Raw genomic sequence first — 115343 nt, 5'->3', positions numbered from 1 at the left:
AGCAAATTCGACTTTGCAACCTTTGTTATCTGGTACTCCTGCAGGAGATACAGTTCCGTTAAGTGGACTAGTTAATCTTCAACTGTTAGATAATGGAGATAATATTAATGTTGTAAAGTATACTCTGACATCAGATGCTAATCAGATAAAAATTCAAACAGGGGGACTTGTTAGTTTGCTGATTAATTTAAGAATTTATGATGTGCGTTTGCAGTTTGCAAAACCAACAATTGCAAATGGAGAGACACAATCGGTATGTTTTGGACAATCTGTAGCGCTTTCTGCCACAGCTGCCGCTGGTACTACAGTAGCTTGGTATGATTCACCAACAGCAACTACACCACTTTCTAGTGTGGGAACATATACTACACCAGCTTTAACAGCTACGACTACATATTATGTAAGTACTTCAAGAAATGCTGGTTGCGAAAGTGATCAGCGATTACCTGTTACAATTAATGTACTTCAGCCTATTGCGCCTGTCATAAGTACTACTGGTACCACTATTTGCTCTGCTGGAGCAACGCAGGCAACGACATTATCTGTTATAAATCCGGTATTAGGCACCACTTATAATTGGTATGATGCTGCGACGGCAGGAACTCTTTTAACTACAGGAAGTACTTATACACCAACAGTGCCAACAGGCACTACTACTTTTTATGTAGAAGCCTCAATTGGAACATGTAAATCAACGCGTACTCCAGTTACAGTTACGTCGACTTCAGTTCCTGCTTTGGCAACAGTTTTAACACAAAGTGTATCGATACTTTCTGGTCAGAATGCAACTTTAAGCGCTTCTACTACAGAACCTGGTATTGGTTTAGATTGGTATGATGTTCCGACAGGAGGAACAAAACTATTAGCTAATTCGAATACTTTTACCACTCCAATTTTAACAGCAACTAAGACTTATTATGTTGAATCTGTTAATCTTACAGGAGGTTGTGTAAGTGCAACCAGAGTGCCTGTAACCGTAACGGTTCAGCCGACAGCTTCTGGAGGATGTCTTGAAGCCAGCAGTCAGGTAACTACTCAAATTGGTATATGTTTGTTGTGTAACGCTACAAATCCGAATTTCTCTGTAGATGGAAATCCTTCAACTGCAGCAAGATTGACTATTCCTGCTAATGTATCAGGGTCTATGCAACAAACATTACAATTCACAAATCCAGGAAAAGCTGGAGATACTGTTGATGTCGATTTAGAATTACCAGGAGGCCTAGCAGATGTCCAGTTATTAAGTGCTATTAGTTTAGCAACCTATAATGGTGCAACTTATAATAATGATAGAGTTACGATTAATAATCCTCTTATTACTTTACAGTTATTAAGTGGTACTAAATATAGAGCAAGTGTTAAAGCAGGTGCTAACTTCGACCGTGTGGAAGTTCGTTTAGGAGGAGTTTTAGGCCTTTTAACTAATTTAGATATTTATCAGGCTACTTATAGATATCAAGCTCCAACTATTTCTGGAAATACTACGATTTGCAGTGGACAAACGGCAACTTTAAATGCTACTCTGGCTTTGGGCGAAACCATTAAATGGTATGATGCTTTAACAGGTGGAAATTTATTAGCAAGCACAGCTTCATTTACTACACCAGCTTTAACAGCAAATACAATTTATTATGTTGAACTAACTCGTAATGGTTGTGTTAATAGTGAAAGAAATCCTGCTGCAGTTACTGTAAATAATCCAGTGGCACCAACATCGATTTCTACTGTTCCTACAAATTTATGTAGCGGAGAAACTACAACGATAACAATTCAATCTCCAGTTGCCGGTACAACATATAATTGGTATGATGCAGCAACAGGAGGAACTTTGGTATTTACAGGGACTTCTTTTGTAACTCCAAGTTTGACTGCTCCAACAACATATTATATTGAAGCGGTAATTGGAACTTGTTTAAGTGCTCGTACACCAGTTAATGTAAATGTTAATCCAAGACCAGCGCCTCCGGTTCCTGTATCTGCGAACGTTATTATTCAGTCAGGTCAGAATGTACAGCTGTCTGTTGTAAGCAATCCTGGAGTTTCTTATTTATGGTATGATGCTCCAACAGGAGGAAATCTTTTACAAGGTACTGGCAGTAATATCTATACACCTAATCCCGTTTTAACTGCAAATAAAACATTTTATGTTGAAGCTGTGAGTACTGCATCAGATTGTAAAAGTACTTCAAGAACTGCGATTAATGTAATGGTAACCAATACGGTTAGTACTTGTTTGCAACCAAGTTCACAAGCAATAACTGTTGACCCTGGCTTATTATGTGTTTTATGTAATGGCGTTAACGGACTTAACGCTGTTGATGGAAATCCAAATACATTTTCTTCTTTGACTATAACTGCGGGAGTACTTAATTCATACATACAACAAGAATTAAATTTTCTAACACCTGGTCAAGCGGGAGATATTGTTGATGTTGAATTAGAATTGCCAGGTGGTCTTGCTGATGCTGCATTGTTAGGATCTGTAAGTATAGGAACTTCTTTAGCAGGAGTTGAAAATCCTGGAAGACTTGCGGTAAATAGTAGTTTATTGAATTTACAAGTATTGTCAGGAAATAAATTTAAAGTTAGTTACCCGTCGACTGCCGCATTCGATAGAGTAGATATTAGATTGGGAGCATTAGTTGGCTTATTAACTACTGTAAATATTTATGGCGCTTCTTATAGATTTCCAAATGCAACAATAACGGGAGCGGCAACGCCAATTTGTGCTGGACAAACAGCAACATTAGCAGCTTCTTCTACAGGAACTGAAACCTTTACATGGTACGATGCTCCTACAGGTGGAAATATTGTGTCAGTTAGCCCAACTCTTCCATTAACTGCTACTACAATTTATTATTTAGAAGCAACTCGTGGGGGAACTTGTATTAATAGTGTTCGTCAGCCTGTTACGGTTAATGTGTTATCTATTCCAACAGATGCAGATATTACAATTGCAAGTCCTTTGACTGCTTCTTGTGCAGGAGGAATTGTGTTAGCTCCAACATCTGCTTTAGCGGGAGCAACATTTAGATATTATACAGATCAAAATAAAACACAAGAAATTACTACAGGTACAGTAGCAGGAATAACTTATGTAAAAGATCCTGCAACAGGGGCATTAACAATTAGCGGACTTACTTCTGCTAGTCCTACATACACATATTATGTATCTGTTTCTAATGGAGGACTTTGTGAAAACGTAAATGGGACATTAAAAGAAGTAGTTGTAAATTATCCAGCTGGTTCAGGTTTGACTGTTACAAGTCCATTTGCGGGATGTACTAAAGTTAACCTAAAAGATGCTATTACAAATTTTGATGCAAATGTAACTTACACTTTCTTTGATTCAGCCAATAATCCAATTACAGATCAAGCTGCCGCAAATATAACAGTAAGTGGAAATTATTTTATTCAAGCCCAACAAACAGGCGTTGCTTGCCCATCAGTAAAAGTACCGGTAACCGTAAATGTAACTCCATTGCCAACATTGACAGGGGTAACAAATTCAATAGCGGTTACAAAAGGTTCATCAGTTACTTTAACAGCATCATCAAACGGAACCATAACTTGGTACGATCCACAAGGAAATGCTTTAGGATCTAATAGTACAGGTCCTCTTAATACAGTAGGAGTTTTCACTTATACTGTAGTTGCTAGCAATGGACCTTGTACTACAAGCCAAACGGTAACTATTAGCGTTATTGATCCTGCGACTTGTGATACTCTTTTAGAAAGAGTTTATGCTAATTCTCAATTATCAGGTTCAGTTATTACAGGCAATGTGACAAATGGAGCTTTGGCAGTAGATACTGATCCAAGTACTTTTTCGACTATTACGACTGGTTTGGGACTTTTAGGTATTGGAACTACATGGCAAAATTTACAATGGCCAACAACGATACCAAAAGGAACTCCAGTAACAGTAAAATTAGGTCTAGAGAACAGTTTAATTGCTGTTGGTCAAAGTGTTTCAGTGATAGGTACTAAACGCGACGGATCTAATAATCCAATTGACATTGGAACTTTACAATCGGTATCAAGTTCATTATTGAATTTATTACCAGGTCAAAATTCATTCGAATACACATTTGTACCTTCTAATGCTTCAGGCGTTCAGGATTATGATGGTATTCGTGTACAATTAGGATCAGTTTTAAGTGTGGCACAAAATGTTAATGTTTATGATGCTTATTACAAAAAACAAGTTACGCAAATAGCTTGTGGTCAAGGAGATATTGAAGATATTTTCTCTGGCGTAAAAGATATGGGCGTTGGTGCTTTAACCGCTACCGTAGGTGTTTCTAACCCATGGAATGTAGCCGATGGCGATGTTGCTACTTATGCTACAATGTTTAGCGGAGCAGGAGTACTTGCGGCTGCTGAACTTACTACAACATTTAGAACACCGTCTATGGTTGGGGATAGTTTAAGAATTACAATTTCTAAACCAGGAACACTTTTAAATCTTAACTTACTTACAGGATTTAGAATTCAGTTGTATTCAGGCAATATTGCTGTTGGTGCTCCGATAGAAAATACAAGTAGTTTATTGACTTTAAAATTACTTTCGGGAGATACAATGGCTATGACAATTGTGGCGCCTCAAACACAACCATATGATAAAGTAGTAATTACTTTTGGAGGTGTAGCAAGTGTTTTAGATCAGTTAAGAGTTCATACTATCGATCGTGTAACCAATACGAAAGTTATTGGAAGTGATCTTGATAATAAATTAACAGTCTGTCCGGGAGATGATATTACTCTCCAGGTACCGCCTAAATCGTGTGCTGATTACGCTTGGTATGACTCGCCAACAGGAGGGAATCTTGTAGCTAGTGGTCAAACTTATACAATTCCGGTTACATTGCCTGCGGGGACTTATAAATATTATGTTCAGCCAATTCGTTACGGTTGTGCGGCTTTAGAAAGAGGAGAGGTAACAGTAGTTGTTAGAGCTACTACTCCTGTATCTGCAGTAGCAAATGTAACTATCAATGGAGGAAATAGTACTATTATTTGTTCTGAAACAGGAACAGTAACATTAGATGCGATTTTAAGCAATACACCAGTTCTTACGAATCCAGTATACTACTGGTATAGTTTTGATGGAACAACAAGTCAGTTAATTGCAGGTGAAACAACATCTAAATTAGTAATAAACGGATTAGCTCCTGGAACTTATACTTATTATTTAGGAGTTAGTTCAGATGAATATTGTGAAACTATACCAGCAAACAGAAAACAAGTAACATTTACAATCTTACCAACTTCTCTTGAATCGGATATAGTGGTAAATAACGCTTCTATTTGTCATAATACAGATGCAGTATTAACGCCAACAAGTACGTTGTCAACTCCTGTTTTCTTCTGGTACTTAGATGCCAATAAAACACAGCCAATTTTAAATGGAACTGTAAGTGGCGTAACGTATGCTGTTGATAGCACTACGGGAGTTTTAACCGTATCAGGTTTAACGCCTGCTATGAGTCCTCTTACTTATTATGTGGCTGTTACAAGTGACAATACATGTCAAAATAAAAACGGAGAGCTTAAAGCGGCTACTGTAATAGTTAATAATCCTCCAACACCAACATCCACAGAGAATACACAGAATTTCTGTTTAATCAATGCGCCAACGGTGGCTAATCTTCAGGCAAATGAAGCTAATGTAGTTTGGTATCTTTCTGATATGGGAGGAACTGCATTAGATCCAACAACAGCATTGGTTGATGGAACAATTTATTATGGAGCTATAAAGGATTTATTAGGTTGTGAGAGTTCAGTTAGATCAGAAATAACAGTACATGTAAACGATCCAGGAACACCAACTTTGGTGACAGCAGGAGTGCAAAATTTCTGTAAAGAAGATCTTCCGACATTTGCAAGCATTCAATTCAATCAGGCAAATATAGTTTGGTACACTGCTTTTACAGGCGGAACATTGATTCCATCAACAACAGCTCTGACAACAGGCCAGTATTTTGCAGCAATCTCAGATCTGTTAACAGGCTGTGAAAGCGCTACGAGATTACCGGTTGATGTGAATGTAAACGACCCAGGGACTCCGACTTTGGTGACAGCAGGAGTGCAAACTTTCTGTAAAGAAGATCTTTCAACATTTGCAAGCATTCAGACTAATGAAGCAAATATAGTTTGGTATACAGCTATAACAGGCGGAACATTGATTCCATCGGCAACAGCTCTGACAACAGGCCAATATTTTGCAGCAATCTCAGATCCAGCGACAGGCTGCGAAAGTGCCGCGAGATTAACGGTTGATGTAATTGTAAACGATCCAGGAACTCCAACATTGGTAACTGCGGGAACGCAAAACTTCTGTTTGGCAAATGCTCCAACTTTTGCAAGCATCCAGACTAATGAAGCTAACATTGTTTGGTATACAGCTATAACAGGCGGAACAGTAATTGCGCCAACAACAGCTCTGACAACAGGGCAGTATTTTGCAGCGATCTCAGATCCAACGACAGGCTGCGAAAGTGCTTCAAGATTAACAGTTGATGTAATTGTAAATGATCCAGGAACACCGACTCTAGTAACAGCAGGAGTGCAAAATTTCTGTAAAGAAGATCTTCCGACATTTGCAAGCATTCAATTCAGTCAGGCAAATATAGTTTGGTACACTGCTTTAACAGGCGGAACATTGATTCCATCAACAACAGCTCTTACAACTGGCCAGTATTTTGCAGCAATCTCAGATCTATTGACAGGCTGTGAAAGCGCTACAAGACTACCTGTTGATGTAAATGTAACAGACCCTGGAACTCCGACTTTGGTGACAGCAGGACCTCAGAACTTCTGTACAGAAGATCAGCCTACATTTGCAAGCATTCAGACAAATGAAGCAAATATAGTTTGGTATACAGCTATGACAGGCGGAACATTGATTGCGCCAACAACGGCTTTAACCACAGGCCAGTATTTTGCGGCAATTTCAGATCCGTTGACTAGATGTGAAAGCGCTACGAGATTACCGGTTGATGTGAATGTAAACGATCCAGGAACTCCGACTTTGGTAACGCCAGGATCGCAGAACTTCTGTCTTGCAAATGCGCCGACTTTTGCAAGCGTTCAGTTCAATCAGGCAAATATAGTTTGGTATACGGCTATGACAGGCGGAACAGTAATTGCTCCAACAGCAGCTTTAACCACAGGCCAGTATTTTGCGGCAATTTCAGATCCAACAGCAGGCTGTGAAAGCGCTACAAGACTACCGGTTGATGTGAATGTAAATGATCCAGGAACTCCGACTTTGGTGACAGCAGGACCACAAAACTTCTGTAAAGAAGATCTTCCGACATTTGCAAGCGTTCAGTTCAATCAAGCAAATATAGTTTGGTACACAGCTATGACAGGCGGAACAGTAATTGCGCCAACAGCAGCTTTAACTACAGGCCAGTATTTTGCGGCAATTTCAGATCCGTTGACTAGATGTGAAAGCGCTACGAGATTACCGGTTGATGTGAATGTAACTGATCCTGCAACGCCAACAACAAATAGTACAGCACAAAATTTCTGTTCAGGAGCAAATCCAACAGTTGCCAATATCCAAGTGAATGAAAGTAATGTAGTTTGGTATACAGCACAAGTAGGAGGAACTGCTTTAGCTGCAACAGATGCTTTAACAACGACATCTTACTTTGGAGCAATTAAAGATTTAGCAACAGGATGTGAAAGCAGCGTAAGATTGCAAGTGGCTGTAACAGTTGGTAATCCAGCAAATCCAACAACAAACAATATAGCACAGACTTTCTGTTCTGTAAATGCGCCAACGATTGCAAACATTCAAGTAAATGAAAGCAATGTAACTTGGTTTACAACTGCCACAGGAGGAACAGCAATTCCTGCAGGAACAGCTCTTGCTTCTGGAGTATATTTTGGAAGTATTGTAGATGGAATAGGTTGCGAAAGTTCAACTCGTCTTCAGGTAACTGTTACCGTAGTTAATCCAAGCGCGACACCGACTACAGCTAACACAACACAAAACTTCTGTACTTTAAATTCGCCAACAGTGGCAAACATTCAAGTAAACGAAGCAAATGTTATTTGGTATAGCACAGCAACAGGAGGAACAGCAATTCCGCCAACAACAGCACTTGTTACAGGCACATATTATGGTGCAGTTTCAAGTACAATTGGTTGCGAAAATCCAGCTAGATTGGCTGTTGTAGTAAATGTAAATTCACCAAGCGTGATAACAACACCAAGAACAACACAAACTTTCTGTTTATCTGCAGTGCCAACATTGGCTAATATTTTGGTAAACGAAACAAATGTAGTTTGGTATGCATCAGCAACTGGTGGAACACCATTGGCTAATACAACTCCACTTACAGCAACTACTTATTATGCTGGAGCATTGACCAATACATTTAATGGTTGTGATAACGGACCAAGACTAGGAATTACAATTGCATTCGAAAATGATGCTGCAGTTCAAATTGCTTCAACAGATGATACTCCATGTGTATTCAAAGGAGTAACGTATTCAATTGCAAATGGTAAATCTAATTATGTATGGACTATTAACGGAGGTACAATTGTTTCAGGCGGAGGTACAAACGATGGATCTGTAACTGTTTCTTGGTCAGATATTGGTCCTGGAACTGTAACAGTGGCTTATGTTAATAATTGTGATGAGAGAACCATAAAAACTCTAAATGTTACTGTAGCAAGCTGTTCAGATCTAACGATTACTCATACGGTTGATAATCCAACTCCAAATTTTGGTGATCAGGTAACCTTTACAATAACTGTAAACAATGTAGGAGAAGGCGATTTCATCAATACGCTTGTGAGTGATTTACTTCCTAGTGGTTTACAATTGGTAAGTTCATCTGCAACATCAGGAACATACGATCCAGCAACACAGCTTTGGACAATACCAACGCTTAATGCAGGTCAGAGTGTAGTATTGACAATAGTGGCAGAAGTTTTACCAAATGGTAATTATACAAGTGTCGCAACTGTAGAAACTTCAACTCCGCTAGATGTTGATGCATCAAACAATTCAGCTTCAGTTACATTAGAACCAATTTGTTTAACTGTTTACAATGAGTTTACTCCAAATAATGATGGTAAAAACGATTTGTTCAGAATAGACTGTATTGAGTCTTATCCAAACAACGAGTTGAAAGTGTTCAACAGATACGGAGCATTAGTGTATAGTAAAGCACATTATGAAAATGATTGGAACGGAACAGCAAATGTATCCGGTGTAATTAATAGAGGAGATATGCTGCCAACAGGTACTTATTTTTATGTGATAACCATTGGAGATGGAACGGTTAAAAAAGGCTGGTTGTCTATCATGAGATAACCCACTTCTATTAATCATCTAATTAATTAAACTAAATAAGTATCGTTATGAAACTATATATAAAATCATTAGAAACATATTTCATTTTAATATGTTCTTTTATTACGGTTTGCGCTTCGGCACAGCAAGATCCCGAATATACGCAGTATATGTATAACACTATGGCGGTAAATCCAGCGTATGCTGGATCTACCGGAACCATAGAAGCAGCACTTTTATATCGTTCTCAATGGGTAGGAATGCCTGGTGCACCAGAAACACAATCTTTCTCCATTCATTCTCCACTTAGAAATGAAAAACTTGGATTGGGTTTAAGCATTGTAAATGATAAAATTGGACCTTCCAACGAACTATATCTTGATGGAAACTTTTCTTATTCATTGCCTCTTGGTTATGAAAAAAGATTGGCTTTTGGTATTAAAGCAGGAACAAGAATGTTAAACATCGATTGGTCTAAAGGAAGATATTATGATAATGATGATGTTTTGTTAAATCAGAACATTAATAATCAGATGAAATTAGCTGTTGGAGCAGGGATTTACTATTATACAGATAAATGGTATGTAGGATTTTCGATTCCGAGTTTTATTCAGAATGATTACTATGACGATGTTCGTGAATCTATTGATTATGAGCGTATGCATTACTATTTAATGGGAGGTTATGTTTTTGATTTGAATCCAAATTTGAAATTTAAACCAGCATTTTTAGTAAAAGCAGTAAGTGGTGCTCCGCTTACCGCAGATATATCGGCAAATTTCATGATTCAGGAAAAGTTTGTTATAGGAGGAGCATATCGAACAGATGATTCGATAAGCATACTGGCAGGTTTTCAAATATCACCAAGTTTCTTTCTTGGATATGCTTTTGATTACACTGTAAGCCAATTGAACAAATACAATGATGGTTCACACGAATTCATCTTGCGTTATCAATTTGTGCAAAAACAAAGTAAAATTAAATCTCCTCGATTCTTCTAAAAATAAAACTTATGAGAAAACTATATATCCTATGTTTAATTTTGAGCGTTACGTTTAGTTTCGCTCAAAAAACTAATTTGAAGAAAGCTGATGCTCTATTTAGAAGCTTTTCTTATTTGGATGCTTCCAAAGCTTATGAAGAATGTTTACAAAACATAAAAGATCCATCAGCGCAGACTTTGAAGAATGCGGCAGATTCCTACTATTTTATTTCCGATTCTAGAAATGCACTTAAATGGTACAGAAAATTATATGAAGTGCAAGGAAATAATCTTACTGATATTTACTACTTGCGTTACATCCAATCTATGAAAGCAGTTATGGATTATGACGAAGCAGATAAAATGACAAAAGAATATTTAGATAAAAAAGGTGATAAGACAGAGATTAACCGATATGTTGCCCAAAAGAAATATATGGACAGCGTAGCAAAGGCAAAACCTCTATATACCATTAAAAATTTAGATATTAATACCAGTAAATCAGATTTTGGAGCTACATTTTTTAAAGACAATGTGGTATTTACATCAGCTCGCGATACCACAAAGTTCAGCGAGAAATTGTATTCTTGGAACAATCAGCCTTTTCTTAATTTGTATATCGCAGAAAGAAATCCAGCTGATGGAAGTTTATTCAACGAAACAGTCTTCCTTCCAAATATAATGACCAAGTATCATGAAGCTACGGCAAGTTTTGATAGTCAGGGAAAAACGATTTATTATTCAACCAATATTGTAAAGAAAAACAAATTGGTAGTAGACGAGGCGAGAGTTAATAATTTTCAGATTGTTAAAGGATCGATCGTAAATAATAAATTAGAAAATCCAGAAAAAGTATTTTTTGATAGTGACGATTACTCCGTAGGGCATCCTGCATTAAGCGAAGACGGACGATTACTTTTCTTTGCTTCAGATATGCCTGGAGGACAAGGAGAAACCGATCTTTATATGGTGAAAATTGCGGCGGATGGGACTATGAGTTCGCCTCAGAATTTAGGGCCAAATATCAATACAATTGGCAACGAAGTTTTTCCATTCTTCCAAAACGGAGTCTTGTATTTTTCTTCTGACGGACATTATGGTTGGGGAGATCTAGATGTTTACGAAAGTAAGCTTCAAGCAGACGGAACTTTTTCTGTGCCAAAAAACCTTGGAGCGCCAATCAACAGTAACAAAGATGATTTTTCTTTTATAATTGACAAAACAGATAGTTATGGCTATTTTTCTTCAAATCGAGCAGGAGGAAAAGGCGATGACGATATCTATTCTTTTGTAAAAGGAAAGCCAATTTGTAATCAAAGTATTTCTGGAATGGCTATCGATCATAAAACCAAAAAGCCTTTGACTGATGTTACCATAATGGCTTATAATTCTTTTAGCGAAATTTTAGGCGAAACCAAAACAAACTTTGATGGTAAATATGCAATCGAAGTTCCTTGTAACAAAGTAGTCAAAATGATTGCTGCTAAACCAAATTATAGCAGCGATGACAAAACTGTAGAAACCACCAATCAAAATGGTGGCGAAATAAAAGATGTGAATTTTGAATTGAGCAATTATGACGATTTGGTTGTGAAAAAACAAGGAGTTGAAAAAGTAGATGTAAATCCAATTTATTTTGACTATAACAAATATGATATTACACCAAGAGCAGTAGAAGAATTGACTAAGGTTGTATTTGTAATGCAGAAATTTCCAAACATTAGAATCAAAATTGAATCTCATACAGATTCGCGCGGAAAAGATGCGTACAATTTGAAACTTTCAGACAATAGAGCAAAATCAACAAGAGATTACCTCCTTTCGCAAGGTATAGATCCTTCTAGAATCGAAAGTGCCATTGGATATGGAGAAACTCGATTAGTCAATAGATGTAAAAATGGTGTAAAATGTTCTGAAGAGGAGCATGCTCAAAATAGACGTTCAGACTTTATCATTATTCAAAAATAATTTTATATTTTCGCTGTAAGATATTGATTTTCAGTTAAAAAATATAAAAAGTCGAAACCATTTGGAAGTTGGTTTTTTTAATTCTTTTTTAAGAATAATGGACAAGGAGAGAATCAGGCTGCATGAATTTGCAGTCTGATTTTTGATTTTTTAAAACTTTTATTTTTTCTGCATTTGAACAAAAATAAATTCTAATTTTGATATTCAGTTTTTCATCACAATAATCTGCAATATTTTACTATTTATGAGCATTCAAGAGACCATTCAAACATTACGAAATGAACTTAATCAGCACAACTATAATTATTATGTGCTAGACAATGCCACGATTTCAGATTACGATTTTGACATTAAGCTGAAAGAGCTTCAGGATTTAGAAAATAAACATCCAGAATTTTTTGATGAAAACTCGCCAACACAAAGAGTAGGTGGAGCTGTAACCAAAAATTTTAAAACAGTTGCACATCAATACAGAATGTATTCTTTAGATAATTCTTATTCTAAAGAAGATCTTTTAGACTGGGAAAACCGTATTCAGAAAGTTTTAGGCAATGTTAGTTTGCAGTATACTTGTGAATTAAAATATGATGGAGCTTCAATAAGCATTACATACGAAAACGGAAAATTAGTTCAGGCATTAACCCGCGGAGATGGTTTTCAGGGAGATGAGGTAACAACCAATATTAAAACGATAAAATCAGTTCCTTTGCATTTAAAAGGAAATTATCCAGATAAGTTTGATATTCGAGGAGAAATTATTCTTCCATTTGCTGGTTTTGAAAAAATGAACCAGGAATTAATCGAAATTGGAGAAACTCCATATTCAAATCCAAGAAATACGGCTTCAGGAAGTTTAAAATTGCAAGATAGTGCTGAGGTTGCTAAGCGTCCGCTTGAGTGTTTGCTTTATTTCGTAACAGGAAACAACCTGCCTTTTAAAACGCAATTTGAAGGATTAGAACTAGCTAGAAGCTGGGGCTTTAAAGTGCCAAAAGAGGCAAAATTAGTCAATAGCATGCAAGAAGTTTTTGACTTCATTGACTATTGGGATGTTCACCGTCATAATCTTCCATACGAAACAGATGGTGTGGTTATTAAAGTAAATAGCATTCAGCATCAGGAAGAATTAGGCTATACTGCAAAATCTCCACGCTGGGCAATTGCTTACAAATTCAAATCAGAACAGGTTTCAACCAAATTAAAATCAATTTCGTATCAAGTTGGAAGAACCGGAGCTATAACGCCAGTTGCCAATTTAGAACCTGTGCAGCTTGCAGGAACTATTGTAAAAAGAGCTTCTCTTCACAATGCCGATCAGATTGAAAAATTAGATATCAGAATAAATGATACTGTTTTTGTTGAAAAAGGAGGAGAGATTATACCAAAAATCATAGCAGTTGATTTAGATAAACGCCCAGAAGATTCAGAAAAAACACACTATATTACGCATTGTCCTGAATGCCAAACGGAATTGATTAGAAACGAAGGAGAAGCGAATCATTATTGTCCTAATTTCTACGGATGTCCTCCGCAGATTATTGGAAGAATCCAGCATTACATTTCAAGAAAAGCAATGGATATCGAAGGACTTGGAGGAGAAACTGTTGCTTTGTTGTTTAAAAATGGTTTAGTGCACAATTATGCAGATTTATATGAGTTGAAAGTAGAAGACATTCTGCATTTAGAAAGAATGGCTCAGAAATCGGCAGAAAACTTGGTAAATGGAGTTCAGAAATCAAAAGAAATTCCGTTTGAAAGTGTTTTGTTTGCACTTGGAATTCGTTTTGTTGGAGAAACTGTGGCTAAAAAACTAGCAAAACATTATAAAAATATCGATGCTTTGAGTCAGGCTTCGTTGATGGATTTGGTTTTAGTTGATGAAATTGGAGAAAGAATTGCTAAAAGTGTTATCGAATTCTTTGAAAATGAAGAGAACAAAAAAATTATTGAACGTTTAAAAAGTTATGGAATTCAATTTGAAATTGAAGAAAAAGTAAACCCAAATGCTACTGATAAATTTGTTGGAAAAACTTTTGTGGTTTCTGGCGTTTTTAGTCAATTTTCTAGAGACGAACTAAAGAAAGCCATCGAAGATAACGGAGGAAAAGTAGGAAGCTCAATTTCTGCAAAAACAGATTTTGTAGTGGCGGGAGATAATATGGGACCAGCAAAACTGGAAAAAGCAACAAAATTAAATATCACCATATTGTCTGAAGAAGATTTTATAAACAAATTGAATGAAGCCTAATAAACCATCATTAATTTTGTTCTTCCTGGCATTGTTCTGTACCATCATTTTTGATTGGACAGGACAAGATTTTTTTGCGACATATGCAAAAGCAATTGTTCTTCCTGCGATTTTTATTTATTATCTAATCAGCAGTGAGTTCGAAATAAAAAAAACAGAAGGTTTAATTTTTTTCTTCTGTTTTGTTGGCCAGGTGTATGACTTGATGGATATTGAAAGCTCTGAAATAGGTGGAGTACTGAGTTTTCTGATTGTTTATATTTTAATTGTGACCATATTTATTCGGGAACACGAAAGAATAAAATTAACCAAACGGGATATTCTGCCCATTTCTATCGTAGTTGTTTTTATTGTCTACTTGTTAATCTCTGTTTTAAGCCTGCAGCTTGACAGCATGAGAAAATTTATTACGCTTTATACTGTATACGGAATTGTTTTGAGCGTGCTGAGTTATTTCTGTTTTGTTAGTTACATTACAAAAGGAACACACATGGCTTTGATGATGTCGCTAATGGCAATAAGCTATATCTTCTCTGATATCTTTTATATTTTTAATGAGTATTTCTCATACTCGGTTGTTTTAGTCCTAATACGAGATACAACTCAAATTCTAGCTTATTTCTTTATGGTAGAGTACTTTTTAGAAAAAGCTAGAATTCAAAGAAAGACTATACAACAATAGTTGCGCTTTGGTTTGTATGAGCTTTGTCTTTATCAAAATAGAAATCGATACGGCCTAAATTAATTCCGTAGCATCCTACTTGATTTACCAGTACATCTTTTCCTGCCTTATTCTTTACGATTGTAGGTTTGTCTAAGAAAGTATGTGTGTGGCCTCCAATGATAAGATCAATATCCTGAGTTTGTGCAGCAAATGTCAAATCACTTATTTTACTTGGCTCGTCTTTATATTTGTAACCTAAATGCGAAAGACAAATTACCAAATCACATTTTTGTTCTTGTTTTAAAAGTTTTGTCATATCCTGAGCAACTTCAACAGGATTGTTGTAAACGGTTTCCAGGTATAATTTTTTATCTACTAAGCCTTGAAGTTCAATTCCAACACCAAAAACACCAACTTTAATTCCATTCTTATTAAAGATTTTGTACGGTTTAACATGTCCGTCCATAACCGTGTTTTTAAAATCGTAGTTAGAGTTGATAAAGTCAAAAGTTGCATGCGGAAGCTGAGCGTATAATCCGTCAAGACCATTGTCAAAATCATGATTTCCAATTGTTGAAGCATCATATTTCATCATGCTCATCAATTTAAATTCCAATTCACCTCCATAATAATTAAAATAAGGCGTTCCTTGAAAAATATCTCCAGCATCCAATAAAAGAACATTTGGGTTCTCTTTACGGATAGCTTCAATTAATGTTGCACGGCGAGAAACGCCTCCTTTATTAGGATTACGCGGATCATCAGCAGGAAAAGGATCAATGTGGCTATGCACATCATTAGTATGTAGAATTGTTAGATGCTTAATATCGTTACTTTCAAAACTGCTCAAAGACAATCCTAAACTTAATAGGGCAGTACTCGCTGCTGTTTTTTCGATAAACTCTCTTCTTTTCATTTTATATATTTTTTGCAGAAATGCTATACTTGTTTTTTTGTAATTTTTATTCTTCGGTAATTCTGATATTTTTAGGAGCAACAACTGTGTCTACTTCTTTAAAATAATCAATCAGTACATCTCTTAATTTGTAATTTAAATCAAACTTTTGAGTACTTTTTGCAAAGAAAGTCATACTGTCTCCTCCATTTGCCAAATAATCGTTTGTAGCAACATAATACGTTTTGTTTAAATCAAGAGGTTTGCCTTGCACCATGATATCTTTTGCTTTATTATCTTTTGTGATAGTAAAAGTCATTCCAGACAATGGCTGAGGTTTTTTCTCCTTAATAATGTAAGCCGCAATTTCTAAGATCTGATCACCTTTTAAAGCTAAAACAACCAAACTGTTTTCAAAAGGCATAATTTCAAAAGCCGTTCTTGTTGTAACATTTCCTTTTGGCAAAATAGCACGGATACCACCATGATTTAAAAGACATATATCTATGTTTTTCTTTTCACGAGCGTTAAAAACAATGTTTCCTCTCTGCACGCAAACATCTGCCATTAAGCTTCCAATGCCAGTTTGCCACTTTCCAGTGCTTTTGTCAAGAGTTTCGGGGCAATAAGCCAATACATTATCTAAATCCTTATTAATGTGATCACGATAAGGTTTAATAAAATTTTCAATTTCAGGAGTTTCCCCAGTCTTTTCGGTAACAGGAAGTTGTTTTCCTTCAATTTTAGATAAATTGTAGTTTTTCGTACTACAAGAAGAGATTGAAAAAAGTGTTAAGAATATAACAAAAAGTTTTAAAAATCCGTTATACTTTTTTAGTTTTACCATTTTAAATGCAACTTAAATAATTAATTTTGTAATCTAGTAAAAGTACTATGTTTTTAAATTATATAAAGGAATTTTTTGTAAAAAAATCATTAAATGTTAATTTAAATAATGAAAAAAGCGGAGTATTAGCTAAAAACGTTCAAACAATTGGTTTATTGATAGATGAGAGCACTTTTGAAAATTCAGAAGCATTAATTAAGGAGTTAACACTCCACGGAATTGCTTTAGAAAATATAAAAGTTCTTGCCTACAGAGAAAAATTTAAGGAAAAAGAAACCTATTTTCGTCCAACTTTTGGTAAAAAACACATCAATTGGAAAGGTGAAGTTATAGAAGGATATCTGAATGAATTTGTAAATTCAGAATTTGATCTTTTACTAAGTTATTACGATGTTGAAAATGTCTTTTTAATGTTTATCACAAACAAATCAAAAGCTAAATTTAAAATCGGATTTTCTGCTGTAGATCAAAATTTAAATCGTTTGATGATTAATACAGAATTAGGGAACTATAAACTATTCATTTCAGAATTGTTTAGGTATTTGAAAAATATAAAATAAATTATAATAATTAATATGCAATCATTGATAGGTACTGGTGTTGCACTTGTGACGCCATTTAAAAAAGATTTTTCAGTTGACATTGAAGCTTTACAGAGAGTTGTAAACTTTTCTATAGATGGTGGAGTGGAGTATCTTGTTGTAATGGGAACAACAGCAGAAAATGCAACCCTTACAGCAGAAGAGAAAGAATTGGTTATAAAGACTGTAATCGATGTGAATAAAGGAAGATTGCCTCTAGTTTTAGGAGTTGGAGGTAATAATACTATGCAGATTGTAGAAGAGTTGAAAACAAGAGATTTTTCTGCTTTTGAAGCGATATTGTCTGTTTCACCTTATTATAATAAACCAACTCAGGAAGGAATTTATCAGCACTTTAAAGCAATTGCTGAAGCTTCTCCAATTCCAGTAATCCTATATAACGTTCCAGGAAGAACGGCAAGTAATATGCTTCCTTCAACAGTGGTGCGTTTGGCTAATGATTTTAAAAATGTCGTAGCTATTAAAGAAGCTGCTGGAGATATGGCTCAGGCTATGCAGATTATTAAAAATGCTCCAAAAGATTTCTTAGTGATTTCTGGAGACGATATGCTGGCATTGCCGATCGTTTTAGCGGGAGGAGCTGGCGTTATTTCTGTAATTGGACAAGGTTTTCCTAAAGAATTTTCAGAAATGATTCGTTTAGGATTGAATAAAAAAGCAACCGACGCTTACAAAACACATTACTTTTTGTCAGACAGTATTGATATGATTTTTGAGCAAGGAAATCCAGCTGGAATCAAACAAATCTTCCAAGCCCTTGGAATTGCTGAGAATACTGTTCGTCTACCATTGGTTTCTGTTGATGAATCTCTTGCAACAAGACTAAATGACTTTGTAAAAAACAGCATTAAATAATTGTTAAAGTGTTAGTATTTTAAGATACTAAAAAATTATTTTGCAGTAGCTAAATTAATAACTAAATTTGCCACCGAAACTTCGGTGCGATTTCACTTTGGCATAATTAATTGTCTGAGATTGTAATAACAGTAAGAAAATGAAAAAAATACTATCGCTATTAATTGTTGTAACTCTTTTTTATTCTTGTGGAGAATATCAAAAAGCATTGAAAAATGAAGATGTTGCAGCAAAATTTGAAATGGCAACAAAAATGTATGATGCCGGTAAATACACAAAAGCGATTCGTCTTTTTGAGCAATTAGCAACTTCTTACCGAGGAAAACCTCAGGCAGAAAAGTTGTTTTACATGTTTTCGCAATCGTATTATAAAACAAAACAATACTATTTGGCAGGCTATCAGTTCGAAGCGTTTGTTTCAGGTTATCCGCGAAGTGAAAAAGTGCAGGAAGCTGCTTTCTTAGGAGCTTATAGCTATTCTAAGTTGTCGCCGGTTTACAGTTTAGACCAAGCAGATACTGTAAAAGCATTAGAAAAATTGCAAGCTTTTATTGATAATTATCCAAACTCAGAATACATCCCTCAGGCAAATGAGGCTGTACAAAAGCTAAATGGTAAATTAGAGAAAAAAGCATACGAAAATGCTAAAGGATATAATACCATTTCAGATTATAAATCGGCATTAATTGCTTTTGATAATTTTATCGCTGATTTTCCTGGAACACCTTTAAAAGAAGATGCATTGTTTTATAAATATGATTCAGCATATCAATTGGCAATTAACAGTATTCCTTCAAAAATGGAAGAACGTTTACATGTTGCACAAGCAGCTTATGCGAATTTGATGAAATTTAAAAGCGATACAAAGTATAAAGAAAAGGCAGACCAGATGAATGCCAGAGTTGAAACAGATTTACAAAAATTTACTAAATAAAATAAAGTCATGGATTTAAAAAAGACGAATGCTCCTGTAAACACAATAACTTACAATAAAACAGTTATTGAAGAGCCAACAGGAAATGTGTATGAGGCAATTACCATTATGGCTAAAAGAGCAAATCAAATTAATTCAGAAATTAAAAAAGAATTGACTGAAAAATTAGAAGAATTTGCTACTTACAATGATAGTCTAGAGGAAGTTTTTGAAAATAAAGAACAAATTGAAGTTTCTAAATTTTACGAAAAATTACCAAAACCACACGCTTTAGCTGTTCAAGAATGGTTAGACGGTAAAACTTACCACAGAAGTTCAAACAAATAATAGTACAATGTCAGTTTTAAACGGGAAAAAGATTTTACTGGGTGTTTCCGGTGGAATTGCAGCCTATAAAACAGCTACTTTAGTACGACTTTTTATAAAAGCAGGTGCACATGTCCAAGTGATCATGACACCTGCTTCTAAGGATTTTGTAACCCCACTTACATTATCAACCTTATCAAAAAATCCAGTACATTCAAGTTTCTTTAATCAAGATGATGAAGATCAAGTTTGGAACAATCACGTTGAATTAGGACTTTGGGCCGATTTAATGTTGGTTGCGCCTGCTACTGCCAATACTTTATCTAAAATGGCAACAGGAAACTGTGATAATCTTCTAATTGCGGCATATTTATCAGCAAAATGTCCAGTCTATTTTGCGCCTGCAATGGACTTGGATATGTATAGACATCCTTCGACTTTATCGAGTTTTGCTGCGTTAAAGCAGTATGGAAATATTATGATTCCTGCTGAAAGCGGAGAATTGGCAAGTGGTTTGTCGGGAGAAGGCCGAATGGCTGAACCTGAAAATATCGTTGCTTTTTTAGAAGCCGATTTGGAGAGCAAACTGCCTTTAAAAGGAAAAAAAATACTTGTTACGGCCGGCCCGACATACGAAGCTATAGATCCCGTGCGTTTTATTGGAAATCATTCTTCTGGAAAAATGGGGTTTGATATTGCTAATGAAGCGGCAAACTTAGGAGCAGAAGTGTTTTTAATTGCAGGTCCGACTCATTTTAAGGCTAAAAATAGTTTGATAAAAGTGGTTGATGTTGTTTCGGCTCAAGAAATGTACGATGCCTGTCATCTGTATTTTAATGAAGTTGATGCAGCAATCGCAGCTGCAGCTGTAGCAGATTATAGACCTAAATTTGTCGCAGATCAAAAGATTAAGAAAAATACTGAAGAGTTTTCGATCGAATTGGAAAAGACAAAAGATATATTGTCTTCTTTGGGGGCTATCAAAAAAAATCAGTTTTTAATTGGTTTTGCATTAGAGACTGAAAATGAAATTGAAAATGCTAAGTTGAAAATTCAGAAAAAAAACTTAGATTTGATTGTTTTAAATTCCTTACAAGATAAAGGTGCCGGTTTTAAAAAAGATACCAATAAAGTAACTTTTATTGATAAAAATTTTGAAATAGAACCAATGGAATTGAAATCAAAAGAATCTGTAGCGGCTGATATTTTGAATAAAGTTATTCTGCATTTTTCAAAATCATAAATTTAGAATATACGCCGAAAACATAAATTGGAAACGATTTGTGTTTTATAAAATTAAATATCTAGACGATTATGAATAAAATAGTTACTCTATTAGTATTTTTAAGCTTTGGTTTTGTACAAGCTCAACAGCTAAATTGTACAGTAACTATTAATACAGAACGGCTAACAAATCCAAATAATCAGGTTTTTAAAACGCTTCAAACTTCTTTGTCTGAATTTGTAAATAAAACAGACTGGACGGGATCTGTTTTAAAACAAAACGAAAGAATAAACTGTTCGATGTATATTACTTTATCATCAAATAGTTCAGATCAGTTTACAGGAACAATCCAAGTTCAGTCTTCCAGATTGATTTTTAATTCTACTTATTCTTCTCCCGTTTTAAATTACAACGATAAAGATTTTAACTTCAGATATACAGAATACGAGCCATTGTTGTTTAACCCAAATACTTACGACTCAAATTTAGTTTCTGTTGTGTCTTTTTACTGTTATATGATTTTAGGTATGGACGCCGATACTTTTCAAATGGGCGCAGGAAATCCATATCTTCAAACGGCTCAAAATATTGCAAATGTTGCGCAGCAAGGTGGTTTTAAAGGTTGGAATCAATCTGATGGACTTCAAAATCGGTATTATTTGATTAATGATATGATTGCGCCAACTTATAGCGATTTACGTCAGACAACTTATGCTTATCATACAGGATTGGATGCCATGACCATGGATCAGAAAGCAGCAAAAGAGAAAATAAAAAATGCTTTGCTGTTAATTGGAAAATTAAATTCGGTGAAGCCAAATGCTTTTATTACCCGAGTTTTCTTTGATGCAAAATCAGACGAAATTGTCTCTATTTTTTCTGGCGGACCAAGTATTCCAATTACAGATTTAACAGATGTCTTAAATAAGGTTTCTCCATTAAACTCTACTAAATGGTCACAGATTAAATATTAATCTCGTTTTTATAATCCACTTAAAACTCTTTAACTCTCATTTTTACAAAATTGCCCTATGATTACATCGCTGTCAATTAAAAATTATGCTCTTATTGAAAAACTAGCCATTGATTTTTCTAAAGGTTTTTCTATAATTACAGGTGAGACAGGTGCAGGAAAGTCAATCATTTTAGGAGCTATTGGTCTTGTTCTAGGCAAAAGGGCCGACCTTACTTCGCTAAAAAATAAAGAAGAAAAATGCGTTATTGAAGCACAGTTTGAAATTGGAAAGTATAATCTGAAAGACTTTTTTGAAGCCAATGATTTAGATTATGAAGACGAAACGATTATTAGACGTGAAATTTTACCTTCTGGTAAATCTCGTGCTTTTATAAATGACAGTCCTGTAAATCTTCAGGAATTGCAAGATTTAAGCTTGTACTTAATTGATATTCATTCGCAGCAACAAACACAAGAATTGTCAGATGAAAATGTGCAATTTAAAATTATTGATGCTATTGCTAATAATGCAGAAATAATTGCTGAATATCAAAAAAAATTAAAATCTTATAAAGCAGATAAAGCGAAGTTAAATGCGTTGCTTAAAAAGCAGAGTGATGCAGGTAAGGAGCAGGAATATCATACATTTTTGCTGAATGAATTAGTTTCGGCGCAATTAAAATCTGGTGAACAAGAAGAATTAGAAGAGGACTACGAAAAACTGAATAATGTTGAGATTATTAAAGAATCTCTAGATAAATCATTGTCAATTGCAAATGAAGAGCAGTTTGGTGTTTTTCATAATTTGAATGAAATTAAAAATGCATTACAAAAAGTTGCTCCGTTTTCATCAGAATATCAAAATTTATTCGAGAGAATTACAAGCTTAACGATAGAATTTGATGACGTTTCTAAAGAATTGCAGAATTGCTCTGAAAAATTGTTAAATGATCCAGTGCAGTTGGAACTTATAAATCAAAAATTACAATTGATTTATAATTTACAGAAAAAGCACCAGGCAAGCTCTGTAGATGAACTTCTTCAGATTCAATCAGATTTGGGTAATTCTTTATTAGAGTTGGATAATATGGATGAGGAAATTGCTTCTTTGTCTAATATTATAGAAGAAAAAGCAACTGAGTTGGATAATTTCGCATCAAAAATCCATGAAAATAGAGTAAAAGCAATTCCGAGATTATCAGAACAGTTAGTTTCAATTTTAGAAACATTAGGAATGCCAAATGCTCGTTTTAATATGGAATTATTGCCTTCGGAAACGTATTTTCAAAACGGAAAAGACGAATTACAATTCTTATTTTCTGCAAATAAAGGAACCGATTTTGGCCTACTGAAAAAAGTAGCCTCGGGAGGAGAGATGTCTCGTATTATGCTTGCTGTAAAAGCAATTTTGGCTAAATACTCTAAATTGCCAACATTAATTTTTGACGAAATTGATACAGGCGTTTCGGGGGAAATTGCAATTAGAATGGGAGAGATCATGAAAGAAATGAGTAATACAATGCAGATTTTTGCCATAACACATTTACCTCAAATTGCGGCAAAAGGAGATTCTCATTTTAAAGTTTCTAAATCTACAATTGGAGACGATACGCAGTCTGAATTAAAACTTTTATCTCATAACGAAAGAGTTACAGAAATAGCCCAAATGTTGTCAGGTGCAAACATCTCTGATTCGGCATTAAATCATGCAAAAGAATTATTAAATTAAATAATTAAATTATATTTGCCACTAACCAAATTAGTATAAACAGGAGGAAATATGATTAAAAAAATACATGTTTTATTTTTTCTTTGCCTATTTGTTAGCAAGATTAGCGCGCAAGATCAGATTGCAAATGAAGTAGCTGGGGCTAATAATGGGGAAACCAAATCCTATATAGCAAAAGATTTTCCAGAAGGCGTTTACAGAACCTATGAAGATTTTATAGAAAAAAACGCAATCAACATGGGAGATGGGATAATAAGAAAAACGGTAGTGGGTTACAAAACTCTTGATAGAACATTTCTTGCGGATCAAGTCTTTTTTGCTTGGACAAGAAATGATGCGAAAATCACTGATTTTTTTGCTGTTAGCTATAATGGCAGTCTTTACATACAGCAAAGATATTTTCATAAATTTTCTGTAAAAGAAGATAAAAATCAAGATGGAGATAATCCGAATTCTTATCATAGAGTTATGAACGATGGAAAGTTTTTCTATCTAGAAGGGTTGTTTGCAAATTCTTGGTCAAAAGCGTTTGCTTATGGTAGTGGAGGAGCAGTTGGAGGAACAATAGGAGCAAACTTGAATAGGTTAAAAGGTGTTGTTTTTGATGTGGATAAAAAAGAAACTAATTTTATTAGAAATTGCGAAGATTTGAATCTTTTAATCGAGAAATACAACGGCAATAAAATTGAATGTAAAGAAAAAGATGTTGATATTTTGACAGTACGTGAAAACATTCAAAAAATTATAAAATAGTTTTAGAAGCTCTTTTGAAAAAAAACAAATTAAAATAGAAAAATAAAGAATATGATTATAGAACCTAGAATGAGAGGATTTATTTGTTTGACTGCCCATCCAACGGGAGCTGAACAAAATGTAAAAAATCAAATCGAGTACGTAAAATCTAAAGGAGAAATCGCTGGTGCTAAAAAAGTTTTAGTTATTGGTGCTTCTACAGGTTTTGGATTAGCTTCAAGAATTACTAGTGCTTTTGGTTCTGGTGCATCTACAATTGGTGTATTTTTTGAAAAACCACCAGTTGAAGGAAAAACAGCTTCTCCAGGATGGTATAATTCTGCAGCATTTGAAAAAGAGGCTCATAAAGCAGGTTTATATGCAAAAAGTATCAATGGAGATGCATTTTCAAACGAAATTAAAAGAGAAACTCTTGATTTAATCAAAGCAGATTTAGGACAAGTAGATCTTATAATTTATAGTTTAGCTTCTCCAGTAAGAACTAATCCAAATACAGGTGTTACACACCGTTCAGTTTTAAAACCGATCGGACAAACATTTACAAATAAAACAGTTGATTTTCACACAGGAAAAGTTTCAGATGTTTCAATCGCTCCAGCAAATGAGGAAGATATTGAAAATACTGTTGCTGTTATGGGGGGAGAAGACTGGGCAATGTGGATTGATGCTTTGAAAGCTGAAAATTTATTAGCTGAAGGTGCTACAACAGTTGCTTATTCTTATATCGGACCATCATTAACAGAAGCGGTTTACCGTAAAGGAACTATCGGTCGTGCAAAAGATCATTTAGAAGCTACAGCGTTTACTATTTCAGATTCTTTAGAATCTATAGGAGGAAAAGCTTATGTTTCTGTAAATAAAGCTTTAGTTACTCAAGCAAGTTCTGCAATTCCAGTAATTCCTCTATATATTTCTCTTTTATATAAAATTATGAAAGAAGAAGGAATTCATGAAGGTTGTATTGAGCAAATCCAGCGTTTATTCCAAGACAGATTATACAATGGTTCTGAAGTTCCTGTTGATGAAAAAGGAAGAATCAGAATTGATGATTGGGAAATGCGTGAAGATGTTCAGGAAAAAGTGGCTAAATTGTGGTTAGAAGCTACAACAGAAACATTGCCTGAAATTGGAGATTTAGCAGGATATAGAAGTGATTTCTTAAATTTATTCGGATTTGAAGTGCCTGGTGTTGATTACAACGCAGATACAAACGAAGTTGTTGAGATTGAAAGTATCAAATAACATATTTTACTACTAGTAAACGAAAAACCATCAGCCAAAAGTTGATGGTTTTTTTGTGAATATACCATATCTTTGTTAAAATTTTGAAACAATAAAAATATACCCTTTAATAACGCGCATTCTGCTATGATTTTTTCTTTAATTATACCCGTGTATAATCGTCCAGATGAAGTTGATGAGCTTTTAGAAAGTCTCTCAAAATCTGATTATAATGAAGCTTTTGAAATTGTTCTTGTCGAAGATGGATCTTCAATTCCATGTCGAGATGTGGTGATGAATTATCAAGGAAAATTAAATATATCATATTACTTCAAAGAGAATTCTGGTCCAGGCGATTCTAGAAATTTCGGGATGCAGAGAGCCAGAGGTGATTATTTTATCATTTTTGATTCAGATTGTATTATTCCTTCACAATATTTGACAGAAGTCCGTAAAGAATTAGATGCAAATTATGTGGATTGTTTTGGAGGGCCAGATAAAGCGCTCGATAGTTTTTCTGATATTCAAAAAGCTATCAATTTTGCTATGACTTCATTTCTCACAACAGGAGGAATTAGAGGCGGCTCTGAGAAAATTAACAAGTTTCAGCCTCGCAGCTTTAACATGGGAATTTCTAAGAAAGCTTTTGAAGCTTCAAAAGGTTTTGGGAATATTCACCCAGGAGAAGATCCGGATTTATCTATTCGTTTATGGAATCTCGGATTTGAAACTAGGCTGTTTAAAGAGGCTTACGTATACCATAAAAGAAGAATTGACTGGGAAAAATTCTCCATTCAGGTTAATAAATTTGGTATTGCAAGGCCAATTTTAAACAGTTGGTATCCAGAACATAATAAGCTTACTTTTTTCTTTCCGACCCTTTTTATACTAGGATTATTATTAGCTTTTTTATTGTTAATTTTCAATATCGATATTTTATTACAATTATATTTCGTATATTTCGTTATAATTTTTCTTACAGCTAGTATTCAAAACAAAAGCATTAAAATTGGGTATCTATCTGTAATAGCTGTGTGGAAACAATTTTATGGTTACGGAACTGGATTTTTAAAGTCATATGTAAAAGTGATTTTACTAAAGAAGAAACCGCAGGAAGCTTTTCCACGTATGTTTTTTAAATTATAGGAATGACAAAAGTTATTGGTCTTACAGGAGGAATTGGCAGCGGTAAAACCACTGTAGCAAACTATTTTGAAGAAATGGGCGTTCCTGTTTATATTGCTGATGACGGTGCAAAAAGAGTAATGCAGTCAAAAAATATCCTTGAAGAAGTAAAATCTACTTTTGGTGGCAACATTTTTGATGGTGAAGTTTTAAATCGTGCCAAATTAGCACAGGTTGTTTTTAATGATAAAGAACAATTGGCAAAATTAAATGCTATTGTTCATCCAGCTGTAAAACTGGATTTTGAAGCTTGGTTGAAAAAGCATGAAGATTATGATTATGTGATTTATGAAGCGGCTATTCTATTTGAAAGTGGCCGTTACAAAGAATGCGACGTAATTATAACCGTTACAGCTCCAGAAGAGATGAGAATTGAACGAGTTATAAAACGAGATAAAACCACGAGAGAACAAGTTTTAAGTAGAATGAAAATGCAGTGGAATGATGAAAAACGAATTTCTAAGAGCAATTTCGTGATTAATAACAATAATCTTAAAAAAGCTAAAGAAGAAGTTGTTAAAATTCTTAAAATTTTAAATATAAAACAAAAACAGTCTTAAATGTTAATATTTGGTTAATGTATTATTTAGTATATTGTTAAAATATTAATTTTGTTTCGATGAATAAATTATTTTTTAGAATACTTGTTTTATTGATGAGTCTGTCCTTAATAGGGATAATTCTGGTACAAGTGTTTTGGTTCAATTCTTCGTTCAAAAATAATGAAGAGCAGTTTAAATACCACGTTACTCAAGTAATTGGAAATGTTGCAGATAAGCTGGAGCAACAAGAAGAGTACAGTTTCTACGACAAATACAACCGTATTAAAGACAGTACGGGTAAAATTCCAAAAAAAGAAGATTTATTACAAGTATTTTACGTTCAGAGAAATACTAAAACGAATAAAACAATTGTTTATTCCAATACATTGACTTCTGAAGATTATGATATTAATGGATCGGTTTTTAACAAAAAATTCAGCAGTGAACGTTTTAAAAACTTTAGTTCAAGAAGAGTAACTGAAGTTTATAATAATAACAATGGAATTGATAATAATAGCTTAGGGCAAAGTATTATTCCTGACCTTAAAATTGAAAAATCAGGAAGTTTAGATATATTAAATAAAGTTCAGCAGCAAATTCAATATAAAGACATTGCTTCTTTGACTCCAATTGAAGGTAGGATAACAAAAGAAAAGCTTAATAAATTATTGAAGAAAGAGCTTGAAGAATATGGTGTAAAGACCAAATTTGAATTCGGGATATACAGCGGCGGCAATCCGACTAAGATAAAATCTGACGGATTTCATTATGATAAAGAAGCCACTTATAGTATTCCAATCTATACAGATAATGAAGGAAATAGTAAATATGAACTTTCAGTTACATTTCCTCATAAAAAGAAGTTCTTATTATCCGAATTACTAAGTATTACTATTTTATCGATAGTTTTTACATTAATTATAATTGTAGCATACACGAGTGCATTAAATCAGTTATTGCGTCAGAAACATATTTCTGAAATCAAGACAGACTTCATTAATAATATGACGCATGAGTTTAAGACTCCGATCGCTACAATAAATCTAGCTTTAGATGCTATTAGAAGTCCTAAGGTTATTGAAGATAAAGAAAAAGTTTATCGTTATCTTCAAATGATTAGGGATGAAAACAAAAGAATGCACGCTCAGGTAGAAAATGTATTGCGTATTTCTAAACTCGAAAAAAGGGAGCTTGATATTACAAAAGAGCCTACAGTAGTTACAGATATAATAGATGATGCAATTGAGCATGTTAATCTAATTTTAGAAGACAGACAAGGAACTGTCGAAAAACATTACAATGCAGCCAGAACAACGGTTCTAATTAACGAAGTTCATTTTACAAACGTATTGGTTAATATTTTAGAAAATGCAATAAAATATTCTCCTGATACACCAAAGATTGAAATTTTTACAGAAAATGTAAAAGACATGATTCTGATAAAAGTAAAAGATCATGGTCTAGGAATGAGTAAGATAGCTCAAAAACGAGTTTTTGAGAAGTTTTATAGAGAACATACCGGAGATCTTCACAATGTAAAAGGGCACGGTTTAGGATTGGCTTATGTAAAAAGAATAGTAGAGGATCACAATGGTCAAGTATATGTAGAAAGCGAAAAAGGAAAAGGTAGCACCTTTATAATAAAAATACCATTAATAAATTAAAATATGGAAAATACTAACAAAAGAATACTTTTAGTAGAAGATGACCTAAATTTTGGGGCGGTTCTTAAAGATTATCTAATGTTAAATGACTTTGAAGTTACTTTAGCTAAAAACGGTATGGAAGGTTTCGAGAAATTCAAGAAAGATGTATATGATTTATGTATTCTTGATGTAATGATGCCTTATAAAGATGGTTACACTTTGGCCAAAGAAATTAGAGAGAAGAACAGTGAAGTGCCAATTATCTTTTTAACAGCAAAATCTATGAAAGAAGATGTGTTAAAAGGTTACAAAGCTGGTGCTGATGACTATTTAAATAAACCTTTTGATTCTGAAGTTCTTTTAATGAAAATTAAAGCAATCATTCAAAGAAAATCAGCAGATACAAAAGCAGAACAAGTACAGTTTGAGTTTAATATTGGTAAATTCCACTTAAATTCAAAATTGAGATTCCTTACTTTCCAAGATGAGGAACCGATTAAATTATCTCCAAAAGAGAATGAATTGCTTAAAATGTTAATTCTTCATGAAAATGATTTAATGCCGAGAGAATTAGCGTTAACTAAAATTTGGAGAGATGACAACTACTTCACATCAAGAAGTATGGACGTTTACATCGCTAAATTGAGAAAATACCTAAAAGCTGATGAAGATGTTGAAATCTTGAACATTCACGGTGAAGGTTTCAGATTAGTTGTAAAAAGCAAAGTTTCTGAATAATTGAAATTCACTAAAAAAATATAAGCCCTGAGAAATCAGGGCTTTTTTTATGCGTAAAAATTATTTAATCGCAATTTGACATAATCTTGTCATTTCGACGAAGGAGAAATCTTCGCGAGTAACTCGGTAAAGATTGGTGAAATTCGATGCGGAGATTTCTCCTTCGTCCAAAATGACAAATAGCTTGAAAAAATGTTATAATTTGAAAATTTATCTTGTTATATTTTTTCTAATTAAAGTTAATTTAGATCTTTAGTTATCAGGTAGATAATATGTTTTGTTAAGGGCTTAAAATATATGGTTTAATTATTTTAAAGAATTTTCTTTAAAATAATTTGGAAAATCAAAAAACAATTCTGAATATTTGCAGACGAAAAAAATAATAACCCTTTAAAACGAAGAAAAAATGTTTGTACTTACATCGACATCTCAGAGCTTCACTCCAAATAGATTTGGTGAAGTGATTCTTCGTGGCTTATTTCAATCTTAGAAATACATTTTTAGATATATAAAAAAGCCCGAAGACAATAAGTTTCGGGCTTTTTTTATTCTAGACACTTCAAAATTTTCCCGAAAAAACGATTTTAAATTTATCCTTTTGGATAAGATGGTTAGCCAAGTTTGGCTATTAATTTAATGCATAATAAATTTTTATGGAAAATTATGCTGTAGATGAGTATGCTTTGTGTACTCGTTTTAAAAGCAAAAGAAGAAAAAAAAGATTAGTAAAAGAAGATTTTGAAAAGCATTTAATTCAGTTAAGAAAACTTGAAGTTGAACTTTGGAGAAAACGTAAAGACTTACCATTAGTTTCTTTAGAAGTTCCGTATCAAAAAGGTTGGCAACGCAACTTTAAATTAAGAGATGACATTGCCAGATCAAGTGAAGCTTCATTCTACAAGGAATTATTGGAAAAAATAAATACATGGCAGTTTTCTCCAGAAAAATCTTTTGAGAGAAAGAAAAAAAGGAAAAGAAAACACGTTTATGTGGAGAAATTCCAAACTGTAAAAGAGTTTTCAGAGTGGGAATGGAAAAGTTCAAAACTAGAATTAACTGAAAAAGAAAAAGCACATTTTTATAAAAGAGAGCGCTGGTGTGGCAATTGTAAACGATACAAAATTCATTATGTATTTAATGAGCCGTGGCGATATGTGCTTCGTGTTAGCCCTTATATGATAACACATACAAAAATGGTTGATTCGGATTTAGAAAGTGAAATTCAAGTGATTGAAAATTATATTGTTAATCATAATCTTAGAGGTAAAACAAACAGATTAATACATGGCAGTTCTCGTAAATGGAGTTACTATGAAAAGGAAAACCCAAAAGAGATAAGTCCAATTAAAAATAAAAGTCTAAATGTATTGTATCAGCAATATATAGATGAAATGATATAAATCATGGGAAATAAATTATCTGGAAAAGACCTAATTAAATTAGGTTTTCCAAAGAACAATTCAATAAACATTGCCTTAGGGCAGATAAATAGATATAGAAAAAGAGAAAAAAAAGAATCTATTCTAACAGAAGCAAAAGACGTTTTATTGCATCCTGAAAAATATGAAGGAAACGGAACTTGGGGGAAAGTAGCAGAAGGCTTAATTAAACCAGTTCAGGTAAGAATGCATCAGCTTAAAAATACAAGAGCACCTTTTAAAATTTTTGGAGAAAATGAAATAGATGAACAGGCAAAATTTCAATTGTATGATTCATTGAAACTGCCAATTTCTGTTGCAGGAGCTTTAATGCCAGATGCACATTCAGGTTACGGATTGCCAATTGGGGGAGTTTTGGCGACTGATAACGCTGTGATTCCTTATGGAGTTGGTGTTGACATTGGATGCCGAATGAGTCTTTCGATTTTTGATTTGCCAGCTTCTCATTTTAAAGGAAAAGAACATCAATTGGAAGCGATTTTAAAAGACAATACAAAGTTTGGAATGTATGAAACTCATACTTCTAGAGTAGATCATGAGGTATTTTACAATAGTGGATTTCAAGATATTCCATTGTTGAAAAATCTTTTGCCAAAAGCCTATAAACAATTAGGAACTTCAGGCGGAGGAAACCATTTTGTGGAATTTGGAATTGCTAAAATTGAGAATCCAGAGAACGAATGGAAATTGGAAAAAGGCGAATATTTTGCCGTTTTGTCGCACAGTGGCTCTCGCGGATTAGGTGCAAATATTGCGAAACATTATACTTATTTGGCAACAAAACAATGTCCGTTGCCAAAAAATGTGCAGCATTTGGCTTGGTTAGATTTAAATACGCATGACGGTCAGGAATATTGGCTGGCAATGAATTTAGCCGGAGAATATGCAAAAGCTTGCCATGATGATATTCACAGAAGAGTTGCCAAAGCGATTGGAAAAAGAGTGGTAGTAACGATTGAAAATCACCACAATTTTGCTTGGAAAGAAATCGTAAACGGTCAGGAATGTATTGTACATAGAAAAGGAGCGACGCCAGCGGGAGAGGGACAATTAGGAATTATTCCTGGCTCAATGACTGCTCATGGTTTTATTGTGAAAGGAAAAGGAAATTCTGAAAGTTTGAATTCTGCTTCGCATGGTGCGGGACGTTTGTTTTCAAGAGCGAAATGTAAAAGTACATTTACACAAAGTGAAATTAAAAAGGTTTTGAAAGCAAATGATGTAACCTTGATTGGAGGAAATATTGATGAAGCACCAATGGCATATAAAGACATTACAAAAGTAATGGCAAACCAAACTGAGCTTGTTGAAGTCTTAGGAACTTTCACGCCAAAGATCGTTAGAATGGATCGCTAAAAAGAGATTTAAAAATGGAAAGAATAATTCAAATAACAGCAGGTCGCGGACCTGCAGAATGCACTTGGGTTGTTGCCCAAGTACTTAAAAAAGTTTTGGAGGAAGCTCAAGATCAGGATTTAGATGTTGTTTTACTCCAAAGAGAAAAGGGAGAAGAAAATGGAACGATTGAAACTGTATCGATTTCTGTAAAAGGAAAAAATGTCGACCAGTTTGTGAAATCTTGGGTCGGAACGATTCAGTGGATTGGTCAGAGTCAGTTTAGGAAAATGCACAAACGCAAAAACTGGTTTATTGGAATTTTTGAAATTGAAGCACAGAAAAATGCATCAGTTTCAGAGAATGACATTCAATATCAGGCGATGCGAAGTTCAGGCGCCGGTGGTCAGCATGTAAATAAAGTAAGTTCGGCAATTCGTGCGACACATATTCCGACAGGAATTGCTGTTGTAGCAATGGACAGCCGTTCGCAACACCAAAACAAAAAACTGGCAACAGAAAGATTATTAAGAAAATTAGAAGACGAGAAACTTGTTCAGCTTAAAAATCACGTAGAGAAACAATGGGAAAACCAGCTCAATGTAGAGCGTGGAAATCCTATTAGAGTTTTTACTGGAAGCGATTTTAAAAAGAGTAAAGTGGAGAAAAGCTACAAAGGAACTCGTCAGAAATTAAAAAACGATTTAAGAAATGAAAACAACTGATAAATACCTTTTTCAAGCTTTGGATAATTATCCGTTTTGGTTGGAAGGAACAATAGAATCTTTGGATTATGCTTTTTCTTATGATGATAAAAACACAATGGTTTTATGTCTGTATGGAAGAATTCAGGCAGAGCAATTAATGAATTATGAAGAAGCAAAGTCTTATTTTCAGCTGGCTTTAGCGATTAATATTCATGCTCTTGAAGTATATCCGTATTATTTGAAAACATTGATTTTAAATGAAGATTATGAAGAAGCACAGAAATTAATTGATTTTGCTTTGACAGTAAAAGGAATCAATAAATCGGAGATTTATGTCAAGAAAGCTAGTCTTTTAGAAGCGCAAAATGAGTTTAAGAAGGCATTAAAAGAGATTAAAAATGCGAAACTTCATTTGTTGCAATTCAATTATGAATATGATATTACAGATGTTGAGAAGAGAATCAAGAATAAAATTGATTTGCTGAAAAAGAAGAAAGAGAAAAAAACAAAGAAAGGTTCTAAAAAGAAATCGAAATGATTGTGATGAAAAAACGATGCAAATTGCATCGTTTTTTTGTTTTTAAGTGTAAGCAAACACCTCGTTTGTCATTTCGACGAAGGAGAAATCGCACTAGTATTTACACAAAGAGAATCGCCAATTTTTGTAGAGTTTCGAGTGTGATTTCTCCTTCGTCGAAATGACAATATTGTGGTAAATCTTGTGGTTAAAATAAATTTTACTTCCAATGCAATTCCAAAGCAAAACATGTTTTTTCGCCTTTTGTAATGCTGAATGTTGCTGTTGTGTGATCGTCGTCTTCGCTTTCGTGAATAACAACATTATCTTGTAGTGAAAGTTCTTTCATGAAATTCATTTCGAAGCTTTTAACTTCTTGTTTCATGATTCTTTTTGGATCAACATGATCCAAACACCATTCCAGATATTTTACGTTATTTACATGATTTACAATGTCTAAATCGGATAGATAGACTGTTTTTTCGAAAACGGCTTCTTTTTCATGATTGATGTTTATTTTAGAAAAACCTTCTTCCGTTGCTCTGTTTTCTGGGAATAGTTCGAAATGTTCAAAAGGCAGTGCTAAAGCTTCTGGCCTACGTGCTTTTGTATTGAAAACTGCCCAATAGGTTTCGCAACCTACTATTTTTTTTCCGTTTACATACATTTCCAGTGCACGAACAGAACGTGAGTTTTCTAAGCTATTAATCCATGTTTTTACGGTAACAACGTCTTGCCATTTTGGTAATGCCGTAATTTCAACACGCATTCGGCTTAAAACCCATGCCTGATCAAATTCCTGCATGTCATAAAAGCTGATTCCGCCAACTTCTGAATGTGCAGCTGCGGTTAATTGTAAAATATTGCACAAATCGGTATATTTTAAAAAACCTGTAGGCGTACATTGTGTGAAATTGATTTCCCAGTCTTTGCTTAAAACTGATGTGAAATTGGGAGATATTGGCATTGTAAATTTTAGATTTTAGATTGATGATTTTAGATTTTCTTCGATGTAATGAGTAATCTCATTTCTGTCAGTTGAATAATCAAACCATTTGGTGTTTTCGTTTCGTTTGAACCACGTTAATTGTCTTTTTGAGAATCTTCGTGTGTTTTTTTTGATTTCTTCTATCGCAAAAGGCAAAGTGAATTCTTCGTCAAAATAACTAAATAATTCTCTATAACCGACCGTTTGAAGTGCATTTAACGCTTTGTTAGGATAAAGTGCTTCGGCTTCTTTTAATAATCCTTCGTTCATCATAATATCAACACGATGGTTAATTCTGCTGTATATGATTTCTCTGTCGGCATCTAAACCGATTAGAATAGGAGTGAAGTTTCTATTGTTTTTCTTCTGATTTAAAAAGGAAGAATATGGCTTTTGAGCTCCAATGCAAACTTCAACAAAACGCATCATGCGCTGTGGATTTTGTAATGTCTGTGGATTTTCTACAGTTATTTTTTGATAATATTCTGGATCTAAATTTTTGAGTTGTTCCTGAAGATATTCGATTCCGTGTTTTTCGTAGTTTAAATTTACTTCATGTCGAACTTTTGGATCAATTTCTGGAAATTCGTCAAAACCTTTTAAAATGGCATCAACATATAATCCTGAACCACCGATAAGAATTACAAAATCACTGGTTTGAAATAGTTCTTCGATTTTAGCTAAAGATTCTTTTTCGTAGTCGCCAACTGTGTAGTTTTCAAAAATAGATTTATTTTGGATAAAATGGTGCTTTGCAGAACTTAATTCTTCCTGATTGGGAACTGCGGTTCCAATGGTCATTTCTTTGAAAAATTGACGGCTGTCGCAAGAAACGATTTCGCATTTAAAATGTTGTGCCAAAGCAATGCTCAAGGCTGTTTTGCCTATAGCTGTTGGTCCGACAATGGTAATTAGATATTTCATAATTTTTAGCCCAGATGGAAATGGAAACCCCGGACTTATATTTGTTGAATTTTTTTGGTGTAAAAGAGCGACCAGCGGAAGCTCCTTTTATGCCTTAAAAAATTACAAATATAAGGAGGAGTTGGAATGTACAGCTGGATTAGCTTCTATAATTAATTATTTGGCAGTTCGGTTCCGCATTCGTAGCAATATTTTGCATTATCGAAATGGACTTGAGACTGACATTTTCTACATGTTTTTTTTGTGCCTACAAAACTACCTTTCAGACTGCTTTTTGCAAATTCAGCGGTTACAATTCCGGTTGGAACGGCGATAATTCCGTAACCTAAAATCATTACAAATGCGGCTATAAATTGTCCAAGTGGCGTTTGTGGCGAAATATCTCCATAACCGACCGTTGTTAAGGTTACAATTGTCCAGTAGATTCCCATTGGAATACTGGTAAACCCAGATTCTCTGCCTTCAACTAGATACATGATTGTACCGATAATTACGGTGCTGATTAAGACAAAATAAATAAAAACCAGAATTTTTTCTTTGCTGGCTTCTATAGCTTCTTTTAGTTGTAAGGATTGATGATTGATTTGCGGAATATGTAGAATCTTGAATAATCGGAGAAAACGTAACGCTCTTACGATTGATAAAATACTCGCGCCAGGAAAAAAAATCGACAAATACATAGGTAAGACGGCAAGCAAATCGATGATTCCGTAAAAGCTGAAAATGTATTTGATTGGTTTTTGGATTGAAATAATTCTTAGTACATATTCGATGGTAAAGAATATGGTAATGATCCATTCACAGACTAATAATTGTTCGTGATATTTAGAACTAACGCCTTCAACAGTATCAAGCATTATTAAAAGAACGCTCAATAAGATTAAACCTAGCAATACTAAATCGAACATTCGTCCTAAGATGGTATTGGTGCCATATAGAACGATTTTGACTTTTTCTCTAAAGATCTCGTATTGTGATTTTGTCTTTTTCATATCCTTAAAGATAATCAAAGTTTTGTTTTGTTAAAAATGCAGTATTTTCAATGACTTGCTCTTGCGAATGTAATTCTGAATGATGTTTTTGACATCTCGGTTGTGCTGCATTGGCGTTAGGATATTTTTTAAGATATCGATGTTTGTAATCTGATAATTAAGATCGTAATAGGCGTAACCTTTGTAAATTCCGTTTTCGATCAAAACAGCGCTTCTTTCATTTACATTTCGACCTCTATCTATAAGAATCATGCTTTTGTTTTCGAAACTATTTTCAGAAATGAATTGCTGCACTCTCAAATTATAAACTTCGGGAGTCACTTCGCCAATACAGGCGCCATCGCATTCTTTGATTTTATATTGAAAACATTCTTTTTTGGTTTGATATAAACCAGTTAGTTTTTGGCATAAACGATATTTTGCAGTATACCTGAAAAGAGCATTTTTGCCTTCTTGAAGTGAAGCAAAAGAAGTTATTTCTTTTTTTCGTCCGTCGGCTTTTTCTAATTTTAAATTCAAATATCCTTGAGCGTCTTTTTCGGCATATAAGGCATATTGAAAAATTGTTTTTCGCTGTGCACGATTATAGCGCGGACGATTAATTTTTATTTCTTCACTTTCTTTTAAAAGTGCAATTAATTCGCTTCCAGTTTCGTCATAAGTAATTGTAAAAACTTCTGCCTGAATCTTTTTGCTTTTAGTAGTAACTCCAGTAAAGTGCTGATTGACTCTTTTTTTGATGTTTTGGCTTTTGCCGATGTAAATTAAAGTGCCACTTTCGTTATAGATGTAATAAACGCCTGTTTTTGTTGGCATTTGGCTTAAAATATCCAGAAATTTTGGAGAAATTCCTTTTTCGACTTCGAGTTTTATAAAATCTTTTACGATAGTTTTTTCGACATCTTTTTCTAAAAGCATTTTAAAAAGCTTGGTTGTAGCCATAGCATCTCCGCTAGCGCGATGTCTGTCGGCCATTGGAATTCCAAGTGCACGGACTAGTTTTCCTAAACTGTATGAAGGCTGTTCTGGAATTAGTTTTTTTGCTAATTCAACTGTACAAAGTGTTTTGGCTTCAAAATCGTAACCTAAACGACGAAATTCAGTTCTAAGGATTCTATAATCGAAAGAAGCATTGTGAGCAACAATTACGCAATCTGAAGTAATTTCGATAATGCGTTTTGCAACTTCATAAAATTTTGGTGCAGACTGCAACATAGCGTTATTGATTCCAGTCAGTTTTACAACGAAAGGCTGGATTGGAATTTCAGGATTGACAAGGCTGATGAATTGATCAACTACTTCATGCCCATCAAATTTATAGATGGCGATTTCGGTAATTCCCTCTTCATTAAACTGTCCTCCAGTTGTTTCTATGTCTAATATTGCGTACAAATTATGTGTTCAGTGTTCAGTTTCGATTATTATCGAAATTAGTGTTCAGTTTTTCTACGTGCTGCAGTGCGCCTTTACAACAGTTATTAACGTCCGCCAAAAATGCTGCTTCCAATTCTTACCATTGTGCTTCCGCATTCTATAGCTAGGTTGTAATCTCCAGACATTCCCATAGATATGATGCTAAAATCGTTAATGGTCTGCAGTTTTTGCGTTGAATCAAAAATAGATTTTAAACGGGTAAATTCTTTTTTTATCTGGTTTTGATCTTCTGTGAATGTTGCCATTCCCATTAAACCTAAGATACGAATATTTTTTAACTCTTTAAACTCCACAGAAGTTAAAAGTTCATTTAATTCGTTTTCGTCTAAGCCAAATTTAGATTCTTCTTCAGCAATATAAATTTGAAGAAGACAATCTATTGTTTTATTGTTTTTTACAGCTTGTTTGTTGATTTCTTGCAATAATTTCAAGCTATCAACCCCGTGAATCAAAGTGACATACGGCGCCATAAATTTGACTTTATTCGACTGAACATGACCAATCATATGCCATTGAATGTCTTTTGGCATTTGTTCCCATTTTTCAGTCATTTCCTGAATTTTGTTTTCTCCAAAAATGCGCTGACCTGCTTCATAGGCCAGCATCAAGTCTGAAACAGGTTTAGTTTTTGAAACGGCAACGAGAGTTACGTGTTCAGGTAACGAAGTTTTTATAGCGTTTATATTTTGTTTGATGCTTGTCATTTATTATTATAAATCTCAATTATTTTTTTATTTTTTTCCTCTATCATTTTTTTGATATCCTTCAAAAAAACATTTTTTATTGGTCTTGGATCATTTAAATCAGCAATACTTAAATTAAATATTTCAGAGATGTTTTCTTTGTTTTTTTCAATTCTTTCAATTTTAATTTTAGCATAGAAAAGAGTTGTTTTAAAATAATAAAATTCACCATAAATATTTTCTGAATAAGAATTTTCAAAATGGATACTCTGATGATATAATCCTTTTATTAAGTTGCTATACTTATCAATATTGTATTTTCTTTTTTCTGCATTTGATAACGCATTGTAATTTTCCTCATTAAAGTGATTTAAATAAAGCTGATAAGAGAAGCCCCCACGACCATTTGATATTACTGGTTTTTCTTTTTTAGTTTTAGTTTCAAGAATGACGTTTGTACTGCCTTCTGAAATAATACTTCTGTTGTTTTTCTCACAAATGCTATCAATCTGTTGAGTGGTAAAAAGTTGATCAGAATCTATTTTTGTATTTTGTGAAAAGCAAGTTGTCAGTGTAAAATAGGTAAAAAATACAAATAGATTCCTCATACTATTTTCTAAATAAACTGCTTCGAGATTTTCTCTGCTTTTTTGCTTTCGCTATAATCGTAAAAACCTTCTCCAGATTTCACTCCTAGTTTTCCGGCTCTAACCATATTTACTAAAAGCGGGCAAGGAGCATATTTAGGATTTTTGAATCCGTCGTACATTACATTTAGAATGGCAAGACAAACATCAAGACCAATAAAGTCGGCTAATTGAAGCGGTCCCATTGGATGCCCCATTCCTAATTTCATTACAGTATCGATTTCGTAAACTCCGGCAACTTTATTGTATAACGTTTCGATTGCTTCGTTTAGCATTGGCATCAAAATTCTGTTTGCTACGAAACCTGGATAATCGTTTACTTCAACGGGAACTTTACCTAATTTTTCAGATAAATCCATGATGATTTTGGTTACTTCATCACTTGTATTGTATCCACGGATGATTTCGACCAATTTCATAATCGGCACTGGATTCATAAAATGCATCCCGATAACACGCTCTGGATGTGCTACAACAGCTCCGATTTGTGTAATAGAAATAGAAGAAGTATTGGTTGCTAAAATCGTATTGTGTGAACAATATTCATTCAATTGTTTGAAGATGTTCAGTTTTAATTCAACGTTTTCAGTAGCTGCTTCAACAACAAGATCAACACCTACAACACCGTCTTTAATATCAGTATAAGTAATGATGTTAGTGATAGTTTTGGTAACGTCTTCTTGAGTTATTGTGCCTTTAGATAACATACGATCCAAATTGGCAGCAATAGTTGCCATTCCTTTGTCTAAAGATTTTTCAGAAACATCGATTAATTTTACGGTAAATCCGCTTTGCGCAAAGGTATGAGCAATTCCGTTACCCATTGTTCCTGCTCCAATTACAGCTATTGTTTTCATTTTGTGCTAGATATTTTTTTATGATTTAGCCACGAATTCACCAAATAATTCGTGAATTCGTGGCTATTTATTTTGATTTTTTTTAAACTATTTATTGAAACAATCAATAATTTGATACGCCACACGTAATGCGTCTGTTGCTTGTTCAAGTGTTACAACTGGAGTTGTATTGTTGTTTATTGCATCTGCAAACGAATTTAATTCATCTAAGATTGCATTGTTTTGCTCAACATCTGGATTAGTGAAATAAATTTGTTTTTTAACTCCTTCGGCATTTTGAAGAATCATATCAAAATCTCCAGGAACTTCTGGCGCATCTTTCATACGAACTACTTCACATTTTTTTTCTAAAAAGTCAACAGAAATATAAGCGTCTTTTTGAAAGAAACGTGATTTGCGCATGTTTTTCAAAGAAATTCTGCTTGCTGTTAAATTGGCAACACAGCCATTTTCAAATTCAATTCGGGCATTGGCAATATCTGGAGTATCACTAATTACAGATACACCGCTTGCATGAATATCTTTTACTTTTGAATTAACAACGCTTAAAATAGCATCAATATCATGAATCATTAAATCTAAAACCACAGGAACGTCTGTACCACGCGGATTAAATTCTGCCAAACGATGCGTTTCTATAAACATCGGATTTTCAATCATGTTTTTCGTAGCAATAAAAGCGGGATTAAAACGCTCTACGTGACCTACTTGCCCTTTTACATTGTATTCATTTGCTAAAGCGATAATTTCTTCGGCTTCTTCTACAGTGTTTGCAATTGGTTTTTCAATAAAGATATGTTTTCCTGATTTTATGGCAACTTTAGCACATTTATAGTGTGAGAGAGTTGGAGTTACAATATCAATCACGTCGACAGCGTGAATGAGTTTTGCAATTGTACTGAAGTTTTTGTAGCCAAACTCTTTTGAGATTTTTTCGGCATTTTCTTGATTTTCGTCGTAAAATCCAACTAATTCGTATTTGTCAGATTGTTGTAATAAGCGTAAATGTATTTTACCAAGATGACCAGCACCTAAAACTCCTACTTTTAACATGAGAATGTATTTTAAACAAAAATATAATTTATTTGTTTAACGTGAAAATGAATTTAGCGAATTGTGTGTTGTAAATGGCGAATTGTAAATTATCGTACGTGTTTTTTGACTTTTGACTTTTGGCTTTCGACTGTATTAATTTATTATTTAAAAATCAATATTTGAAATCCTGTTTTGTTTCTTATTTTTGCGAAAATAAAACCTACCTAATTTTGAAAGACACTGCCAAACATCAAGGACTTCGTAATCAATTAGTAACTACTTTAGAGCAGAAAGGAATTACTGATAAAGCGGTGCTGGATGCGATAAAAAAAATCCCGAGACACCTTTTTTTAAATTCAAGTTTTGAAGATTATGCTTATCAAGATAAGGCTTTTCCTATTGGAGCAGGGCAAACTATTTCGCAGCCATATACAGTTGCTTTTCAATCGCAATTGTTAGAAGTAAAAAGAGATCATAAAGTTCTTGAAATCGGAACTGGTTCTGGTTATCAGACTGCTGTTTTGTTTATGCTTGGAGCTAAAGTGTATACTGTTGAAAGGCAAAGTGAATTGTTTAAAACAACATCAAACTTATTTCCAAAATTAAATATCCGTCCGAAGCATGTTACATTTGGAGATGGATATAAAGGATTGCCAAATTTTGCACCGTTTGACAGTATTATAGTTACAGCGGGTGCGCCTTTTATTCCACAGCCTTTAATGGCACAATTGAAAATAGGAGGGAGATTGGTTATTCCGTTAGGAGAAGATGTTCAGATTATGACTTTATTGATTAGAAAGAACGAAACTCAATTTGAAAAACATGAGTTTGGAGAATTTAGATTTGTTCCTCTATTAGAAGATAAAAATTAATGAGAAAGCCCAGTTTTAGCTGGGCTTTTTTTTATTGAGTAAGAATTGAAATATATCTTTCCAGACTTTCTTTTTCTTTTTGTGCTATAAAAAGAAAAAAATCGTCTTTGTCTTTTTTAGTCTGAGCAATTTCTAAAGACTGATAATATTGCATTCGGGTTTCGTAGTCTCCTTTAATATTAGCAATCGGATAGCCTTTTTGCATTAAAATTAAATTCATTATTAATCTTGAAGTTCTTCCATTGCCATCAATAAATGGATGAATTGTAACCAATCTTTCATGCATTTCGGCTGCCAAAATAACAGGATGCAATTTATTTTTATTGATTTCATACCAAGTAAAATATTCTTCCATTTCTTGAGGAACAATTAAAGGTTGTGGAGGCATGTGAGTGCTTCCTTGAATCATAACCTGAACTTTTCTATATCGTCCCGCATCTTCGGGAATTATTCCTCTTAGAATTAAATTATGAATTGATAAAAGATCGCGCTCGTTTAGTGAATTGTTTTTGTTCATTAAATCTTTAATAAAAGCAATTGCTTCTTGATGATTAATAGCTTCAAGATGCTCTCGCATGCTTTTTCCAGAAATTGTTAAACCTTCATTTATAACCATATCTGTTTCACGAAGAGTCATAGTATTTCCTTCAATTCTATTGCTTTCAAATGTATATTCAAGTTCCAATGCTTGTTTGATCTTAAAGCTGTCGAATTGTCTGTATGAATCTAATTTTTCTTTTAGAAGATCAATTTCTTTTAAGATTTTTTCTAAAGAAGTAGATAGTTTAAGATTAGAGACTGTCTTGTTGTATTTGATTTCGTCTTCAGTAACTTTTAATGCTTTCAAAGCAAATTCTTCATCGCCAATTTCATAAAGAATTTTTTCTTTAAGCCAGGCAATCATTAAAGTTTCGTAATCAATTTCTAAAAGCTGGGCTAGTTTTGAAATTTGTTCTTTTGTTGGTTTACGCGTTCCCGATTCAAATTTACTGATTAATGCTTGATCTATTCCCGCCAGTTGAGCCAACTCACGGGTTTTAAGACCTTTTTGCTCTCTTGCATTTTTTAAAAGTGATTTCATTTTTGATGAAAATTATAGTCTTGACAAAAATAGTCATAAAGTTAATCATAAAAAAAGCAACATTTTTAAGTTGCTTTTATTTTTATTTTATTTAGGAGGTAGAGAACCATCTTTACGCATTTCCTTTACTACAGTTTGCATAATCGCGTCTACTGTTTGTCCTAAATCGGTTACATATTGTGATTCTGTAGTTCCTGTCCAGATTAATTTATTTTGTTTTAATGAAAACACATTGGTTTCCACCATGTAAGAAGTAGTCTCTTGGTAATAACCTGGGTCATAAAAGTTTGGAGAATACATGCCATACCAGTTCCCAAAACCGTATCCATACATGCCTGTATACATTCCGTCAAAACCGCCATAATACATTCCTGTATAAGTGCCGGGAACATAATTAACTTCTTTTTCTTTACTGACCAAACGCATACTAATTACGCCGTCAAAGTTTTCGTCTTGTAAAACCTTTAGTTTTTGTTCTTGTGATAATTCAGAGGTTGCATTTAAATACTGATACGAAGTTTTAAATACCGGATTGCCAGCAGCAATTCTGTTTTCGATGATTCGTCTCGAAGCTTCATCTTTGACTAAAGCTACCACCAAAACTTTTTTAAATTGTTCTTGTGTAATTGTTACATCTGGATCTCTCCAGCTGTTTACAATAGATGTATTACTGCCGCAACTTGAAAACGCTGCTATAGCGAAAAACAAAACTAAGTACTTTTTCATATTTTACAGTTAAATTATTTTGTAATAAAAATAACGATAAAATATTATAAATGTATCATTTAGAGAAAATTAAATTTGGTTTTAATTATAAGCTTTTTTAATGCGATCTAAATCACGTTTGGTGTCTTGTTCTTTTAAAGATTCACGTTTGTCGTAATTCTTTTTTCCTTTACAAAGACCGATTTGTAGTTTTGCCAAACCTTTTTCGTTTGTAAATAGCTTTAAAGGCACGATAGTTAAACCTTTTGCCTGAACATTTTTATGAAGTGTTTTTAATTCTTTTTTATTTAAAAGCAATTTTCTTTCGCTTCTGGATTTATGATTGAATTGATTTCCAAAAGAATATTCTTCAATATAAGTATTAATAGCAAAAAGTTCCATGCCACTAAACTCACAGAAGCTTTCGGTAATATTTGCTTTTCCTAAACGTATAGATTTAATTTCTGTTCCTGCCAAAACAATTCCAGCAGTATAAGTATCGATTATTTCGTAATCGAATCGGGCTCTTTTGTTAAGTATATTGACTGATTTTATCATAGTTGCAAATGTAAAACAAAATTGAAAATAATGTAGCAGTTAAAGATAATTAAAGATTTTTTTTAATCTATGATTTTAATCAGTATTAAGGAAAAAACTTACCTATAAGTTTGCCTTGTAATTAAAAAAACAAAATAAAATGAAAAAGATTGTAACATTAGTGAGTATGGTGTTAATCGGTTTAACTGCTAAAGCTCAAGATTCGTCTCAAGGGTTAAAAGGAGCTTGGTTTGCAACTTCTCAGTTTGGTTATCAGCAAACTAAAAGTGGAGATGTAAAAGGAACTAATTTATCGGTGCTTCCAATTGTAGGAACATTTATTACGCCATCTGTGGCTGTAGGTGCAGGAATAGGCTATATTAATATTAAATCAGATGGGTATCCGCAAGGAAGTACAGATGTTAAAACACTTGCTAAAACAGATTTATTTGTTTTTCAGCCTTTAGTTAGAAAATATTGGAATGTAGCGGGTTCTTTATATTTCTTCGGACAAGCTGCGATACCTGTTATCACTGGGAAAGAAAAAGAAAGCAACTTAAAAGTAAATCAAGTTGGGGTTTCTGTATCAGGAGGTTTGGATTATTTTGTAACTAAGAATTTCTCAGTTGAGTTCTCTTATGATTTGGCAAACTTTACTTCTACAACTCTAAAGCCAGAGAATGGAGAGAAAACCACTGTTACAAATTTTGGATTAGCTCATGTTGCCAATGTTGATTCTTATTATAATACAGCTTTAGGTGGAAGTGCTTCAAATTTAACAACTCCAATTTCTGTAGGTTTTAAATTTATATTCTAATTTATTCTTTATTTGATTAACGTAAAATTCTTTTAGTAATTTTGCAAAAAAAGAAGACCGTACTTTTTTGAAGTACGGTCTTTTGATATTATTTAAAAAGTATAAAATGCAAAATCAATCTAAAGATCCTTTACACGGAATTACACTTCAAAAAGTTGTCGAAACCTTAGTCAATTATTATGGGTTTGATACTTTAGGCGAACTAATTCCGATAAAATGCTTTATTTCAAATCCAAGTGTAAAATCAAGTCTTACTTTTTTAAGAAAAACAGATTGGGCTCGTAAGAAAGTAGAGGAGCTTTACATCAAAACACTTCTTAAGTTAAGCTGATTTATAATTTGTATGAAATCATAACTCCGCCACGATACGGTAGCCACTCACCACTTTTGTTCCAGTGTACTGCTTTTTCATATCTTCCTGGAGTTCCGTCATTATAGTATCCGTGATAAAATCCTTGGTGCCATCCACCACCTACAAAAAAGTCAAGTAAAAATTTATCGCTTAGTTTTAGATTGTAACCTACTGTAGCGCCAAGTCTGTAGCCAAAACCATCTTCGTAATGGTTGCTACCCCAATAGTTCCACTTTTGTATTTCGTACTTGTCAAAACCTATATGCGCACCTGCATAAAAACCATTGTACTTTTCTTTAAAATGATAACGAATTTCGGGAGTAACAGTAACAAACTTCATAGGGCTATGGCCATTAAAAGACTCCCAAAATGAAGCCATTACATCGGTGCTAAAAGTTGTTTTTTCTCCTATACTGGTTTCAATGCCAATGTTAGGGATAGCCAACAAAGCTGTAGCTCCATTAAATTTCACAAAAGTCTGACTTTGCATTTGCACACAAAATAAAAGAACAAGTAGGGCGAATAATTTTTTCATAAGATATTTTTGGAATTTAAAAGCAGCTCTTTTTTTGCTGATTTTGAGCGCAAATATAACGTATAATGGTAGATAACTATTGTCTATAAGATTTTTTTAACAAGTATAAAACTCTACTTTTCTAATAATGAGTAAATTACCTTATCTATAAATTTTCCGTCCCAAAATTCTACTTCTTTTAGATGAGCTTCTTTTATAAAGCCACATTTTTGCAATACCTTTTCAGAGGCATAATTTTCTGGATCAATTACAGCTTCAATTGAATGTAGTTTTAAATCTTCGAAACCATATTTAATCAGTTGGTTTACTGCTTCTGTTACAATTCCTTTTCCATGATGATCGGGTGAAAGAATGTAGCCAATTTCAGCGCGGTAATTTTCTGGTTGCATTCTGTAATATCCAATAATTCCAATTAATTTAGAATCATTTTTAAATCGGACACTCCAGTTTATTCCTTCATTAGTATCAATTTTTTCATCAATCATTCTAATGAGCTCCAAAGCATCCTCATGATCTTTTGCCAGAGGTCTAGGAATATATTTCATGTTTTCAGGATTAGAGCGTAATTCAAAGACTTCCTGTACATCTTTATCTGTTAGTCTGTCTAAAATTAAACGTTCTGTTTCTATTATTGGAAATGGAGTAAAGTTAAAATCTAACATTTTGTTTTGTTATAATATAGTAATACTAAATTTTGCACTGAAATTTTTGTTTCCATCCAAAATCAAAATTCCTTCTTTTTTGTATAAATCGCCAGTGTTTTCATCAGTATCTGAATAGCCAAGCCAAGGCTCAATGCAGATAAATGGCGCATTTTCTTTTGTCCAGATTCCTAAACTTGGAAAATCATTATAGCTAACTTTTACATACGGTTTTGAGTTGTTGAGAATAGTCAATGATTTGGATTCTAATGTTTTGAAAATTAAAGCGTCATTCTTAAAAAGCTCATAATTTAAAGGAACTAAATTGTCTTTTGTTTCTAAAACTTTGGTCTTAGAAGAAATCAAATCGTTTTCAAGAAGGTAATACTTTAAATTTTCTTCTTTTTCGAATTGGAAGGCATAATCTTCAAAATTGTCAGGAAGTGCGATTGCTGGATGCGCTCCAAGTGAAAAAGGCATTTTTTCTTTTCCGTTATTTATTACTTTGTATTCAAGTTCTAATGCATTTTCATTAAGTGTATATATAAGCTGTAATTCAAACTCAAAAGGATATTTCTGTAATGTTTCTGCAGAGGATTTAAGAGAGAAAACAGCTTTATTCTCTGTTTGTTCAATCAATTCAAAATCCATGTCACGCGCGAATCCATGTCGTGACAGATGATATTCTTTTTCATTGATTGTATAGGTGTTATTTTTTAAAGTTCCTACAATTGGAAAAAGGACTGGTGAATGCTTACCCCAAAAATCTGGATTGCCTTCCCAGATGTATTCGTTGTTTTGATTGTTTTTTATAGAAAATAATTCGGCTCCAGCATGTTTAATAGAAGCTTTTAATATAGAATTTGAGATAGTTGTAGTCACAATGTTGAATCTAAAATGAATGTTCTTTTAATAGATGTAAATATATTTTATAAAATTTATTTTTTTAAGAAAAAGGCTTAAATTATTTTATTGGTAAAATTTTGCTAAAATTGAATTTATGTTTTGAAATATCTCTGTAAATAGCTTTTTTTTTCATTAATTTGCTACATAAACAGCTAAAAAATATGAAAAAGCAATCTGCAAAAGCCATTTTAACCGCGGCTTTATTTTTTGGGATTTCTTCAGTATGGGCGCAGCAAACTCCGTCAGCACCAGCAGCAAATCCAGTAAACAATTACAATTATCATGATGCCTTTGGACCTCATTTCTACACCAAAAATGCTACATCAACCCGTACTGCGAGCGGTGAGCCAGGAGTAGAATATTGGCAGAATAGAGCCGATTACCAGATTACGGCAAAATTAAATGGAACTACAAATGAGATTGTAGGGACAGATGAAATTACTTATACTAATAATAGTCCAAATAAATTATCTTTTCTTTGGTTGAATTTAGATCAGAACTTATTTAAAGAAGACTCTAGAGGGAACGCTGTTGTACCTTTAACAGGAAGCCGTAACGGTGCTCAAGGACAAGTTTTTGATGGTGGAAATAAAATTAAATCTGTAAAGGTAATTTCTGGAGGAAAAAACAAAACAGAAGTTGATGCTAAATATATAGTTACAGATACTAGAATGCAGATTTTCCTTCCTCAGGAATTGGCTGCAAAAGGAGCTTCTGTAAAAATTAAAATTGAGTTCTCTTTCATTGCACCTTTTGAAGGATCGGATAGAATGGGGGTTTTAGAAACTAAAAACGGAAAAATCTTTACAATTGCACAATGGTATCCACGTATGTGCGTGTACGATGATGTGAGAGGATGGAATACAGCGCCTTATTTAGGTGCATCTGAGTTTTATCTAGAATATGGCGATTTCGATGTAAAATTAACCGTTCCTGGGAATCACTTTGTAGTTGCTTCTGGTGAATTATTAAATGGTCAGGAAGTGCTTTCTGCAGATCATTTCAAAAAATATAAAGATGCAGCAAACAATGATAAAACGGTAACAATTCGTTCTGAGCAAGAAGTAAATTCAGCCTCAAATGCAAATGGTGGAACAGATAAAACATGGCATTATAAAATTAAAAATGCACGTGATTTCTCTTGGGCATCATCTCCAGCTTTTATATTAGATGGAGCAAAAATTAATCTTCCTAGCGGTAAAAAAGCATTAGCATTATCTGCTTATCCTGTTGAAAGTGCCGGGCAAGGTGCTTACGGGCGTTCTACAGAATATGTAAAAGCATCAATCGAGCATTATTCAAAACAATGGTTCGAATATCCTTATCCAGTAGCGACAAACGTTGCGGGGAATGAAGGAGGAATGGAATATCCTGGAATTGTTTTCTGTGGATGGAAATCTAAAGGACAAGATCTTTGGGGAGTTACAGATCACGAATTTGGTCATATCTGGTTCCCAATGATCGTAGGGTCAAACGAAAGATTATTTGCTTGGATGGATGAAGGATTTAATACTTTCATTAACTCATTAAGTACTGCTGCATTTAACAATGGTGAATATAAAGAAGGGCCAACAAATTTACATGATATGGCAGAACCTTTTACTAGACCTGACTTAGAAACGATTATGAGTTCTCCTGACAACATGAAGGAAGCTAATATTGGTATGTTATGCTACTTTAAACCAAGTGCAGGTTTAGTTATTTTAAGAGAGCAAATTTTAGGGAAAGAACGTTTTGATACTGCTTTTAGAACTTATATTCAACGTTGGGCATACAAACATCCGCAACCAGACGATTTCTTTAGATCTATGGAAAATGTAGCAGGAGAAGATTTAAGCTGGTTCTGGAGAAGCTGGTATGTAAACAATTGGCGTTTCGACCAAGGTGTCAATTCTGTGAAATATGTAAAAAATGATCCGTCTAAAGGTGCTGTAATCACAGTTGAAAACTTTGATAAAATGCCTATGCCAATTGTTTTAGATGTAAAAACAAAAAGCGGAAAAGTGACAAGAGTTAATTTGCCGGTAGAAATTTGGCAGAGAAATAATTCTTGGTCTTTCAAACATAATTCGACTGAAGAGATCGAAAGCATCACTTTAGATCCAGATAATGCTTTTCCAGACAACAATACGTCTAATAATGTTTGGACGGCGGGAAAAGGTAAGGTAGAAAAAGATATTATTTTAGATCCGTATATAGGAAACTACATTACTGCAAAATCTCCTTTAACAATTGAATTGACAGAGAAAAATAGTGTTTTAAATGCAGAACTTCCAAACTATCCTAAGTTTGCATTAGAGCCTGTTGCAAACGAAAAAGATACTTTCGAATCTGCTAGAGCTGGTTTAAAAATCAAGTTTAATGAAGCAAAAACTGGTTTCGATTTGATACTTATAGGAAATGGGCAAGTTATTCCGTTTACAAAAAAGTAATATTTTAAAAGTTTAAAGTCTTGAAAACCCGACAATTAGAAATAATTATCGGGTTTTGTTTTTTAGTATATTCACAAAACGTAAAAAAAATGTTAGAATTTTTATTTTTTGTTTTGAAAATAAAAAAATAATGTACTTTTGCACCGATGAATAAAATAAGTTTACATATAACTTCTTTGTCACGGACAAACTCACCGATTACTTCTCCCGAAGTACGGACACTATCTCTATAGTGTTCACTGAGTTTTATAGCCGTATATTTATTCATATCCATTTTTCATTTTGAAATCACATAATTTGTCCATTGGACAAACATATCCTAAAAGTATTTATTATTTTGTAAATTTTCTTAATCAAGTTTTTGATTTTGAGAATGTTACTTCTATTTTGCTTAATTTTATTGGATTCAATTCTGGATTTCAAACGAATCAATATGCTTTAATTTTTAACTCTAACTTCAATAATTGAAATGAAGATCTCTATTGTTGTTACCCAGGAAGAACACTTCAAATACGCACAAGAAATCTGCGATACGATAGAATCATCTGCCTTGTTAAGAGGCACGGGGATTGCTAAAAGAACTCCTGAGTACATTCAGAAAAAAATGGCAAACGGTGATGCAATGATTGCTTTGGCTGATGGAAAGTTTGCAGGTTTTTGCTATATAGAAAGCTGGCAGCACGGAAAATTTGTTGCACATTCTGGATTAATTGTACATCCAGATTATAGAAGTCATGGTTTAGCTAAAAAGATAAAATCAAAAGTTTTTGAATATTCTTTGAAAAGATTTCCAGACGCTAAAATATTTGGAATTACAACTGGTTTGGCTGTAATGAAAATTAACTCTGAATTAGGTTATAAGCCAGTTCCGTTTTCAGAACTTACAACCGATCCGAGTTTTTGGGCAGGATGTAAAACATGTACAAACTATCATATTCTGCAAAGCAAAGAAAACAAAATGTGTCTTTGTACAGGAATGTTATACGACCCAAAAGAAAAACAAAAAACACCGCCAAGACATCCTTTTAATGAGGCTGTCTTAAACAGACTTAGAAAAATAAAGCAAGCTTTATTTTTAAATAAAATATTGTCATTGTTTGTTTAAGTCAAATTAATTAGAAAAAATCTCAAACTGCTAAATACGAAAGTATTAGCCAAAATTATAAAAAATGAAAAAAGTAGTATTAGCTTATAGCGGAGGATTAGATACCTCGTATTGTTTGAAATATTTAAAAAATGAAAAAGGATACGAAGTTCACACTGTTCTTGTTGACACAGGAGGATTTTCTGCTGAAGAATTAACAGCTATTGAAAAAAGAGCTTACGAGTTAGGAAGTGCACAACACGCCAACTTAACAATTTTAGATAAATATTACGATAAAGCTATCAAATACTTGATTTTCGGAAACGTATTAAAAAATAACACATATCCATTATCAGTAAGTGCGGAACGTGTTTTTCAAGCAATTGAAGCTATAAAATATGCGAAAAAAGTAGGAGCTACTGCAATCGCTCACGGAAGTACTGGTGCAGGAAATGATCAAATTCGTTTCGATTTGATTTTCCAAACTATTGCTCCAGAAATCGAAATTATTACTCCAATCAGAGATTTAAAATTATCAAGACAAGAAGAAGTTGATTATTTAGCTCAAAACGGAGTTCACTATTCTTGGGAAAAAGCACAATATTCTATCAATAAAGGACTTTGGGGAACAAGCGTTGGAGGAAAAGAAACTTTAACTTCAAGTCAGCCATTGCCAAGTGAAGCATATCCATCACAATTACAAAAAGATGGTGAAGAAAAAGTAACGCTTCATTTTGAGCAAGGAGAATTAGTTGGTTTAAACGGAAAAACAGATAAACCATCAAACAATATTGTAGCTCTAGAAAAACTAGCAAGTGCTTACGCGATTGGTAGAGATATTCACGTTGGAGATACTATTATTGGAATTAAAGGAAGAGTTGGTTTTGAAGCTGCTGCTCCGTTAATTATTATCAAAGCGCACCATTTATTAGAGAAACACACTCTTGGAAAATGGCAACAATATTGGAAAGAACAATTAGGGAACTGGTACGGAATGTTGTTCCACGAAGGTCAATTCTTAGACCCAGTAATGAGAAACATCGAAACTTTCTTGCAAGACACACAAAAAACAGTAAATGGAACCGTAACAGTTTCATTAAAACCATACCATTTTTCACTTGACGGAATTGAATCTGAAAATGATTTAATGAACACAGGTTTCGGTCAATACGGAGAAATGAACAATGCTTGGACATCTGACGATGCAAAAGGATTTATTAAGATTTTAGGAAATGCACAAAACATATTCTCATCTGTAAACAAATTAGATCATGATTAATGTCGGAATTATTGGTGGTTCGGGCTACACGGCTGGAGAACTCATCAGAATTTTAATGTATCATCCCAAAGTAAACATCGATTTTGTTTACAGTACAACAAACGCTGGGAAACCGCTTTCTGTAGCGCACCACGATTTGATGGGCGATATTGAAATGAATTTCACAGCTGAAATCAATCCAAATGTGAATGTTGTTTTCTTGTGTTTAGGTCACGGAAAATCGATTTCATTTTTGAAAGAAAATCAGTTTGCAAGCCATACCAAAATCATCGATTTAGGAAATGATTTCAGATTGAATAAAGACGCTCATTTTGAAGGAAAAGATTTTGTTTACGGATTGCCTGAAATTAATAAAGCCGAGATCAAAAAGACAAATTATATTGCAAATCCAGGCTGTTTTGCAACTGCTATTCAATTGGCATTATTGCCTTTAGCAAAACATAATTTGCTGAATAATGATGTTCATATTAATGCAACAACTGGAAGCACAGGAGCAGGAGTAAGTCTTTCAGAAACTTCTCATTTCAGCTGGAGAAACAATAATATGTCGCATTACAAAGCTTTTGAACACCAGCATTTAGGAGAGATTTCAGAAAGCTTAGTTCAGTTGCAAGACGATTTTGACAGCGAATTGCTTTTCATTCCGAATAGAGGAGATTTTCCAAGAGGAATTTTTGCAACGCTTTATACATTATGCGATGATAGTTTGGAGCAATTGGTTGCTAAATACGAGGATTTCTATAAAAACGAGCCTTTCGTAACCGTTACCACAACAAACATCAACATGAAACAGGTGGTGCAAACGAATAAATGTATTATTAGTTTATTGAAAAAAGGAAACCGGGTTCTCATAACATCAATTATCGATAACTTAACCAAAGGTGCTTCAGGACAAGCGATTCAAAACATGAATTTAATGTTCGGTTTAGAAGAAACCACAGGTTTACATTTGAAACCAAGCGGATTTTAATTTTTTAGTTTCAAGTTTCAAGTTTCAGGTTTCACGTTCTGTACGTTACTTGAAATAGATACGAAGAAACATAACTAGTTTTAAGGTTTGAAGTTTTAGTTTTCACGTTCAGTGAGTAACTTGAAACATGAAACCTGAAACAAAATAAACAAAACACAAATGAACTTATTCAACGTTTACCCATTATATGATATTACTCCAGTAAAAGCAGTAGATTGTACAATTATTGACGACAAAGGAGTAGAATATTTAGATTTATACAGCGGACATGGTGTGATTTCTATTGGACACACACAACCGGATTATGTAGCAAAATTAAAGAATCAGATAGATAACTTAGGTTTTTATTCAAATGCCATTCAGAATCCTTTGCAGGTAGAATTGGCTCAGAAATTAGGAAAGCTTTCTGGTCTTGAAGATTACGAATTGTTTTTATGCAGTTCTGGTGCTGAAGCCAATGAAAATGCTTTAAAACTAGCTTCTTTCCATAATGGAAAATCAAGAGTTGTAGCTTTTGATAATTCTTTTCACGGAAGAACTTCTGCAGCGGTTGCGGTTACTGATAACAAAAAAATAGTTGCACCAATAAATGCACAGCAAGTAGTTACTTTTTTACCATTAAACCAAATCGAATTAGTTGAAGCTGAGTTAGCAAAAGGAGATGTTACTGCTGTAATTATTGAAGGAATTCAAGGAGTTGGAGGTTTAGATCAGGGAACAACTGAGTTTTTCCAGGCTTTAGAAAAAGCTTGTAAAAAATATGATGTTGTTTTAATTTTAGACGAAGTACAATCGGGATACGGAAGAAGCGGGAAATTCTTCGCTTTCCAACATCACGGAATCAACGCTGATATTATTTCAGTTGCTAAAGGAATGGGGAACGGTTTTCCTGTTGGAGCGATCTTAATTTCTCCAAAATTCGAAGCAAGTTTCGGATTATTAGGAACTACTTTCGGCGGAAGTCATTTATCTTGTGCTGCAGGAATTGCAGTTTTGGATGTAATTGAAAAACTGGATTTACAAAAAAATGTAAACGAAGTTTATGAATATTTCTTAGAAAAAATCAAAGAAGTTGACGGAATCAAACAAGTAAAAGGAAAAGGCTTAATGCTTGGAGTAGAGTTTGATTTTGATGTTGCAGCTTTAAGAAAGAAATTAATCATCGAAAAACACATTTTTACAGGAAGCGCAAACAATAAAAATCTATTAAGAATTTTACCGCCTTTAACTGTCAAAAAAGCAGATATCGATACGTTTGTAAAAGCTTTAAAAGAAAGTTTAGAAGAATTAAAAAACTAAACACGCAATTATCCTAACAGGTTTCTAAAACCTGTTAGGTATCAATAAGTTTCTATATAAAGAAACAACCAAAAAACAACCAACCCACTTGAAATTATGAAACCATTATCAATTGAAACACGCAATGCGGTTTTGCGGACTATGGCAAAGCTGGTTGAGCAGGAGCGGAATGAGATAATCTTGACTAATCAGGAAGATCTTGCCGATTACGACGGCTCAGATTTAGCAATGGAAGAACGCTTAAAAGTAGATGATAAAAAAGTAGATGAGATGATTTTATCATTAAACCAACTAGCTTCTCAGGAAGATCCCGTTGGCGTTGAGCGTTTTCATTTTACTCATGATAATGGAATAAAAGTGGTCAATAAAACCGCTGCTTTCGGAACGATTTTAATTATTTATGAATCCCGTCCAGATGTTACCATTGAAGCGGGCGGAATTGCTTTTAAATCCGGAAATAAAATTTTATTAAAGGGAGGAAAAGAATCTTTAAAATCAAATTTGAAAATCGTAAGTCTTTGGCATAAAGCTCTAGAAGAAAACGGAGTTTCAAAAGACTGGGTGGAATATCTGAATTACAACAGAACAGAGACTCAGACATTCTTAGAAAAACCAACTCAAAAAGTTGATTTAATAGTTCCTAGAGGCGGAGAAAAACTAATTGAGTTTGTAAAAGCGCATGCAACTTGTCCGGTAATCGTTAGTGGACGTGGAAACAATTTTGTCTATGTTCATAAAGATGCTGATACAGATTTGGCTTTAAAGGTAATTTTAAATGCTAAAACATCTAAAATTTCGGCTTGTAATGCTTTAGATAAAGTTTTAATAGACACTAAACTACCCAATTTTGAAGGCTTCACAGCGATGTTGATTGAAGAGTTAATAGAATCAAAAGTTGAAGTGATTGTAGATAAATCGTTAGAATATTTCGAAAATACCAAAACGATTCAAAACGAAGATATTTGGTACGAAGAATTTCTGGATTATAAAATCGTAATAGGAACTATAGATTCTCAGGAACATGCTATTGATATGATCAATAAATACTGTGGAGGGCACTCAGCAGCAATTATTACAAGAAATGATGAAGTTGCGCAGCAGTTTATGGAATCGATAGATGCGGCAGCAGTTTACCAAAATGCATCAACCAGATTCACAGATGGCGGACAATTCGGACTTGGTGGTGAATTAGCAATAAGTACCGATAAACTGCACCAAAGAGGTCCAATCGGTCTTCAACATCTCGTAACCAATAAATGGTACGTGTATGGAGAAGGGCAAATTAGGTAATTGAGATAACATGAAAATTGAGGCAATTAGATAATTAGAAAATTCTAAAAAAAAACTTAGAATCTCAGCATCTTAGAACCTCAGTATCTTTAAATAAAATGACAAAAAAACGGATTTTATTAAAAATAGGAAGTAATACTTTAACCAAAGAAACCAATCATATTTCGAGGGGAAAGATTGAAGACCTAGGAATACAGATTGCGGCTTTAAATGATGAGTATGAATTTATAATAGTGAGTTCAGGAGCAATTGCAGCAGCGAAACAGTTTGTAAAGCTGGATAATCAGGATAAAGATGTTTTTGTAAAGCAAGCTTTAGCTTCAATCGGGCAGCCTCATTTAATGCGGATTTACAATGAAAATTTTAAGGATTTAGGCTTAAACACTTCGCAGTGTTTGCTTTCTTATTCTGATTTTGAAAAAGAACAAACCAAAAAGAACATTGTAAATACCATTAATGTATTAGTTAAGAATAATTACATTCCGATTATTAATGAAAATGATACCGTTGCAACAGATGAGATTCGGTTTGGAGATAATGATAAGTTAGCAGCTTTAACAGCGGTTCTTTTAAATGTCGATATTCTAATTATTGCGACCAATACAAACGGAATTTACACTAAAGATTCTATTCATAATGAAGTTCCTCAAACAATTAAATTGGTAAATGATTTGAAGTCGCTTGAAAAGGAAATCGGTGAATCGAAATCATCGCACGGAACAGGAGGAATGCAGTCTAAAATAGAAGCAGCCGCAATTTCAAAAGCAGCAAATATCGAAACCTGGATTGTAAATGGACTGAATGATAATTTTATTTTGAAGGCACTAAAGGATGAAATTGAATTTACTAAAATAATCTAATGAGTCAATTAGAAAATTAGTTAATTAGATAATGCACAATTATCAAATTTTCTAATTATCACATTATCTAAATTAATAAAGAAAACAAATGAACTATATCTCAATAAAAGACATCAACTCATTATCAAAATGGGTAAAACAAGCGATTAAAATCAAAAAGAATCCGCTTAAAAATCAGAGTTTAGGAAAGAATAAAACTCTGGGAATGTTATTTTTCAATCCGAGTTTAAGAACGCGTTTGAGTACTCAAAAAGCGGCAATGAATTTAGGAATGAACGTTATGGTAATGAATTTTACCAATGAAGGATGGACATTAGAATTTGAAGATGGAGCGGTTATGAATTCTGGGGCTTCAGAACACATAAAAGAAGCCGCAGAAGTAGTTTCTCAATACTGTGATATTATCGCGATTCGTGCTTTTGCAGGTTTGGTAGACAAAGAAAAAGATTATCAGGAAACTGTAATTTCAGGATTTTTGAAATACGCTACAGTACCAATCGTAAACATGGAAAGCGCTGTACGTCATCCATTGCAGTCTTTAGCAGATGCCATTACAATGGAAGAATTCAAAACGAAACACAAACCAAAAGTGGTTCTTTCTTGGGCGCCGCACCCAAAAGCTTTGCCTCAGGCAGTTGCGAATTCATTTGTAGAAATGATGCAGATGCAAAAAGATATGGATTTTGTAATCACACATCCAGAAGGTTATGAACTAAGTCCAGAAATTACAAAAGACTGCACAATTGAATACGATCAAAACAAGGCTTTTGAAAATGCCGATTTTGTTTACGTAAAAAACTGGAGCAACTTCAACGATTACGGAAAAGTAACCAACAGCGATCCAAATTGGACCGTTACGGCAGAAAAAATGGCTTTAACCAATAACGGAAAATTCATGCACTGTCTTCCGGTTCGTCGTAACGTAATTGTAAGTGACGAAGTTTTAGACGGAGAAAATTCAATCGTAATCGAACAAGCGAACAATAGAACGTATTCAGCACAATTAGTTTTACAAAAGATTCTTAAGAAGATATAAATTTAAGGTTCAAAGTTACAAAGTTACAAAGGTGCAGAGGTTTAAAAACTTTGCGAAAAACCTTTGCACCTTTGTAACTCTGAGCCTCTGAACCTTAAAGATAATGAACGTATCAGTAATAAAAATAGGTGGAAACATCATCGACAATCCAGTAGAATTAGAACAATTTTTAACCGATTTTTCTAAAATCGAAGGCCATAAAGTTTTAGTTCACGGTGGCGGAAAGTCGGCTACAAAAATGGCGCAGAGTATTGGTTTGGTTCCGCAGATGATTGACGGACGCCGAATTACAGATGCTCCAATGTTAGATGTTGTGGTCATGATTTACGCCGGACAAATCAACAAACATATTGTTGCTCAATTGCAGTCAAAAGACAATAACGCAATTGGTTTTTCTGGAGCTGATGGGAATTTAATTCAGTCAACAAAAAGAAATCACCCAACAATAGATTACGGATTTGTAGGCGACGTAAAACAAGTCAACACCAAATTACTGGCAACTTTATTAGAAGCTGGAGTTGTTCCCGTTTTCTGTGCGATTACACACGACAAAAATGGACAATTACTAAATACCAATGCTGATACGATTGCGAGCGAATTATCAATTGCATTATCTGAAGTTTTTGATGTTACGCTAACCTATTGTTTTGAAAAACAAGGTGTTTTAATGGATTCAGAAGACGATTCATCTGTAATTGCTGAAATCAACGAAACATTATATAATAAACTAAAAGAAGAAAAAGTAATCCATTCTGGAATGATTCCAAAACTGGATAACTGTTTCAATAGTCTATCAAGAGGCGTACAGAAAATCAAAATTGGACATCACAGAATGCTCCAGAATTCAGATATTCCGCATACAACGATTACATTATAAAAAATGTTGCCACGAATTGACATTAATTTTTGCTGTTAAAAGAGAAAATAATTTTAGATATACATCAAAAAGTTTATTTTGATTTTAAATCTGTGATAAAAAAATAATGTTTGAAAATCCGTGTAATTAGTGGCAAAAAAATAGAGCGCACGAGGTATTTTAAATAAATTTGCGCAAGTAAAAATGGTCAAAGGAAAGCTCAAAAACTTTGTTGCTTTGCCCCTTTGAGCCTTTGAACCTTATTAAAATGAAAAATATAGATACGCTTACCCAGGAAGCAATTAGTTTATTAAAAAGCTTAATCGAAACTCCTTCATTTTCAAGTGAAGAAGACCAAACAGCTCTTTTAATCGAAAATTGGTTCAATCAGAATGAAATTCCTTTCAAGAGAGAAAACAACAATGTGTGGGCTTTCAACAAATATTTCGACGAGAATAAACCAACACTTTTACTAAATTCACATCACGATACCGTTCGTCCAAATCAGGCGTACACAAACGATCCCTTCAAAGCAATTGAAAAAGACGGAAAATTATATGGTTTAGGAAGTAACGACGCAGGAGGATGCTTAGTTTCGTTATTAGCAACTTTTGTACATTTTTACGAAAATCAAAACCTTTCTCATAATATTGTAATTGTAGCTTCAGCAGAAGAAGAAAGCAGTGGGAAAAATGGTTTAAATAGCGTTTTAAAAAGCTTACCAGAATTAGATTGTGCTATTGTAGGTGAACCAACTTTAATGCAGTTAGCAGTTGCGGAAAAAGGATTGCTAGTTTTAGACGTAAAAGTAAAAGGAACTGCAAGTCATGCCGCACATCAAAATGACGACAACGCTTTATACAAATCAATTCCAGTAATGGAATGGTTTAAAAACTATAAATTCGACAAAATCTCTGATGTTTTAGGTCCTGTAAAAATGACTGTAACGCAGATTAATGCAGGAAAACAGCACAATGTCGTTCCGTCAGAATGTGATTTGGTTGTAGATATCCGAGTAACAGATCGTTATACAAATGCTGAAATTTTAGAAGTGGTGAAAGCAAACGTAAATGCTGAAGTAACTCCTAGATCCATGCATTTAAACGCATCGTCTATTCCAGTTTCGCACGGTTTGGTTCAGGCTGGAATCGCATTAGGAAGAACAACGTATGGTTCGCCAACACTTTCAGATCAATCCGTTTTGAGCTGTCAGTCTTTAAAATTAGGACCAGGAGAAACATTGCGTTCGCATTCAGCAGACGAATTTATTTTTGTAAATGAAATTGTAGAAGGAGTCGACCTGTATATCAAAATACTAACTGATTTCTTTAAATTATAAGAAAAGAAAAAACCGCCACGAATTCACGAATTAATTTTTTACTATCTAAATGAGATATTAATTCGAATTAATTCGAAAAAAATAATCGCAAAGATTATCAAAAATAATTCGTGAATTCGTGGCGAAAAAAAATAGTACCTATGAAACTTTGGGAAAAAGGAATACCAACAGATAAACAAATCGAACAATTCACAGTTGGAAATGATCGTGAACTGGATTTAGTTTTAGCAAAATACGACGCTTTAGGTTCAATTGCACACGCTAAAATGTTGGGACAGATCGGTTTATTAACTCAAGAAGAAACAACATCTTTAGTTGATGCTTTAAACGAAATTATCGCAGATATTGTAGTTGGAAATTTCGAAATCGAAGACAGTTTTGAAGATGTACATTCTAAAATCGAATATCTTCTAACCGTAAAACTTGGCGATGCAGGAAAGAAAATCCATACGGCGCGTTCTCGTAATGATCAGGTTTTAGTAGACGTTCATTTGTATTTGAAAGATGAGTTAAAAGCAATAAAAGAACAAGTAAAAACTTTGTTTGACTTGTTGATGGAATCGGCAGAAAAACATCAAAATGTATTATTGCCAGGTTATACACATTTACAAATTGCAATGCCATCATCTTTCGGAATGTGGTTTTCTGCTTATGCAGAAAGCTTAATTGATGATATTACAATGTTAAACGCAGCTTCAAAAATTGTAGATCAGAATCCGTTAGGTTCTGCTGCGGGTTATGGAAGTTCATTTCCAATCAATAGAAGCTTTACAACGAAAGAATTAGGTTTTGAGACTTTAAAATATAATGCCGTTGCCGCACAAATGAGTCGTGGAAAAGCAGAGAAAACCGTTGCTTTTGCTATGACAAGTGTAGCAGGAACATTGTCAAAGTTTGCAATGGACGTTTGTTTGTATATGAGTCAGAACTTTGATTTTATTGGTCTTCCGGCACACCTTACAACAGGTTCGAGCATTATGCCTCATAAGAAAAACCCGGATGTTTTCGAATTAATCAGAGGAAAATGTAACAAGATTCAAGCGCTTCCTTACGAAATCACTTTAATTACCAATAATCTTCCAAGCGGTTATCACAGGGATTTACAGCTTTTAAAAGAAGGTTTATTTCCAGCGATTCAGAACCTAAAAGCTTGTTTGGATATTGCTATATTTTCAATAAAAGATATTACGGTTAAAGATCATATTTTAGAAGATAAAAAATACGATTATTTGTTTACGGTAGATACTTTAAACGAAATGGTTGTAGCTGGAATGCCGTTTAGAGATGCTTATAAAGCGGTTGCAGAACAATTGGAAGCGGGAACGTACCAATCTCCAAAACAAACCAAACATACGCATGAAGGAAGCATCAATAATTTATGCTTGGATGCGATTAAAGATAAAATGAAAGCTACTTTTTAATGTTTTAGTGAAATGTAAAAAGTAAGCAGTAAAATGTAAAAGGTCATTGATTATTTCAATGACCTTTTTTATAAAGTAAATTTAGTTTTTTACGAGTTTAAAAGTTTTGCTTCTGTTGTCTATTTGAACTTTGCATACATAAATGCCTTTTGCAAGATTTCCGACGTTTAATTCTAATTTTTCATCTGAAGAAACATTTTGGGAATGTGAATATATTTTTGATCCATTAGAAGAGAACAAATTCACTTCAGCTAAACCATTATCAGAGCTTGAAAAATCAATATTTAACAAACGATTTATAATTGAAGGATAATACTTTAAATCCAGATTATTTGCATTGTTGTTTAGTCCTAAATTATTGCAGCTTGTAGATACGGCACCTTGAGCGGTAACCTGAAGCGTTGCACCAGCACCGCATGAAGCGTTCGAAATATATCCCGCAACATTAGCGATAGGCAAAACGCTATACGTGTATGAAGGTTTTGTTACAGTTGTTCCTGAATTGGTTGGAGCATTCAAACAATCTGTAAAAGCAATTCCGATTGTACCACCGTCAGTACTCACGTAATTTTTAAAGGTAGTTCCGATTTTAGCAAAATCAGTCCCTTCTACGTAACAAGTTGTATTATTGCTTCCGCCGCCTAAACCAATTGCTAGTGAACCAGATACAGAAGTGTTATAATAGCAATTCAAAATATGAAGTTCAGCATTTCTGGCTCTTGGCATTCTTTCTTTACAGCCTTCTGCCCAATAACAGTTTTTAAAAGTAATGCTATAATGTCCGTCAGAAGGAGCATCGGTTTTAGAAGAACCTACTAAGTCAGAAAAACGGTGGTCATCGGCTCCACCAGATCCTCCTGCTTTTGGCGATTTCAAATAAATAAATTTACACCAAGAAACCGTTACGTTATCAGCAGCACCCTTGTTGTCAAAATTTCCGTCCATTCCGTCCTGAAATTCACAATGGTCGACCCAAATATTAGTCGCTTCTGAAGTAAGATTATCGCGTCCGTCAACATCGTAAGCACCTGGGCCTTCAAAAAATAAATTTCTGATGATAATATTATTTGAACCAGGTTTAAGATTTAAAATTCCTGAACCAGCTGCAGTTTGATCCAGATTGACCAAACGAGCACCAGGAAGTCCGATAATAGTTTTGTCATTTACTTGAAGACTGGTGTACGTGCAATTTATGGTTCCCGAGACCAATATTACTTGTGGAGTGGTTAATTTTAATTTTGCTGTTAAATCAGTCAAATTTGTTACAGTAACAGGAGTTGCGGCTCCTCCGCCAGTTGCAGATGCACCAAATCCTTCCGGAGCGCTCATATAATAATTTTGAGCAAACAAAAAGGAGTAAGGCAGAAGCAATGCTAATAAAATAAGTTTTGTTTTCATTTTAAGCGTGGTTTTTGTGGTTTCAATAGTTAATGTAATCGATTGCACAAATGTAAAAGAATTAAAATAATTTCAAATTAATTTATTAAATATTTATGTTTTAAACTTTTGATTTTTAGAATTGTAAATGTTGTTTTTACATTATTAATTCGTAAAACGATCTACGATAATGTTTTAGAAAACAGAAAAAGGTTTTAAAATTAAAAGCAGAATTTTCATGCTAAATACCTATATTTGATATGCCAGTTTAAAACATATCAATGAAAAAATTCAATGAACATTCTACCTTAGATCTTTTTGAGAAAGGTTTGATTACAGAAAATCAATTCGAAGAAGTTAAGACCTATCGAAATCTAAATATCTTTTCGTTAAATGCAGAATTAAAGTTATTCCTTTATTTATCAATATTGTTATTTACTTCAGGAATTGGAATTCTGATTTATGAAAATATTGATACAATTGGACATATCGCCATTCTAGCATTGCTTTTAATAGTTATTGCAGTTTGTTTTTTCTATTGTTTCAAATATTCTAAAGGTTTCCAGAAAGGCGAAGTTACTTTTGAACATCCGGTTTTAGAATATCTGGTTTTGGCAGGAAATATTCTGACTTGTATCTTTATCGGATATCTGCAATTTCAATATAAACCTTTTGGAGATCACTACGGATTGGCTACTTTAATCCCAACAATAGTAAGTTTCTTTTGCGCTTATTATTTTGATAATAGAAGTGTCTTGACTATTGCTGTTACAGGTTTAGCGGCGTATGTGGGACTTTCGGTTACACCACAGGATATATTTAATGACAGCAATAATTTGTACGCTAGCCAAAGTTTGAGTTATTCTGCCGTAATGTTAGGGGTTTTGCTGGTTTTGTGGACGATTTACAGCCGTAGAATTTCGCTCAAAACGCACTTTAGCTTGGTTTTCCTGACTTTCGCATTGCATATTGTAAGTATCGCTTCGATTAGTAATTTGACAGGTTATGATACTTTAACATGGATAATATTTGCTTTGATTTTAGCTGGTTCAACATATTATTTTTATAAAGCCAGCTACGAATATAAAGCAATGTCTTTATATGTATTTATGATTGTGTATGCTTACATCGGCGGAAATATTGTTTTGTTTAGAATTTTTGAAAACGTTGATTTCTCTGATATTTGGGAATTACTTATTTTTCTATTGCCAGCATATTTCATTGGATCAATTGTAATGTTTATTAAATTAATTAAAAACTTCCATAAAGTTATTGCAGAATGATAGTATACAACAAACAATTATTAGATAATGAGGCTTTAACAGATGAAGCAGATGCTTTATTTCAAGGTGGTTTTATAAGTAAAGATCAGAAGAAATTTATAGAAAAGGAATTACCAGTTTTAAAAAGCCAAAGTAATATTTTAGTTAGAATAGGATTCTTTTTACTTGGTTGCTTGTTATATCTTTCGGTTTGCGGCGCAATTTCTTTGTTTGGACTAAGCGCTGAGAATACATTTTTTCAGATCTGCTGTTACATTTTTGCTACAGTGGGATTTGTTGGAGCAGAATTGCTTGCAAATCAAAATTTTCATAATCACGGTTTAGATGATGCTTTTATATTGAATGCACTGTTATGCTTAGGCGCAGCAATAGGAATAACAACAGAAGGGTACGAAATGGTAATTGCTTTTTTTGTTACAATTGGAGCGCTTTTTATGTTTCTAAGGTATTTGCATGTGCTGTCAATGCTTATGTTTTGCCTTTCAGCAACTGCTTTTTTGTTTTATGGAATGTTTGAATTTGGAGATATAGGAAAAGCAATTTTGCCATTTATAGCAATGATTTTTGCGGCTGTATTTTATTTCTTGACAAAAAAAAGGATGAATCGTTTAAACGAAAGTTATTACTACAATGGACTTTTGTTAGCTAATAGTTTTTGTTTGGTGTTATTTTATCTTTCTTGCAATTATCTGGTGGTAAGAGAACTTTCTGCAGAGCTTTTAGGAGTAGAAGTGAAACCTGGAACCGACATTCCGTTTGCTTATTTCTTCTATGCTTTTACTTTCATTGTTCCAATTGTTTATTTGGGGCAAGCTATAAAAACAAAAGATAGAATAATGCTTTGGTTGAGTTTTTTAGCGATCGCATTTTCAATTTATACGATTAGATTTTATCATTCCGTTTTGCCAATTGAAGTTGCGCTTACATTAGGAGGGATAATTCTATTTGCAATAGCTTATTTTTCAATTAAAAAATTAAAAGAAAAAGAGAGCGGATTAACCTTTAAGCCAGATAGAATCAATCATTCTGACAGTTTATTAAATGCAGAAGCTTTAGTGGTAGCTTCAACTTTCGGTATGAAACCAGGAGTTAAAACAGATTCTCCAATGGAATTTGGAGGAGGAGGTTTCAGCGGAGGAGGCTCTGAGGGAAGTTTTTAAGTTTAATTATGAATTATGAGTTGAGCGCTAATTTGGATTAAAATTTAAAGTTGACGTAAAAAATCAAAAGCCTGAAATTATTTGTATAGTTTCAGGCTTTTAATTTTGTTTAGTTTAAGTAATTAACTCATAACTTAGATCTTACTCTTCAATGCTTCTGCATCAATATCACTGTGCGAAACATCGTAAACTGCTTTTCCGTTTTTGATTAAAATCAATTGTGGAGATTCGTGATATACTCCAAATCTGCTGGCAATTTCATTTGAAACGTCTCTATGTGCGATCAAGTCCAAAAAGTACGCATCAACAACACCCTCAAGATCAAATTCTCTTTCAAATTGTTTTAAGGCCATTCGGCTAATACTACATCTTGTGCTATGTTTGAAAATTACAACTGGTTTCTCATTTGAAATGGCTTCAATTTCCATTAATTGAAGAATATCTGTTAATTCTGTCCAGTTAACTTTACTTTTTGCTGCTTCTGAGTTCTCTGAACTTCCGAAGATTGAATTAAAAAAACTCATATTTGGCTTACTTTGTGACTTTTTGACGTGTTAAAACGATAAAAACTTGATTTTAACCGTCATTTTGTCTGTTTTTTTACTGTGGAATATAATTTGTCTATTAGAATACAAAGTTAAATTATTTGAGTTAACTATTTACCTCAATAAATCGTAACTTTAATCCTATTTAATTTATAAGGTTAAATCAGTCAAAATCAAAAAGATATGAATATAAATAAGTTTACTATTAAATCGCAGGAAGCCATTCAGTTGTCTCAGCAGTTAGCACAACGAAATGGCCGGCAGCAAATTGAAAATGAGCACATTTTCAAAGCAATATTTGAAGTTGATGAAAACGTGGCGCCATTTATTCTAAAAAAATTGAATGTAAATGTGCCTTTGTTTTTGCAAATTTTAGACAGTACAATTCAGAGTTTTCCAAAAGTTTCTGGAGGAGATGTTATGCTTTCTCGAGACGCGAACAAAGCTTTGAATGAAGCTGAAATCATTGCACAAAAAATGAACGACGAATACGTTTCGATCGAACATTTAATTTTAGCCATTTTTGACTCAAAAAGTAAAGTTTCTCAGATTTTAAAAGATCAGGGAGTTACAGGAAAAGGTTTGAAAGCGGCTATTGAGGAACTAAGAAAAGGCGAAAGAGTAACTTCGGCTTCGGCAGAAGAAACCTATAATTCGCTTAATAAATTTGCTAAAAACTTAAACGAATTAGCTCGTACAGGAAAATTAGATCCAGTTATTGGGCGTGATGAAGAAATTCGTCGTGTGTTGCAGATTCTAACTCGTAGAACAAAAAACAACCCAATGCTTATTGGGGAACCTGGAGTTGGTAAAACTGCAATTGCAGAAGGATTGGCACATAGAATTGTGGATGGCGACGTTCCAGAAAACTTAAAAGATAAAATCGTTTTTTCTCTTGATATGGGAGCTTTGATTGCCGGAGCGAAATATAAAGGAGAATTTGAGGAGCGTCTGAAATCGGTTGTAAAAGAAGTTACCGCCGCAGACGGAGATATAGTTTTGTTTATTGATGAGATTCATACGCTTGTAGGAGCGGGTGGAGGTGAAGGCGCAATGGATGCGGCTAACATCTTGAAACCAGCTTTAGCTCGTGGAGAATTGAGAGCAATTGGTGCTACAACTTTAGATGAATATCAAAAATATTTCGAAAAAGATAAAGCGCTTGAAAGACGTTTCCAGAAAGTTCTTATCGATGAACCAGATACAGAAAGTGCTATTTCAATCTTACGTGGTATCAAAGAGAAATACGAAACACACCATAAAGTTCAGATTAAAGACGAGGCAATTATTGCTGCAGTTGAGCTTTCGCAAAGATATATCACCAATCGTTTCCTACCAGATAAGGCGATTGACTTAATGGATGAAGCTGCTTCTAAATTACGTATGGAAATCAATTCGAAACCAGAGGAATTAGATGTTTTGGATCGTAAAATCATGCAGTTGGAAATTGAAATTGAAGCTATCAAACGTGAGAAGGAAGAAAGCAAGCTGAAAATTTTAGGTATGGAATTAGCCAACCTTAAAGAAGAGCGCAACGAAATCTATGCAAAATGGAAACAGGAAAAAGATATTGTTGACGGAATTCAGGCTGTAAAACACGAAATTGAAGACTTTAAATACGAAGCGGAACGTGCAGAACGTGAAGGTGATTATGGAAAAGTAGCTGAGATTCGTTATGGAAAAATAAAAGAAGCACAAGAACGTCAGGAAAGTCTGCAAAAACAGTTGTTAGAATTTCAATCTGGAAACTCTTTGATTAAAGAAGAAGTAACAAGAGAGGATATTGCAGAAGTTGTAGCAAAATGGACTGGAATTCCAGTAACCAAAATGCTTCAGACAGAAAGAGAAAAATTATTGCACCTTGAAGACGAATTGCACAAACGTGTAGTAGGTCAGGAAGAAGCGATAGAAGCAGTGAGTGATGCTGTTCGTAGAAGCCGTGCCGGTTTACAGGATATGAAAAAACCTGTTGGTTCATTCTTATTTTTAGGAACAACCGGAGTTGGTAAAACGGAGCTAGCAAAAGCGTTGGCTGAATATCTTTTTGATGATGAAAACGCCATGACTCGTATTGATATGAGTGAGTACCAAGAACGCCACAGTGTGAGCCGTTTAGTTGGTGCACCTCCAGGATATGTAGGTTATGATGAAGGAGGTCAATTGACAGAGGCTGTTCGTAGAAAACCTTATTCTGTTGTGTTGCTAGACGAGATTGAAAAAGCGCATCCAGATACTTTCAATATTTTATTGCAGGTTCTAGATGAAGGTCGTTTGACAGACAACAAAGGACGCCTAGCAGATTTCAGAAATACGATTATTATTATGACCTCAAATATGGGAAGTAATATCATCCAGGAGAAATTTGAAAACCTAAAAGGAGGTGTTGAGGCAGCAACAGAAGCAGCTAAAAACGAAGTTTTAGGATTGTTAAAACAAACGGTTCGTCCTGAGTTTATCAACCGTATCGATGAAATTGTAATGTTTACACCGCTTACAGTAGAGAATATCTCGAGAATCGTAAACTTACAGTTAAAGAGTGTTACAAAAATGCTGGCTTTGCAGGGCATTACAATGGATGCAACTCCAGAAGCTATTGCTTACTTGGCCGACAAAGGTTATGATCCGCACTTTGGGGCAAGACCTGTAAAACGTGTAGTTCAAAGAGAAGTTTTAAATCAATTGTCAAAAGAGATTTTGGCAGGAAATATTACAACAGACAGCATCATTTTATTAGATGCTTTCGATGGCAAACTGGTTTTTAGAAACCAGACAGTTAAATAATTATTTTTTTTAGTTAATCTTGAAAAAGCATCAGTGTCAAAGCTGGTGCTTTTTTTGTTAATATGTAATGAGATTTAATCTTTTTTAACGGTTATTTTGCGTAAGAAATAATCTATATTTGAATCAACTATTAAATCAAATATATGAAAAGAAACCAAAGAACATTTTTAATTTTAGTTTTTGCCAGTTTTTTATTTGTAACTCATTCTAATGCGCAAGAAAGCATTGTTGTTACTGGCGGAAAAGGCACTGGTGCAGGCGGAACGGCAAGCTATTCAATAGGGCAAATTGCCGATGTACGATTGCAAGGAAGTGGTGGATCGGCACAAGAGGGAATTCAGCAACCTTATGAAATAGCGACTCTCAGTAATGAGAAATTTGATGAAATTAGTTTAGTGATGACAGCTTTTCCTAACCCTGTTGTCGATGAGCTAAATCTTATCGTTGTAAATGATAAATTTGGGGTTTTATCCTATAATTTATTTGATATCAATGGGAGAATTATAGCAAAAGCTGTAAATGTTACTTCGTCAGAAACAAAAGTCTCTATGCAAGGATTAACAAAGGGAGTGTATTTTCTTGTAGTAAATAACAATTCTAAAGCAATAAAAACTTTTAAAATTATTAAAAAATAGAAATCTAAAACCGTAGAAAAATATATGAAAAAAATTACTCTGGTATTACTATTATTAAGTTCTTTTACAGCCTTATTCGCGCAAGCGCCACAAAGAATGAATTATCAATCTGTGATTCGCAAAACAGATGGCACTTTGTTGGCAAATACCGTTATAGGTATTAAAACGAGTATTTTGCAAGGTTCACTAACAGGGGTTGCTTCTTATGTAGAAACCCAAATCGCAACAACAAACGTAAACGGATTAGCAACAATAGAAATAGGGGGAGGAACTCCAGTTACAGGTACATTTTCGGGAATTGATTGGGGTGCGGGGTCTCATTTTGTTAAAACAGAAATTGACCCAACAGGAGGAACCAATTATACAATTAGTGGTACAAGTCAGCTATTAAGCGTTCCTTATGCTTTGTATGCTGGAAGTAGTGCGAATAAAGGGAAAACCAGTATAATCATTACCGGAGATGTTACAGATGCAGAGGCAGCAACGCAGATATCTGCCGAATTTGGACCTTATACAGAAAATATCTACGTAACTAGTACAACAAATTTGACAACTATAGATTTGAGTGTAATAAAAAAACTAGTAAACTTAAAGATCCAAAATAATTCAAAATTAGTTAGCTTCAATTTAAGTAATCTTATTGAGGTTTATAATGATTTAGATGTCGGTAATAATGATGTGCTAACTTCAGCTACATTTCCTGCTTTGAAAATATTACATGCATACGATACAGGTATTTTAAATAATCCCTCGTTGGTATCGATCTCATTTCCAGTTTTAACTTCTAGTAAAGGTCTTTATTTTCAAAATAATTCAAGTCTCACGACTATTGACTTACCATTATTAGCATCTATTACAGATACAAGTTTATCACTCAATTTTAATAAAAATGCGCTTTCTAGTTCACAAGTCAATTTAATTTTACATAGATTACTTAATATTCCTGCTGCTGCACAAAGTTATATTCAGTTGCAAGGCCAAAATCCACCTGCTCCTCCTACAGGGCAAGGAATTCTTGATAAAGCAACTTTAATAAACAGAGGCAACAGTGTTTCTACCGATTAATTTAAAAAAGAAATCATAATAAAAGCATCAGTTTTTTAGCTGATGCTTTTTGTATAAAATTTTGAAACTTTTTCCCCAATTCATATAACGAGATATTTTTAAAAAAGAGCCAATTTTAAATTAATAAAAATCATTAAATTATTAATTAAAAATAGAAATCATGAATAACATATTTAGAGGATTATTGGCAGGATACGGCGCTAAAAAGTTAGGAGGCGGATGCTTCGGAACCATTATCGTTTTTATTATTCTATGGGTTCTATTAGGGCAATGTAACTAAAACCGCAATACAGGAAATTACCTGTAAAAATCATAAATTTTGATGCAGGAATATTGGGCAGATTAAGTCAAAATGTCTAGATTCGCATCACTAAAAATAAATTTAAAAAATGGCTTCAGGTTTTTTTGTTCTATTAGATGATATCGCAGCAATTATGGATGATGTTGCAGTAATGAGTAAAGTTGCTGCAAAGAAAACTGCTGGAATTCTTGGCGACGACTTAGCGGTAAATGCAGAAAAAGCTTCTGGATTTGCATCTTCACGAGAGTTGCCAGTTTTGTGGGCAATCAGCAAAGGTTCTTTACTTAATAAAATTATCATTCTTCCAATTGCATTTTTGTTAAGTGCATTTTTTCCAATTGCAATTATGGTAATTTTGGTGCTTGGAGGGTTATTTTTGGCTTATGAAGGAGCAGAAAAAATTTATGAGTTTATTGTTCCTCACAAACATGAAGAATCGGAAGGAATAACTGATGAAGTATTGACTGAAGAAGAAATTTTAGCAGTAGAAAAAACAAAAGTAAAATCTGCCATTGTAACCGATTTTATCTTATCTGTCGAAATTGTGATTATTGCTTTAGGAACCGTAATCGGGAAACCATTGTTATCACAGATTATAACTGTTTCAATTATTGCTTTGATTGCTACAGTTGGAGTTTACGGAATCGTAGCGCTTATTGTTCGTATGGACGAAGTAGGTTTTAAGATGATTCAGCACAGTAAAAAGGAAAAAAGTCTTTTAAAAAGTGTTGGAAATATATTGGTTCAAGCACTTCCAAAAGTAATTAAAGCGCTAACTATTATCGGAACTATTGCGTTGATTTTGGTTGCTGGTGGATTATTTGTCCATAACATCGAGTTCTTTCACCATCTATTGCCAAACTTTCCTTCAATTGTAAAAGAATTTGCAATTGGACTTATAATGGGTTTTATTGTTTTGGCAATTGTAAATCTCTTTAAAAAGATTTTTCAAAAGAAGACAGCATAAATTTGCATTAAAATATACTTTAACGAAAACATCAGCTCACAGCTGATGTTTTTTTTTGAGCAGATTGATTCATTTTCAAAAAGCTCTCTATCTACCATATTTTTTGTTCCGGATCGCCATCAAAACTGCTGCAAAAAGATGCCGTTTCTATTGGGGTTGATTAATATTATTTTTGTTTTTATAGGAAATAACAGTAATTTTTAAATATTTTTTTATAAAATAAATTACTGATTTTTAGTTCTTTAATGATACATCGCAACTTTTTAACATTTTTTATAAGCAACCTTTGCAACCAAGGTGCGTCTTCATAGTAATTAACAATTAATTATTATTTTATATGAAAAGTTTTAGATTAAAAACAGCTTTAGTAGTATTATTTTTATCAATTGGATTTGTTTCTTGCAGTAGCGACGATGATAAAGTAGAATCGACAGTTAAAACAAAAACAGCATTTGTAACCGAAATTAAAGGACCAGAAACTGGAAAAGTAAATGAAGAATTAAGTTATGACGTGACTTTTATTGTAGATAATGCTTGTGGAGAATTTGATAAAATTAGCGAAACAACGATTGGTACAGACAAAGGATTGCAAGTTGTGGCAAAATATGCTTCAGATGTTTGTACACAGCAAATTCCAGATCCTAAAAAAACAGTTTATAAATTTAAATCTGCAACAAAAGGAACTTTCGAAATTAAATTCAAGAAATCAGAAACTGAATTCCTTACTCAAAAAGTAGTGATCGAATAACAACTTGTTAAGTTGATATTTTTTTAGGTTGAAAGCCATTTTACGGAAGTTTTATTTTAAACGGACGTGAAATGGTTTTTTGATTTTAAGGAATTGGCACTGATTTATTAGTTGTTATATAAAAGTTATCTGCTTTGACATTCCTTTAAAAAGTATTATTTTTGCACTCTAAATTTTATGTCATGCCGAAAAGAAAGTATAAAATATCAGTGATTCAGTTAAATCTGAATGATGTTGCCGAAAATAATCTTAAAAAATGTATCAGCTGGGTAAGAGACGCTGCAAGTCAAGGTGCAGAAGTTATCTTATTGCCTGAATTATATAGCAGTCATTATTTTTGTCAAAGTGAAGATGTAGATAATTTTGCATTAGCAGAACCACTTTACAGTACTTCATTTATTGCATTCAGCGAATTGGCAAAAGAATTAGGAGTAGTAATTATTGTTCCTTTCTTCGAGAAAAGAATGGCAGGAATCTATCATAATAGTGCTTACATCATTGATACTGATGGAACAGAGGCTGGTTTATATCGTAAGATGCACATTCCAGATGATCCTCATTTCTATGAAAAATTCTATTTCACTCCAGGTGATTTAGGTTTCCAGGCAATCGAAACTAAAAAAGGAACTATTGGAACTTTAATCTGCTGGGATCAATGGTATCCAGAAGCAGCTCGTATTACAGCGCTTAAAGGAGCAGAAGTTTTATTCTATCCGACAGCAATTGGATGGCATCCAAAAGAAAAAGAACAATACGGAGAGAATCAATATGGTGCTTGGATGAATGTAATGAAAGGTCATGCAGTAGCAAATGGTGTTTTCGTTGCAGCAGCAAACCGAATTGGTCTTGAAAAATACCTTGAAGGAACAGAAGGAATTCAGTTTTGGGGAGCTTCATTTATTGCAGGACCGCAAGGAGAAATTTTAGCTCAAGCTTCTCATGATAAAGAGGAAATTTTAATTGCTGAGGTTGATTTAGATTTACAAGAAAATGTTCGTCAAAACTGGCCATTCTTTAGAGATAGAAGAATTGATGCTTTTGGAGACATTACAAAAAGAGCAATTGATAAATAATTTGATTTATCTAAAATATATAAAAAGGACAAAATATACATTTTGTCCTTTTTTTTTGTAAGCTTCGGAGAAGCTAAATATTTATAGCAAAGAATAAATGTTTACAATGTAAAGCTCCAGCGGAGCGACATGTTCTTTTAGAATTTAATAGATGTCGCTCCGCTGGAGCTTTTTATTTTGTCTTGTTTGTAGTGCTATAAATATTTAGCTTCTCCGAAGCTTTAAATAAGTATACAATATAATAAAAAAAGGAGCTATTTCAATACGAAATAGCTCCTTTTCTGCTTTTAGCTTTATATATAGATTACTTCACTTGGAAAGTAACTCGTCTCACGATTTGACGTGCTTCTTTAGAATTTTTGTTAACAGAAGTATCTTCTCCATTAGCAATTACATTCAGTCTAGAAGCATCGATTCCAGCATTTACTGCTACTTTTTTCACAGCTTCAGCTCGTTTTCTAGATAATTCAGTGTTGTAGCTTGAGCTTCCAATTTCATCAGCATAACCAATAATGTCGGCAGATTTTCCAGGATTGTTTTTCAAGTATTTCACTAAGAAATCAACACCAGATAATGAAGCATTTGTTGGTTTAGACGAATTGAAATCGAAGTAAACATTTACATAACCACCGTTGATTAATTCTTCAACTGTATTGTTTGTAGCTGTTCCAGCACCTTTTTTCTCGTAAGTTTTGTCTAAGTAGCTTTCTAACTCATCTGGAACGCCATTTTGATTGGTATCAATAGATTGTCCTTTTGTGTTAACAGCAACTCCTGCAATACTGTTTGGTTCTAAATCGTATAAATCAGCAACTCCATCTTTGTCTGAATCAATAAGACCAGTTTCGATTAAGTCAACTCTTTGTTCCAATTCGCTGATTCTATCTTCTTCACCAACCCAGTCAGCATGTTTTTGGTTTTTACCTAGGTAGAAAGTTAAACCTACAGAAGCATTTAATAAAACGCCATCAAAAGAACCTGTGGTAGTATTTCCCATTCCGTCAAAGTTCCAGTTTTGTCTTCCGTTAACAATTCCGGTAAGATCACCTGTCAACGCTACTCGGTCGCTTAATCTAATTTGTCCTGTTAAACCAGCAATTCCGTGAGCCATGTAATCTTGTCCGCCAAATCCTGTTTCAGTACTGATTTGAGAAACCCCAAAACCACCATGTGCCAAAAGACCGATTGTGTTTGTCCAAGTTTCGAAATTTAAAGCACGTCCAACATTGATAACCCCTTGTAAACTTGCTCTAACGTAGCGGCTGTCAAAATCTGGAGTGTTTTTTTTCTCTTTGAATTGATCGTAACCCACATCTAATTTTACCCCAAACTTTGGACTGAACATATATCTTACGCCCAAATCTCCGTGGAAAAAGTTTAACGATTCTGTAGTATAACCTGGAGTCATTGTTCTGGTTGGTTTGTTGACCCCACCATTAAGCTCGATCGACCATTTGTTGTATTCTTGATCTACATTTGGTTTTGTAGAAGTAGTAGCCATATTTTGAGCACCTGCAGCAAATGATAGTAATAATAAGGATACTGATACTAATTTCTTTTTCATGATATCAAAAATTAAATTGTTTTTATTTTAAACTCTGAAACAAAATTAGAGGTCGAATTCTAGAAAGTGTTGTATATACCCTTACATAATTCCCATATTTTGGCTTTTAATTGTGTAAATCCGTTAAAATAAGTACAATAGAATGCATAAAAAAGGACAAAATTCACATTTTGTCCTTTTGCTATCCTTAAAAAAGAGTTATTATTTTAAATCAGGCTGATAAATTTTAACAGATCCATCTCCTTCGCTGCTTACTACCAATAAGCTTCTTTTTGTCGGACTTTTTGAAGCCGGAATAAAAAGAATACCCTCTGGAGCATCTCCTGTTTTTACCGTTTGTAAATACTGAGGAGAAGTTGGGTTTGTAGCATCATAAACCATAAAAGCATCAGATCTTTCAAGTCCTACAAACAGAATATTTTGATTTCCCATTTTAGCCACAACTACAGCTTCTGGTTCAGAACCTTTATCATCACTTCTTTTGTCATCATATGTGCCAATTTCGTTAGTCTTTTTGTCAACATCATTTTTGCTGTCAAAAACAATTTTTCCTGTATTTCCGTTCCAGATAGAAAAAGATCTTCCTCCAAAACTTACCATTTGATCTAAATCTCCATCTCCGTCAGTATCTCCCATGTCAGCAATAAGGTTTAATCTTCCCATATTAGCATCTAATTTTAAAGTAGCTGCATCAGGGAAAGCTGTTGCGTCAAGCGTCATGCTTTTCATACGCTTCACATCAGTGTAGGCAGTGTATTCTCTTGCATCACCTTCGTTAGCGGTTACAAAATAAGGAACATTATTTACAGTATAATGACTGATTGCATCTGGCATATACAATCCTTTTACTTTCCAAGGATTAAAAGCAATTTTATTGTCGCTATCGCTTACGTCAATTGCATTTTCAGCAGTATTGTAATCTTTTAAACCTAAGGGATAAATCGCTGTAATGGTTTTAGAAGTTAAATCAACTTTTGCAACACCATTATTTTCTTGTAAAGTTACCCAAGCCGTTTTAGAATCGTCTGAAATTGTAATATATTCAGGTTCGATATCTTGAGCAAAACTAGTTTTAGCAAATTTTGAAATTCTGAAGCCATCTTTTACCAGTGCCGAAGCCTGACCAGCAAATGAAGCGAAGTCTAAAGTTGTTACATTATAAGTGCTCGTTTCAATAATAGAAACAGTTCCGTTTGGATCTTGTGTGTAATCTGTATTTGGTTCGCCTTCATTAGCAGTCATGATATATTTTCCGTCTGGTGAAAAAGTAATCATGTCTGGCAAAGCACCAACTGTTACTTGTTTGATTAAGCTGTAATCTGAAGTGTTAAAAATAACTACTTTACCGTTTCCTTGTTTGTTTACTGTAGATTCTAAAGCTACAGCAAGTTTTCCGTCAAAAACAGAAACGCTATTTGCTGCGCCTTCGTAGGCAACTAAATCAATTTTTCCGATTTTAAGTGGTTTTGTTGGATCACTAATATCGATAACGTCAATTTGATTAACACCGCTATTGTTTACTGTAAAAAGTCTTTTCGTTTTTTCGCAGTAAGCAGAAATTTCAGCAGCAGCTTCTCCGCCAATTGTAATAGAACCAATTTCTTTAAAAGTTCTTGGATTTTCGTTTACAACAACTTCTGGTTCGGTGTTTGAATTTTCATCATTGTTACAGCTTGCCAATAAAAAAAGAGCAGCTAATAATGAGAGAGATAAATTTTTCATGTGTTAGTTTTTAGTTTTGGCAAAAGTAATTCTGAGCTCTCTGTTAAATATTAAGTGTGTATTATTTAATCTTTAACTTAAATTTTGCAGGATAAGTTTTGTGAAATTACAGAGGAATTTCAACCAAATGTTTTATAATCCTAACGAATGCTTATCTTTGCACTTTCTAAATTAGAACCTATTTATGTCAACAAATAATAGAAGATTTCCAGCAGAATGGGAAAAGCAACAAGGAATTGTATTGTGTTTTCCGCACAATGGTAACGATTGGCCAGGAAAATATGAAGCCGTTCAGTGGGCTTTTGTAGAATTTATTAAAAAAGTAGCCACTTTTGAAACTGTTTTTTTGGTTGTAGCCGATGAAAAACTGAAAGAGAAAGTTGCTGATATGCTTGAAAGAGCTCGCGTTAATACTGAAAACGTTTCTTATATTGTTCATAAAACAAACAGAAGCTGGATGCGCGATTCAGGACCAATTATTGTAAAAAATGGTTCAAAAAGAGAAGCGTTAAACTTCAACTTTAATGGATGGGCAAAATATAAAAACTACCAATTAGATAAATTTGTTCCAGGTAAAGTTGCCGATTGTATTGATGTTCCTTTGACTCAAGTAATGTACAAAGGAAAACCAGTAATTGTCGAAGGTGGAGCGATTGATGTAAATGGAAAAGGAACTTTATTAACTTCTGAGGAATGCTTGATGCATCCTACAATTCAAGTAAGAAATCCTGGTTTTACAAAAGAAGATTACGAAGCTGTTTTTAAAGAATATCTTGGAGTTACGAATGTAATTTGGTTAGGAGACGGAATAGAAGGAGATGATACGCATGGACATATCGACGATTTATGCCGATTTGTAAACGAAGATACGATTGTAACAATTGTAGAAACAGATAAAAACGATTCAAATTACAAACCTTTACAGGACAATTTGAAACGTTTGCAGAATGCTAAATTAGAAAACGGAAAATCGCCAGTTATTGTAGCATTGCCAATGCCAAAACGTGTTGATTTTGAAGATTTAAGATTGCCGGCAAGTTATGCTAATTTCTTAATCTTGAATAATTGCGTTTTAGTACCAACATTCAACGACAGCAACGATCGAGTAGCTTTAAACATATTAGCAGAATGTTTTCCAGATCGTGAAGTAATCGGTATTAGCTGCATCGATTTTATCTGGGGATTCGGAACTTTACATTGTTTAAGTCAGCAGATTCCTGCATAAAAATAGTAGCCACAGATTATAAAATAATCGTTTTGATATTTTTAATCTGTGATAAAATTATCAGATATACAGAGACTTTCTTATATAATTTAAGCTGTCACCAAAAGGGGCAGCTTTTTTTTGTTGTATATTTAACAGACAGATTTGCCGTGTGTCCACACATCCTTCTTATATTCGTATGTTCAATAATGCAGAAATGCAGATTTAATTTTATATGAAGAAAATATTTTTTATCCTTTCCGTGCTTTCTTCCGGAGTTCTTTTTTCGCAGTCTGATTCACAAGACAAAAATGAACTTACATTTGCCACCTACAATGTAAGTATGGAATCTGATAATTATTCTCCCAAAGGTGCAATGGGAAAATCGGAGCAGATACTGATTTATCAGCTTAATTCAGGGCATAATACTCAAATCAGAAATATTGCCCAGATTATTCAGACCGTTAGACCAGACGTTATTTTGCTAAACGAATTTGATTATATTAAAGACCCTGAACTTGGTGTAAAGGCGTTTATAAAAAATTATTTGAATGTGAGCCAAGGTGGAGCAACCGCTATTGATTACCCTTATTACTATTATTCGACAGTGAATACAGGTCAGCCAAGTCCTTACGATTTGAACAATGATGGAAAGTTGGATAATTTTGGAAACGATGCATGGGCATTTGGCATGTATCCTGGACAATACGGGATGATGCTTTTATCTAAATATCCTATTGATGTTAAGGCGGTTCGTACTTTCCAGCATTTTAAATGGAAAGACATGCCAGGAGCATTGATTACCAAAAAAGCAGATGGATCGGATTGGTACAGTAAGAAAGCATGGAAGGAATTTCCATTATCTTCAAAATCTCACTGGGATGTTCCTGTAGAAATTGGGAATAAAACAGTTCACGTTTTAGTCAGTCATCCAACTCCTCCTACTTTTGATGGAGATGAAGATCGAAATGGAAAAAGAAATCATGATGAAATCCGATTCTGGAGAGATTATATTTCAGACAATTCTGCTTCGTATATTTATGATGATAAAGGAGTAAAAGGAGGTTTGCCTCGAGATTCTCGATTTATCATCATGGGTGATCAAAACGCCTCGCCAGTTGAAGGAGATGCTATGAGAGAAGGTATAAAATCCTTAATAGAAAGTCCGAAAATTAATAGCGACTTTACACCTGCTAGTAAAGGTGGTGCTGAATTTAGTCCTAAAAATCCTTTTGGAGTTAATCATACAGCCTTTTGGAGAATGCGAGCTGATTATGTATTGCCATCCAGACTTGGTTTCAAGGTTGTTAATAGCGGTGTATTCTGGCCTGCAAAAGGTGAGCCAATGTCAGAATTGGTAGAAAAACGAGAATCAAGTTCAGATCATCGTTTGGTTTGGGTAAAAGTGGTCTTAGAATAAATAGCTTTTTTTTCAACTTTTTCTAGATTAAATATAAAGCATAAAAAAAACCTTGGCATCGCCAAGGTTTTTTTGTTTTTCTATATCTCTTCAGATTGCTCTGCTCTTCATTGTCTCGTAAATGGAGGTAAAAGCTGGCTTGAAACTTCTCCAAATCCAATTCTCACTTCGTTGTTTTCACAGAAACCGCGAATAATAACAGTATCATTATCTTCAATAAATTTACGTTCACTTCCGTCACTTAGTTTAAGCGGATTTTTTCCTCCCCAAGTTAATTCTAGCATAGAACCAAAACTATCAGGAGTTGGACCAGAAATAGTTCCAGAACCCATCATATCTCCAGAATTCACGCGACATCCATTTGAAGTATGATGCGTTAATTGCTGAGCCATAGACCAGTACATATACTTGAAGTTAGATTTTGAAATTATCGTTTCTTCTTGATTTTCTGGTTGTAAAGAAACTTCTAAATGAATATCAAAAGCTTTTTTTCCTTTTGTCTGCAAATACGGAAGCGGAGACGGATCTTGTTTTGGTCCCTTAGTTCTAAAAGGTTCCAAAGCATCCATAGTCACAATCCAAGGTGAAATTGAAGTGGCAAAGTTTTTTGCTAGGAATGGCCCAAGAGGCACATATTCCCATTTTTGCATATCGCGCGCACTCCAGTCATTTAGTAAAACCATTCCGAAAATATAATCTTCAGCTTCATAAGTTGATATATTTTCGCCCATTACATTTACATCTGTAGTAATAAAAGCAGTTTCTAATTCAAAATCAACTAAACGAGATGCTCCAAAAACTGGTGTGTCATGTCCAGCGGGTAAAGTTTGTCCCATTGGTCTGTGAACTGGAATTCCAGAAGGAACAATTGTAGAGCTTCTTCCGTGATATCCAACCGGAATGTGTAGCCAGTTTGGCAATAAAGCATTATCTGGATCACGGAACATTTTTCCTACGTTTGTAGCATGTTCTCTGCTTGAATAAAAGTCCGTATAATCACCAATTAAAACTGGTAATTGCATTTCTACGTCTTCGATTTTAAATATAACAATATCGCGATGTTTTGTTGTATCTCTTAATTGAGGATTAGTTTCGTCGAAAATCTCAGCAATGCGATTTCGCACCAGGCGCCATGTTTTTTTTCCATCAGAAATAAAATCATTTAGCGTATCCTGCATAAACATATCATCGGTTAATTCTATTCCTTCAAAATAGTTTAATTGCTGTAAAGCTCCTAAATCTATGGCATAATCGCCAATTCTTGTTCCTACAGTAACGACATTTTCTTTGGTAAGAAATACACCGAAAGGAATATTCTGAATAGGGAAGTCGCTATTTTGTGGCACTTCTAACCATGATTTTCTATTGGTATCGTTGGCGGTTATTGGCATGTTTAATGTTAATTGTTTGTTGAAAAATTACATGTCAAATATATCATAATCTAGCTGTTTGACAAACGTTTTTTTGTATTTTTGCGTGAAATTAACGAAAAACAAAAAAATGCAACGCGACGAACAAATTTTTGATCTTATCCAAGAGGAGAAAGAAAGACAAATTCACGGACTAGAGCTTATTGCTTCTGAGAATTTTGTAAGTGATGAAGTAATGGCAGCAGCAGGGTCTGTTTTAACTAATAAATATGCTGAGGGTTATCCTGGCAAAAGATACTACGGCGGTTGCGAAGTAGTGGACGTTATTGAGCAGATTGCAATTGACAGAGCTAAAGAATTATTTGGAGCTGAATATGCAAACGTACAGCCTCACTCAGGTTCTCAGGCAAATACATCTGTTTATCATGCTTGTTTAAATCCAGGTGATACTATTTTAGGTTTCGATTTATCTCATGGAGGTCACTTAACTCACGGTTCTCCTGTAAATTTCTCTGGACGTTTATACCGTCCGGTATTCTACGGTGTAGATGCTGAAACTGGTCGTTTAGATTATGATAAAATTCAAGAAATTGCAACTAAAGAACAGCCAAAATTAATTATCGCTGGAGCTTCGGCTTATTCTCGTGATATGGATTTTGCTCGTTTCAGACAAATTGCTGACAGCGTAGGAGCAATCTTGTTTGCTGATATTTCTCACCCAGCTGGTCTTATTGCAAAAGGATTAATGAACGATCCAATTCCTCATTGCCACATTGTTTCTACAACAACTCACAAAACATTGAGAGGACCACGTGGAGGTTTGATTTTAATGGGTAAAGATTTCCCAAATCCACAAGGATTAACAACTCCAAAAGGAGAAATCAGAATGATGTCTTCATTATTAGACTTAGCTGTTTTCCCTGGAAACCAAGGTGGACCTTTAATGCATATTATCGCTGCTAAAGCAGTTGCTTTTGGTGAAGCATTAAAAGATGATTTCTTTACTTATGCAATGCAATTAAAAAAGAATGCAAATGCAATGGCTGATGCTTTCGTAAAAAGAGGTTACAACATTATCTCTGGCGGAACAGATAACCACATGATGCTTATTGATTTAAGAAACAAAGGTATTTCTGGTAAAGAAGCTGAAAATGCATTAGTAAAAGCTGAAATTACAGTAAATAAAAACATGGTTCCTTTTGACGATAAATCACCATTTATCACGTCTGGAATTCGTGTTGGAACAGCTGCAATCACAACTCGTGGTTTAGTTGAAAAAGATATGGAAACTATTGTTGAGCTTATTGATAAAGTTTTATCTAATCATACGGATGAAGATGTTATCGAAGAAGTTGCTGAACAAGTAAATGATATGATGAGCGAAAAACCGATTTTTGCATATTAAGAAATAGTTTCAAGTTTCAAGTTTCAAGTTTAAAGTTTTATGCTGTCCGAAAAACAGTTTGAAACTTTAAACTTTTTTCGTTCCTAAAAGAACCTGAAACCTGAAACCTGAAACAAAATAAACAAAAAACTATGGGCGTATTAAGATTACAATTGCCAACTGACCCAAGATGGGTAAATATTGTTGAGAAAAACATTGAAGAAATCTTAACAGATCACGCTTGGTGCGAGCAAAAAGCGGCAACAAATGCGATTACAATTATCACAAACAATTCTGAACATCAAGATTTAGTAAAAGATTTATTGGCTTTAGCCAAAGAAGAAATCGATCATTTTGAACAGGTTCATAATATCATCATTAAACGCGGATTAAAACTAGGACGTGAGCGCAAAGATGATTACGTAAACGAACTATACCAATACATGAAAAGAAGCGGAGACGGAAGCCGTGTTTCTGGACTTGTAGAACGATTATTATTTTCAGCCATGATTGAAGCTAGAAGCTGTGAACGTTTTAAAGTGCTTTCTGAAAATATTAAAGATGAAGAATTGGCACTTTTCTACAGAGAATTAATGGAGAGCGAAGCAGGGCATTACACTACTTTTATCACGTACGCACGTAAATACGGAACCGGAATCGATGTTGAAAAGCGTTGGAGAGAATGGTTGGCATTCGAAGAATCAATTATTACGAATTACGGAAAAGGAGAAACGATTCACGGGTAGTTTTTTAGTGTTCAGTTTTTTAAGTTTTCAGTCACAGTCGCAGTTTTCAGTTTGTCAGGCTGAGCGGAGTCGAAGCCCGCGCAAAGTCTATCAAATATTCAAAAATTACTTTTGATCACCGCTTTCGCGAAAGCGAATAGATATTATAATTGTTCAAAAGTTCGAGTTTTTGTTAATCTAAAATCTAAAGTCTACAATCTAAAATTCCTTACATTTGAGAGTAACCAAAATCTCGAACTATGAGAATAGAAATGGACCTAAAATTAGGTTTTAAAGACGTAATGTTTAGACCTAAAAGATCAACCCTGAAAAGTAGATCTGAAGTTTCCTTAGAACAAAACTTTAAGTTTTTGCATAGTACTGCAAATTGGACAGGTATTCCGATTATGGCTGCCAATATGGATACTGTGGGAACTTTTGAAATAGCAAAGGTTTTGACACAAGAAAAACTTTTTACAGCCATTCATAAACACTACACTTTAGAAGAGTGGAATAACTTTCTAAAAAATGCAACTCCAGATTTCTACGATTATATTGCCGTAAGCACTGGAACAGGAAAAGAAGATTTTGAAAAAATAGGAGCAATAATTACTGCAAATCCGTCATTGAAATTTATTTGTATTGATGTTGCAAACGGCTATTCAGAACATTTTGTTCAGTTTTTAAAGAAAACCCGTAAACAATATCCAGACAAAATAATTATCGCTGGAAATGTGGTGACAGGAGAAATGACTGAAGAGTTGCTTTTAGCTGGAGCAGACATTGTAAAAGTCGGAATTGGGCCAGGTTCTGTTTGTACAACTCGTGTTAAAACAGGCGTTGGTTATCCGCAGTTATCGGCCATTATCGAATGTGCTGATGCAGCGCACGGTTTAGGTGGGCATATTATTAGTGATGGCGGTTGTTCAACTCCGGGCGATGTTGCTAAAGCTTTTGGTGCAGGAGCCGACTTTGTAATGTTGGGAGGAATGCTCGCAGGACACACAGAAAGCGGCGGTGAACTAATAGAAGTCAAAGGAGAAAAATTCAAACAATTTTACGGAATGAGTTCAAAAACAGCAATGGACAAACATTCAGGCGGTGTTGCAGAATACAGAGCAAGCGAAGGGAAAACAGTTCAAGTTCCGTATAAGGGTGACGTCATTCATACTGTTTTAGATATATTAGGCGGAATAAGAAGCACATGCACTTATGTTGGAGCTTCAAGATTAAAAGAATTGACTAAACGAACGACTTTCATCCGCGTAAGCGAACAGGAAAATCAAGTTTTTACTAAATAAAATATATTTCAAAATACATTATGATTAGCATTTCAGAAGCAGGGTTAGGTGATATCTCTACAATTCAGAAAATTACAAACATTACTTGGCCAATTACTTACGGTGAAATTTTATCTAAATCGCAATTAGATTATATGTTAGGTTTATTTTATTCTGATGAGGCTTTGGCAAAACAAATTGAGAATAAAGAACAATTATTCTATCTTATTTTAGATTCTGAATCTACAATTGGTTTTATCGGAATTGAGCATCATTATAAAAATGAAGCCATTACGAAAATTCATAAAATCTACTTGTTACCAGAAACACAAGGAAAAGGTTATGGAAAAAAAGTATTTGATTTTATAGAAAAACTGGCTTTAGAAAACAATTCAAAACAATTGTCATTGAATGTAAACCGATTTAATACAGCATTAGATTTTTATAAAAAAATAGGTTTCGAAATTAAAGAAACCGTTGATATAGAAATTGGAAATGGATATTTGATGGAAGATTATGTGATGGGGAAAGGTTTATAGCCATTTTATAATTAACGAATTTTAAAATCACAGTTTTTGTGATTTTTTTTATTTCAAAATAAATAGATAACTCTATCTATTTTTGTTTTATCTTTGTTAAAAAAAGAAAATGAAACAGAAAAGCAATGTAAAGAAACGAATACTAGATACAGCATCTCGTCTGTTTTATCATCAGGGGTTTAATAGTACAGGAATTAATCAAATTATTGCTGAGGCAGATATTGCTATTGGATCGCTTTATAAACATTACCAGTCTAAAAGTGATTTGTTGTATCATTATCTTGAACAGCAGGAAACAGAATATTTTGCCAATCTCGATGACTATTTGAAAGACGAGAAACAGCCATTAAAAAAACTTCTAAAATTAATAGATTACCGTATTAAAGTTCAGGAAGAATCAAATTGCTCCGGATGTCATTTTATTAAAGTAAATGCTGAAATTGGACGAGGAGATAAAAAAATAGAGCAGTTTATTGTGGCTCATAAAGAACGTCAGCGGGACTATATAAAATCTTTAGTTGATGAAATTAGTACTGTAAAATCATTTTCAATAGAAAAAAAAGCACTTCAAAATAGCATTTTTTTAATGATAGAAGGAGCTGTGGTTTCAGCAAGTATAAACGGTAATACCAATGATTTAAAAGAAGTAAAAAAAGCTATAAATCAGTTTTTCTGATTTATTTTTTGATTAAAAATAGATAGACTACTCTATATAATATGAAAAATAAAAAATATATTTCGCTTCTCATTTTGTTACTCGCACATTTGCTTACCATTTTGGATATATTTATTGTAAACGTTGCAATTCCATCTATTCAACGTGGTCTTGATTCCAGTAATGGAAAAATTCAATTAGTTGTAGCTATGTATATGGTTGGGTTTGCTTCTTTTTTGATAATTGGCGGAAAAATGGGAGATTATTTTGGAAGAAAAAAAATCTTTATTCTAGGACTGTTTTTGTTTATGGTTACTTCTGCGGGATGCGGGTTTGCTGCCACTACAAATCAGCTTATTGCTTTGAGGTTTTTTCAAGGTATAAGTGCAAGCTTAATGGCACCACAAGTTTTATCTTATATTCAAATTCTCTTTGTTAGTCATAAGGAACGTACTTATGCAATGGGCTGGTACGGAATTGCGATTGGAATTGGCACGATGCTGGGGCAGTTTTTAGGAGGTTTTCTTGTAGAACTCCAACCATTTTTAATCGATCAATCATGGAGGTATATATTCCTTATCAATATTCCTATTTGTTTAATGGCGATTTTGCTGGCCATGCGTTATCTCAATCGATCCAGAGACAATTCTTCTTTGCAAATGGATTATTGGAGCGCATTTATATTATGCATAGGGCTTGCTTTACTGGTTTTTTCGATGGCTGTGGGATTAGAACAAAAAGATTTGATTGCAATTACGCTGACAATTTCTATAGTATTTCTGATAGGTTTTATATTTAGACAGATCAAAAGAAAATTAAAGAAAAAAGAGCCATTATTGAACATGGAGCTTTTTACGCACAAGAATTTCAATATTGCGGTTTCGGCTTCGGCTCTTTTTATGTTAATGCTCGATGCGTACTTTTTTGTATTGGCAATTTTTCTGCAAGACGGGATTAGACTTTCTCCTATGCAAGCAGGATATTTTATTGTATTTCAAGGATGCGGTTTTATTTTAGCATCATTTTTTGCAGCTAGATTGGTGCTTCAGTATGGTAAAAATGTATTGATTTTTGGAGTGTTGCTTCTTATGCTTTCTCTTATTTTTCAGCTGGTTCTTTTTTATTATCAATCAATCGATTACAAGGGATACTTTGCCATGTTTTTGCACGGTATTGGTGTAGCCTTGGTTCTGCCTTCATTTGCTAATATTGCGCTGAAAGATTTACCCCAAAACAGGATTGGAAATGCATCAGGAGTTTATTCTACATTGCAGCAATTGTTTGGTGCATTGGGCATTACTTTAACAGGAGGTGTATTTTACTATTTTGCAAAAGGAAAAACAGATTATACAGATTTCTATAATGCTTTTTTCTATGGCACATTAATTCATTTGCTTTGCTTAACAAGTGTATTGCTTATTTTATTTCTGTTGCCCAATTCTATTCTTCCAGCAAAAACAGAAAAAGAATAGTAAAAAAATGATTATTTCTAACTCACAATCACATCGTGCGTAAACAATAAACCTTTCACTTCCTTCAAAGAAAAAATAGCCTTTTTTAATTTAGTTTTAGAAGGATCAATAGTATAATTGTAACTTGTTTTAAAATCAGCTTTGTTAGCTATCGCTTTGTTGAATTCTGATCTATATAAATCACAATTATCGAAAATTACGTTGGTTAAATCTGTCGCCATAAAATCTACTGCAATCAAACTGCAATTGGTAAACGGAGTTCCTTTCAATTTTAAAGTATAAAACTTAGAAAAATCGAGGATGCAATCATTAAAATGAACTTCAAAAATCAGTTTGTCGCACATCGCAAAATTCACCTCTTTAATTTCGCATCGATTAAAAGTAACGGTTCTCAATGCCACATAATTGATTTTTGCTTCGCTGAAAATACAGTCATTAAAAACACAATCAATAAAAGTAACGGCTAAAAACGTGCATGCAGAAAAGTTACAATTGTTAAAAACGCAAGATTCAAAGTCTTTAAAATTCAAATCGTCTTTGGCGTAAACAATCGTATTGTATTCTTTATCAAGAAAATATTCGCTTTCTTTTTTCAACCTTTTTTATAATTATTTGAAGGTGAAAAGGTAATAATTTACGATAAAATAATGGGAACAAATTATAAATGATTTTGATTTCATTCACATTTTTAATCCGTAAAATGGTGTAGCTTTACACTTATTTTTATAAGTCAAAACATATCAATTTTATTATATGGAACCAACAAGAAAGGAACATGATTTTCTGGGAGAATTAGAAATTCCGAATCATTTATACTACGGAATCCAGACTTTTAGAGCTGTAGAGAATTTCAACATTACAGGAATTCCGATTTCAAAAGAACCTTTATTTATCAAAGCTTTAGGATATGTAAAAAAGGCTGCTGCTTTAGCCAATAAAGATTGCGGCGCAATTGATTCTAAAATTGCTGAAGCAATCTGTTACGGAAGTGATCAGGTCATTGCGGGCAAATTTGATCAGGAATTTGTGAGCGATTTAATTCAGGGTGGAGCAGGAACTTCTGTAAACATGAATGCGAACGAAGTCATTGCTAATATTGGTTTGGAATATTTAGGGCATAAAAAAGGCGAATACAATTTTCTTCATCCAAACAATCATGTGAACTGTTCTCAATCGACAAATGATGCTTATCCATCGGCTTTTAGAATAGCTTTGTATTTGAAAATGGAAAGCTTTATTAAAACTCTTGCTGGTTTAGAAGTCGCTTTTGCTAAAAAAGGAGAGGAGTTTAAAGAAGTCCTGAAAATGGGAAGAACGCAATTGCAAGATGCGGTGCCGATGACTTTAGGGCAGGAATTTAAAGCTTATGCTACAACAATTGGAGAAGATATTCAGCGTTTAAAAAATGCTCAGGAATTGTTGTTAGAAATCAATATGGGAGCAACAGCCATTGGAACAAAAGTAAATGCTCCAGAAGGTTATCCAGAAATCTGCGTAAAATATTTGGCAGATGAGGTTGGAATCCCGTTGACACTTTCACCAGATTTAATTGAAGCAACGGTTGATACAGGTGCTTACGTTCAGATTATGGGAACTTTAAAACGTTCTGCGGTTAAGATTTCTAAAATCTGTAATGATTTACGTTTATTAAGTTCAGGGCCAAGAACTGGTTTTAACGAAATCAATCTTCCGGCGCGTCAGCCAGGTTCATCTATTATGCCAGGGAAAGTAAATCCGGTAATTCCAGAAGTGGTAAATCAGACTTGCTTTTATGTTATCGGTCAAGATTTAACGGTGACAATGGCGGCAGAAGCGGGACAATTGCAATTAAATGTAATGGAACCTGTAATTGCTTTCGCAATGTTTACTTCGTTGGATTATCTTTCAAATGCTATTCAGACTTTAATCGATAAATGTATTAACGGAATTACAGCAAATGTGGACCATTGCTATAATATGGTAATGAACAGCATTGGAATTGTAACGCAATTGAACCCAATTTTAGGTTACGAAGAAAGTGCGAGTATTGCTGGAGAAGCTTTAAAAACGGGTAAAAGTGTACATCAAATTGCAGTTTTGGAAAGAAAGCTCATTACACAAGAAAAATGGGATGAAATTTATTCTCTTGAGAATCTGATTCACCCAAAATTTATTACCAAGTAATATTTGAGATGATATTCCTAAGCCGTCAAATTTATTTTTGACGGCTTTTTTTGTTAAAATAATTTTGAATTAATTAGTTTTAGTTTGTAAGATGTTGAAAATAAGACTTATATTTACAGTAGGATTGAGCTTTTATCTCTAAAACTAAACTTTGTAAATGGTAATTTTTTTTAAAAATAATGCCGATAAGTACAAGTCTAAAATCTTAGGATTATTGCTTCTTATTTCTTTTAATTCATTTTCTCAAGAAGAACTCAGTAATCCAAATATTTGTCCTCCCAAAACAATATTCGATATTTTTAAAAAAGATGATGATGCGCTAGTCGTTAAGCCTACAAAAAACAATTTCTTTTTAGTAATCCCAGCAATAGGTTCTCAGCCTGCAACTGGTTTCTTTTTTGGAGCCGTTGCCCAATATACTTTTAAAGGAAAAGAAGAAAAAGATAAATATTCGATTGCTAATATCGGAATTACTTACACGCTTAAAAATCAATGGTTAGTTAATGTAAAAAACAATATTCTGCTCAAGAATAATAAAATCTTTTTGAGCGGAGATTACCGATTATATCTGTTTTCACAACCCAATTATGGTTTAGGAACCGATATAATTCCGCCAAGACGTGACCGTCCGCCTGGATTTAGTGTCGATTCGCTAGCTCAGGATATGGATTATAATTACTTTAAGTTTCATCAGACAGTTTCTTTTGAAGTTAAGGAAAATTATTATGTTGGAGGAGGAATTAATATCGATTGGTATTCAAGTATTGATGACAAAGAACTAGATATTGATAACGGAAATTATACTTATCATTACAATTACAGTCAGAAATATGGTTTTGATCATAATGAGTATTTCTTGAATGGAGTAAGTTTAAATTTAGTTCACGATTCACGAGATAATCAGGTAAATGCATCAAAAGGTTGGTTTGCCAATATAAATTATAGATTTAATCCAGTACTGTTTAATAATCAGGAATATAGTAATGTTCTGTTTGCAGAATACCGTCATTTTATTCCTGTTTCACATAAGAATCCGCGTTATATTTTGGCAATTTGGACTTATGGACAGTTTGTGACAAGAGGAAAAGTTCCGTACTTAAACCTGCCGGCAATTGGCTGGGATCAGCGCAGCAGAAGCGGGGAAGGGTATACGCAGGGATTGTTTAGAGGAAATGGGTTGGTTTATTTATCGACAGAATTTCGATTTCCAATTACTTGCAACCAATTGCTAAGCGGTACTGTTTTTACCAATTTTGTAACGACAAGTAATTCTGATAATGATCTTAAATTGTTCAAATCCATTCAGCCCGCAGCAGGTATTGGTTTAAGGCTTTTAATAGATAAAGCATCCAAAACCAATCTGATTTTCGATTATGCTTGGGGTAATAATTCTAAAGGATTTTATTTGAATGCTGGAGAAACTTTTTAATTTTAAAAAATTTAAGCGCAAAATAATAGTAAAAAGCAGGCTATCGAGTCTGCTTTTTTTATTGTTCACAATAAAATCATAATTTGTAAAGTTGTTTAAAATTATTTTAAATAGTATTCTTATTTTTGTTGTATATACAAACTTCTTAATATGAAATTACTGATAGTCGAAGACGAGCCAAATCTATTATCGATATTACGAAAAGGTTTTGCAGAAAATAATAATGAAGTAAGCGTTGCTATGGATGGTCAAACTGCCATGGAAATGATTCATAATTATACTTTCGATGTTGTAATTTTAGACGTTATGCTTCCTGATGTTAACGGAATCGAGATTTGCAGAAGACTTCGAGCAGCGAAAAATTTTGTGCCCATTTTACTTTTAACGGCTCTTGGAACTTCAGAAAACATTGTAACCGGTCTTAATTCTGGTGCAGATGATTATCTGGTAAAGCCTTTTAAATTTGGTGAATTAGACGCCAGAGTAAATGCTTTATACAGAAGATCACAGCAGGAAACAGAAAAAATAGACACTATTACAATTGCTGATTTAGAAATAAACGGACGCGCCAAAACAGTCAAAAGAGATGGCGAGAATATTGTATTAACTGCCAAAGAATTTAAACTGCTATACTATTTAGCGAAAAATACGGGACGCATTGTTTCGCGCGATCAAATTTTGGACAATGTTTGGGATATTAATTTTGATATGAATACCAATGTTGTCGATGTGTATATTACGTACTTAAGAAGAAAGATAGATAAGCCTTTTTCAACCAAACTGATTCATACCATGAAAGGTTTAGGTTATGTAATTAAGCCATAATATGGATATTAGAAAAAAAATCACTTTCAATTATGTTGCCCTTTCAACCTTTAGCACTTCGCTATTGTGTATTATCGTATTTTTTCTTTTTAGAGAAAACAATCGATATCACTTTTTAAAGCGATTAGACGATAGAGCAAAAATTGTCGCTTCAATTCATTTTCAAAAAGACCCAGAGAAAATTAAATATTATAAAAATCTTCAAAAAAATGGTCTTGAGGAATTAATTGAGGAAGAAGAATATGTATTAAAAATAAATAGCCATAATAGTTTTGATTATAATACTAATCTCAATCTTCCAAATACCTTTTATACCAATATCTTAAGAACAGGAAAAGATTCTTATGAAAGGGATAATAAATATTATTTAGGACAGATTTTTCAAGAAAACAATCAGAAATATATTGTGATTGTTGGTGCGAGAGACCGTAAAGGTAGAGATACAACCGTTTATATTGTCAAAATTATGCTTTTTGGCGGAATCGGATTTGTAATTCTTGCTTTTCTTTTAGGACGATTCCTAGCAAAACGTGTTATTAATCCTGTCGCGAGAATAACAAAAGAAGTAAAAAGAATTAGTGCTTCTAATTTACACAACCGTCTTCCCGAAGTTAAAAATTCTGATGAAATATCAGATTTAACCAATACGTTTAATAATATGTTGGATCGATTGGAAACTTCTTTTGAAATTCAGGCTAACTTTATTAATAATGCTTCTCATGAATTAAAAACGCCAATTACAACCATTATTGCCGAATCTGAGATTATGTTGCTAAAAGAGAGAGAAAAGTATGAATATGTAGAATCTTTGCAAAATATTTACAGCCAGGCTTCAAGATTAGGGAATTTGACAGAAAGTCTTCTTAAATTGACGCAGACAGGATATGACGGACAAAAACAAGTTTCAGATATTGCCCGAATGGACGAATTGTTATTGGATGTAAAATCAGATTTAGATAAAATTTATCCAGATAACCGCGTAAGCATTAAACTTAATTTTGCTCCAGAAGATTCTAATCTATTATTGTTACCATGCAATAAACCGCTTTTAGAATTGGCAATCAATAATATTATTACCAATGGAGTAAAATATTCAGACAACAACGAAGTCTTTGTAAATCTTACGGCCAATAAAGAAATGATTAAAATCACGATCAATGATATTGGTATCGGAATTCCGCCAGAAGATATTCCGCATTTATATGAGCCTTTCTTTAGAGGTAAAATTGCAGCTAAGTATATTGGTTATGGTTTAGGATTGCCCTTAGCGTCTAAAATTATTAGAATGCACGATGGTGAACTTCAAGTACAGTCAGAACAAAACAAAGGAACAATCGTTACGATCATCTTCAAAAAAGGCAACATTAAAAAATCTAATGTTTAATTTTAGAAAATTCTAATTTTAAATTAATTAAGGTCTAATTTGCGGACAGTTATTTTGTAGGTATAAACTAAAAGATATACTTATGAAAAATTTTCTTATACCTACAACTTTAAAAGATGATACTATTTCGGCTGTTAAATCTGCGGTAAATCAGTCTAAGAATACGGAATCGGAAATTATTTTAGTATTAGTTACAGAAGCTCCTGATACGTTTTCATCCTCTGGTTTTTTAAGAGAAATGAGATCTGGACTTACCAAAAGTCAGGAAGAAGTTTTAGAAACTTGCCGATATATTATAGAACATACTCCAAATATTAAGCTAAAAGTTCACAATCAATACGGACTTTCAGCACCAATTTTCAAACGTCTCATTGAAGCTTTTTCGGTGAAGCTGGTTATTCTTACGCACTCTTATAAGCAAGAAAGCAAAAGAATTCATCAGTATTTAGTGCAATTGGCTGGGAATCAAAAATGCCCAATTCTTCATTTAAGTACAGAAGTCAATAAAGAGGTTTTCCATAAAGCTTTATATGTAGAAAATTCAAGCAAGAATATCCATGTAAAAGATGTGCAGGAATTTTTAAGCGCCAATTTCTCTTTTGAAATTGTTAGCCAGACCGCCAGTTTTGAAGATAACTACGAAAATGTTGCGCCGTTTTTATCAGAAGCCATTTCAAAACATAATATTGATATGTTAGTGGAAACGCGCAAAGGCGAAAAAATCAAATTTAAAAAAGTCAAAAAAGAAAATGTCAATGAAAAATTAGGCCTTCCGGTTCTTTCATTGTACGAAGAGATGGTTTGATTTCTAAGAATCTAAGCCTCTGAGGTTCTAAGGTTCTAAGTTTTTTAATTGGTAAACTTTAATTCCTTAACGTCTTAGCTCCTTAGTTTCTTAGAACCTTAAAAAAAAATATTAATTTAATTAAAACCGAAAATATGTTATTAAAGAAAAGAATACCAATGAAGTACGTTCTCGGGAAAATTAAAGTAGAAATTGCTCTAGTACTCGCGTATACAGTACTATTTGAAATTTTCCATCATTATTTTATCAATCTTCCTGTAGATATTCCGATTGCGATTCCAACCATGATTGGAACAATTATTTCCTTATTATTAGCTTTTAAGTCCAATCAAGCTTACGATAGATGGTGGGAAGCGAGAATAGTTTGGGGAGCTGTAGTAAATGATTCCAGAACACTTATTCGTCAAGTTTTAACCTTTTACAATGATCCTGGTTATTCGGTTGAAGCCAGCGAATTCAAAGAAAATTTTGCTAAAAGACAAATTGCTTGGTGTTACAGTTTAGGACAATCGCTTAGAAAAAGAGATGCTATAAAACCGCTTGAAGGTTTAATTAGCGAAGAAGAAATCAAATACATCAAAAATCATCAGAACGTTCCCAATGCCATTTTGATGCTGCATGCAAGAGATTTAAGAACCGCTAAAAACGAAAAGAAAATCAACATGTACCAGCAGGTAGAAATTGATAATACCTTGTCAAGATTATGTGATGAAATGGGAAAATGTGAGCGTATTAAAAACACGATTTTCCCGACAACATACAGCATGTACATTAGATTGACTTTGTGTTTATTCATTTTTGTATTGCCTTTCGGACTAACAAGTGTATTGAGCTGGTTTGCAATTCCGTTGATTACGGCAATCGGTGCTGCTTTCTTTTTAATCGAAAGAATGGCCATTCATTTGCAAGATCCGTTTGAAAACCGACCAACAGATACTCCGGTTACGGCAATTGCAAATACAATTGAAAAAAATATTAAACAAATGCTGAATGAATATCAAAGTGAATTTGATATTCTAAAAGAATTTGAATTAAATGACGAACCTAAGAAAGTCGAGAAAGACGCTTATTTTGTCTTATAACTATTTAATTTTGGTCTTCTTTTAATTGTTGGCTGGACAGTGTGTAGTTGCGCTGTCCAGTTTTTTTGTTATTTAAACACATAGTTTTGTCATTTCGATCCCGAGGATTCGGGAGAGAAATCACACAAGAAATTCTACAAAGAATAGATAATCTCATAGTTTGTCATTTCGACGTAAGGAGAAATCTCCACAAGTAACTCCGTAACAATTTTCCAATCTTTGTGGAGCTTCTCGCGAAGATTTCTCCTTACGTCGAAATGACAAAAAAATGGCAATTACAATTGCTTCGCCAATCTCCCCAATGTCTGAATAGCAGTTCTCAATTCATTAGACCAAGGCAATCCAAAACTCAAACGCATGCAGTTAGAAAACTGATTTTGAAATGAAAAAATCCTTCCAGGCGCAATACTAATATTATGCTGTAATGCTAAATGATAAAAGGCAGCAGTATCTATTTTTTTATTCAATTCGACCCAAAGGAAAAAACCACCTTGAGGCTGACTCACTTTGGTTCCCGCTGGAAAAGATTCTAAAACAGTGTTGATATAATTGGTGCAGTTGCGATTCAAGATTTGGCGAATTTTTCTAAGATGGTTTTCATAACGTCCATTTTTTAGAAAGTCACCAACGACTTCGTGTGTAATAGTTGAATTGGAGATCGTATGGTACAATTTAGTTCTCAGAACTTCTTTTTTAAACTTCCCTGGAGAAACCCAACCCACACGATAGCCTGGTGCCAGACTTTTGGAAACCGAACTGCAACACAAAACGATACCGCTTTCATCATACGTTTTACAGTTTGTCGGACGGCTTGTTCCAAAATACAAATCGCCATGAATATCGTCTTCAATCAACGGAACATTATAGAAATCCATTAAACGGACAATTTCCTTTTTATGTTCGTTTGGCAGCATGCTTCCCGACGGATTACTGAAATTACTCATCAAAACACAAGCTTTTACTTTCTTTGTAGAAAGTGTTTTTTTAACTGCTTCTATTTCAATTCCTGTTGTCATATTGGTTGGAAGTTCCATTACGTACAAACCCAATGATCTCGCCAATTGCAGAATTCCAAAGTAAACGGGACTTTCTGTAATGATAGTGTCTCCTGGTTTTGTCAGCGTTAATAGACAATCCGAAATTGCCGAAATACAGCCCGGAGTCGTTATAATATCATCTTCAGTCAAAGAACCGCCCCAAGTAAATGACCAGCGCGCAATTTCTTTTCTTAAATTACTATTTCCTTCAATTTCCTCATAACTTGTTCCGCTGTTGGGCAATTGACGCATGGCCTGAACCATTCCCTTATTTAGTTTCGCAATCGGAAGTAATTCATTAGATGGAAAACCAAGCGAAAGCATCGTAATATCTTTTTTACGCATATCGCCATAAACCAAATCTACTAAGTCCTCACGTTCAATATTTTCAAGGGTTAAAAGCGGTTTGCTTGCCGATGGTTCTGGAATTGTTCTAGCCGAAATATTACTTACATAATAACCTGATTGTGGTCTAGATTCGATCAAAGAACGGCTTTCAACTTCGTAATATGCTTTACTGACGGTACTCATGCTGTAACCAGTTTCAGCACAGACTTCTCGTATAGATGGCAGTTTGTCGCCTACATTTAAAAGTCCAGATTTGATCTGTTTTTCGATGAGGTCAGCAAATTGAAGATATAAGTAATTCGAATTTTTCATTGTAAAAATAAAAACTGTTATGCTGCAATTTACAAAAACTGTATCTGTATTGCTGTTTAATTTTTTAGAAATTTGCTTCATCAAAAGAAAACAAATCAAATCGGAGTTTTTGTGAAAACAACAAAGTATTATATAGCAGCAATTATTGCTTTTACCACATGGGGACTTTTCAGCTTGGTTTTAAGACCAATTCATGAGTATCCGTCATTAGATATTCTGTTTTTCCGTGTTTTTAGCTGTAGTATTTTGATGCTTTTGATTGCTCTGATCTTCAAAAGAAAACAAATAAAAGAAACCGTACAAATCTTTAAAGCATTGCCAAAATCAGAAAAAAGAAAATCTGTTTTATTGAATATTGGCGGAAGTGCTTTTTTGATGGGAAATTGGTTTACGTATATTTATGTAATGAATCATGTCAGTGTTAAAGCAACTTCCCTGGCGTATTTAGTCTGTCCAATTCTGACTACCATATTAGCTTATTTTATATTACAAGAGAAACTGTCTAAAATGCAGTGGATTTCTGTAGGATTAAGCATTTCAGGCTGTGTATTATTGTCGTACGCTGCTATTATGGATATGGTTTTTAGTATTATTATCGGATTAACATATGCTTCTTATTTAGTAAGTCAACGCGCGAATAAAGGTTTTGATAAATTTATTGTATTGACATTTCATATTACTTTGGCAGCATTAGTATTATTACCGTTTTATCCGGTTTTTGGGGGACCGGTTCCAACGGAATTTAAGTTTTATCTCTGCATTGAAACCATTGCAATTGTATTTACTATAATTCCGTTATTTCTCAATTTATATGCACTTTCAGGAATCAACTCTTCAACAGTTGGAATGTTATTAAACATTAATCCGATGATTGCATTTGGTTTGGCAGCCTTTTTCTTCAAAGAAAATATTACGCCATTGCAGATTACAGCATACGGTATCATTTTTACCGCAGTGTTAGTTTTTAATTCGCATCATATTTTTGCCATAAAGCAAAAAATGACCTCAATATCCAAAGGTTCTTAATTCTTAGTTTTCATATTTTTTATTGGTTTAAAATCGAAAATTGTCAGAATCTTAACAGGATGTTTAAACAGGAATGAGTATATTTCATTCCTGTTTTTTTATGCGATAACGCGTAATAAAAGATAGCCACGAATTCACGAATTATTTTGAAAAAATTAGATTAAAAAAATTCGTGAATTCGTGGCTAAAAAAAACTATTTCCAAATTGAATACCATTGATATGAAAAATACCAGACTTCAAGCCTTTACTCCGTTATTTTATTTAGTGTGGTCAGATGATTTACTGACGCAGAAAGAGTTTACAACTCTGCAAGGATTTATAAATTCTCTAAATGTATTATCTCAAGAAGAAAAAGAATATTTACTTTCGAAAGTAGATATTTCAAATCCGCCTTCGCGAAATGAACTCACACAATGGAAATTAGATATTGAAAAAAGCATTCAAGATAAATCTTCTGTTAAGTCGATTTTTGATATTGCAAAAGCACTTTCAGGAACCGATTTAGATTTAACTCCAATAGAATCCGATTTCAAAAAATTGGAAAATGATTTGGGAATTTTGGGTGAAGAAGCACTTCAAAACTTCAAAACCAAAGCAGGCTCTTTTACTGCCGATTCTCATACCAATGCTAGTTTTGATATTCAGAAAATCACTCAGATTTTAGACGGAAAAGAAGCCGCAATAATCAAAAGGGTAAAATCGGTGATTTCAAGACCCGAATTTGCTTATGAGACTTCTACCGATATTAACGTTTTCAGACAAACCGTTTACAAATGGTGTAAAATTTTGGCCGATGAAAATCTTGGAAGTATGGCGTATCCAAAACAATATGGCGGAGGAGAAAACATAGCCGATTATTTTGCAATTATGGAAACGCTGAGTTATCACGATTTAAGTCTGGTGATTAAATTCGGAGTTCAGTTTGGACTATGGGGAATGAGTGTTCAGTCTCTTGGAACTGATAAACATTATGCTAAATATTTAAAAGATATTGGTTCGCTGAAACTTCCTGGCTGTTTTGCAATGACCGAAACACATCACGGATCGAACGTAAAAGGTTTAGAAACTACAGCAACTTACAATCATAGCGATCAGACTTTTACCATTCACACACCAAATAAAAACGCGCAAAAAGAATATATCGGAAATGCAGCTGTTCACGGACAAATGGCAACTGTTTTTGCAAAGTTAATTATTGACGATCACGATTACGGTGTAAATGCGTTTGTAGTGCCATTGCGCGATCCAAATGGAAATGTCGTAAATGGTGTAACAATTGGCGATTGTGGCCATAAAATGGGATTAAATGGTGTGGATAACGGAACCATTAGTTTTGATAATGTAGTAATTCCGAAAGAAGATATGCTCGATCGTTTTGCTTCTGTGAATGACAAAGGCGAATTCGAAAGTCCGATTCCGAGTGATAACCGTAGATTTTTTACCATGTTGGGCACTTTGGTAGGAGGGAGAATTGGGATTCCGCGTTCGGCTTTAGCGGCAGCAAAATCTGGATTGACAATTGCCATTCGCTACAGTGATCAAAGAAGGCAATTTGGACCAGAAGGCGGTTCTGAAGTTCCGATCTTAAATTATAGAATGCATCAACGCAGATTGTTACCGCCTCTGGCTAAAACATATGCGGTTCATTTTGCATTACAATATCTAACCAACAGATTTTTGAACAGAACAGAGGCCGAAATGCAAGAAATTGAAGCTTTGGCTGCGGGAATGAAATCGTATTCAACTTGGAGCACGAGAGATATTTTACAGGAATGTCGTGAAGCGTGTGGAGGAAAAGGATATTTGTCTGAAAACCGAATCGATGCACTTAAAAATGATACTGAAATTTACACCACTTTTGAGGGGGATAATACGGTTTTGATGCAATTAGTAGCCAAAAATCGTTTGGCAGAATTCAGAAAATCGTTTGGAGAAATGGGTTCGCTTGGAATCATTAATTATGTATATGAAAATGCGAAAACAGCTATTGCTGAGAAAAATCCAATTGCAACCAGAAGAACTGACGATGAGCATTTATTGGATGGAGAATTTCATCTTCAGGCATTTGTTCACAGAGAAAAGACAATTTTGGCTTCTGCAGCGCGACGTATCAAGAAATTGATTGATGGGGGATTAGAACCTTATGACGCCTTTAATGTCGTTCAGCACCAAATGATTGATGTTGCACAGGCGTATTTAGAAAGAATAGTTTTAGAACAATTTCAGCTTGCAATAAAAGCGGTTGAAGATGAACCATCAAAAGTAATTTTGACGAAACTGAATCAGCTATACGCACTTTCTACAATCGAAAAAAATAAAGCTTGGTATTTGGAAGACGGTTATATGGAAGCGGTTAAGACTAAAGCAGTCCGTAAAATTGTAAATCAGCTTTGCTGGGATATTCGTCCTGATGCTGTAGCTCTGGTAAATGCTTTTGATATTCCAGAAAGCTGTTTGGCAGCGCCAATTGCGGTTTGATTTTAAACCATATAAGTAATATAACTTTTAAAAAAATCTTTGTCAAAATTTTAAACTTTGACAAAGATTTTTTTATGCCATTAAAGCTTAAGCTATAAAATTGATGATCGCATAAAGACTTTTATATCATTGTTTTATTAAAATAATTTGATTTTTCAAATTCTTGGACATTCATAGAAATTACAGAAACTTCCGGAAGCAGAGCATTCAATTTTGTAACAATTACTTTTGATAGGTTACCTTTTTGTTCATCATTTCGTCCTTCCATAATATAGCTGAAAACATGAATAAAATCATCTAAGGTATTTCCGTTGTTATAATTTGTAAAAGGATTAATACGAACTTTAATTTCCGAAGCAGTAAAAAGATCAGTTGATAAAGCGGCATCAAAAACTCCCTGTATTATTTCGTCCGCAGCTAGTCGGCGCAGTACATTTTCTGAACAGTCAATTATAAAGTGTGGCATAATTTTTATGTTTTATAGGGTTTGTTGAAACAAAATTATAAAAAAGCTTACTTGTAATATTTTAGAATACACACTTTATTATATTTGTATATCTTATTTTATTTTTTTGTCAGTTTGAAAAATCTATTTCTTTCCGTTTTTATAGTTCTTATCAGCTTTCCTCTTTTTGCGTCGGAGAGCACAGATGTTATTTTAAAAGAATTAAATGAAGCGATCAAGAATAAACAGCATTACGTAAAAATAAAAGAAGAACGAATTGAGAACTTCAAGAAAATTAAATCTGATAACCTTACGAAAGAGCAGGAGTACAATTATAATAAAACGCTGTATTTAGAATATCAGAAACTAAACTCAGATTCTGCTATTCAATACGTAAAAAAGAACCTCAAAATTGCAGAAGAACTTCAAAATAAAGAGCTTTTCAATTTGGCTCAATTGGAATTGGTAACGCTTTATTCCTCTTCTGGAAAATACCGCGAATCTGAAGCTATTTTAAAGAGTATTAATAAAAAAAGTCTTCCTGCTTCCTTACTCCCAAATTATTATATTTCGTATCGTGAGTTTTTCGAGCATTATGCTGCAAATAGTTACAGTCCAGAATATCGAAAACAGATAGGAAAATATAGAGATTCATTATTAAGTATTCTAAATCCGAATACATTGGATTTTCAAATTAATAGAATTCAGCAGGATATTTTTATTGATAAAAAATACAATGATCCCAAAAAGCAATTATTGGCTTTATTGAATAAAACAAAAGAAGAAAGTCCGCAATATGCGATGATTACTTATTTGTTAGGAAAAATTGGTGAAGCGACACATGATTTGGAAGCCAGAAAAAGATACTACGCACTTTCTGCTACTTCAGATATTAAAAACGCCAATAAAGACAACGCTTCATTGCAAGAATTGGCTCTAGTTTTTTACGAAATAGGCGATGTAGATATGGCCTATAAACTGACACAATCTGCTATTGAAGATGCGCTTTATTGCAATGTTCAGTTCAGAACTTTGCTCATGTCAGAAGTATATTCGATTATCAATACTGTGTATTTAGAGCGTGAAGCGCAAAGAAAAAGCGAATTGCAGATTTACTTGCTTTGCATTAGTCTGCTTTCTTTGTTTTTGATTGTTGCGATTATTTATGTGTATTTACAGATGAAAAAGGTATCGAGAATTCGATCAGAACTTTACGAAACCAGTCAGAAATTGGCAGAATTAAACAAAGATATTACCGAGACAAACAGTCAGCTTCAAGAAAGCAACCTGCAATTGTCTGAATCTAATTTGGTTAAAGAAGAATACATTGCACATTTCTTCAATCTTTGTTCGACTTATATCAATAAACTAGAGAATTACCGTATTATTTTAAACAAGAAAGCAACGGCGAAACAATTTGATGAAATTTATAAAATATTAAAATCAACTACTTTGGTTGATAATGAGTTGGAAGAATTATACAAGAACTTCGATATTATCTTTTTAAACTTATACCCAACATTTGTCAAAGATTTCAATGTTTTATTAATACCAGAAGAACAGATTGTTCTCAAGCAAAATGAATTGCTAAATACCGAGCTTCGAATTTTTGCTCTAATCAGATTAGGAATTACTGATAGTGTTAAAATAGCGGCATTTTTACGTTATTCTTTAAGCACAATTTACAACTATCGCACAAGAGCTCGAAATAAGGCTGCAGTTTCGCGAAATGATTTCGAAGAAAAGGTCATGAAAATCGGTTCAAAGACTTTGAAAGTGTAAAAAATAGTTTTAAATCTACTACTTTTTTTAGTGATTTTAAAATGTTAAGTTTTTGTAATTCAATGTTTTAGTTTTTTAATCTACTACTTTTTTCTGTCTAAAAATGTAACATGTACGATAACGTTTTAGTTTTACAATATGATAAAAAAAGTTTTTCGGTAAGAAGACTTTCCTATTATAAACTAATGCTTTAATAAATACTGTTATGTTAAAAAACGTTAAAACAATTGTTGTTTTACTTTTACTAAGTTCTGTTGGAATGAATGCCCAGAACAAAGTGCCAGTTTATCTAGACGATAAAAAACCGATTGAAGAGCGAGTAGAAGATGCGCTTAAACGAATGACTACCGAAGAGAAAATTGCCATGATTCATGCGCAATCAAAATTTAGTTCTCCAGGTGTAAAACGTCTTGGGATTCCAGAAAACTGGATGACCGATGGACCACACGGAATTCGTGCAGAGGTAAAATGGGACGAATGGGATCAGGCAGGTTGGACAAATGATTCTTGTATTGCCTTTCCAGCGCTTACAGCACTTTCATCAACATGGAACAAAGAATTGGCTTCTTTATATGGTAAATCTATTGGAGAAGAAGCACGTTATCGCAACAAAAACGTATTATTAGGGCCTGGTGTAAACATTTACAGAAGTCCATTAAACGGGCGTAACTTCGAATATATGGGAGAAGATCCGTTTTTAGCTTCAAAAATGGTTGTTCCTTATATTAAAGGAGTGCAGTCAAATGGAGTTGCGGCTTGTGTAAAACATTTTGCTTTAAACAACCAGGAAACTAAACGTAATTCTGTTGACGTAATTGTTGACGATCGTACATTATACGAAATTTATCTTCCTGCTTTTAAAGCTGCAGTTCAAGAAGGTGATGTTTGGTCAATTATGGGAGCATACAACAAATACAAAGGTCAGCAATGCTGCCATAACGAATATTTGTTAAACGATATTCTTCGCGGAGAATGGGGCTTCAAAGGAGTTGTAGTTTCTGACTGGGGTGGTGTTAACGACACTAAACAAGCTATCCACAATGGTTTAGATATGGAATTTGGTTCTTGGACAAATGGTTTGTCTTGGGGAACAAGTAATGCTTATGACAATTATTATTTAGCAAAACCATATTCTGAAATGATCAGAAAAGGTGAAATTGGAACAAAAGAATTAGATGAAAAAGTACGTCGTATTCTTCGTTTATCTTTCTTGACGACTATGGATAGAAATCGTCCTTTTGGATCTTTTGGAACAGAAGAGCATGCTATTGCAGGACGTAAAATTGCTGAAGAAGGAATTGTTTTATTGCAAAACAATAACAACATTCTGCCAATTAATCTTTCTAAAACTAAAAAGATTGCTGTAATTGGAGAAAATGCTATTAAAATGATGACTGTTGGTGGAGGAAGTTCTTCGCTTAAAGCTAGATACGAAATCACACCATTAGAAGGTTTGAAGAAAAGAATCGGAAATCAAGCTGAAATTGTATACGCAAGAGGTTATGTTGGAGATCCGACAAGTAACTATAATGGAGTTATAGCTAAAGTAAGTTTAGAAGATAAACGCTCTCCAGCTGAGTTAACTGCAGAAGCTTTAAAAGTGGCTAAAGATGCAGATATTGTTCTTTTCATCGGTGGATTGAACAAAAGTCCAAATCAAGATGACGAAGGACATGATCGTAATGAATTGAATTTATCTTATGGTCAGGATAAATTAATTAGCGATTTAGCGAAAGTAAACAAAAACATTGTTTTCGTAAATATCTCTGGAAATGCAATTGCAATGCCTTGGATTAAAGAAGTTCCAGGAATTGTTCAAGGATGGTTTTTAGGAACTGAAGCTGGAAATGCTTTAGCAAATGTTTTGGTTGGAGATGTGAATCCGTCAGGAAAATTATCTTTCACTTTCCCAGTAAAATTATCTGATAACGGAGCTCATGCTTTAGGCGAATTCCCAGGTGGTGATTCAGTAAAATACAATGAAGGAATTTTTGTAGGGTACCGTTGGGCTGATAAAAACAAAATCAAACCATTGTTCTCTTTTGGTCACGGTTTAAGCTACACGACTTTTACTTACGGAAAAGTAACAGCAGACAAAAAACAAATGAATGCTGGAGATAAAATAACATTCTCTGTTAATGTAAAAAATACTGGAAGTAGAGAAGGTTCTGAAGTAGTACAATTGTATATTTCTGATTTAAAATCTTCATTGCCACGTCCGGTAAAAGAATTAAAAGGTTTTGAGAAAGTAGCTCTTAAAGCTGGAGAAGAGAAAACAGTAACGTTTACAGTTGATAAAACGGCTTTAAGTTTCTTTGACGATAAAAAACACGACTGGGTTGCTGAACCTGGTGATTTTGAGGCAATTATTGGTGCTTCTTCAACAGATATTAAATCTAAAGTGAATTTTTCACTTAAATAAGTTTTTTTATTTCTAAAAATTGGTTGGTTTGTAAAGCTGCAAGTGTAAAAATTTGCAGCTTTGCTTTTAGTTAAAATCTTACCATTAAGACATTAAGAAATATAAAGAATAGCTTTATTGTCTTATATTTTGAGCTAAGTTCATGAAGTAAAAGCTTAATATCTTAATGGTTTTAAAAAAAAAATGGATATGAAAAAAATTACGCTCGCAATATTGACTTTATTTTTTGCTAAGAATATTTCAGCACAAAGTCTGAATAAAATGCAATGGTTTAATGAACCTGAAAAATGGGAAATTAAAAACAATGCTTTAATTATGAATGTCACTGCAAACAGCGATTATTGGAGAATTTCGTATTATGGTTTTACTGTCGATGATGCGCCTTTTTACTACACAACTTATGGTGGCGAATTTGAAGCTAAAGTAAAATTGACAGGAAATTACATTGCCCGTTTTGACCAAATGGGATTGATGATTCGTATCGACGAAAAGAATTACATTAAAACAGGAGTTGAATTCGTTGATGGAAAGTTTAATATCAGTACCGTTGTAACGCACGATAAAAGTGATTGGAGTGTGACAACTTTAGAAAAAGTGCCTCCTTTTATCTGGATAAAAGCTGTACGACGATTAGATGCTGTTGAAATATTTTATTCTTTTGATGATAAAAATTATATCATGACCAGAAATGCGCCTTTGCAAGATAACACACCAGTAATGGTTGGTTTAATGGCTGCTTCTCCAGACGGAAAAGGTTTTGAAGCCAAATTTGAGAACTTTTCAGTAAAACACTTGCCAGACCAAAGAAGATTAGAATGGCTTAAAAATCACCAATAGATTAGACTCCAAAAACTTAAACTATAAATTATAACTTAACTTAAACCAAAAACAAATGAGTTCAATTTCATCTGATATTAAACCAAAAAAACATTACGAAATACTTGACGGTCTTCGTGGCGTAGCGGCTATTCTGGTAGTTGCTTTTCATATTTTTGAAGCTTTTGCTGGTGGAAACCGTTTTAAACAAATTATAAACCACGGATATCTTGCCGTAGATTTCTTTTTCCTTTTGTCAGGATTTGTTGTTGCTTACGCGTACGACGATCGTTGGGTAAAAATGGGACAATGGGAGTTTTACAAACGCCGATTAATCCGTTTACAGCCCATGGTAATCATGGGGATGATTATTGGTGCTATCTTTTACTATTTCCAAGCCTCAGATATATTGTTTCCAATGATTGGAGGAATGGAAGTATGGAAAGTGATTCTGACAATGATAATAGGTTTTACGTTATTGCCAATTCCTCCTTCATTAGAAATTAGAGGTTGGGGAGAAATGCATCCTTTAAATGGTCCGGCATGGTCGCTTTTTTTCGAATATATTGCAAATATCTTGTACGCCGTTATCTTCCGTAAATTTTCGAATAAAGTAATGTCAGTTTTTGTATTGATATTTGCCGGACTATTAATTAATTATACTGTTTTTGGACCAAAAGGTGACGTAATCGGAGGATGGTCATTAAATGTTGAGCAAATGTATGTTGGTTTTACCCGTTTGCTGTACCCATTTTTTGCTGGAGTTTTATTATGCCGATTAGGAAAATTAATCCACGTAAAAAATGCTTTCTGGATTTGCAGTATTTTAATCACTATTGTTTTGGCATTGCCAAGATTTGGAGATGAAAACAGTCTTTGGATAAATGGTTTGTATGAATCAATCTGTATTATTTTTATTTTCCCGATAATTGTAGCAATTGGAGCAGGAGGAGAGATTAAAAATGAATTTTCATTAAAAATATGTAAACTATTAGGCGATATTTCTTATCCAATTTATATTACACATTATCCGTTAATTTATTGGTTTACAGCATGGGTTGTAGATAACAAAGTTTCAATGGAAAATGGCTATCTGGAAGGAATCGGAGTTTTAATCGTAAGCATCGTTTTAGCTTTTGTATGCTTAAAATTATACGATGAACCAGTTAGAAAATGGCTGATGAAGAAATTTCAAAAAAGAAAAGTTGCTGTATAAGGTACAGAGAGGCAAAGGTTCAAAGGTGCAGAGGTAAAAAACTTTGTCCTTTTGAACCTCTGTAACTCTGAACCTTAAAAAAGGTATTGAATTTCTAAATTTTGTTAGTTATAGATATTCAAAAAGGGATAAACAATTATGTTTATCCCTTTTCATTTTTCATTAAGAAATTATTCCATTGGAATGTTTGGTTGGTAGAACAATGCCCATATATTTTTACGTTCCTACGGAACGTAAAAACGGAATGAAATTATTATTTTCTACCGATGAAATGTTCCTACGGAACAAAAATATATAAAGAAAAAGTGGCTGTCTCGAAATCGAAACAACCACTTTTTTTCGGATAGAAATAAAGACAATCAAGGGGAAAAACTCCGTCCCTTTGAACCTTTGCTTCTTTGTACCTTAAAAAAAACTTATTCTAACACCAATTGTCCTAAAGCTTCTTTAGTAAAACCTTTCAACTCATCAGTTTTTCCTGCTTTGATTTTAGCCACCCAATTTGGATCTGATAAAAGAGGTCTTCCAACGGCAACCAAATCAAAATCACCTCTGTCGAAGCGTCTGTTTAATTCCTCTAAAGAAGTTGGCTGAGAGCTTTCTCCAGCAAATGCACCAAAGAAATCGCCAGAAAGACCAACAGAACCTACGGTAATAGTAGGAGCGCCAGTTACTTTTTTAGCCCATCCTGCGAAGTTCAGATCAGAATCTTCAAATTCAGGTTCCCAGAAACGACGTTGTGAAGCATGAATAATATCAACACCAGCATCAACAAGAGGAGTAAGCCAAGCCTCTAATTCCTGTGGATTCTTAGCCAATTTATAATTATAATCAGAAGGTTTAAATTGAGAGAATCGCATGATAATAGCAAAGTCGTTTCCAACTTGTTTTCTCACTTCTTTAATCACTTCAATTGCAAAACGATTACGTTCTGGTAATGTTTTTCCACCATAGATATCTTCACGTAAGTTAGTTTCAGCTCTAAAGAACTGATCGATTAAATAACCGTGTGCGCCGTGAATTTCTACAGTATCAAAACCTAATCTTTTAGCATCAGCAGCAGCTTTACCAAAAGCTAGAATGGTATCTTCAATATCTTTTTCAGACATGGCAACACCATTTCTAAAATCAGGACGATTTAATCCAGACGGACCTTCAAAGGGAACAGGAGGAACCCATCCAGAATGATGATTGTCCATAATTCCCATATGCCAAATCTGCGGACCCATTTTCCCGCCAGCAGCATGAACTCCATCAATCACTTTTTTCCATCCATTTAGAGCTAAATCGCCATAAAAATGAGGAACATTAGCATCATTAGAAGATGATTTTCTGTCAATAACAGTTCCCTCAGACAGAATTAATCCAACTTCGCCTTCAGCTCTTTTTTGGTAATAAGCTGCGACTTCATCAGTTGGAACTCCGTTAGGAGAAAAAGAGCGCGTCATTGGCGCCATTACGATTCGGTTTTTCAGATTTAACGACTTTAAGTTAAATTCAGAAAAGAGGTTGTTTGTACTCATAGTAATTTTACAAATTAGATTGAATTAATTTACTAAGTGCTTCAAAGGCACCTTCGTTACGTTTATAATAAGTCCATTGTCCAACACGTTTAGCTTCAATAAAACCAGCACGCTGTAAAATAGACAGGTATTCGGATACGGTTGATTGTGTCAAACCAGCTTTGGCTTGAATCTGCCCAACACAAACTCCATGCTCAAATCCTGCATGTTCTAGTTGGCCAGGAAAGTTAATTTCAGGCTCTTTTAGCCATTCCAACATCTGTAGTCGGGACTTATTAGATAATGCTTTAAAAATTTCTATCGTTTCCATAGCGCAAATATATCGACTTTTCCCGATATATGGATTTAGAGAAAAATATTTAGGATAATTTTATGATTGGAGAGGGAGTGATGAAGCAAAAATGATGGAAGATTTAACAAAGAAAAATTATATTTGCTTTTCAGTTAATGACGCAAACAATTTTGCGGCATTTTTGTCATTCTGAGGAACGAAGAATCGCATTCGAAACTCTGTAAAGATTGGAAATTTCACATGGGGAATATCTAGTGTGATTCTTCGTTCCTCAGAATGACAAATCAAATTGATAAAAGCTCCAAAACAAACAAAACTTAATCTATTATGAAAAAAACTGTACTTATTTTAGCATTCTTATGCAGTGTAATCACGAGTTCTAAAGCTCAAGTTGTAGGTGTAGATGTTGGTGATATTGCTCCAGAAATTGATCTTCCGGATACAAAAGGAGAAAAAGTAGCGCTTTCTTCTTTGCGAGGTTCTTTGGTTTTAGTGGACTTCTGGGCTTCTTGGTGCGGACCTTGCATTAAAGAACAGCCTTTATTAATAAAATTGCACAATGCTTATCCAGACAAATTATCTATTTACGGAGTTTCGATGGATACCAAAAAGCCTTTGTGGACAGGAGCAATTGCAAAAGCGAAATTGCCTTGGACAAATGTTAGTGATTTAAAATACTGGCAGTCTCCAGTTGTGGGAGATTATATGTTGCAATCGGTTCCTTTGAACTTTTTGGTAGATAAAAACGGAATTATTTTAGCAAAAAACATTCATGGAAAGGCTCTTGAAGATATGGTAAAAAGTATTTTGGAATAACTTTTCTCAGCTTTTGTATTGATTGGCTTTTATGCTTTTCAATCAGATTAATAATAATTAAATAATAATAAGATTATGATTCAAAAAACACTTTTAGCATTATTGGTTTTGATTTCATTTAAATCCAATTCGCAGACACTTGAAACAGTTTCAAAAATGAAATCTGATTATCAGAAATGTTTGGATAAAGGAAATAATATGAGTGGTTGTTCTATTATGTATTACAACCAATCGGACAGTTTGTTAAATGTAGTTTATAAAAATCTTAAGGAGAGGATAAGTTCAAAAGAACAGTCCAAATTGAAAAAAGAACAATTAGAATGGCTTAAAAAACGCGATTTATACTTTGAAAAGGTTTATGCTGACACCAAGAGAGAAGGAAATTTCAAAGAAGGAACTAGAGACTTTGAGATGGTAGTTTTTGATGAAAAAGCCAATTTTGTTTTTGGAAGAGTAAAAGAACTGATTAAGAGAAATTAGATTTTTTAGTTTTTTATTCAAAGATAAAAAAAAGCCCAATTGATTTCAATTGGGCTTTTCTAATTAGTTTTTTGTTTCTAAGACTCTTTAATAACTTTCTTTACACCTCCAAAACTCGTTTTCAGCATTTCTCTAATCTGAAATTGCGTTTTGTTTCCTGATGCACTTTTCCAATCTTTAAGATCAAAAATATGAATTTGATCTGCATAAGGATTAGTTAAGAATGAAATTCTCGAAATGGTATATTTATAATATTTCAGTTCATGAGAAACATGTCGATTTGGAACTACAATAAGTATGTTTTCCCAATTCAAGAAGTCTCTCGGAACATCTTTTCGTTCTAACAATCCTAAAGATTCAAAAAAAGCCACAATCTTTTGATCATTAAGCTTATTAATCTTATGATCTAGGTTTTTAAAAGTTGTCTGGAGTCTATTTTCATTAATAATAGTACTCATAATGGTAATTGCTTTTTATGATTTTCAATATAAAATTACATTAAAAGAAAATCAATTTTGAATCTGAAGCCATTAGATTCATTCTAAATTTTAGATCACCTTCTGGAAGTATTTGTATGAAAGAGTTATCAGACTTTGATAAAATACTATTAATCTTTCTTCTTTAAAAGCTTTATTTTTATCGCTATCTGATTTCACTAACAACCAACCTTATGAAAACCACTTTTAGCTTAAGCACAATTGCTTACTTTTTATTCGCATTTTCAATTCATATTGCCGCGCAGAACAAATCAGGAAGAGAATTGATTTTGATTGATAAAGACTGGCGGTTTTCATTCGGGCATTTATATGATACAAAGAAAGACTTTGGTCATGCCGAAGGTTATTTCTCTTATCTAACTAAAACCGGATTTGCTGACGGACCAGCGGCTTCTGGATTTGATGACCGCGCTTGGAGAAAATTAGATTTACCACACGATTGGGCAGTCGAACAGCCTTTTAGCGAAAGCGCAAGTTTTAGTCACGGATTTAAAGCAGCGGGAAAAAATTTCCCAGAAAAAAGTATTGGTTGGTACAGAAAAAAAATAACGATTCCGAATGAAGATTTAGGAAGAACAATTTCTTTAAAATTTGATGGTGTTTTCAGAAACTCAAAAGTGTTTTTTAACGGATTTTACTTAGGAACAGAGGAAAGCGGTTACAATGGTTTTGAGTATGATGTAACGGCTTACGTAAACTATGGAGGTGAAAATACAATCGTAGTCCGCGTTGATGCTTCGATGGAAGAAGGCTGGTTTTATGAAGGAGCAGGGATTTATAGACATGTGTATTTGCAGAAAACCAATCCGCTTCGTGTGGCACAGAACGGAACTTATGTAACTTCAGAAATTGAAAATAATAATGCTGTCATTACTGCAGAAGTAAAATTGGAAAACAAAGGACATTTTAAAGGAAATGTTGAAATAAACCAGACTATTTTAGATGCTTTAGGAAATCAGGTTGCTACAAATTCGGAAAATGTTACAGCTCCAGAATTTTATAAAACAAATCGGTATTCATCAAAACTAAATGTCAAAAATCCGCTTTTGTGGGATGTTGAGAATCCAAATTTGTATAAACTGATTACCGAAATTAAAAGTGAAGGGAGAACAATCGACAAATATGAAACTTCATTTGGAATTAGAACGATAAAATTTGATGCTGAAAATGGTTTTTTCCTTAACGGAAAAGCATTAAAGCTAAAAGGAACCAATAATCATCAGGATCATGCTGGAATTGGAACAGCGCTTCCAGATGAAATACAATATTATAGAATTAAAAAGCTGAAAGAAATGGGTTCCAACGCCTATAGATGCTCACATCATCCGCCAACACCCGACTTATTGGATGCCTGCGATAAATTAGGAATGTTGGTTATTGATGAAACGCGTTTAATGGGAATAAACGATTACCATTTGAATGATTTGCAGCGAATGATGGAGCGTGACCGAAATCACCCGAGTATTTTCTGCTGGTCTGTTGGAAATGAAGAATGGCAGATTGAGGGCGGAATTATTGGTGAAAGAATTACCAATGTAATGCAGGATTTTTCTAAAAGTATTGACCCAACAAGACCTGTTACCGTAGGAATCAGCAGCGGATTTAAAAGCGGAATTTCTTCAGTTGTAGAAATTATGGGCTATAATTATCTCGGAAATGGAGATATCGATGCGCATCGAAATCAGTTCAAAAATCAGCCGGGAATTGGAACCGAAGAAGGTTCAACTTTTGCCACACGCGGTATTTATTTTACCGATGATGCCAAACACTACCAAAGTGCTTACGATAAAAAACCTCGTCCGACTTTTTATAGTATCGAAGAAGGTTGGAAATTCTATGCCGAAAGACCTTATTTGGCAGGAATGTTTATTTGGACAGGTTTTGATTATCGAGGCGAACCAACTCCTTATGGCTGGCCTTCTGTAACTTCGTATTTCGGAATGATGGATGTTTGCGGTTTCCCGAAAGACAATGTTTTCTATTTAAAATCGTGGTGGGGAAAAGAACCTGTTTTACACCTATTGCCGCATTGGAATTGGACCGGAATGGAGGGTGCAGCAATTGATGTTTGGGCCTATTCGAATTGCGATGAGGTGGAGCTTTTTCTCAACAAAAAGAGTTTAGGAAAAAAGAAAATGGAGCAAAATGGTCATTTGGAGTGGAAAGTAAATTACACGCCAGGGACGCTAGAAGCAATTGGTTATAAAAACGGTAAAAAGATATTGACAGATGTTCAGAAAACAACTGGAAAATCAGAAAACATCAAATTGTCTTTAGATAAAGAAAATGTTTTAAAAGGAAAGGTTTCGGTTGTAACGGTAGAAACCACAGATAAAAATGACTTGCATGTTCCGACAGCCAATGACGAAATTACATTTTCTATCAAAGGCGGTAAAATTTTAGGAGTAGGAAACGGTGATCCAACTTCGTTAGAAAGCGATCAGTTTATTGATGACATCGTCTTGGTTGCTATAAATAATTTTAAGGAACAAAAAGAAACAAGTGCATCTTTGCCTCAGCAATTATCAGATTATTCAGAGAGTGAATGGAAAGAAGCTTTTAAAGACCGTGATTATAAAAAACAAGCGCCGTCTTATATTTATAAAGGAGAATTTGATTTGAAAAGCAATTCAGGTTCTTCGATTGTTAGTTTCTTCTACAAAAAAATAGGAGTTGAAACCGTCGTTTTCGTAAACGGAAAAAAGATCGAACCAAGCGCTGAAGATGCTCAGAAATATATTTTTGATACAGCCATTTTAAAACAAGGAAAAAACACTATTCATATTGCAGCAACTCCACTACAAAAGGTAAAAGATTGGGATGTTATGAACACCGATCCAGGAATTATTCAGGTACTAACACCTGCAGAGCCTTGGAAAAGAAAGCTTTTTAATGGTTATGCTCAAATTATTATTCAGAAAGATGAAAATGCGAAGGAAGTTGTTTTATCTGCTTCCGCGAAAGGTTTAAAGAATGGTGTGATTGTGGTGAAGTAGTTTTTAGTCTCATTTTTGTCATTTCGACCGAAGGGAGAAATCACACTCGTTTATCTACAAAGATTGGCGAATTAGTTTGTCGAGTTTCTAGTGTGATTTCTCCCTTCGGTCGAAATGACAAACATTACAACGAAACATTGCGTAATTCTTTGTGCTACTTGCGGTAAAAAAACGAACAAAAAATTAACAAAAGAATAATGTTTGATTTTCATAACTTTGCAAAATGAATAATCAAACAGAAACTCAGAGTTGCGATTTTACTTCAGATTTAAAAATGAAGGGATTTAAAGTGTATCCTATAAATGGAGATTTTAGTAAAGTTCCCGTTTACAGCCGAAGAGACTTTTATAAAATCTGCATCAACACCAGTAAAAGCATCATACAATATGCCGACCGCGGAATAGAAACCGACGGGACGATTCTGTTTTTCGGCAATCCGATTATTCCTTATTCTTGGGAAACGATTTCTGAGAAGTTTGAAGGTTATGCTTGTGTTTTTACCGAAGAATTTTTTAAAACAAAAGACCGTTCAGAAACCCTTCAGGAATCGCCTTTGTTTAAAATAGGAGGAACACCAATCTTTACTTTAACACCTGAACAAAAAGCATTTATAGATTCATTGTTTCAAAAAATGATTGAAGAATACGAAACCGATTATGCATTCAAAGACGATTTGATGCGCAGTTACGTCAATTTGATTATTCATGAATCGATGAAAATGCAACCTTCGGAAAGTTTCTTTAAACATAAAAATGCTTCATCGAGAATTACTTCTTTGTTTTTAGAATTACTAGAAAGACAATTCCCAATAGAAACCAAAGATCAGCCCTTGGCTCTAAAAACACCTCAAGATTACGCGCAAAGTCTTTCTGTGCACGTGAATCACTTAAATCGTTCTGTAAAAGAAGTTACAGGAAAACCTACTACAGCACACATTACCGAAAGAGTCATTAACGAAGCAAAAGCTTTACTGCAGCATACAGACTGGAGTATTTCGGATATTGGTTACTCGCTTGGTTTTGAATATCCAAGTTATTTCAATAATTATTTTAAAAGACTTACAGGAACAGTTCCGAAATCACTTCGAGTGTAAATTGTTTCAATTTCTTAATTTTTTGTTTGAATTTTGTTATTTCGGCATTGTAGTATTGCACTACATTTGCCCTGAAATAAACAACGAATCTTTGTATCAGTTTTTTTAATGACTAAATAACACTTCACAAAAGCGATGCTCCGCTTTGCATTTAGTTTTAAATTTTGATAGTAGAAAAAATATAAAATTTTTAAAGTATTAATTAAAATCAACAATCTCCTTCTATAAGAGATTCGATGTGCTGATTATTTCATTCAAATAAGCTTATAAGAATTTTTAAAATTAATTATTAACCTAAAAAAATCGAAATTATGTCGACACAATTCACTGCCGTAACCGAAGAAGGTAAAATTCCAAATACTTATATGACAGGCGAAGTGTCATATAAGAAGCAGACAAGCGAAATTCATCCTGAAAACACCGTTATTAAAGATGTTTCTTTTGAGCCTGGTGCAAGAAGCAATTGGCGTATCAATGCGAGTCTGCAATTGATTATTGTAACCGATGGAGCGGGCTATTACCAAGAAAGAGGCGGACAAATTAATCTTATCGAAAAAGGAAAAGTAATCACGGTTTTACCTGGAATAGAGCATTGGTATGGAGCAACACCAAAAACGAAATATTCTCATATTACTATTGTTACAGAAGTAGACAAAGGTCATGGAACTTGGCTGGATAGCGTTACCGATGAAGAATATTATTCTTTTTAAAGAGGCTAAGGTTCTAAGATTCTAAGTTTTTTTACACAGATTTTATTGATTTATAACAGATTTTATTTTTTGATTAGGTTAAAATAATCGAAATTTATATAACTATTTGTAAATCAATGCAAATCAGTCGAATCTTTACGCCAATTTCGCAACAGTTTTAAACCTGAAACCTGAAACCTGAAACCTGAAACAAAAAACAATTAACAACAAACTATAAAAAATTATGGAAACAAAAGACATTAAAGCCTTTGGTACAGAAGCTGCCGAAGCACCATTAAAAACTTTAGATATTAAAAGAAGAGCTGTACAGGCGCATGATGTTGAAATAGAAATTTTGTATTGCGGAATCTGCCACTCAGATTTGCATTCGGCTAGAAACGAATGGCACGGCACTATTTATCCGATTGTTCCGGGACATGAGATTGTAGGTCGTGTAACAAAAGTAGGAGATCATGTAAAAGGTTTTAAAGTTGGCGATTTGGCGGGAGTTGGCTGTATGGTCGATTCTTGCAGAGAATGTGAGCAATGTAAAGAAGGATTAGAGCAATATTGTGATCCGGGAAGTATCTTAACATTCAATTCTCCTGATAAACATTTAGGCGGACAAACTT

At 33.8% G+C, this 115343-nt stretch carries 98 protein-coding genes (2 of these 98 running past the window's edge); 70 read left to right on the top strand and 28 right to left on the bottom strand.

Features of this window, described 5'->3' with window-relative positions:
• From LPB248_RS02430 to LPB248_RS02410, 5 genes are all read left to right on the top strand, one after another.
• Positions 1 to 9340: the 3' portion of a gliding motility-associated C-terminal domain-containing protein gene (locus LPB248_RS02430; protein ID WP_177210018.1), read on the top strand. It extends 347 nt beyond the left edge of the window; only the last 9340 of its 9687 coding nucleotides appear in the window; its start codon lies beyond the left edge, outside the window; the stop codon is at positions 9338 to 9340.
• A 47-nt stretch (positions 9341 to 9387) separates the two neighbouring features.
• Positions 9388 to 10320, top strand: a complete 933-nt coding sequence (locus LPB248_RS02425; protein WP_177210017.1) for a type IX secretion system membrane protein PorP/SprF — start codon at positions 9388 to 9390, stop codon at positions 10318 to 10320.
• Positions 10321 to 10331: 11 nt separating this feature from the next.
• Entirely contained in the window at positions 10332 to 12269 is a 1938-nt protein-coding gene (locus tag LPB248_RS02420) for an OmpA family protein (RefSeq protein WP_177210016.1), read from the top strand.
• 244 nt (positions 12270 to 12513) lie between these two features.
• The gene (gene ligA, locus LPB248_RS02415) at positions 12514 to 14517 is read left to right on the top strand and encodes an NAD-dependent DNA ligase LigA (RefSeq protein ID WP_177210015.1); all 2004 of its coding nucleotides are present in this window, start codon (positions 12514 to 12516) and stop codon (positions 14515 to 14517) included.
• Positions 14507 to 15199 (top strand): hypothetical protein, encoded by a 693-nt coding sequence (locus LPB248_RS02410; protein WP_177210014.1) that lies wholly within the window; start codon positions 14507 to 14509, stop codon positions 15197 to 15199. The genes ligA and LPB248_RS02410 overlap by 11 nt, the downstream gene beginning before the upstream one ends.
• Here LPB248_RS02410 and LPB248_RS02405 read toward each other — a convergent pair.
• A complete protein-coding gene (locus tag LPB248_RS02405; protein ID WP_177210013.1) occupies positions 15186 to 16097 on the bottom strand; it encodes a bifunctional metallophosphatase/5'-nucleotidase in 912 nt (303 codons plus the stop codon). The genes LPB248_RS02410 and LPB248_RS02405 overlap by 14 nt on opposite strands.
• A gap of 46 nt (positions 16098 to 16143) precedes the next feature.
• The gene (locus LPB248_RS02400; protein ID WP_177210012.1) at positions 16144 to 16923 is read right to left on the bottom strand and encodes a 5'-nucleotidase C-terminal domain-containing protein; all 780 of its coding nucleotides are present in this window, start codon (positions 16921 to 16923) and stop codon (positions 16144 to 16146) included.
• Positions 16924 to 16970: 47 nt separating this feature from the next.
• Between LPB248_RS02400 and LPB248_RS02395 the strand changes: the two genes are divergently transcribed.
• The 17 genes from LPB248_RS02395 to LPB248_RS02315 all read left to right on the top strand — a co-directional run bounded on the left by LPB248_RS02395 (position 16971) and on the right by LPB248_RS02315 (position 33633).
• Positions 16971 to 17483 (top strand): DUF6913 domain-containing protein, encoded by a 513-nt coding sequence (locus LPB248_RS02395; protein WP_177210011.1) that lies wholly within the window; start codon positions 16971 to 16973, stop codon positions 17481 to 17483.
• Positions 17484 to 17498: 15 nt separating this feature from the next.
• Complete coding sequence (gene dapA / locus LPB248_RS02390; RefSeq protein WP_177210010.1) at positions 17499 to 18380, top strand: 4-hydroxy-tetrahydrodipicolinate synthase; 882 nt, start codon at positions 17499 to 17501, stop codon at positions 18378 to 18380.
• 139 nt (positions 18381 to 18519) lie between these two features.
• Positions 18520 to 19314, top strand: coding sequence for an outer membrane protein assembly factor BamD (locus tag LPB248_RS02385; protein WP_177210009.1), 795 nt, complete (start codon positions 18520 to 18522; stop codon positions 19312 to 19314).
• A gap of 9 nt (positions 19315 to 19323) precedes the next feature.
• On the top strand, positions 19324 to 19641 hold the full coding sequence (locus LPB248_RS02380; protein ID WP_008463064.1) for a DNA-directed RNA polymerase subunit omega: 318 nt from the start codon (positions 19324 to 19326) through the stop codon (positions 19639 to 19641).
• 7 nt (positions 19642 to 19648) lie between these two features.
• Positions 19649 to 20863, top strand: a complete 1215-nt coding sequence (gene coaBC / locus LPB248_RS02375; protein WP_177210008.1) for a bifunctional phosphopantothenoylcysteine decarboxylase/phosphopantothenate--cysteine ligase CoaBC — start codon at positions 19649 to 19651, stop codon at positions 20861 to 20863.
• Between the two features lie 71 nt (positions 20864 to 20934).
• On the top strand, positions 20935 to 21819 hold the full coding sequence (locus tag LPB248_RS02370) for a DUF4835 family protein (protein WP_177210007.1): 885 nt from the start codon (positions 20935 to 20937) through the stop codon (positions 21817 to 21819).
• A 57-nt stretch (positions 21820 to 21876) separates the two neighbouring features.
• On the top strand, positions 21877 to 23529 hold the full coding sequence (gene recN, locus LPB248_RS02365; RefSeq protein WP_177210006.1) for a DNA repair protein RecN: 1653 nt from the start codon (positions 21877 to 21879) through the stop codon (positions 23527 to 23529).
• A 51-nt stretch (positions 23530 to 23580) separates the two neighbouring features.
• Entirely contained in the window at positions 23581 to 24282 is a 702-nt protein-coding gene (locus LPB248_RS02360) for a hypothetical protein (RefSeq protein WP_177210005.1), read from the top strand.
• A gap of 51 nt (positions 24283 to 24333) precedes the next feature.
• The gene (gene fabV, locus LPB248_RS02355) at positions 24334 to 25524 is read left to right on the top strand and encodes an enoyl-ACP reductase FabV (RefSeq protein ID WP_177210004.1); all 1191 of its coding nucleotides are present in this window, start codon (positions 24334 to 24336) and stop codon (positions 25522 to 25524) included.
• A 126-nt stretch (positions 25525 to 25650) separates the two neighbouring features.
• Positions 25651 to 26649, top strand: coding sequence for a glycosyltransferase (locus LPB248_RS02350; protein ID WP_177210003.1), 999 nt, complete (start codon positions 25651 to 25653; stop codon positions 26647 to 26649).
• A gap of 2 nt (positions 26650 to 26651) precedes the next feature.
• Positions 26652 to 27248 (top strand): dephospho-CoA kinase, encoded by a 597-nt coding sequence (coaE, locus tag LPB248_RS02345; RefSeq protein WP_177210002.1) that lies wholly within the window; start codon positions 26652 to 26654, stop codon positions 27246 to 27248.
• Between the two features lie 59 nt (positions 27249 to 27307).
• Positions 27308 to 28894, top strand: a complete 1587-nt coding sequence (locus LPB248_RS02340; protein ID WP_177210001.1) for a sensor histidine kinase — start codon at positions 27308 to 27310, stop codon at positions 28892 to 28894.
• Positions 28895 to 28897: 3 nt separating this feature from the next.
• A complete protein-coding gene (locus LPB248_RS02335; RefSeq protein WP_008463080.1) occupies positions 28898 to 29614 on the top strand; it encodes a response regulator transcription factor in 717 nt (238 codons plus the stop codon).
• Between the two features lie 653 nt (positions 29615 to 30267).
• Complete coding sequence (locus LPB248_RS02330; RefSeq protein WP_177210000.1) at positions 30268 to 31014, top strand: hypothetical protein; 747 nt, start codon at positions 30268 to 30270, stop codon at positions 31012 to 31014.
• A gap of 3 nt (positions 31015 to 31017) precedes the next feature.
• On the top strand, positions 31018 to 32409 hold the full coding sequence (locus tag LPB248_RS02325) for an RtcB family protein (protein WP_177209999.1): 1392 nt from the start codon (positions 31018 to 31020) through the stop codon (positions 32407 to 32409).
• Between the two features lie 14 nt (positions 32410 to 32423).
• Positions 32424 to 33113, top strand: a complete 690-nt coding sequence (gene prfH, locus LPB248_RS02320; protein ID WP_177209998.1) for a peptide chain release factor H — start codon at positions 32424 to 32426, stop codon at positions 33111 to 33113.
• Entirely contained in the window at positions 33100 to 33633 is a 534-nt protein-coding gene (locus tag LPB248_RS02315) for a hypothetical protein (RefSeq protein WP_177209997.1), read from the top strand. Before prfH ends, LPB248_RS02315 begins: the two co-directional genes overlap by 14 nt.
• Positions 33634 to 33832: 199 nt before the next feature.
• Here LPB248_RS02315 and LPB248_RS02310 read toward each other — a convergent pair whose 3' ends face one another.
• The 8 genes from LPB248_RS02310 to LPB248_RS02275 form a co-directional block, all read right to left on the bottom strand.
• Positions 33833 to 34579, bottom strand: a complete 747-nt coding sequence (locus tag LPB248_RS02310) for an acyl-[acyl-carrier-protein] thioesterase (protein ID WP_177209996.1) — start codon at positions 34577 to 34579, stop codon at positions 33833 to 33835.
• Positions 34580 to 34594: 15 nt separating this feature from the next.
• Positions 34595 to 35524, bottom strand: coding sequence for a tRNA (adenosine(37)-N6)-dimethylallyltransferase MiaA (gene miaA / locus LPB248_RS02305; protein ID WP_177209995.1), 930 nt, complete (start codon positions 35522 to 35524; stop codon positions 34595 to 34597).
• A gap of 152 nt (positions 35525 to 35676) precedes the next feature.
• The gene (locus LPB248_RS02300; protein WP_177209994.1) at positions 35677 to 36516 is read right to left on the bottom strand and encodes an ion transporter; all 840 of its coding nucleotides are present in this window, start codon (positions 36514 to 36516) and stop codon (positions 35677 to 35679) included.
• A 30-nt stretch (positions 36517 to 36546) separates the two neighbouring features.
• Entirely contained in the window at positions 36547 to 37908 is a 1362-nt protein-coding gene (locus tag LPB248_RS02295; protein ID WP_177209993.1) for an exonuclease domain-containing protein, read from the bottom strand.
• A gap of 86 nt (positions 37909 to 37994) precedes the next feature.
• Positions 37995 to 38654, bottom strand: a complete 660-nt coding sequence (locus LPB248_RS02290) for a YggS family pyridoxal phosphate-dependent enzyme (protein WP_177209992.1) — start codon at positions 38652 to 38654, stop codon at positions 37995 to 37997.
• Positions 38651 to 39241 (bottom strand): hypothetical protein, encoded by a 591-nt coding sequence (locus LPB248_RS02285; RefSeq protein WP_177209991.1) that lies wholly within the window; start codon positions 39239 to 39241, stop codon positions 38651 to 38653. Before LPB248_RS02285 ends, LPB248_RS02290 begins: the two co-directional genes overlap by 4 nt.
• Positions 39242 to 39249: 8 nt before the next feature.
• Positions 39250 to 40137 (bottom strand): 3-hydroxyacyl-CoA dehydrogenase family protein, encoded by an 888-nt coding sequence (locus tag LPB248_RS02280; RefSeq protein WP_177209990.1) that lies wholly within the window; start codon positions 40135 to 40137, stop codon positions 39250 to 39252.
• An 87-nt stretch (positions 40138 to 40224) separates the two neighbouring features.
• Complete coding sequence (locus LPB248_RS02275) at positions 40225 to 41190, bottom strand: Gfo/Idh/MocA family protein (protein ID WP_111369704.1); 966 nt, start codon at positions 41188 to 41190, stop codon at positions 40225 to 40227.
• A gap of 212 nt (positions 41191 to 41402) precedes the next feature.
• On the opposite strand from LPB248_RS02275, the gene LPB248_RS02270 reads away from it, so the two are divergent.
• The gene (locus LPB248_RS02270) at positions 41403 to 42044 is read left to right on the top strand and encodes a protein-L-isoaspartate(D-aspartate) O-methyltransferase (protein WP_177209989.1); all 642 of its coding nucleotides are present in this window, start codon (positions 41403 to 41405) and stop codon (positions 42042 to 42044) included.
• Between the two features lie 31 nt (positions 42045 to 42075).
• Here the strand turns inward: LPB248_RS02270 and LPB248_RS02265 are convergent, their stop codons facing one another.
• The 3 genes from LPB248_RS02265 to smpB all read right to left on the bottom strand — a co-directional run bounded on the left by LPB248_RS02265 (position 42076) and on the right by smpB (position 44388).
• On the bottom strand, positions 42076 to 43125 hold the full coding sequence (locus tag LPB248_RS02265) for a Fic family protein (protein WP_177209988.1): 1050 nt from the start codon (positions 43123 to 43125) through the stop codon (positions 42076 to 42078).
• Between the two features lie 87 nt (positions 43126 to 43212).
• Positions 43213 to 43851, bottom strand: coding sequence for a hypothetical protein (locus LPB248_RS02260; RefSeq protein WP_177209987.1), 639 nt, complete (start codon positions 43849 to 43851; stop codon positions 43213 to 43215).
• 81 nt (positions 43852 to 43932) lie between these two features.
• Positions 43933 to 44388, bottom strand: coding sequence for an SsrA-binding protein SmpB (gene smpB, locus LPB248_RS02255; protein ID WP_177209986.1), 456 nt, complete (start codon positions 44386 to 44388; stop codon positions 43933 to 43935).
• 139 nt (positions 44389 to 44527) lie between these two features.
• Here smpB and LPB248_RS02250 point away from each other — a divergent pair, with 139 nt between their 5' ends.
• The gene (locus LPB248_RS02250; RefSeq protein ID WP_177209985.1) at positions 44528 to 45184 is read left to right on the top strand and encodes an outer membrane beta-barrel protein; all 657 of its coding nucleotides are present in this window, start codon (positions 44528 to 44530) and stop codon (positions 45182 to 45184) included.
• 106 nt (positions 45185 to 45290) lie between these two features.
• On the top strand, positions 45291 to 45515 hold the full coding sequence (locus tag LPB248_RS02245) for a VF530 family DNA-binding protein (protein ID WP_177209984.1): 225 nt from the start codon (positions 45291 to 45293) through the stop codon (positions 45513 to 45515).
• Between the two features lies 1 nt (position 45516).
• On the opposite strand, the gene LPB248_RS02240 is transcribed toward LPB248_RS02245, so the two are convergent.
• From LPB248_RS02240 to LPB248_RS02230, 3 genes are all read right to left on the bottom strand, one after another.
• On the bottom strand, positions 45517 to 46071 hold the full coding sequence (locus LPB248_RS02240; RefSeq protein WP_177209983.1) for a DUF3575 domain-containing protein: 555 nt from the start codon (positions 46069 to 46071) through the stop codon (positions 45517 to 45519).
• A gap of 113 nt (positions 46072 to 46184) precedes the next feature.
• Complete coding sequence (locus LPB248_RS02235; protein WP_177209982.1) at positions 46185 to 46733, bottom strand: GNAT family N-acetyltransferase; 549 nt, start codon at positions 46731 to 46733, stop codon at positions 46185 to 46187.
• Positions 46734 to 46742: 9 nt separating this feature from the next.
• Positions 46743 to 47594: an aldose 1-epimerase family protein gene (locus tag LPB248_RS02230; protein WP_177209981.1), complete on the bottom strand. Its 852-nt coding sequence runs from the start codon at positions 47592 to 47594 to the stop codon at positions 46743 to 46745.
• Between the two features lie 185 nt (positions 47595 to 47779).
• On the opposite strand from LPB248_RS02230, the gene LPB248_RS02225 reads away from it, so the two are divergent.
• On the top strand, positions 47780 to 50050 hold the full coding sequence (locus tag LPB248_RS02225) for a M1 family metallopeptidase (protein WP_177209980.1): 2271 nt from the start codon (positions 47780 to 47782) through the stop codon (positions 50048 to 50050).
• 4 nt (positions 50051 to 50054) lie between these two features.
• Here LPB248_RS02225 and LPB248_RS02220 read toward each other — a convergent pair whose 3' ends face one another.
• Positions 50055 to 50318: a hypothetical protein gene (locus LPB248_RS02220; protein ID WP_177209979.1), complete on the bottom strand. Its 264-nt coding sequence runs from the start codon at positions 50316 to 50318 to the stop codon at positions 50055 to 50057.
• Positions 50319 to 50519: 201 nt separating this feature from the next.
• Here LPB248_RS02220 and LPB248_RS02215 point away from each other — a divergent pair, with 201 nt between their 5' ends.
• From LPB248_RS02215 to argH, 10 genes are all read left to right on the top strand, one after another.
• Positions 50520 to 51155, top strand: a complete 636-nt coding sequence (locus LPB248_RS02215) for a GNAT family N-acetyltransferase (RefSeq protein ID WP_111423417.1) — start codon at positions 50520 to 50522, stop codon at positions 51153 to 51155.
• A gap of 64 nt (positions 51156 to 51219) precedes the next feature.
• Entirely contained in the window at positions 51220 to 52413 is a 1194-nt protein-coding gene (locus tag LPB248_RS02210; protein WP_091496939.1) for an argininosuccinate synthase, read from the top strand.
• Positions 52406 to 53383, top strand: a complete 978-nt coding sequence (argC, locus tag LPB248_RS02205; protein WP_177209978.1) for an N-acetyl-gamma-glutamyl-phosphate reductase — start codon at positions 52406 to 52408, stop codon at positions 53381 to 53383. The genes LPB248_RS02210 and argC overlap by 8 nt, the downstream gene beginning before the upstream one ends.
• 159 nt (positions 53384 to 53542) lie before the next feature.
• On the top strand, positions 53543 to 54682 hold the full coding sequence (locus tag LPB248_RS02200) for an aspartate aminotransferase family protein (protein WP_177209977.1): 1140 nt from the start codon (positions 53543 to 53545) through the stop codon (positions 54680 to 54682).
• 96 nt (positions 54683 to 54778) lie between these two features.
• The gene (locus LPB248_RS02195) at positions 54779 to 55972 is read left to right on the top strand and encodes a glutamate-5-semialdehyde dehydrogenase (protein WP_177209976.1); all 1194 of its coding nucleotides are present in this window, start codon (positions 54779 to 54781) and stop codon (positions 55970 to 55972) included.
• Positions 55973 to 56070: 98 nt separating this feature from the next.
• Positions 56071 to 56832, top strand: coding sequence for a glutamate 5-kinase (gene proB, locus LPB248_RS02190; RefSeq protein WP_177209975.1), 762 nt, complete (start codon positions 56071 to 56073; stop codon positions 56830 to 56832).
• Positions 56833 to 56920: 88 nt separating this feature from the next.
• Positions 56921 to 57868 (top strand): N-acetylornithine carbamoyltransferase, encoded by a 948-nt coding sequence (locus tag LPB248_RS02185; protein ID WP_177209974.1) that lies wholly within the window; start codon positions 56921 to 56923, stop codon positions 57866 to 57868.
• A gap of 103 nt (positions 57869 to 57971) precedes the next feature.
• Positions 57972 to 58745, top strand: coding sequence for an acetylglutamate kinase (gene argB, locus LPB248_RS02180; RefSeq protein ID WP_177209973.1), 774 nt, complete (start codon positions 57972 to 57974; stop codon positions 58743 to 58745).
• 247 nt (positions 58746 to 58992) lie between these two features.
• The gene (locus LPB248_RS02175) at positions 58993 to 60063 is read left to right on the top strand and encodes a M20 family metallo-hydrolase (RefSeq protein ID WP_177209972.1); all 1071 of its coding nucleotides are present in this window, start codon (positions 58993 to 58995) and stop codon (positions 60061 to 60063) included.
• 140 nt (positions 60064 to 60203) lie between these two features.
• The gene (gene argH / locus LPB248_RS02170; RefSeq protein WP_177209971.1) at positions 60204 to 61484 is read left to right on the top strand and encodes an argininosuccinate lyase; all 1281 of its coding nucleotides are present in this window, start codon (positions 60204 to 60206) and stop codon (positions 61482 to 61484) included.
• Positions 61485 to 61565: 81 nt separating this feature from the next.
• Here the strand turns inward: argH and LPB248_RS02165 are convergent, their stop codons facing one another.
• Positions 61566 to 62882, bottom strand: coding sequence for a T9SS type A sorting domain-containing protein (locus LPB248_RS02165; protein ID WP_177209970.1), 1317 nt, complete (start codon positions 62880 to 62882; stop codon positions 61566 to 61568).
• A gap of 260 nt (positions 62883 to 63142) precedes the next feature.
• On the opposite strand from LPB248_RS02165, the gene LPB248_RS02160 reads away from it, so the two are divergent.
• Both LPB248_RS02160 and LPB248_RS02155 read left to right on the top strand, forming a co-directional pair.
• On the top strand, positions 63143 to 64144 hold the full coding sequence (locus LPB248_RS02160; protein ID WP_177209969.1) for a DUF2157 domain-containing protein: 1002 nt from the start codon (positions 63143 to 63145) through the stop codon (positions 64142 to 64144).
• On the top strand, positions 64141 to 65304 hold the full coding sequence (locus LPB248_RS02155; protein ID WP_177209968.1) for a hypothetical protein: 1164 nt from the start codon (positions 64141 to 64143) through the stop codon (positions 65302 to 65304). The genes LPB248_RS02160 and LPB248_RS02155 overlap by 4 nt, the downstream gene beginning before the upstream one ends.
• 134 nt (positions 65305 to 65438) lie before the next feature.
• Here the strand turns inward: LPB248_RS02155 and ytxJ are convergent, their stop codons facing one another.
• The gene (ytxJ, locus tag LPB248_RS02150; RefSeq protein ID WP_177209967.1) at positions 65439 to 65828 is read right to left on the bottom strand and encodes a bacillithiol system redox-active protein YtxJ; all 390 of its coding nucleotides are present in this window, start codon (positions 65826 to 65828) and stop codon (positions 65439 to 65441) included.
• A 204-nt stretch (positions 65829 to 66032) separates the two neighbouring features.
• On the opposite strand from ytxJ, the gene clpB reads away from it, so the two are divergent.
• From clpB to LPB248_RS02120, 6 genes are all read left to right on the top strand, one after another.
• Positions 66033 to 68630, top strand: coding sequence for an ATP-dependent chaperone ClpB (gene clpB / locus LPB248_RS02145; protein WP_177209966.1), 2598 nt, complete (start codon positions 66033 to 66035; stop codon positions 68628 to 68630).
• A gap of 143 nt (positions 68631 to 68773) precedes the next feature.
• Positions 68774 to 69265 carry a T9SS type A sorting domain-containing protein gene (locus LPB248_RS02140; RefSeq protein WP_177209965.1) on the top strand — a complete coding sequence of 164 codons (492 nt, stop codon included), beginning with the start codon at positions 68774 to 68776 and terminating at the stop codon, positions 69263 to 69265.
• Positions 69266 to 69289: 24 nt separating this feature from the next.
• Positions 69290 to 70330, top strand: a complete 1041-nt coding sequence (locus LPB248_RS02135; protein WP_177209964.1) for a hypothetical protein — start codon at positions 69290 to 69292, stop codon at positions 70328 to 70330.
• 389 nt (positions 70331 to 70719) lie between these two features.
• Positions 70720 to 71598 carry a DUF808 domain-containing protein gene (locus tag LPB248_RS02130; RefSeq protein ID WP_177209963.1) on the top strand — a complete coding sequence of 293 codons (879 nt, stop codon included), beginning with the start codon at positions 70720 to 70722 and terminating at the stop codon, positions 71596 to 71598.
• A 337-nt stretch (positions 71599 to 71935) separates the two neighbouring features.
• Positions 71936 to 72346: a hypothetical protein gene (locus tag LPB248_RS02125; RefSeq protein WP_177209962.1), complete on the top strand. Its 411-nt coding sequence runs from the start codon at positions 71936 to 71938 to the stop codon at positions 72344 to 72346.
• A gap of 182 nt (positions 72347 to 72528) precedes the next feature.
• Positions 72529 to 73419 carry a carbon-nitrogen hydrolase gene (locus LPB248_RS02120; RefSeq protein WP_177209961.1) on the top strand — a complete coding sequence of 297 codons (891 nt, stop codon included), beginning with the start codon at positions 72529 to 72531 and terminating at the stop codon, positions 73417 to 73419.
• Between the two features lie 304 nt (positions 73420 to 73723).
• On the opposite strand, the gene LPB248_RS02115 is transcribed toward LPB248_RS02120, so the two are convergent.
• Both LPB248_RS02115 and LPB248_RS02110 read right to left on the bottom strand, forming a co-directional pair.
• Positions 73724 to 74983: an OmpA family protein gene (locus LPB248_RS02115; protein ID WP_177209960.1), complete on the bottom strand. Its 1260-nt coding sequence runs from the start codon at positions 74981 to 74983 to the stop codon at positions 73724 to 73726.
• Positions 74984 to 75184: 201 nt separating this feature from the next.
• Complete coding sequence (locus LPB248_RS02110) at positions 75185 to 76705, bottom strand: choice-of-anchor I family protein (RefSeq protein ID WP_177209959.1); 1521 nt, start codon at positions 76703 to 76705, stop codon at positions 75185 to 75187.
• Positions 76706 to 76889: 184 nt separating this feature from the next.
• Here LPB248_RS02110 and LPB248_RS02105 point away from each other — a divergent pair, with 184 nt between their 5' ends.
• Both LPB248_RS02105 and LPB248_RS02100 read left to right on the top strand, forming a co-directional pair.
• Positions 76890 to 77930, top strand: a complete 1041-nt coding sequence (locus tag LPB248_RS02105) for an agmatine/peptidylarginine deiminase (protein WP_177209958.1) — start codon at positions 76890 to 76892, stop codon at positions 77928 to 77930.
• A 214-nt stretch (positions 77931 to 78144) separates the two neighbouring features.
• On the top strand, positions 78145 to 79329 hold the full coding sequence (locus LPB248_RS02100; protein WP_177209957.1) for an endonuclease/exonuclease/phosphatase family protein: 1185 nt from the start codon (positions 78145 to 78147) through the stop codon (positions 79327 to 79329).
• Between the two features lie 107 nt (positions 79330 to 79436).
• On the opposite strand, the gene fahA is transcribed toward LPB248_RS02100, so the two are convergent.
• Positions 79437 to 80720 (bottom strand): fumarylacetoacetase, encoded by a 1284-nt coding sequence (fahA, locus tag LPB248_RS02095; protein WP_177209956.1) that lies wholly within the window; start codon positions 80718 to 80720, stop codon positions 79437 to 79439.
• Positions 80721 to 80829: 109 nt separating this feature from the next.
• On the opposite strand from fahA, the gene glyA reads away from it, so the two are divergent.
• The 6 genes from glyA (at position 80830) to LPB248_RS02065 (ending at position 86754) form a co-directional block, all read left to right on the top strand.
• The gene (gene glyA, locus LPB248_RS02090) at positions 80830 to 82104 is read left to right on the top strand and encodes a serine hydroxymethyltransferase (RefSeq protein ID WP_177209955.1); all 1275 of its coding nucleotides are present in this window, start codon (positions 80830 to 80832) and stop codon (positions 82102 to 82104) included.
• A 131-nt stretch (positions 82105 to 82235) separates the two neighbouring features.
• Positions 82236 to 82829 carry a tRNA-(ms[2]io[6]A)-hydroxylase gene (locus tag LPB248_RS02085; protein WP_057122755.1) on the top strand — a complete coding sequence of 198 codons (594 nt, stop codon included), beginning with the start codon at positions 82236 to 82238 and terminating at the stop codon, positions 82827 to 82829.
• Positions 82830 to 83068: 239 nt separating this feature from the next.
• The gene (locus LPB248_RS02080) at positions 83069 to 84109 is read left to right on the top strand and encodes a GMP reductase (protein WP_177209954.1); all 1041 of its coding nucleotides are present in this window, start codon (positions 83069 to 83071) and stop codon (positions 84107 to 84109) included.
• A 20-nt stretch (positions 84110 to 84129) separates the two neighbouring features.
• Entirely contained in the window at positions 84130 to 84627 is a 498-nt protein-coding gene (locus LPB248_RS02075; RefSeq protein ID WP_177209953.1) for a GNAT family N-acetyltransferase, read from the top strand.
• A gap of 109 nt (positions 84628 to 84736) precedes the next feature.
• A complete protein-coding gene (locus tag LPB248_RS02070) occupies positions 84737 to 85303 on the top strand; it encodes a TetR/AcrR family transcriptional regulator (protein WP_177209952.1) in 567 nt (188 codons plus the stop codon).
• A gap of 41 nt (positions 85304 to 85344) precedes the next feature.
• Positions 85345 to 86754, top strand: a complete 1410-nt coding sequence (locus tag LPB248_RS02065; protein ID WP_177209951.1) for an MFS transporter — start codon at positions 85345 to 85347, stop codon at positions 86752 to 86754.
• Between the two features lie 17 nt (positions 86755 to 86771).
• Here the strand turns inward: LPB248_RS02065 and LPB248_RS02060 are convergent, their stop codons facing one another.
• Positions 86772 to 87350 (bottom strand): pentapeptide repeat-containing protein, encoded by a 579-nt coding sequence (locus tag LPB248_RS02060; protein ID WP_177209950.1) that lies wholly within the window; start codon positions 87348 to 87350, stop codon positions 86772 to 86774.
• A gap of 157 nt (positions 87351 to 87507) precedes the next feature.
• On the opposite strand from LPB248_RS02060, the gene aspA reads away from it, so the two are divergent.
• The 6 genes from aspA to LPB248_RS02030 all read left to right on the top strand — a co-directional run bounded on the left by aspA (position 87508) and on the right by LPB248_RS02030 (position 94442).
• On the top strand, positions 87508 to 88917 hold the full coding sequence (gene aspA / locus LPB248_RS02055; protein ID WP_177209949.1) for an aspartate ammonia-lyase: 1410 nt from the start codon (positions 87508 to 87510) through the stop codon (positions 88915 to 88917).
• Between the two features lie 157 nt (positions 88918 to 89074).
• The gene (locus LPB248_RS02050; RefSeq protein WP_177209948.1) at positions 89075 to 90346 is read left to right on the top strand and encodes a BamA/TamA family outer membrane protein; all 1272 of its coding nucleotides are present in this window, start codon (positions 89075 to 89077) and stop codon (positions 90344 to 90346) included.
• 150 nt (positions 90347 to 90496) lie between these two features.
• On the top strand, positions 90497 to 91171 hold the full coding sequence (locus LPB248_RS02045; RefSeq protein WP_177209947.1) for a response regulator transcription factor: 675 nt from the start codon (positions 90497 to 90499) through the stop codon (positions 91169 to 91171).
• Position 91172: 1 nt separating this feature from the next.
• On the top strand, positions 91173 to 92555 hold the full coding sequence (locus tag LPB248_RS02040) for a sensor histidine kinase (protein ID WP_177209946.1): 1383 nt from the start codon (positions 91173 to 91175) through the stop codon (positions 92553 to 92555).
• An 82-nt stretch (positions 92556 to 92637) separates the two neighbouring features.
• Positions 92638 to 93360: a hypothetical protein gene (locus LPB248_RS02035; protein ID WP_177209945.1), complete on the top strand. Its 723-nt coding sequence runs from the start codon at positions 92638 to 92640 to the stop codon at positions 93358 to 93360.
• 134 nt (positions 93361 to 93494) lie between these two features.
• Positions 93495 to 94442, top strand: a complete 948-nt coding sequence (locus tag LPB248_RS02030; protein ID WP_177209944.1) for a bestrophin family protein — start codon at positions 93495 to 93497, stop codon at positions 94440 to 94442.
• 275 nt (positions 94443 to 94717) lie between these two features.
• Here the strand turns inward: LPB248_RS02030 and LPB248_RS02025 are convergent, their stop codons facing one another.
• Complete coding sequence (locus LPB248_RS02025) at positions 94718 to 96139, bottom strand: PLP-dependent aminotransferase family protein (RefSeq protein ID WP_177209943.1); 1422 nt, start codon at positions 96137 to 96139, stop codon at positions 94718 to 94720.
• 111 nt (positions 96140 to 96250) lie between these two features.
• Between LPB248_RS02025 and LPB248_RS02020 the strand changes: the two genes are divergently transcribed.
• Both LPB248_RS02020 and LPB248_RS02015 read left to right on the top strand, forming a co-directional pair.
• Positions 96251 to 97165: an EamA family transporter gene (locus LPB248_RS02020; RefSeq protein WP_177209942.1), complete on the top strand. Its 915-nt coding sequence runs from the start codon at positions 96251 to 96253 to the stop codon at positions 97163 to 97165.
• A gap of 220 nt (positions 97166 to 97385) precedes the next feature.
• Complete coding sequence (locus tag LPB248_RS02015) at positions 97386 to 99644, top strand: acyl-CoA dehydrogenase (protein ID WP_177209941.1); 2259 nt, start codon at positions 97386 to 97388, stop codon at positions 99642 to 99644.
• Positions 99645 to 99765: 121 nt separating this feature from the next.
• Here the strand turns inward: LPB248_RS02015 and LPB248_RS02010 are convergent, their stop codons facing one another.
• Complete coding sequence (locus LPB248_RS02010; RefSeq protein WP_177209940.1) at positions 99766 to 100110, bottom strand: 5-carboxymethyl-2-hydroxymuconate Delta-isomerase; 345 nt, start codon at positions 100108 to 100110, stop codon at positions 99766 to 99768.
• Between the two features lie 114 nt (positions 100111 to 100224).
• On the opposite strand from LPB248_RS02010, the gene LPB248_RS02005 reads away from it, so the two are divergent.
• The 4 genes from LPB248_RS02005 to LPB248_RS01990 all read left to right on the top strand — a co-directional run bounded on the left by LPB248_RS02005 (position 100225) and on the right by LPB248_RS01990 (position 106325).
• A complete protein-coding gene (locus tag LPB248_RS02005; RefSeq protein WP_177209939.1) occupies positions 100225 to 101871 on the top strand; it encodes a DUF6377 domain-containing protein in 1647 nt (548 codons plus the stop codon).
• Positions 101872 to 102076: 205 nt separating this feature from the next.
• The gene (locus LPB248_RS02000; RefSeq protein ID WP_177209938.1) at positions 102077 to 104293 is read left to right on the top strand and encodes a glycoside hydrolase family 3 C-terminal domain-containing protein; all 2217 of its coding nucleotides are present in this window, start codon (positions 102077 to 102079) and stop codon (positions 104291 to 104293) included.
• 189 nt (positions 104294 to 104482) lie between these two features.
• The gene (locus LPB248_RS01995; protein ID WP_177209937.1) at positions 104483 to 105130 is read left to right on the top strand and encodes a DUF1349 domain-containing protein; all 648 of its coding nucleotides are present in this window, start codon (positions 104483 to 104485) and stop codon (positions 105128 to 105130) included.
• Between the two features lie 55 nt (positions 105131 to 105185).
• The gene (locus LPB248_RS01990; protein ID WP_177209936.1) at positions 105186 to 106325 is read left to right on the top strand and encodes an acyltransferase family protein; all 1140 of its coding nucleotides are present in this window, start codon (positions 105186 to 105188) and stop codon (positions 106323 to 106325) included.
• Positions 106326 to 106741: 416 nt separating this feature from the next.
• On the opposite strand, the gene LPB248_RS01985 is transcribed toward LPB248_RS01990, so the two are convergent.
• Positions 106742 to 107848 (bottom strand): NADH:flavin oxidoreductase, encoded by a 1107-nt coding sequence (locus tag LPB248_RS01985; RefSeq protein WP_177209935.1) that lies wholly within the window; start codon positions 107846 to 107848, stop codon positions 106742 to 106744.
• A 7-nt stretch (positions 107849 to 107855) separates the two neighbouring features.
• On the bottom strand, positions 107856 to 108158 hold the full coding sequence (locus LPB248_RS01980; RefSeq protein WP_091496855.1) for an ArsR/SmtB family transcription factor: 303 nt from the start codon (positions 108156 to 108158) through the stop codon (positions 107856 to 107858).
• 309 nt (positions 108159 to 108467) lie between these two features.
• Here LPB248_RS01980 and LPB248_RS01975 point away from each other — a divergent pair, with 309 nt between their 5' ends.
• Both LPB248_RS01975 and LPB248_RS01970 read left to right on the top strand, forming a co-directional pair.
• On the top strand, positions 108468 to 108956 hold the full coding sequence (locus tag LPB248_RS01975) for a TlpA family protein disulfide reductase (RefSeq protein WP_177209934.1): 489 nt from the start codon (positions 108468 to 108470) through the stop codon (positions 108954 to 108956).
• A 75-nt stretch (positions 108957 to 109031) separates the two neighbouring features.
• Positions 109032 to 109436 (top strand): lysozyme inhibitor LprI family protein, encoded by a 405-nt coding sequence (locus tag LPB248_RS01970; protein WP_177209933.1) that lies wholly within the window; start codon positions 109032 to 109034, stop codon positions 109434 to 109436.
• Positions 109437 to 109513: 77 nt separating this feature from the next.
• On the opposite strand, the gene LPB248_RS01965 is transcribed toward LPB248_RS01970, so the two are convergent.
• The gene (locus LPB248_RS01965) at positions 109514 to 109894 is read right to left on the bottom strand and encodes a hypothetical protein (RefSeq protein ID WP_177209932.1); all 381 of its coding nucleotides are present in this window, start codon (positions 109892 to 109894) and stop codon (positions 109514 to 109516) included.
• A 212-nt stretch (positions 109895 to 110106) separates the two neighbouring features.
• Between LPB248_RS01965 and galA the strand changes: the two genes are divergently transcribed.
• The 4 genes from galA to LPB248_RS01945 all read left to right on the top strand — a co-directional run.
• A complete protein-coding gene (galA, locus tag LPB248_RS01960; RefSeq protein ID WP_177209931.1) occupies positions 110107 to 112929 on the top strand; it encodes a beta-galactosidase GalA in 2823 nt (940 codons plus the stop codon).
• A gap of 223 nt (positions 112930 to 113152) precedes the next feature.
• Complete coding sequence (locus LPB248_RS01955) at positions 113153 to 114022, top strand: helix-turn-helix domain-containing protein (RefSeq protein WP_177209930.1); 870 nt, start codon at positions 113153 to 113155, stop codon at positions 114020 to 114022.
• Positions 114023 to 114333: 311 nt separating this feature from the next.
• Complete coding sequence (locus LPB248_RS01950; RefSeq protein ID WP_177209929.1) at positions 114334 to 114732, top strand: cupin domain-containing protein; 399 nt, start codon at positions 114334 to 114336, stop codon at positions 114730 to 114732.
• Between the two features lie 223 nt (positions 114733 to 114955).
• A protein-coding gene (locus LPB248_RS01945) for an NAD(P)-dependent alcohol dehydrogenase (protein ID WP_177209928.1) crosses the window boundary here: on the top strand, positions 114956 to 115343 show its beginning. Its footprint extends 665 nt past the window's final position; the window shows 388 of its 1053 coding nt (coding positions 1-388); the start codon lies at positions 114956 to 114958; the stop codon falls past the right edge of the window.

This window comes from Flavobacterium sp. LPB0248 (genome assembly GCF_013388355.1).
Taxonomy (GTDB): Bacteria; Bacteroidota; Bacteroidia; order Flavobacteriales; family Flavobacteriaceae; genus Flavobacterium.
This window is presented reverse-complemented; position numbering and strand designations above follow the sequence as displayed.

Coding starts and splice junctions, on each gene's coding strand:
- LPB248_RS02245 (WP_177209984.1), top strand. CDS start 45,291: ATGCAAAATCAATCTAAAGATCCTTTACACGGAATTACACTTCAAAAA.
- LPB248_RS02140 (WP_177209965.1), top strand. CDS start 68,774: ATGAAAAGAAACCAAAGAACATTTTTAATTTTAGTTTTTGCCAGTTTT.
- LPB248_RS02215 (WP_111423417.1), top strand. CDS start 50,520: ATGAAGATCTCTATTGTTGTTACCCAGGAAGAACACTTCAAATACGCA.
- LPB248_RS02285 (WP_177209991.1), bottom strand. CDS start 39,241: ATGAGGAATCTATTTGTATTTTTTACCTATTTTACACTGACAACTTGC.
- LPB248_RS02325 (WP_177209999.1), top strand. CDS start 31,018: ATGGGAAATAAATTATCTGGAAAAGACCTAATTAAATTAGGTTTTCCA.
- argC (WP_177209978.1), top strand. CDS start 52,406: ATGATTAATGTCGGAATTATTGGTGGTTCGGGCTACACGGCTGGAGAA.
- argB (WP_177209973.1), top strand. CDS start 57,972: ATGAACGTATCAGTAATAAAAATAGGTGGAAACATCATCGACAATCCA.
- LPB248_RS02400 (WP_177210012.1), bottom strand. CDS start 16,923: ATGGTAAAACTAAAAAAGTATAACGGATTTTTAAAACTTTTTGTTATA.
- prfH (WP_177209998.1), top strand. CDS start 32,424: ATGGAAAGAATAATTCAAATAACAGCAGGTCGCGGACCTGCAGAATGC.
- dapA (WP_177210010.1), top strand. CDS start 17,499: ATGCAATCATTGATAGGTACTGGTGTTGCACTTGTGACGCCATTTAAA.
- LPB248_RS01970 (WP_177209933.1), top strand. CDS start 109,032: ATGATTCAAAAAACACTTTTAGCATTATTGGTTTTGATTTCATTTAAA.
- smpB (WP_177209986.1), bottom strand. CDS start 44,388: ATGATAAAATCAGTCAATATACTTAACAAAAGAGCCCGATTCGATTAC.
- LPB248_RS02260 (WP_177209987.1), bottom strand. CDS start 43,851: ATGAAAAAGTACTTAGTTTTGTTTTTCGCTATAGCAGCGTTTTCAAGT.
- argH (WP_177209971.1), top strand. CDS start 60,204: ATGAAACTTTGGGAAAAAGGAATACCAACAGATAAACAAATCGAACAA.
- LPB248_RS01965 (WP_177209932.1), bottom strand. CDS start 109,894: ATGAGTACTATTATTAATGAAAATAGACTCCAGACAACTTTTAAAAAC.
- LPB248_RS02350 (WP_177210003.1), top strand. CDS start 25,651: ATGATTTTTTCTTTAATTATACCCGTGTATAATCGTCCAGATGAAGTT.
- LPB248_RS02000 (WP_177209938.1), top strand. CDS start 102,077: ATGTTAAAAAACGTTAAAACAATTGTTGTTTTACTTTTACTAAGTTCT.
- LPB248_RS02360 (WP_177210005.1), top strand. CDS start 23,581: ATGATTAAAAAAATACATGTTTTATTTTTTCTTTGCCTATTTGTTAGC.
- LPB248_RS02235 (WP_177209982.1), bottom strand. CDS start 46,733: ATGTTAGATTTTAACTTTACTCCATTTCCAATAATAGAAACAGAACGT.
- LPB248_RS02100 (WP_177209957.1), top strand. CDS start 78,145: ATGAAGAAAATATTTTTTATCCTTTCCGTGCTTTCTTCCGGAGTTCTT.
- LPB248_RS02010 (WP_177209940.1), bottom strand. CDS start 100,110: ATGCCACACTTTATAATTGACTGTTCAGAAAATGTACTGCGCCGACTA.
- LPB248_RS02155 (WP_177209968.1), top strand. CDS start 64,141: ATGATAGTATACAACAAACAATTATTAGATAATGAGGCTTTAACAGAT.
- LPB248_RS02370 (WP_177210007.1), top strand. CDS start 20,935: ATGAATAAAATAGTTACTCTATTAGTATTTTTAAGCTTTGGTTTTGTA.
- LPB248_RS01980 (WP_091496855.1), bottom strand. CDS start 108,158: ATGGAAACGATAGAAATTTTTAAAGCATTATCTAATAAGTCCCGACTA.
- LPB248_RS02200 (WP_177209977.1), top strand. CDS start 53,543: ATGAACTTATTCAACGTTTACCCATTATATGATATTACTCCAGTAAAA.
- LPB248_RS02265 (WP_177209988.1), bottom strand. CDS start 43,125: ATGAAATCACTTTTAAAAAATGCAAGAGAGCAAAAAGGTCTTAAAACC.
- LPB248_RS02410 (WP_177210014.1), top strand. CDS start 14,507: ATGAAGCCTAATAAACCATCATTAATTTTGTTCTTCCTGGCATTGTTC.
- LPB248_RS02405 (WP_177210013.1), bottom strand. CDS start 16,097: ATGAAAAGAAGAGAGTTTATCGAAAAAACAGCAGCGAGTACTGCCCTA.
- LPB248_RS02330 (WP_177210000.1), top strand. CDS start 30,268: ATGGAAAATTATGCTGTAGATGAGTATGCTTTGTGTACTCGTTTTAAA.
- LPB248_RS02085 (WP_057122755.1), top strand. CDS start 82,236: ATGGGCGTATTAAGATTACAATTGCCAACTGACCCAAGATGGGTAAAT.
- LPB248_RS02040 (WP_177209946.1), top strand. CDS start 91,173: ATGGATATTAGAAAAAAAATCACTTTCAATTATGTTGCCCTTTCAACC.
- LPB248_RS02385 (WP_177210009.1), top strand. CDS start 18,520: ATGAAAAAAATACTATCGCTATTAATTGTTGTAACTCTTTTTTATTCT.
- LPB248_RS02225 (WP_177209980.1), top strand. CDS start 47,780: ATGAAAAAGCAATCTGCAAAAGCCATTTTAACCGCGGCTTTATTTTTT.
- LPB248_RS02105 (WP_177209958.1), top strand. CDS start 76,890: ATGTCAACAAATAATAGAAGATTTCCAGCAGAATGGGAAAAGCAACAA.
- LPB248_RS02185 (WP_177209974.1), top strand. CDS start 56,921: ATGAACTATATCTCAATAAAAGACATCAACTCATTATCAAAATGGGTA.
- glyA (WP_177209955.1), top strand. CDS start 80,830: ATGCAACGCGACGAACAAATTTTTGATCTTATCCAAGAGGAGAAAGAA.
- LPB248_RS02395 (WP_177210011.1), top strand. CDS start 16,971: ATGTTTTTAAATTATATAAAGGAATTTTTTGTAAAAAAATCATTAAAT.
- LPB248_RS02275 (WP_111369704.1), bottom strand. CDS start 41,190: ATGTTAAAAGTAGGAGTTTTAGGTGCTGGTCATCTTGGTAAAATACAT.
- LPB248_RS02240 (WP_177209983.1), bottom strand. CDS start 46,071: ATGAAAAAATTATTCGCCCTACTTGTTCTTTTATTTTGTGTGCAAATG.
- LPB248_RS02115 (WP_177209960.1), bottom strand. CDS start 74,983: ATGAAAAAGAAATTAGTATCAGTATCCTTATTATTACTATCATTTGCT.
- fabV (WP_177210004.1), top strand. CDS start 24,334: ATGATTATAGAACCTAGAATGAGAGGATTTATTTGTTTGACTGCCCAT.
- LPB248_RS02130 (WP_177209963.1), top strand. CDS start 70,720: ATGGCTTCAGGTTTTTTTGTTCTATTAGATGATATCGCAGCAATTATG.
- LPB248_RS02050 (WP_177209948.1), top strand. CDS start 89,075: ATGGTAATTTTTTTTAAAAATAATGCCGATAAGTACAAGTCTAAAATC.
- LPB248_RS02165 (WP_177209970.1), bottom strand. CDS start 62,882: ATGAAAACAAAACTTATTTTATTAGCATTGCTTCTGCCTTACTCCTTT.
- LPB248_RS02335 (WP_008463080.1), top strand. CDS start 28,898: ATGGAAAATACTAACAAAAGAATACTTTTAGTAGAAGATGACCTAAAT.
- LPB248_RS02195 (WP_177209976.1), top strand. CDS start 54,779: ATGAAACCATTATCAATTGAAACACGCAATGCGGTTTTGCGGACTATG.
- clpB (WP_177209966.1), top strand. CDS start 66,033: ATGAATATAAATAAGTTTACTATTAAATCGCAGGAAGCCATTCAGTTG.
- LPB248_RS02125 (WP_177209962.1), top strand. CDS start 71,936: ATGAAAAGTTTTAGATTAAAAACAGCTTTAGTAGTATTATTTTTATCA.
- LPB248_RS02220 (WP_177209979.1), bottom strand. CDS start 50,318: ATGAATAAATATACGGCTATAAAACTCAGTGAACACTATAGAGATAGT.
- LPB248_RS02025 (WP_177209943.1), bottom strand. CDS start 96,139: ATGAAAAATTCGAATTACTTATATCTTCAATTTGCTGACCTCATCGAA.
- LPB248_RS02135 (WP_177209964.1), top strand. CDS start 69,290: ATGAAAAAAATTACTCTGGTATTACTATTATTAAGTTCTTTTACAGCC.
- LPB248_RS02175 (WP_177209972.1), top strand. CDS start 58,993: ATGAAAAATATAGATACGCTTACCCAGGAAGCAATTAGTTTATTAAAA.
- coaBC (WP_177210008.1), top strand. CDS start 19,649: ATGTCAGTTTTAAACGGGAAAAAGATTTTACTGGGTGTTTCCGGTGGA.
- ligA (WP_177210015.1), top strand. CDS start 12,514: ATGAGCATTCAAGAGACCATTCAAACATTACGAAATGAACTTAATCAG.
- LPB248_RS02280 (WP_177209990.1), bottom strand. CDS start 40,137: ATGAAAACAATAGCTGTAATTGGAGCAGGAACAATGGGTAACGGAATT.
- LPB248_RS02035 (WP_177209945.1), top strand. CDS start 92,638: ATGAAAAATTTTCTTATACCTACAACTTTAAAAGATGATACTATTTCG.
- proB (WP_177209975.1), top strand. CDS start 56,071: ATGACAAAAAAACGGATTTTATTAAAAATAGGAAGTAATACTTTAACC.
- galA (WP_177209931.1), top strand. CDS start 110,107: ATGAAAACCACTTTTAGCTTAAGCACAATTGCTTACTTTTTATTCGCA.
- LPB248_RS02210 (WP_091496939.1), top strand. CDS start 51,220: ATGAAAAAAGTAGTATTAGCTTATAGCGGAGGATTAGATACCTCGTAT.
- LPB248_RS02300 (WP_177209994.1), bottom strand. CDS start 36,516: ATGAAAAAGACAAAATCACAATACGAGATCTTTAGAGAAAAAGTCAAA.
- LPB248_RS02045 (WP_177209947.1), top strand. CDS start 90,497: ATGAAATTACTGATAGTCGAAGACGAGCCAAATCTATTATCGATATTA.
- coaE (WP_177210002.1), top strand. CDS start 26,652: ATGACAAAAGTTATTGGTCTTACAGGAGGAATTGGCAGCGGTAAAACC.
- fahA (WP_177209956.1), bottom strand. CDS start 80,720: ATGCCAATAACCGCCAACGATACCAATAGAAAATCATGGTTAGAAGTG.
- LPB248_RS01990 (WP_177209936.1), top strand. CDS start 105,186: ATGAGTTCAATTTCATCTGATATTAAACCAAAAAAACATTACGAAATA.
- LPB248_RS02015 (WP_177209941.1), top strand. CDS start 97,386: ATGAAAAATACCAGACTTCAAGCCTTTACTCCGTTATTTTATTTAGTG.
- LPB248_RS01950 (WP_177209929.1), top strand. CDS start 114,334: ATGTCGACACAATTCACTGCCGTAACCGAAGAAGGTAAAATTCCAAAT.
- LPB248_RS02310 (WP_177209996.1), bottom strand. CDS start 34,579: ATGCCAATATCTCCCAATTTCACATCAGTTTTAAGCAAAGACTGGGAA.
- LPB248_RS02120 (WP_177209961.1), top strand. CDS start 72,529: ATGCCGAAAAGAAAGTATAAAATATCAGTGATTCAGTTAAATCTGAAT.
- LPB248_RS02075 (WP_177209953.1), top strand. CDS start 84,130: ATGATTAGCATTTCAGAAGCAGGGTTAGGTGATATCTCTACAATTCAG.
- LPB248_RS02380 (WP_008463064.1), top strand. CDS start 19,324: ATGGATTTAAAAAAGACGAATGCTCCTGTAAACACAATAACTTACAAT.
- LPB248_RS01995 (WP_177209937.1), top strand. CDS start 104,483: ATGAAAAAAATTACGCTCGCAATATTGACTTTATTTTTTGCTAAGAAT.
- LPB248_RS02425 (WP_177210017.1), top strand. CDS start 9,388: ATGAAACTATATATAAAATCATTAGAAACATATTTCATTTTAATATGT.
- LPB248_RS02070 (WP_177209952.1), top strand. CDS start 84,737: ATGAAACAGAAAAGCAATGTAAAGAAACGAATACTAGATACAGCATCT.
- miaA (WP_177209995.1), bottom strand. CDS start 35,524: ATGAAATATCTAATTACCATTGTCGGACCAACAGCTATAGGCAAAACA.
- LPB248_RS01955 (WP_177209930.1), top strand. CDS start 113,153: ATGAATAATCAAACAGAAACTCAGAGTTGCGATTTTACTTCAGATTTA.
- LPB248_RS02420 (WP_177210016.1), top strand. CDS start 10,332: ATGAGAAAACTATATATCCTATGTTTAATTTTGAGCGTTACGTTTAGT.
- LPB248_RS02340 (WP_177210001.1), top strand. CDS start 27,308: ATGAATAAATTATTTTTTAGAATACTTGTTTTATTGATGAGTCTGTCC.
- LPB248_RS02290 (WP_177209992.1), bottom strand. CDS start 38,654: ATGACAAGCATCAAACAAAATATAAACGCTATAAAAACTTCGTTACCT.
- LPB248_RS02080 (WP_177209954.1), top strand. CDS start 83,069: ATGAGAATAGAAATGGACCTAAAATTAGGTTTTAAAGACGTAATGTTT.
- aspA (WP_177209949.1), top strand. CDS start 87,508: ATGGAACCAACAAGAAAGGAACATGATTTTCTGGGAGAATTAGAAATT.
- LPB248_RS01985 (WP_177209935.1), bottom strand. CDS start 107,848: ATGAGTACAAACAACCTCTTTTCTGAATTTAACTTAAAGTCGTTAAAT.
- LPB248_RS02065 (WP_177209951.1), top strand. CDS start 85,345: ATGAAAAATAAAAAATATATTTCGCTTCTCATTTTGTTACTCGCACAT.
- LPB248_RS01975 (WP_177209934.1), top strand. CDS start 108,468: ATGAAAAAAACTGTACTTATTTTAGCATTCTTATGCAGTGTAATCACG.
- LPB248_RS02160 (WP_177209969.1), top strand. CDS start 63,143: ATGAAAAAATTCAATGAACATTCTACCTTAGATCTTTTTGAGAAAGGT.
- LPB248_RS02250 (WP_177209985.1), top strand. CDS start 44,528: ATGAAAAAGATTGTAACATTAGTGAGTATGGTGTTAATCGGTTTAACT.
- LPB248_RS02315 (WP_177209997.1), top strand. CDS start 33,100: ATGAAAACAACTGATAAATACCTTTTTCAAGCTTTGGATAATTATCCG.
- LPB248_RS02030 (WP_177209944.1), top strand. CDS start 93,495: ATGTTATTAAAGAAAAGAATACCAATGAAGTACGTTCTCGGGAAAATT.
- ytxJ (WP_177209967.1), bottom strand. CDS start 65,828: ATGAGTTTTTTTAATTCAATCTTCGGAAGTTCAGAGAACTCAGAAGCA.
- recN (WP_177210006.1), top strand. CDS start 21,877: ATGATTACATCGCTGTCAATTAAAAATTATGCTCTTATTGAAAAACTA.
- LPB248_RS02110 (WP_177209959.1), bottom strand. CDS start 76,705: ATGAAAAATTTATCTCTCTCATTATTAGCTGCTCTTTTTTTATTGGCA.